General features: G+C 37.6%; 100 protein-coding genes, 2 tRNA genes and 1 pseudogene (1 of these 103 running past the window's edge). 51 read left to right on the top strand and 52 right to left on the bottom strand.

From position 1 onward, the window contains the following. Together AAKU52_RS07540 and AAKU52_RS07535 are read right to left on the bottom strand one after the other, a co-directional pair. Positions 1 to 889, bottom strand: partial view of a type IX secretion system plug protein gene (locus tag AAKU52_RS07540; protein ID WP_354331888.1) — the 5' portion only. 374 nt of this gene lie to the left of the window's left edge; 889 of the gene's 1,263 nt are visible here — the first part of the coding sequence; the start codon lies at positions 887 to 889; its stop codon lies beyond the left edge, outside the window. 8 nt (positions 890 to 897) lie between these two features. Next, positions 898 to 2,811 carry an ABC-F family ATP-binding cassette domain-containing protein gene (locus tag AAKU52_RS07535; protein ID WP_354331886.1) on the bottom strand — a complete coding sequence of 638 codons (1,914 nt, stop codon included), beginning with the start codon at positions 2,809 to 2,811 and terminating at the stop codon, positions 898 to 900. A gap of 81 nt (positions 2,812 to 2,892) precedes the next feature. Here AAKU52_RS07535 and AAKU52_RS07530 point away from each other — a divergent pair, with 81 nt between their 5' ends. Then, positions 2,893 to 3,924, top strand: coding sequence for a quinone-dependent dihydroorotate dehydrogenase (locus AAKU52_RS07530; RefSeq protein ID WP_354331884.1), 1,032 nt, complete (start codon positions 2,893 to 2,895; stop codon positions 3,922 to 3,924). Positions 3,925 to 4,222: 298 nt separating this feature from the next. On the opposite strand, the gene AAKU52_RS07525 is transcribed toward AAKU52_RS07530, so the two are convergent. The 3 genes from AAKU52_RS07525 to AAKU52_RS07515 form a co-directional block, all read right to left on the bottom strand. Beyond that, a complete protein-coding gene (locus tag AAKU52_RS07525) occupies positions 4,223 to 4,399 on the bottom strand; it encodes a spore protein (RefSeq protein ID WP_354331882.1) in 177 nt (58 codons plus the stop codon). Positions 4,400 to 4,435: 36 nt separating this feature from the next. Next, positions 4,436 to 4,509: transfer RNA gene (locus AAKU52_RS07520), tRNA-Cys, on the bottom strand. A 48-nt stretch (positions 4,510 to 4,557) separates the two neighbouring features. Beyond that, positions 4,558 to 5,307 (bottom strand): TrmH family RNA methyltransferase, encoded by a 750-nt coding sequence (locus tag AAKU52_RS07515; protein ID WP_354331880.1) that lies wholly within the window; start codon positions 5,305 to 5,307, stop codon positions 4,558 to 4,560. Here AAKU52_RS07515 and tamL point away from each other — a divergent pair. Then, the gene (tamL, locus tag AAKU52_RS07510; protein ID WP_354331878.1) at positions 5,298 to 7,691 is read left to right on the top strand and encodes a translocation and assembly module lipoprotein TamL; all 2,394 of its coding nucleotides are present in this window, start codon (positions 5,298 to 5,300) and stop codon (positions 7,689 to 7,691) included. The genes AAKU52_RS07515 and tamL overlap by 10 nt on opposite strands. On the opposite strand, the gene AAKU52_RS07505 is transcribed toward tamL, so the two are convergent. From AAKU52_RS07505 to AAKU52_RS07480, 6 genes are all read right to left on the bottom strand, one after another. Continuing rightward, positions 7,688 to 8,218 carry a hypothetical protein gene (locus AAKU52_RS07505; RefSeq protein WP_354331876.1) on the bottom strand — a complete coding sequence of 177 codons (531 nt, stop codon included), beginning with the start codon at positions 8,216 to 8,218 and terminating at the stop codon, positions 7,688 to 7,690. The two genes, tamL and AAKU52_RS07505, sit on opposite strands and share 4 nt — an antisense overlap. Next, positions 8,215 to 10,536, bottom strand: a complete 2,322-nt coding sequence (locus AAKU52_RS07500) for a patatin-like phospholipase family protein (protein WP_354331874.1) — start codon at positions 10,534 to 10,536, stop codon at positions 8,215 to 8,217. The genes AAKU52_RS07505 and AAKU52_RS07500 overlap by 4 nt, the downstream gene beginning before the upstream one ends. A 41-nt stretch (positions 10,537 to 10,577) precedes the next feature. Continuing rightward, positions 10,578 to 11,066, bottom strand: coding sequence for a TspO/MBR family protein (locus AAKU52_RS07495; protein WP_354331872.1), 489 nt, complete (start codon positions 11,064 to 11,066; stop codon positions 10,578 to 10,580). A 58-nt stretch (positions 11,067 to 11,124) separates the two neighbouring features. Next, entirely contained in the window at positions 11,125 to 12,510 is a 1,386-nt protein-coding gene (locus AAKU52_RS07490) for a RagB/SusD family nutrient uptake outer membrane protein (protein ID WP_354331870.1), read from the bottom strand. 19 nt (positions 12,511 to 12,529) lie between these two features. Beyond that, positions 12,530 to 15,628: a SusC/RagA family TonB-linked outer membrane protein gene (locus AAKU52_RS07485; RefSeq protein ID WP_354331868.1), complete on the bottom strand. Its 3,099-nt coding sequence runs from the start codon at positions 15,626 to 15,628 to the stop codon at positions 12,530 to 12,532. Positions 15,629 to 15,872: 244 nt separating this feature from the next. After that, a tRNA-Arg gene (locus tag AAKU52_RS07480) sits at positions 15,873 to 15,944 on the bottom strand. A gap of 323 nt (positions 15,945 to 16,267) precedes the next feature. Between AAKU52_RS07480 and mgtE the strand changes: the two genes are divergently transcribed. After that, positions 16,268 to 17,641: a magnesium transporter gene (mgtE, locus tag AAKU52_RS07475; RefSeq protein ID WP_354331866.1), complete on the top strand. Its 1,374-nt coding sequence runs from the start codon at positions 16,268 to 16,270 to the stop codon at positions 17,639 to 17,641. A 116-nt stretch (positions 17,642 to 17,757) separates the two neighbouring features. Here the strand turns inward: mgtE and ychF are convergent, their stop codons facing one another. Then, entirely contained in the window at positions 17,758 to 18,852 is a 1,095-nt protein-coding gene (gene ychF, locus AAKU52_RS07470) for a redox-regulated ATPase YchF (protein ID WP_354331864.1), read from the bottom strand. A 119-nt stretch (positions 18,853 to 18,971) separates the two neighbouring features. Between ychF and AAKU52_RS07465 the strand changes: the two genes are divergently transcribed. Then, positions 18,972 to 19,463: a DUF5362 family protein gene (locus AAKU52_RS07465; protein ID WP_354331862.1), complete on the top strand. Its 492-nt coding sequence runs from the start codon at positions 18,972 to 18,974 to the stop codon at positions 19,461 to 19,463. 63 nt (positions 19,464 to 19,526) lie between these two features. Here the strand turns inward: AAKU52_RS07465 and AAKU52_RS07460 are convergent, their stop codons facing one another. After that, a complete protein-coding gene (locus AAKU52_RS07460) occupies positions 19,527 to 20,225 on the bottom strand; it encodes an SRPBCC family protein (protein WP_354331860.1) in 699 nt (232 codons plus the stop codon). Position 20,226: 1 nt separating this feature from the next. Then, positions 20,227 to 20,472: a hypothetical protein gene (locus AAKU52_RS07455; RefSeq protein WP_354331858.1), complete on the bottom strand. Its 246-nt coding sequence runs from the start codon at positions 20,470 to 20,472 to the stop codon at positions 20,227 to 20,229. Positions 20,473 to 20,867: 395 nt separating this feature from the next. Here AAKU52_RS07455 and AAKU52_RS07450 point away from each other — a divergent pair, with 395 nt between their 5' ends. The 13 genes from AAKU52_RS07450 to AAKU52_RS07390 all read left to right on the top strand — a co-directional run bounded on the left by AAKU52_RS07450 (position 20,868) and on the right by AAKU52_RS07390 (position 37,640). Then, positions 20,868 to 21,314 carry a KTSC domain-containing protein gene (locus tag AAKU52_RS07450; protein WP_354331856.1) on the top strand — a complete coding sequence of 149 codons (447 nt, stop codon included), beginning with the start codon at positions 20,868 to 20,870 and terminating at the stop codon, positions 21,312 to 21,314. Positions 21,315 to 21,598: 284 nt separating this feature from the next. Continuing rightward, a complete protein-coding gene (locus tag AAKU52_RS07445) occupies positions 21,599 to 22,057 on the top strand; it encodes a MarR family winged helix-turn-helix transcriptional regulator (protein WP_354331854.1) in 459 nt (152 codons plus the stop codon). A gap of 25 nt (positions 22,058 to 22,082) precedes the next feature. After that, positions 22,083 to 23,432 carry a TolC family protein gene (locus tag AAKU52_RS07440; RefSeq protein ID WP_354331852.1) on the top strand — a complete coding sequence of 450 codons (1,350 nt, stop codon included), beginning with the start codon at positions 22,083 to 22,085 and terminating at the stop codon, positions 23,430 to 23,432. 16 nt (positions 23,433 to 23,448) lie between these two features. Then, entirely contained in the window at positions 23,449 to 24,447 is a 999-nt protein-coding gene (locus AAKU52_RS07435; protein ID WP_354331850.1) for an HlyD family secretion protein, read from the top strand. A gap of 6 nt (positions 24,448 to 24,453) precedes the next feature. After that, complete coding sequence (locus tag AAKU52_RS07430) at positions 24,454 to 25,620, top strand: ABC transporter permease (protein WP_354331848.1); 1,167 nt, start codon at positions 24,454 to 24,456, stop codon at positions 25,618 to 25,620. Between the two features lie 36 nt (positions 25,621 to 25,656). Next, positions 25,657 to 26,862 (top strand): ABC transporter permease, encoded by a 1,206-nt coding sequence (locus AAKU52_RS07425; RefSeq protein WP_354331846.1) that lies wholly within the window; start codon positions 25,657 to 25,659, stop codon positions 26,860 to 26,862. Positions 26,863 to 26,974: 112 nt separating this feature from the next. Continuing rightward, positions 26,975 to 28,129 carry a DNA polymerase IV gene (gene dinB / locus AAKU52_RS07420; protein WP_354331844.1) on the top strand — a complete coding sequence of 385 codons (1,155 nt, stop codon included), beginning with the start codon at positions 26,975 to 26,977 and terminating at the stop codon, positions 28,127 to 28,129. Positions 28,130 to 28,132: 3 nt separating this feature from the next. Then, the gene (gene dnaE, locus AAKU52_RS07415; protein ID WP_354331842.1) at positions 28,133 to 31,072 is read left to right on the top strand and encodes a DNA polymerase III subunit alpha; all 2,940 of its coding nucleotides are present in this window, start codon (positions 28,133 to 28,135) and stop codon (positions 31,070 to 31,072) included. 188 nt (positions 31,073 to 31,260) lie between these two features. Further along, positions 31,261 to 31,695 carry a DoxX family protein gene (locus AAKU52_RS07410; protein ID WP_354331840.1) on the top strand — a complete coding sequence of 145 codons (435 nt, stop codon included), beginning with the start codon at positions 31,261 to 31,263 and terminating at the stop codon, positions 31,693 to 31,695. A gap of 52 nt (positions 31,696 to 31,747) precedes the next feature. Continuing rightward, complete coding sequence (locus tag AAKU52_RS07405) at positions 31,748 to 32,347, top strand: hypothetical protein (protein ID WP_354331838.1); 600 nt, start codon at positions 31,748 to 31,750, stop codon at positions 32,345 to 32,347. 63 nt (positions 32,348 to 32,410) lie between these two features. Beyond that, on the top strand, positions 32,411 to 34,852 hold the full coding sequence (locus AAKU52_RS07400) for a PIG-L family deacetylase (protein WP_354331836.1): 2,442 nt from the start codon (positions 32,411 to 32,413) through the stop codon (positions 34,850 to 34,852). A gap of 127 nt (positions 34,853 to 34,979) precedes the next feature. Then, entirely contained in the window at positions 34,980 to 36,695 is a 1,716-nt protein-coding gene (locus AAKU52_RS07395; protein ID WP_354331834.1) for a sodium:solute symporter family protein, read from the top strand. A gap of 165 nt (positions 36,696 to 36,860) precedes the next feature. After that, positions 36,861 to 37,640 (top strand): TerC family protein, encoded by a 780-nt coding sequence (locus AAKU52_RS07390; RefSeq protein ID WP_354331832.1) that lies wholly within the window; start codon positions 36,861 to 36,863, stop codon positions 37,638 to 37,640. On the opposite strand, the gene AAKU52_RS07385 is transcribed toward AAKU52_RS07390, so the two are convergent. The 3 genes from AAKU52_RS07385 to AAKU52_RS07375 all read right to left on the bottom strand — a co-directional run bounded on the left by AAKU52_RS07385 (position 37,641) and on the right by AAKU52_RS07375 (position 42,198). Continuing rightward, positions 37,641 to 40,244 carry a PAS domain S-box protein gene (locus AAKU52_RS07385; protein WP_354331830.1) on the bottom strand — a complete coding sequence of 868 codons (2,604 nt, stop codon included), beginning with the start codon at positions 40,242 to 40,244 and terminating at the stop codon, positions 37,641 to 37,643. A gap of 394 nt (positions 40,245 to 40,638) precedes the next feature. Continuing rightward, entirely contained in the window at positions 40,639 to 41,115 is a 477-nt protein-coding gene (locus AAKU52_RS07380; protein ID WP_354331828.1) for a hypothetical protein, read from the bottom strand. Between the two features lie 24 nt (positions 41,116 to 41,139). After that, positions 41,140 to 42,198, bottom strand: a complete 1,059-nt coding sequence (locus AAKU52_RS07375) for a 2Fe-2S iron-sulfur cluster-binding protein (protein ID WP_354331826.1) — start codon at positions 42,196 to 42,198, stop codon at positions 41,140 to 41,142. 185 nt (positions 42,199 to 42,383) lie between these two features. Here AAKU52_RS07375 and AAKU52_RS07370 point away from each other — a divergent pair, with 185 nt between their 5' ends. Continuing rightward, positions 42,384 to 43,505 (top strand): metallophosphoesterase family protein, encoded by a 1,122-nt coding sequence (locus AAKU52_RS07370; RefSeq protein ID WP_354331823.1) that lies wholly within the window; start codon positions 42,384 to 42,386, stop codon positions 43,503 to 43,505. Between the two features lie 16 nt (positions 43,506 to 43,521). Here the strand turns inward: AAKU52_RS07370 and AAKU52_RS07365 are convergent, their stop codons facing one another. After that, the gene (locus AAKU52_RS07365) at positions 43,522 to 43,803 is read right to left on the bottom strand and encodes a hypothetical protein (protein WP_354331821.1); all 282 of its coding nucleotides are present in this window, start codon (positions 43,801 to 43,803) and stop codon (positions 43,522 to 43,524) included. A 73-nt stretch (positions 43,804 to 43,876) separates the two neighbouring features. On the opposite strand from AAKU52_RS07365, the gene AAKU52_RS07360 reads away from it, so the two are divergent. Further along, positions 43,877 to 44,563: a pseudouridine synthase gene (locus AAKU52_RS07360; RefSeq protein WP_354331819.1), complete on the top strand. Its 687-nt coding sequence runs from the start codon at positions 43,877 to 43,879 to the stop codon at positions 44,561 to 44,563. Here the strand turns inward: AAKU52_RS07360 and AAKU52_RS07355 are convergent. Next, positions 44,560 to 46,344, bottom strand: a complete 1,785-nt coding sequence (locus tag AAKU52_RS07355; protein WP_354331817.1) for a hypothetical protein — start codon at positions 46,342 to 46,344, stop codon at positions 44,560 to 44,562. The genes AAKU52_RS07360 and AAKU52_RS07355 overlap by 4 nt on opposite strands. A 134-nt stretch (positions 46,345 to 46,478) precedes the next feature. Here AAKU52_RS07355 and AAKU52_RS07350 point away from each other — a divergent pair, with 134 nt between their 5' ends. The 4 genes from AAKU52_RS07350 (at position 46,479) to hemN (ending at position 50,609) form a co-directional block, all read left to right on the top strand. After that, positions 46,479 to 47,663, top strand: coding sequence for a PAS domain-containing sensor histidine kinase (locus AAKU52_RS07350; protein WP_354331815.1), 1,185 nt, complete (start codon positions 46,479 to 46,481; stop codon positions 47,661 to 47,663). Further along, positions 47,664 to 48,722 carry a response regulator gene (locus AAKU52_RS07345; protein WP_354331813.1) on the top strand — a complete coding sequence of 353 codons (1,059 nt, stop codon included), beginning with the start codon at positions 47,664 to 47,666 and terminating at the stop codon, positions 48,720 to 48,722. Positions 48,723 to 48,802: 80 nt separating this feature from the next. After that, complete coding sequence (locus AAKU52_RS07340; protein ID WP_354331811.1) at positions 48,803 to 49,255, top strand: Rossmann-fold NAD(P)-binding domain-containing protein; 453 nt, start codon at positions 48,803 to 48,805, stop codon at positions 49,253 to 49,255. Further along, a complete protein-coding gene (hemN, locus tag AAKU52_RS07335; RefSeq protein ID WP_354331809.1) occupies positions 49,245 to 50,609 on the top strand; it encodes an oxygen-independent coproporphyrinogen III oxidase in 1,365 nt (454 codons plus the stop codon). Before AAKU52_RS07340 ends, hemN begins: the two co-directional genes overlap by 11 nt. 1 nt (position 50,610) lies before the next feature. Here the strand turns inward: hemN and AAKU52_RS07330 are convergent, their stop codons facing one another. The 10 genes from AAKU52_RS07330 to AAKU52_RS07285 form a co-directional block, all read right to left on the bottom strand. Then, the gene (locus tag AAKU52_RS07330) at positions 50,611 to 51,294 is read right to left on the bottom strand and encodes a sulfite exporter TauE/SafE family protein (protein ID WP_354331807.1); all 684 of its coding nucleotides are present in this window, start codon (positions 51,292 to 51,294) and stop codon (positions 50,611 to 50,613) included. Then, positions 51,294 to 51,716: a FixH family protein gene (locus tag AAKU52_RS07325; RefSeq protein WP_354331805.1), complete on the bottom strand. Its 423-nt coding sequence runs from the start codon at positions 51,714 to 51,716 to the stop codon at positions 51,294 to 51,296. The genes AAKU52_RS07330 and AAKU52_RS07325 overlap by 1 nt, the downstream gene beginning before the upstream one ends. Before the next feature lie 4 nt (positions 51,717 to 51,720). Next, positions 51,721 to 53,067: a cytochrome c oxidase accessory protein CcoG gene (gene ccoG, locus AAKU52_RS07320; RefSeq protein WP_354331803.1), complete on the bottom strand. Its 1,347-nt coding sequence runs from the start codon at positions 53,065 to 53,067 to the stop codon at positions 51,721 to 51,723. Between the two features lies 1 nt (position 53,068). After that, positions 53,069 to 53,872, bottom strand: coding sequence for a cbb3-type cytochrome c oxidase N-terminal domain-containing protein (locus AAKU52_RS07315; RefSeq protein ID WP_354331801.1), 804 nt, complete (start codon positions 53,870 to 53,872; stop codon positions 53,069 to 53,071). Positions 53,873 to 53,876: 4 nt separating this feature from the next. Continuing rightward, positions 53,877 to 54,041 carry a hypothetical protein gene (locus AAKU52_RS07310; protein ID WP_354331799.1) on the bottom strand — a complete coding sequence of 55 codons (165 nt, stop codon included), beginning with the start codon at positions 54,039 to 54,041 and terminating at the stop codon, positions 53,877 to 53,879. Positions 54,042 to 54,060: 19 nt separating this feature from the next. Further along, positions 54,061 to 56,172, bottom strand: a complete 2,112-nt coding sequence (gene ccoN, locus AAKU52_RS07305; RefSeq protein WP_354331797.1) for a cytochrome-c oxidase, cbb3-type subunit I — start codon at positions 56,170 to 56,172, stop codon at positions 54,061 to 54,063. 76 nt (positions 56,173 to 56,248) lie between these two features. Next, positions 56,249 to 56,431, bottom strand: coding sequence for a cbb3-type cytochrome oxidase assembly protein CcoS (ccoS, locus tag AAKU52_RS07300; RefSeq protein ID WP_354331795.1), 183 nt, complete (start codon positions 56,429 to 56,431; stop codon positions 56,249 to 56,251). Further along, complete coding sequence (locus tag AAKU52_RS07295) at positions 56,428 to 58,824, bottom strand: heavy metal translocating P-type ATPase (protein WP_354331793.1); 2,397 nt, start codon at positions 58,822 to 58,824, stop codon at positions 56,428 to 56,430. The genes ccoS and AAKU52_RS07295 overlap by 4 nt, the downstream gene beginning before the upstream one ends. A 143-nt stretch (positions 58,825 to 58,967) precedes the next feature. Further along, positions 58,968 to 60,014 carry an NAD(P)-dependent alcohol dehydrogenase gene (locus AAKU52_RS07290; protein WP_354331791.1) on the bottom strand — a complete coding sequence of 349 codons (1,047 nt, stop codon included), beginning with the start codon at positions 60,012 to 60,014 and terminating at the stop codon, positions 58,968 to 58,970. A 58-nt stretch (positions 60,015 to 60,072) separates the two neighbouring features. Further along, positions 60,073 to 60,717, bottom strand: a complete 645-nt coding sequence (locus AAKU52_RS07285; protein WP_354331789.1) for a DUF480 domain-containing protein — start codon at positions 60,715 to 60,717, stop codon at positions 60,073 to 60,075. A 417-nt stretch (positions 60,718 to 61,134) separates the two neighbouring features. Here AAKU52_RS07285 and AAKU52_RS07280 point away from each other — a divergent pair, with 417 nt between their 5' ends. Then, complete coding sequence (locus AAKU52_RS07280) at positions 61,135 to 61,743, top strand: hypothetical protein (protein ID WP_354331786.1); 609 nt, start codon at positions 61,135 to 61,137, stop codon at positions 61,741 to 61,743. A 169-nt stretch (positions 61,744 to 61,912) separates the two neighbouring features. On the opposite strand, the gene AAKU52_RS07275 is transcribed toward AAKU52_RS07280, so the two are convergent. Both AAKU52_RS07275 and AAKU52_RS07270 read right to left on the bottom strand, forming a co-directional pair. Continuing rightward, entirely contained in the window at positions 61,913 to 62,239 is a 327-nt protein-coding gene (locus AAKU52_RS07275; RefSeq protein ID WP_354331784.1) for a DUF3276 family protein, read from the bottom strand. 69 nt (positions 62,240 to 62,308) lie between these two features. Then, positions 62,309 to 64,099, bottom strand: a complete 1,791-nt coding sequence (locus tag AAKU52_RS07270; RefSeq protein ID WP_354331781.1) for an ABC transporter ATP-binding protein — start codon at positions 64,097 to 64,099, stop codon at positions 62,309 to 62,311. 113 nt (positions 64,100 to 64,212) lie between these two features. On the opposite strand from AAKU52_RS07270, the gene AAKU52_RS07265 reads away from it, so the two are divergent. The 8 genes from AAKU52_RS07265 (at position 64,213) to AAKU52_RS07230 (ending at position 69,836) form a co-directional block, all read left to right on the top strand. Then, positions 64,213 to 65,301, top strand: a complete 1,089-nt coding sequence (locus AAKU52_RS07265) for a Glu/Leu/Phe/Val family dehydrogenase (RefSeq protein WP_354331778.1) — start codon at positions 64,213 to 64,215, stop codon at positions 65,299 to 65,301. A 105-nt stretch (positions 65,302 to 65,406) separates the two neighbouring features. After that, on the top strand, positions 65,407 to 66,303 hold the full coding sequence (gene nusB / locus AAKU52_RS07260; RefSeq protein WP_354331776.1) for a transcription antitermination factor NusB: 897 nt from the start codon (positions 65,407 to 65,409) through the stop codon (positions 66,301 to 66,303). A gap of 4 nt (positions 66,304 to 66,307) precedes the next feature. Beyond that, positions 66,308 to 66,766 (top strand): DUF1573 domain-containing protein, encoded by a 459-nt coding sequence (locus AAKU52_RS07255; protein WP_354331774.1) that lies wholly within the window; start codon positions 66,308 to 66,310, stop codon positions 66,764 to 66,766. A 31-nt stretch (positions 66,767 to 66,797) separates the two neighbouring features. Continuing rightward, positions 66,798 to 67,109, top strand: coding sequence for a preprotein translocase subunit YajC (yajC, locus tag AAKU52_RS07250; RefSeq protein ID WP_354331894.1), 312 nt, complete (start codon positions 66,798 to 66,800; stop codon positions 67,107 to 67,109). A 74-nt stretch (positions 67,110 to 67,183) separates the two neighbouring features. After that, the gene (locus AAKU52_RS07245) at positions 67,184 to 68,131 is read left to right on the top strand and encodes a YbbR-like domain-containing protein (RefSeq protein WP_354331772.1); all 948 of its coding nucleotides are present in this window, start codon (positions 67,184 to 67,186) and stop codon (positions 68,129 to 68,131) included. Next, positions 68,131 to 68,721: a dephospho-CoA kinase gene (coaE, locus tag AAKU52_RS07240; RefSeq protein WP_354331770.1), complete on the top strand. Its 591-nt coding sequence runs from the start codon at positions 68,131 to 68,133 to the stop codon at positions 68,719 to 68,721. The genes AAKU52_RS07245 and coaE overlap by 1 nt, the downstream gene beginning before the upstream one ends. 6 nt (positions 68,722 to 68,727) lie before the next feature. Next, complete coding sequence (locus AAKU52_RS07235) at positions 68,728 to 69,666, top strand: exonuclease (RefSeq protein WP_354331768.1); 939 nt, start codon at positions 68,728 to 68,730, stop codon at positions 69,664 to 69,666. Beyond that, positions 69,666 to 69,836 (top strand): C1orf53 family protein, encoded by a 171-nt coding sequence (locus AAKU52_RS07230; protein WP_354331765.1) that lies wholly within the window; start codon positions 69,666 to 69,668, stop codon positions 69,834 to 69,836. Before AAKU52_RS07235 ends, AAKU52_RS07230 begins: the two co-directional genes overlap by 1 nt. On the opposite strand, the gene AAKU52_RS07225 is transcribed toward AAKU52_RS07230, so the two are convergent. The 3 genes from AAKU52_RS07225 to AAKU52_RS07215 are packed head-to-tail and all read right to left on the bottom strand — an operon-like array spanning position 69,798 to position 71,817. Beyond that, a complete protein-coding gene (locus tag AAKU52_RS07225; protein ID WP_354331763.1) occupies positions 69,798 to 70,526 on the bottom strand; it encodes a ZIP family metal transporter in 729 nt (242 codons plus the stop codon). The genes AAKU52_RS07230 and AAKU52_RS07225 overlap by 39 nt on opposite strands. Next, the gene (locus tag AAKU52_RS07220) at positions 70,526 to 71,089 is read right to left on the bottom strand and encodes a phosphatase PAP2 family protein (RefSeq protein WP_354331760.1); all 564 of its coding nucleotides are present in this window, start codon (positions 71,087 to 71,089) and stop codon (positions 70,526 to 70,528) included. Before AAKU52_RS07220 ends, AAKU52_RS07225 begins: the two co-directional genes overlap by 1 nt. Then, on the bottom strand, positions 71,086 to 71,817 hold the full coding sequence (locus AAKU52_RS07215; protein ID WP_354331892.1) for a class I SAM-dependent methyltransferase: 732 nt from the start codon (positions 71,815 to 71,817) through the stop codon (positions 71,086 to 71,088). Before AAKU52_RS07215 ends, AAKU52_RS07220 begins: the two co-directional genes overlap by 4 nt. 121 nt (positions 71,818 to 71,938) lie before the next feature. Here AAKU52_RS07215 and glmM point away from each other — a divergent pair, with 121 nt between their 5' ends. The 3 genes from glmM to AAKU52_RS07200 all read left to right on the top strand — a co-directional run bounded on the left by glmM (position 71,939) and on the right by AAKU52_RS07200 (position 75,068). Continuing rightward, on the top strand, positions 71,939 to 73,327 hold the full coding sequence (glmM, locus tag AAKU52_RS07210) for a phosphoglucosamine mutase (RefSeq protein ID WP_354331758.1): 1,389 nt from the start codon (positions 71,939 to 71,941) through the stop codon (positions 73,325 to 73,327). A gap of 7 nt (positions 73,328 to 73,334) precedes the next feature. Further along, the gene (locus AAKU52_RS07205; RefSeq protein ID WP_354331756.1) at positions 73,335 to 74,483 is read left to right on the top strand and encodes a cysteine desulfurase family protein; all 1,149 of its coding nucleotides are present in this window, start codon (positions 73,335 to 73,337) and stop codon (positions 74,481 to 74,483) included. 66 nt (positions 74,484 to 74,549) lie between these two features. After that, positions 74,550 to 75,068, top strand: coding sequence for a GNAT family N-acetyltransferase (locus AAKU52_RS07200; RefSeq protein ID WP_354331754.1), 519 nt, complete (start codon positions 74,550 to 74,552; stop codon positions 75,066 to 75,068). Positions 75,069 to 75,160: 92 nt separating this feature from the next. On the opposite strand, the gene accD is transcribed toward AAKU52_RS07200, so the two are convergent. Then, complete coding sequence (gene accD / locus AAKU52_RS07195) at positions 75,161 to 76,006, bottom strand: acetyl-CoA carboxylase, carboxyltransferase subunit beta (protein ID WP_354331752.1); 846 nt, start codon at positions 76,004 to 76,006, stop codon at positions 75,161 to 75,163. A gap of 360 nt (positions 76,007 to 76,366) precedes the next feature. Between accD and fbaA the strand changes: the two genes are divergently transcribed. Both fbaA and AAKU52_RS07185 read left to right on the top strand, forming a co-directional pair. After that, positions 76,367 to 77,446: a class II fructose-bisphosphate aldolase gene (gene fbaA, locus AAKU52_RS07190; protein WP_354331750.1), complete on the top strand. Its 1,080-nt coding sequence runs from the start codon at positions 76,367 to 76,369 to the stop codon at positions 77,444 to 77,446. 53 nt (positions 77,447 to 77,499) lie between these two features. Further along, the gene (locus AAKU52_RS07185; protein WP_354331748.1) at positions 77,500 to 77,925 is read left to right on the top strand and encodes a GNAT family N-acetyltransferase; all 426 of its coding nucleotides are present in this window, start codon (positions 77,500 to 77,502) and stop codon (positions 77,923 to 77,925) included. A gap of 6 nt (positions 77,926 to 77,931) precedes the next feature. Here the strand turns inward: AAKU52_RS07185 and AAKU52_RS07180 are convergent, their stop codons facing one another. The 7 genes from AAKU52_RS07180 to AAKU52_RS07150 all read right to left on the bottom strand — a co-directional run bounded on the left by AAKU52_RS07180 (position 77,932) and on the right by AAKU52_RS07150 (position 85,011). After that, positions 77,932 to 78,786: a hydroxymethylglutaryl-CoA lyase gene (locus AAKU52_RS07180; protein ID WP_354331746.1), complete on the bottom strand. Its 855-nt coding sequence runs from the start codon at positions 78,784 to 78,786 to the stop codon at positions 77,932 to 77,934. A gap of 400 nt (positions 78,787 to 79,186) precedes the next feature. Further along, positions 79,187 to 82,126 (bottom strand): protein translocase subunit SecDF, encoded by a 2,940-nt coding sequence (gene secDF / locus AAKU52_RS07175; protein ID WP_354331744.1) that lies wholly within the window; start codon positions 82,124 to 82,126, stop codon positions 79,187 to 79,189. Positions 82,127 to 82,239: 113 nt separating this feature from the next. Continuing rightward, positions 82,240 to 82,725 (bottom strand): dihydrofolate reductase, encoded by a 486-nt coding sequence (locus tag AAKU52_RS07170; RefSeq protein ID WP_354331742.1) that lies wholly within the window; start codon positions 82,723 to 82,725, stop codon positions 82,240 to 82,242. Then, positions 82,722 to 83,516 (bottom strand): thymidylate synthase, encoded by a 795-nt coding sequence (locus AAKU52_RS07165; RefSeq protein ID WP_354331740.1) that lies wholly within the window; start codon positions 83,514 to 83,516, stop codon positions 82,722 to 82,724. Before AAKU52_RS07165 ends, AAKU52_RS07170 begins: the two co-directional genes overlap by 4 nt. A 194-nt stretch (positions 83,517 to 83,710) precedes the next feature. After that, a complete protein-coding gene (locus AAKU52_RS07160; RefSeq protein WP_354331890.1) occupies positions 83,711 to 84,142 on the bottom strand; it encodes a DUF4276 family protein in 432 nt (143 codons plus the stop codon). Between the two features lie 24 nt (positions 84,143 to 84,166). Beyond that, the gene (locus AAKU52_RS07155) at positions 84,167 to 84,439 is read right to left on the bottom strand and encodes a hypothetical protein (protein ID WP_354331739.1); all 273 of its coding nucleotides are present in this window, start codon (positions 84,437 to 84,439) and stop codon (positions 84,167 to 84,169) included. Positions 84,440 to 84,813: 374 nt separating this feature from the next. Next, complete coding sequence (locus tag AAKU52_RS07150; protein ID WP_354331737.1) at positions 84,814 to 85,011, bottom strand: AAA family ATPase; 198 nt, start codon at positions 85,009 to 85,011, stop codon at positions 84,814 to 84,816. Between the two features lie 290 nt (positions 85,012 to 85,301). Between AAKU52_RS07150 and rhaT the strand changes: the two genes are divergently transcribed. From rhaT to AAKU52_RS07120, 6 genes are all read left to right on the top strand, one after another. Continuing rightward, the gene (rhaT, locus tag AAKU52_RS07145; RefSeq protein ID WP_354331735.1) at positions 85,302 to 86,384 is read left to right on the top strand and encodes an L-rhamnose/proton symporter RhaT; all 1,083 of its coding nucleotides are present in this window, start codon (positions 85,302 to 85,304) and stop codon (positions 86,382 to 86,384) included. A gap of 18 nt (positions 86,385 to 86,402) precedes the next feature. Next, positions 86,403 to 88,523 carry a bifunctional aldolase/short-chain dehydrogenase gene (locus AAKU52_RS07140; protein ID WP_354331733.1) on the top strand — a complete coding sequence of 707 codons (2,121 nt, stop codon included), beginning with the start codon at positions 86,403 to 86,405 and terminating at the stop codon, positions 88,521 to 88,523. 12 nt (positions 88,524 to 88,535) lie between these two features. After that, the gene (locus AAKU52_RS07135; RefSeq protein ID WP_354331731.1) at positions 88,536 to 89,810 is read left to right on the top strand and encodes a sugar isomerase; all 1,275 of its coding nucleotides are present in this window, start codon (positions 88,536 to 88,538) and stop codon (positions 89,808 to 89,810) included. A gap of 1 nt (position 89,811) precedes the next feature. After that, positions 89,812 to 91,170 carry an FGGY-family carbohydrate kinase gene (locus AAKU52_RS07130; RefSeq protein ID WP_354331729.1) on the top strand — a complete coding sequence of 453 codons (1,359 nt, stop codon included), beginning with the start codon at positions 89,812 to 89,814 and terminating at the stop codon, positions 91,168 to 91,170. A gap of 85 nt (positions 91,171 to 91,255) precedes the next feature. Further along, a complete protein-coding gene (ispE, locus tag AAKU52_RS07125; RefSeq protein WP_354331727.1) occupies positions 91,256 to 92,059 on the top strand; it encodes a 4-(cytidine 5'-diphospho)-2-C-methyl-D-erythritol kinase in 804 nt (267 codons plus the stop codon). Between the two features lie 7 nt (positions 92,060 to 92,066). Next, positions 92,067 to 92,510, top strand: a complete 444-nt coding sequence (locus AAKU52_RS07120) for an OsmC family protein (protein WP_354331725.1) — start codon at positions 92,067 to 92,069, stop codon at positions 92,508 to 92,510. Here AAKU52_RS07120 and AAKU52_RS07115 read toward each other — a convergent pair. The 5 genes from AAKU52_RS07115 to tgt all read right to left on the bottom strand — a co-directional run bounded on the left by AAKU52_RS07115 (position 92,503) and on the right by tgt (position 99,237). After that, complete coding sequence (locus tag AAKU52_RS07115; protein ID WP_354331723.1) at positions 92,503 to 92,784, bottom strand: hypothetical protein; 282 nt, start codon at positions 92,782 to 92,784, stop codon at positions 92,503 to 92,505. The genes AAKU52_RS07120 and AAKU52_RS07115 overlap by 8 nt on opposite strands. A gap of 2 nt (positions 92,785 to 92,786) precedes the next feature. Next, entirely contained in the window at positions 92,787 to 95,567 is a 2,781-nt protein-coding gene (locus AAKU52_RS07110) for a TolB family protein (RefSeq protein ID WP_354331719.1), read from the bottom strand. Between the two features lie 540 nt (positions 95,568 to 96,107). Continuing rightward, a complete protein-coding gene (locus tag AAKU52_RS07105; protein WP_354331717.1) occupies positions 96,108 to 97,001 on the bottom strand; it encodes a DMT family transporter in 894 nt (297 codons plus the stop codon). 1 nt (position 97,002) lies between these two features. Next, positions 97,003 to 98,106: an LptF/LptG family permease gene (locus AAKU52_RS07100; protein WP_354331716.1), complete on the bottom strand. Its 1,104-nt coding sequence runs from the start codon at positions 98,104 to 98,106 to the stop codon at positions 97,003 to 97,005. Then, positions 98,107 to 99,237 (bottom strand): tRNA guanosine(34) transglycosylase Tgt, encoded by a 1,131-nt coding sequence (tgt, locus tag AAKU52_RS07095; protein ID WP_354331714.1) that lies wholly within the window; start codon positions 99,235 to 99,237, stop codon positions 98,107 to 98,109. A gap of 111 nt (positions 99,238 to 99,348) precedes the next feature. On the opposite strand from tgt, the gene AAKU52_RS07090 reads away from it, so the two are divergent. The 4 genes from AAKU52_RS07090 (at position 99,349) to AAKU52_RS07075 (ending at position 103,785) form a co-directional block, all read left to right on the top strand. Further along, positions 99,349 to 100,494 (top strand): glycosyltransferase, encoded by a 1,146-nt coding sequence (locus AAKU52_RS07090; RefSeq protein ID WP_354331712.1) that lies wholly within the window; start codon positions 99,349 to 99,351, stop codon positions 100,492 to 100,494. Next, complete coding sequence (rsmG, locus tag AAKU52_RS07085) at positions 100,485 to 101,117, top strand: 16S rRNA (guanine(527)-N(7))-methyltransferase RsmG (RefSeq protein ID WP_354331710.1); 633 nt, start codon at positions 100,485 to 100,487, stop codon at positions 101,115 to 101,117. Before AAKU52_RS07090 ends, rsmG begins: the two co-directional genes overlap by 10 nt. Positions 101,118 to 101,214: 97 nt before the next feature. After that, positions 101,215 to 102,306, top strand: coding sequence for a DNA-processing protein DprA (gene dprA, locus AAKU52_RS07080; RefSeq protein WP_354331708.1), 1,092 nt, complete (start codon positions 101,215 to 101,217; stop codon positions 102,304 to 102,306). Between the two features lie 117 nt (positions 102,307 to 102,423). Continuing rightward, the gene (locus AAKU52_RS07075) at positions 102,424 to 103,785 is read left to right on the top strand and encodes a pyridoxal-phosphate dependent enzyme (RefSeq protein WP_354331706.1); all 1,362 of its coding nucleotides are present in this window, start codon (positions 102,424 to 102,426) and stop codon (positions 103,783 to 103,785) included. Between the two features lie 71 nt (positions 103,786 to 103,856). Here AAKU52_RS07075 and murA read toward each other — a convergent pair whose 3' ends face one another. The 3 genes from murA to AAKU52_RS07060 form a co-directional block, all read right to left on the bottom strand. Continuing rightward, positions 103,857 to 105,182 carry a UDP-N-acetylglucosamine 1-carboxyvinyltransferase gene (murA, locus tag AAKU52_RS07070; RefSeq protein ID WP_354331704.1) on the bottom strand — a complete coding sequence of 442 codons (1,326 nt, stop codon included), beginning with the start codon at positions 105,180 to 105,182 and terminating at the stop codon, positions 103,857 to 103,859. Between the two features lie 30 nt (positions 105,183 to 105,212). Beyond that, entirely contained in the window at positions 105,213 to 105,881 is a 669-nt protein-coding gene (locus AAKU52_RS07065; protein ID WP_354331702.1) for a DUF4290 domain-containing protein, read from the bottom strand. Between the two features lie 73 nt (positions 105,882 to 105,954). Continuing rightward, positions 105,955 to 108,240 (bottom strand): ATP-dependent helicase, encoded by a 2,286-nt coding sequence (locus AAKU52_RS07060; protein ID WP_354331700.1) that lies wholly within the window; start codon positions 108,238 to 108,240, stop codon positions 105,955 to 105,957. Between the two features lie 216 nt (positions 108,241 to 108,456). Here AAKU52_RS07060 and AAKU52_RS07055 point away from each other — a divergent pair, with 216 nt between their 5' ends. Beyond that, on the top strand, positions 108,457 to 109,827 hold the full coding sequence (locus tag AAKU52_RS07055) for a dipeptidase (RefSeq protein WP_354331698.1): 1,371 nt from the start codon (positions 108,457 to 108,459) through the stop codon (positions 109,825 to 109,827). Positions 109,828 to 109,990: 163 nt separating this feature from the next. Next, on the top strand, positions 109,991 to 110,899 hold the full coding sequence (locus AAKU52_RS07050; RefSeq protein WP_354331696.1) for a glycoside hydrolase family 25 protein: 909 nt from the start codon (positions 109,991 to 109,993) through the stop codon (positions 110,897 to 110,899). Positions 110,900 to 110,942: 43 nt separating this feature from the next. Here AAKU52_RS07050 and AAKU52_RS07045 read toward each other — a convergent pair whose 3' ends face one another. Further along, on the bottom strand, positions 110,943 to 112,040 hold the full coding sequence (locus AAKU52_RS07045) for a mandelate racemase/muconate lactonizing enzyme family protein (protein ID WP_354331694.1): 1,098 nt from the start codon (positions 112,038 to 112,040) through the stop codon (positions 110,943 to 110,945). A gap of 146 nt (positions 112,041 to 112,186) precedes the next feature. On the opposite strand from AAKU52_RS07045, the gene AAKU52_RS07040 reads away from it, so the two are divergent. After that, the gene (locus tag AAKU52_RS07040; protein WP_354331692.1) at positions 112,187 to 114,199 is read left to right on the top strand and encodes a thioredoxin domain-containing protein; all 2,013 of its coding nucleotides are present in this window, start codon (positions 112,187 to 112,189) and stop codon (positions 114,197 to 114,199) included. 11 nt (positions 114,200 to 114,210) lie between these two features. Beyond that, the gene (locus tag AAKU52_RS07035; RefSeq protein ID WP_354331690.1) at positions 114,211 to 114,711 is read left to right on the top strand and encodes an FKBP-type peptidyl-prolyl cis-trans isomerase; all 501 of its coding nucleotides are present in this window, start codon (positions 114,211 to 114,213) and stop codon (positions 114,709 to 114,711) included. A 174-nt stretch (positions 114,712 to 114,885) separates the two neighbouring features. On the opposite strand, the pseudogene AAKU52_RS07030 reads toward AAKU52_RS07035, so the two are convergent. Then, positions 114,886 to 115,189: pseudogene (locus AAKU52_RS07030) on the bottom strand (transposase); the annotation flags it as partial. Positions 115,190 to 115,343: the final 154 nt, after the last annotated feature.

Here is a 115,343-nt window from a genome sequence, read left to right as displayed (position 1 = left end):
GGTTTCTAATATAGAAGCTACCATTTTCATCTAGCTGACTGCTATAATTTTCACTGCTTCTACTAAGATCAGGAATTAAAACGGCGCTAAAACTGCTGTCTTTAGTAATTTCCTGCACTTTTGCCCCAGGGTAACGCAGGCTGCGGATATCGAATTTTCTAAATTCATTTCCGCCTTTAAAATTATTACTTTTCAGGTCATTGTAAACCAATATGCCAGGTTTAATGAATGAAGGTTTACTGTTTTTTAGAGCTGTTTGAGGATTGCCATTTTGCATCACCACAATCTTCAGGTCCTGGTTGGGGTTTTGGATGGTTAAATTACGATGCGTAACAGTGAAATTGATTTTTTGGTTGGTAGCACGCTCTTCAACCTGTGTGCTAGGTTTTACCTCCAAATTGATGCTAACCAAGTTTTCTACCACATATAACCTTTGTGAAATCAGCAACTTTTTTATTTTTCCTACTTCATAAACTTTAAGCAGGTAATTACCCGAAGTTTTCATTTTAACCTGTTCATTGGATAAGCTCAAGCTATAATGCGTAAATTTCTGTAATGTACCAGAAGAATATTGATAGGCTACAATTCTATCTTCGGCAAAAGATTCTACATAATCTAAAGTAGAAATACCAGAAGGTTTCCAATCTGCTGTGCAATGTTCTATTTCGTACCAGTAGTTTTTGCTGCCCGCTTGCAGGTCATCAAAAGAGAAATGCAGTAGTTCTGCTGAGTTCAAAGTCAAAATAGGAAGAGATTGTTCTTTTTGCGTATTGTAGCACTGCACGGTCTTGATAAAAGGTGAATACACGCGGTTATCATAAACTAAGGTTCCCTGTTGGGCAAGGGCCAATTGTGTACAGGCGATCAGCAAAAAAATCAATCTCCCCATTATTGTCATTAACTTTCTATTTCCATAATTTCGGCAGCAAGGCTTTCCCAGGCATTTTGAGCCTTATCAAGCGTATTCTTAGCTGATAAATATTTTTTATTTACTTCTGCAAGCTTAACTTTATCTCCGTAAACCTTGTCGTCTGCCAATTCATTTTCAATGGTTTTAACATTGGTTTCAAACTCAGCTATTTCAGTTTCTGTTTTTTGCAACTGATCATTCAACTTTTTTAATTGCTGCTGTGTATTTGGAGCAGGTTTTTTTTCTTCAACCTTCGGTTTTACTTCTTTTTCTGCTTTATAAGGTATAGTTGTGGCAGCAGCAGGTGGTCTTTTGCTGTTCCATTCTTCATACTCTGCATAAGTACCCGGGTATTGTTTGATATTTCTGTCTTCAATGTACCAGATTTTATTGGCTACATTATCTAAGAAATACCTATCGTGAGATACGGCAATAAAAGTACCTTCATATTGTTTCAATGCCTGAATCAGAATGTTTACCGACTGTATATCCAAGTGATTGGTAGGCTCATCGAGGATCAGGAAGTTGGAATCTGTAGTCAATGATTTTGCTAAAGCCACACGTGATTTTTCTCCTCCAGATAAAACGCGGATTTTTTTAAACACATCATCACCTGTAAAAAGGAAACAGCCCAAAATAGAACGCAATTCTGTATCGGTATGTTTAGGGGCAAAAGCCTGTAATTCTTCTAAAATGTTATTTCCAAGGTGCAGCGATTCTAGCTGATGCTGCGCAAAGAAAGTAGTTGTAACATTATGTCCTGTTTCACAAGTCCCGTCAAAACCTTCAGCACCAGCAATAATCCTTAATAAAGTAGATTTACCTTTACCGTTGGCACCAATCAGTGCAATCTTGTCGCCTTTTTCAATAACGGCTTCCGCATTTTCAAGGATGTCTACATTGGGGTAGCTTTTGTAAGCATTTTCAATTTTAACAACGTGACGGCCAGAGGGCTTAGTAAATTTAAAGCTGAAGTTAACAGTAGGGTTATCATCATCAACATCCTCAACACGTTCCATTTTATCCAGTGCTTTCATACGAGACTGTGCCATTTTTGCCTTACTGGCCTTGGCACGGAAACGTTCAATCAGCTTCTCTTCTTGTTTAATTTTTGCCTGCTGGTTTTTAAATTCACCTTTTTGAATTTCTCCACGCAGTGATTTTTCTTCTACATAAAACGTATAGTTTCCTGCATAAGAAGTAAGCTTACCTTTCCGGGATTCCACAATGCGGTTAACCACTTTATCAAGGAAATACCTATCGTGAGAAACAATTACTATAGCCCCTTCAAAACTCATTAAATACGTTTCAAGCCATTTAATGGAAGGTAAATCCATGTGATTGGTTGGCTCATCTAATAAAAGAATATCTGGTGTTTGCAGCAGAATTTTTGCTAGCATGACCCTCATCCTCCAACCTCCGGAGAAAGTATTTAGTGGCCTGTGCTGATCAGCAGTGCTAAAACCAAGACCTGCCAGAATTTCATTGGCACGGTACTCAATGCTATAGCCGTCCAGTGCTTCAAACTCTTGTTGTTTATCACTTAATTTATAAAGTACCTCTTCAGAATAATCGGTTTCAATTTTCTTTAACAATACCTCAATTTCGTCATGAAGTTGATTCTGACGTTCAAAAGCCTCCATGGCCACATGTAAAATACTGTGGTGGGAGTCGTAAGAAAGTAGATCCTGGTTTAAGTAACCTATCTTTAGATCTTTAGACATGGAGATAGAACCTGTAGAAGGTGCATATTCTCCAACAATTATTTTTAACAGGGTGGATTTTCCAGTTCCATTGGCCCCAATCAGGCCAACTCTGTCACCAGGTTTAATATGCCAGTTTGCTTCATCATATAAAGCTCTGGAGCCTATAAGGAAAGTTAAGTCGTTTATTGAAATCATTTGGATGCAAAAATACGTATTTTACATGCATTTTTTTGTTGTGAATTGGTAAGAAAATAAAAACCTTACTATCTTCGTTGAATGTATCGCTTAATAAAACCATTATTTTTCCAGTTTGATCCGGAAAACGTTCACCATTTTGTTGTAAAAGGCTTGAAATGGTTCAATGATTATTTTCCATTTGGGAAGATAATTTTAAGAAGCACCTTTGACGTCAATATTAAAGGATTAGAAAGAAAAGTATTTGGCATAAAATTTAAAAACCCTGTTGGACTGGCCGCAGGCTTCGATAAAAACGGCGAATACATTGAAGCATTAAGTAACCTTGGTTTTGGTTTTATAGAAGTTGGCACAGTTACACCATTGCCACAGCCGGGAAACGATAAGCCCCGGATGTTTCGTTTGGAGGAGGATGAGGCCCTGATTAACCGCATGGGCTTTAACAATAAAGGTGTTGACACTTTGGCAGAGCGCCTGCGCCTATTGAAAGAAAAAGACCAAACTATTGTGATTGGTGGTAACATTGGTAAAAATAAAACTACTCCAAATGAAGATGCGGTAAATGATTATGTGATCTGTTTTGATCGCTTGTTTGATGTGGTAGATTATTTTGTGGTTAACGTAAGTTCTCCAAATACACCAGGATTAAGGGAGCTGCAGGAGAAGGAGCCCTTGACTAATTTGTTGAAAACGCTGCAAGACCGTAATTTTAAAAATGGGATCAGCAGACCTATTTTGTTGAAAATAGCGCCAGATTTAACAAACGAGCAGCTTAATGATATTGTTGATATAGTTAAATCTACTGGTATTGCCGGTGTAATAGCTACAAATACAACGGTAGACAGGAGCGGTTTATATGCAGTAGAAAAAACGGCACACGAAAGTGGTGGTTTAAGCGGCAAACCCTTAGCAAGGCGCTCTACTGAAGTTATTAAGTATCTTTCAGAAAGGTCTAAAGGTGCATTTCCTATTATTGGCGTAGGTGGAATTCATTCTCCGGAAGATGCCAAAGAGAAAATCGCTGCTGGTGCATCCTTAATACAACTTTATACAGGCTTTATTTATGAAGGTCCGGCTGTAATCAAAAAAATATGTAAAGAATTGTTGAAATAGAAATTTTGAAGTAAAATAAATTAAAGGCCTGTATCATGATCTGTGATACAGGCCTTTAATTTTGGAAGTTTTTGATGAATAGTTGGCGGGTCTTTGCCAGTTCCTTTGCAGGTCATTTAGACCTACCAACGACCTAGCAACGACCTAACAAGGACCTACCAACGACCTGGCAAAAATAACTTTAGGACAAACTGTCTTATGCTGAAATACGTTTACATTAAAAGAATTTGCGCACAAAAAAACGAGGCTGATCATTTTGTAAATGATACAGCCTCGTTAATAAATTAGGAGTTAAAGCTTATGCCTGTGCAGAAAGCTTTGTTAAGATAGCGTTGTTTATAGCTAATTGATCTGTAGTAGATTGTCTTGAACGGCTTCCCAATTCAAGGTTTGTAGCTAATTTTAACGTTTTTACATCTAAACGTGAAGTGTTTTTATTTTTCCTGTCTTTTCTTTTTAATCTGGTAACTGCCATGGTAATAACCTTTGTGTTTTTAATTTATTATAAATCTGGAGGTCGAGAGCGGATTCGAACCGCTGTACGAGGTTTTGCAGACCTCTGCCTAGCCACTCGGCCACTCGACCCTCTTTTAAATCAGGTTGCAAAAATAGCAATTATATGTTAGTAACCTATTATTTATTTAAATTTCTGCTAATCTCTGAACATAAGATGCCAGCAGAAATCGCAACATTCAAAGACTCAGCACTTCCAATGCGCGGAATAGTAACCGGATGCTGGATCAGTTTTAATACCTCAGCACTAATTCCCTGTCCTTCATTTCCTAAAATTAATACGCCTTCTTTGCCCCAATCAACAGTGTAGCTGCATTCTCCTTCTAATAAGGCACCAAAAATTGGTATCTCCAAATCCATAAGCCATTCTGGTAAATCATGCTCATAAATATTTACCCTACATAAGGAGCCCATGGTTGCTTGAATTGTTTTAGGATTATAGATTTCCACCGTATTTAAGGAGCAGATGACGTTTTTGAATCCAAACCAATCTGCCGTCCTGATGATTGTTCCTAAATTTCCAGGATCTTGAACACCATCCAACACCAAAGTGAAATTGTTTTTTAAATCAGCCAGGTTAAAAACTCCCTTTTTTGGAATATGTACTAAAGCCAAAATTCCTTGTGGTGTATGTAATGTACTAATCTTGTCTAGTTCGGCGTTGTTTATCTCAAATAACTTTATATTTGAAGGTAAATTAGGAAGTAAGGATTTGTATTCGGCGAGGTAATAAATGCTATGTAGCTGGTATGCTGAAGGAATAAATTCTATGATGGACTTAATTCCCTCAATAATAAAAATTCCATTCTCTTTACGGTACTTTTTTTGATGTAACGATTTAATAAAACCTATTTGAGATTTTGAAAGCATACCCTAATTATATAAAAAAAATCAAGTTTCCTGCAATATTACTATTAATTATTCTGTTTTTAGCTGCATGTTCCTCTACAAAATTCATTGAAGACTATCAGTCAATTGTTAAAAAGGTAGATATAGACAGTGTGCCTTCGCAGTTTGAAGAAGAAGCCTATAATTATGTACAAAAAGACATTAGGCCAGCACCTAAACTGGGCGTAAATGTACGATTATACAATTTGTTTTATGGCTTGTTCAGAATTAAAGCAATTGGTAATCCGGCACCGGTGCTAGACAGTACCTTGGTCGATATTTCAAGAAACCAGATTGAAAAATTCTTGAATAGTAAGGGGTATTTTAATGCTACCGTGAAATCTTCTATTGTTGTAGAAAAACAAAAGGCAGAGGTTTATTTTAAAGCGAAACCCGGACCGGCATTTTTTGTCAATAAGCTCAGTTATGATATTGCCGATCCAAAAATAAAGGATCTTTATTTAAAATCGAAGTCTGAGCTGACTTACATAAGAGAGGGTATGCAATACGACGACGATTCTTTGGCCATTGAAAGAGATCGTGTCTATGAGATAATGAAGGAAAACGGTTATTTTGATTTTGCCCGCCCCTATGTTAAATATTCGGTGGATTCAAATCTTAATGCCAGCAAAACAAATATCATTCTCATTGTTGATAACCCCAAAGATATGGTGAAACATGAACAATTTACCATTGGTGAAACTAACATTGTTATTGCGCCAAATTCTGATGGTTTTCCTGATTCTATTGCTCAAAACCCACGTATTTTTAGAGGCATAAGGTTTACTGACTTGTCCGAAAGATTCAGGCGTAATCCTATTGTGCGTTATAATTTTATTAAAGAAGGAGATCTTTATGATAGCAGGAATGAAAATATTACTTATAACAGGCTTTATGAAATGAACGTTTTTAAAAACGTAAAAATTGATTATTTTAAAGCAAAGGATAGTTCAAACCGGCTTGAGCCTATTATTAGACTGATTCCTCAAAAAAGAATGAGCAACCGGATAGAGGGTGAAGTTCCATTTAATGCTGGTACAGTAGGCTTTACTTTAAGTAATACCTATACAAATAACAACATATTTCGCGGTGCAGAACGTTTTGAATTCCAGATAAAAGGGGGGCTGCAATCCCGGGTTGGCCAGGGTAAATCAATTTTTAATGATGTTTACCAACGTGATTTTTCGGTAAGTTCCAACCTTGCAGTCCCTAGGTTATTGTTGCCTTTTGATATTCCATTAATGGGGAAAAATGGGATGCCTTTTACCACTTTTTCGGCCAGTTATGTTTATGCCTTGCAAAAAGATTTCTTTGTAAGGAGGGTGTTCTTAAATTCAGTAACCTATGATTGGTTTGAAACAAAATCTAAATTTCACTCTTTTACGCCTTTAAATTTTGAATATAGGTTTGGAGGTTTATTGTTGGTGACTGATGGTCCTGATGAGGCAGTAAATAAGGCAAATTTAGAATTAATTAGACAAAATTTATATAATATACAGCTGTTGGGGCGTAAAGATATTACCCTGGGTATTAAATATACGTACACCTTGAACCAGAATAAACTGTTGCAGCCAAGTAGTTTTGTTTATTTCAGGGGAAATATTGATATGGCAGGAAACCTGCTGCAGGGTTTTTCTAAGCTTACTGGGGGGAAGCATAATGCAGCCGAAGGTGATTTTGCAGAAATACTGGGTTTGCCTTTTAACCAGTATGTGCGCCCTGAAGTTGATTTGCGTTGGTATAAAAGTTTGGGTGGCGACAAACAATTTGTGGCCAGGATTAATGCAGGTGTTGGTTTTGCATATGGCAATTCTACCGCAGTGCCTTTTGAGAAGTTGTTTTTTGCTGGTGGTTCTAGTGGAGTAAGAGCGTGGCAAGCCAGAACTTTAGGCCCTGGTAATTACGACAGAGGTAATAGAATACCTACCGAAGAGTCTCGTAAAACCTTGTATGGTTTAGACCAGCTGGGGCAGATGCATATAGAAACTAATTTTGAATACCGTTATAAATTGTTGAACAATTTCTTTGGTGCCACACTTAAAGGAGCCGTGTTCCTGGATGCGGGTAACATTTGGAATATTTCTTCTGGAAATCCACAGCCCGAAACTTATTTTAATTTTAAGAAGTTATTTAACCAAATTGGTGTGGGTACTGGTGCTGGCTTACGTTATGATGTAGATTATTTTGTTTTCCGTTTTGATGTCGGCTTGAAATTAAAAGATCCACAATTCAGTGGTTCAGACCAGTGGGTGATAGGGAAATATATCAGTGGTGCAAGTCAGTTTAAAAAGGATTATAACCTTACGCACAGTCCGGAAAGTTACCGCTTTATACAGTACAATTTTGGTATAGGGCTGCCTTTTTAAAACATTCGCTTAAGGCCATCAATAATTGTTTCAATAAACATCGACAGGTCAAGGCCATTACTATGGTTAAAATAAATATAAATGAGCAATACAATAAGGGCTACAATAATCAGCTTTCTAAAGGTAAAGGCTAAAACGATCACAATTAGGGGGAACAGTACCAACCAGAGAGTGTTAATGGGGTAAGGTGTTAAATTGCCATCTTTCTTACGTACGTAAATGAGTTTGCTATGTGTTCCAATGTCATTTATATGTTTAATATAAACAAATGAGGATCCCTCTAGTTGCATTGGCAAAATAGCAACACCATCGTTAAATTTTAAGGATTGTGTAAATCCACTTACGCTGAAGGTATAAACCCCGTTTATCTTTTCCATTGGGTTATCCAATGAATCGGTAGCAATAATAGCCAGCTTACTATTTTTTAGCAAACTTTCTTTAACCAGGAAATTATTGATGTTTGATTGCTGTGCAAAGCTGGTGCTAGTAGCCAATGTAAGTAAAAAAAGTATGCTAAATAACCTCATTCTATAGATCTTTTGTTGTAAATTAGATAGCCCAAATGTAGTAAAATGCCGTTTCTTTTTATTGGATCATCATATAAATTGTAACTTAAGCTAATCGGGCCTACTGGTGTATGGTAGGCCAGGCCTACTGTGGCTGCATAATGCCATTGCTGAAATGACTTTTTATTATTCACATTTTGAAAGCCTTGTTGTTCCAACTCTTTGTATGGAATGAAGGCATAACCCTCTACCCTTAAATCAAGATTTCTCTTCAGGGTATATACGTTTTTTAAGCCACCGGCAAGGTAACTTGCAGCCCTGAATTTTTCTAGAAATAACGATCTGCTATCCTGAAGTGGATAAAATGATGGGGCAGCTAATAAGGTAGCGTAATAATTAGCAAATAATGGAAGGTTAGAAATAACGGCTTCTGCCAGGTAGCCTAAAGTATATTTTCCTTTTTTTAAGAAATAATTTTCATCGCTAACTTTAACATTGAACCACTCTCTATTCTGCCTTTCTAATCCAATGATATGATCATTTATGTTGCTGTTTCTGGAGATATTACCCGGATTATAACTTTCTCTGCCAGAAAAATAATTGAGACTGATCAATAGATTGCGACCACGGGTGGCATATTGCTTGCGGTTTAAGGAGTTTTGCTCAAAAGAAAGGTTTGTTCGGAAGCCATTGAACGTTGTTTTGTCTAAGATGTCTCCGGTGGTAAAGGAATTAGTGGGACTATAATTATCGGTATTATTTAGAAATGCACTGCTTAAGGTTAATTTAGCTCTTTCATAAAGCGGGATGCCCAGTTTAATGTCAGCTTTTCGGTCTACCTGGTCAATATAAGTGGGGTTGAGGTCTTCAATAAATATAGCGCTGTTACTGTAATAATTAAAGTGATTAAAGGTCAACTCAGCAGCCAGAAAAACGGGTAAGCGGGAGGGGAAATCTATTCTTCCGGCAAGCTGTACGGATTCATAAAACCGGCCTGAATAAAAGTTTAACCCTACGGTGTAAGCTTTTCTATTCAGGTAATTGTATTGAATACCCATGTAGACGTTGCTGATCGGTCTAGTTGAAATATTGCCTCCAAAATCAAGTTTAATACTCTTTTTGGGTCTGGCTATAATTTCGAAAATATAGTTGTCATTTATTGGTTGATAGGAGATTTTGGGGTAAACAGTTTCAAAGGTTTCATCAGCCACGAGTTTATAATAGCCCTGCTTAATATCAGTTAAGGTAAGCATGGCTTTATCAGGCTTAAAAAGCCTTTCAATATAGTGTCTCTGGGCATAGTTTACGCCACTTACCGTAACGGCATTGAAGACCAATTCTGGTTTTTTGTTAATAAATTGTTCTCTTTTAGCCAGGAGTTCCAATGGTGCAACCCTTCGGCTTACTGATTTTTTAATCTCAGCCATATTGGCAATTGCCGCATCATAGCCTCGCTGTATAAGTTTTTCAACGGCATTGAAATTTGTGGAATGGAAGTCGATAACATCTGGTCTGATGTAAATACCTTGGTCGCCAATTAATGTTGAATCTGATCTGGATAAAAATATCTGTAATAAAAAGCGGTTCATTTGCCGGTCATCATTTCCTTTAGGAAAGATGTCTGAAGTTTTTGAGGAAACATTTACACCAATAATATAATCAGGTTTAAACTCACTCTTCATCACATCCACTGGGAAGTTATTGTATAAACCCCCATCAAAAACATATTTATCATCTAATTTAATAGGCCTGTAAACGAAAGGTACAGTGAGCGTACCCCTGACAGCCTCTGCCAAACTGCCTTTTTTAACGCTAATGCTTTTTTGGGCAATTACATCGGAAACCATGCAGCGATAAGGAACAAATAAATTGTTAAAGTTATCTTTGGCAGCCGCAGAAGCCTGAGAGAAAAGTTCAAGGAGTGCGAAGTTTAGCGGCACATCGTTTACCAAATTAGATCTAAAATTAAGTCGTAAATTGGTGTCTGCCGTTAATTTTGCAGAAATCATAGAAGAATTCGTATTGTTCTTTTGGAAGAAAAAACCAAAATCGCTCGTATACTTACCAGTAACCCATTGCTGGAACTCTCCACTCAATGCAACAGCCTCCATTTGGGCGGGAGAATAGCCTGCCGCATACATGGCGCCTACAACGCCACCCATGGAAGTGCCTGTAACGAAATCTATTGGGATATTGTTTTCTTCCAGTGCTTTTAGCACACCTATATGTGCTAATCCTTTTGCACCACCTCCACTCAATACCAGACCTACTTTTTGTCCATGCGTATGTAATGCATTGAAAATAAGTATAAATAGGGTGAAATGTTTTAATAATTGCACAGCCTAAAATTAAGATATTAATTGTAATAAAAGAAAATTAATTAATTCAAGCTATAGATGGAATAAGTAAGCAGGGTGGCAAAACTTACCCATAGCGCATAGGGGATAAATAACAATCCTGCAGTCTTATCTATTTTGTAAAACATTCTTCCATTTATTAAGATTACAATTAATAAGGCGGAGATTTCAAATAAGGAAGCCCCAATTTTATGTGCGTAAAAAAACAGGAAAGACCAGAATAAATTTAAAACCAGCTGTATTAAATAGACCGCTATTATACGTGGGAAATGAGCTACCTGGTCTCGTTTTTGCCAGACCAGGTAAGCTGCTATGCCGATGAGGATATAAAGTATTGTCCAAACTGGTCCAAAAATCCAATTGGGAGGGTTGAAAGAAGGTTTGTTGAGTGTAGGATACCAGGTTTTAACGGAATTGCTGGTTAACAAACCTCCAATAACCCCAAAGGCCAAAGGAATGGAAATATTGATGATCAATGGAATAAATTGGAAACTTCGTTTTTCTGCAATCATCTTTTTTTATATATATCCATGATTGTCAACAATCATGCCCTTAACGCTGGCGAAAATTTTAGTTATAACCAGCGTTTTGAACAAGGTTTTTGTTCGCATCGATTTCTCTTTGTGGAACTGGAAAAACCAACGCATTAGCGTTCCATAGTAAGGAGCCAATATTGGTTTGTGTTCTTTTTGCATCGTGTAAAAAGAACCCTTCAAATGCAAGTTCGAGTTTTCGTTCGTTTAAAATGTTGGCAAGGGTAGCAGAGGTTGTTGTTAAACCGGCCCTGGTTCGCACAACAGCTAAATCTTGCAAAGGTGTTCTGCCGCCTATGGGTGCTGCAGGTAATAAACGTTGGTTACATTCTGCTCTGATAAGGTACATTTCAGCCAATCTAATAATGGAAACATTACCATATTGGTTTGCAAACTTTGAGGTGAAAATATCGCCATCATCATAAAAGAAATTGATGCGGTCATCATTTGCTGCATAGTTTTGGGCAATCCAGTCGGGAGAAATTGCTGCATCCCCTCTGCCGCCGTAGGTAGAAGAGCCATAAAACTCATTGAGGCCATTGAAACCTGTTAGGTTAGTGACTTGAATGGAAAATACATCTTCAGTAGTGTTGCTGCCGGGTTGCGCCGGACTACCGGGTTCTTGCACTGTAGGGAATGCCTGTCTGTAAGCGGCCTTTAGTTCATAAAGTTCAGAACTGATTACTCTATTTGCTGCACTAGCTGCGGCAGCATAATTACCCATTTGTAAATAGAGCCTGGCCAGCATTCCAGCTGCAGAAGATTTAGTAGCAAAGAACCCGTTCTCTGCAGGCAATACAGTTTCAGCTTCGGTTAGATCACTGATGGCTTGTTGATACCCGGCGGCAACTGTTGCCCGACTAACATAATTAGCCTCAGTAATCACTGTTGTTGGCGTAAGTACAATAGGTACACCTAAATTAGTTGTTGGATTGCCATCATTATATGCTTTTCCAAACAACCTGACAAGGTCGAAATAAACCGCCCCTCTAATGAATCTAGCTTCACCATTTATCCGCGCCTTTTTTGCTGCATCGACTTTATCAATTGCAGTTAATACATTGTTTACGTCATTTATAGCGCGAAAGCCATCTCTCCAAACGTTGCTTACGAAAGTATTAGTTTTTAAAAGAGATTTGTTGTTTGCCTGGGTAAGCTCCTCATAGGTTCCCGTCCACTCAATGGCATTGGTATTTGCTAAAAGATCTCCGATTAAAAACGGGCGGCCACCATAAAAATCAGTTCTGCTTAAATCAGCATAAGCACCAATAAGTGCCACTTCAACATCTTTAGAAGTCAATAAAGCCTGATCTTGTTCAATAGTATCAGCAGGGGCTATATCTAATGGTTTTTTACACGAGGAGGTTAGAATCAACAGAAAAATGGATACAAATAGGATGTTATAAATTGCTATCTTTTTCATAATGTTATCTTTGAAAGGGTTAAAGGCCAATATTAATACCAAAAGAAATTACTCTGGCTTGCGGAGCCGAGTAGAAATCTACCCCTTGATTTATATTTGTTGATTGATAATCTGCGTTCACTTCAGGATCCCAACCTTTATAACCCGTAATCGTAGCCAGATTTTGTGCGGTGGCAAAAACCCTTAATTTACTAAGCTTTATTTTGTTTAGAATAGAAGTGGGGAAGGTATAGCCCAGTGTTAATGTTTTTAGCCGGATGTAAGAGCCATCGGAAAGGTACCTGGTAGAGTTTCCGACTCCATTTCCATAACCTAGACGGGGTTCTGGCACATTGGTGATTTGGCCTGGGCTATTCCAGTAATCCATTTGATCTGTGGTTTGGTTATCATAGCCATTTGATCCATTTGCACTCATATAAGCACCACCACTATTAAAGATTTTATTTCCTGATACACCCTGAAAAAAGATCCCTAAATCAAAGTCTTTAAAGGAAAAGTTGTTGTTAAAACCGAATATGAATTTAGGATTTGGGTTTCCGGCGAAAATTCTTTGTACTTCATTTATATCATTAGTCGTTTCTCTACTAAGGGTTCCATCAGCCATTGGGCTATTCATATAATAAATGGCATCACCATTTGAAGCATCAACACCTGCATATTCAGGCAAATAAAAAACACCAATGGGATGACCTGAAATAGCTGCATTAATCTCATTGGCATTTAAAATTTGTCCGCCTAATTCGGTTATTTTATTTTTATTGATTGCAGCAGTAATTGCTGTTGTCCATTTAAGAGAACCTTCTAAATTAGCTGTATTTATGCCGAGTTCAAATCCAGAATTCACTAACTTTCCCAAATTTTGAGTGATGATAGAAAAGCCACTCGTTTGTGGTATTGGCACATCCAACAATAGATCTGTCGTGTTTTTCTTATAATAATCAAATGAACCAGTAACCCTGTCGTTAAGGATTCCAAAATCCAATCCTATATCGAATTGTTTAGTTTTTTCCCAGGTCAAATCAGGATTGGCAATTTGAAGTGGTCTTTGTCCGGGTAAGCCACCGTAGGCACCTGTTCCACTAAACAAACCACGTGCAGCGTAATTGCCAATTTCAGCATTACCTGTTAAACCATAACTTAATCTTAATTTTAACAAACTTATTGCTTCAATATTTTTTAGGAATTCTTCTTCAGAAGCAATCCAGCCAATGGAACCGGCAGGGAAAACACCATATTGGTGACTGGAACCAAAACGAGAGGATCCATCTATTCTGGTGCTAAAACTTAATAAATACCTGTCTTTATATTTATAATTACCCCTAAAGAAATAAGATAAAAAGCTATAGGCATTTTCACTACTTGTGGCACTAACTTTAGTGGCAGCAGTAATTAACTTTTTGTAAGCATCACTTGGGAAATCTGTTCCTTCAATCTCACTATATTTATCTGTTACTTTTTGATAACTTGTACCTAAAACAGCATCCAAAACACTGTTTTTCCCAAAAGTAGTATTGTAGCTAAAGAAATTGTTTGTATTGATATTCATTACGAATGTTGAAGTATTTTCACCGTCGCCATTTGATGTGCCGGTGTTTCTGAAGGTTAAGGAACCATAATAGCTTTCTTCGTTTTGATTTAAATTATCGACTGAGAAATCACTTGTAAATTTTAATCCTTTTAAAATAGTAACATTTGCAAAAGCCTTTCCAATGGTTCTATAAACGGTTGCTTTATAAAAAGCATTATCTACAGCCAATAATGGATTGTAATATAAAGGATAGTTAGAAGCTTCGCCAGGTAAACTACCACTAATTAGCCCACTTCTTGGATCGATCAAAGGAGTGATAGGGGAAAGTGCTACAGCTTGTAATGGATTTGAAAAAGCATTATCATTAGATAATCTATTGTTGATGCTATTGGAGAAATTCAAATTTATCCCGACTTCAATAAATTCAGTAGCTTTATTTGTTAAATTTAACCGGCCAGAATATCTTTTATAACTGTTTCCTATCAGAATACCTTCCTGATCGAGCGCTTGTCCGCCGATATAAAATTTAGTTTTTTCATTACCTCCAGTAAAGTTTAAATCATATTGTTGTAGGATAGGGTTTTCCTGATAGGCAGCTTCTTCCCAGTTTGTATTCACTTTATAGGTTTCATAATCATTATTTCCTGCTGAATACCTTTTTAAGCGGCCTTCCACTCTTGTTTTATAGTCCGCAATAGCTTCCTCTAAAGTGTCGTAATCTCCGAAAAGAAAGTCTTGTTTGGCAGCGCCTTCTCCAGCTCTTCGGATGAGTTGGACAAATTGCTGGGAATTTAAAAACGCTCTGTGATTGGTGGGTGAACTTACTCCTCCTAAAACATTGAAATTAATAGCTGTTTTTCCTATTTTACCTTGTTTGGTGGTAATAAGCACTACACCGTTGGATGCTCTTGCACCATAAATTGCAGAAGCAGATGCGTCTTTCAACACTTCAATAGATTCAATATCGTTTGTATTTAAATCAGCAAGAGGACTTGTTGGTGCCGTTGTGCTGGATAAATTGCTTGAAAAAATTGGTATTCCATCTACAATATAAAGTGGCTCACTGCCTGCGGTCACAGAGGCCGCGCCTCTTACCCTTACGGTTATGCCTTGCCCTAGTTTTCCATTTTGTGAGGCAATCATTACGCCACTGGCTTTTCCTTGCAGGGCAGATTCAAAGCTCGTTACGGGAAGGTTTTCCAGGTCAGCCGCTTTTACCTGAGCAATTGAACCGGTTAGGTCTCTTTTAATACGCGTACCATAGCCAACAACAACAACTTCTGATAAACTTCTGTCGTCTTCTTCCAGAATAACATTTACGCTATTGCTTGTCAATGGTACCTCTTTAGTCTTATAAGAAATAAAACTAAAGATTAATGTAGTGGTATTTTCGGGGACGGTTAAACTAAAAAATCCATTTGAATTTGTTTGTGTTCCAATAGATTTTGTTCCTTTTGCCAGAATGCTAGCACCGGAAATAGGTTCTGCGTTTGCTGTGGTAACTTTTCCTGTAATTACTTTGGTTTGCCCATAGGCCAAAGTCAATGTACCCAAGATAAGTATGAAGCAAAAAAGTAGCTTTCTTATCATATTTTGAAGTTTAGGTGTGGAGTAATTTTTATACAAATTAGTGATAAGTAAGGTGATTAGTTAAAAGTAAAAGATGTAAGTTATCAACATTTTAACGCGGTTGTTAACAGTAAGGGGAATAGTCTGGGTCGAGATTATCGCATAAAAAAAGCCCCAATTAAGGGGCTTCTTTGTAAAAACGTATGTGTTTAAGTATGTAGAATTGACAAAACAGGCTTTAAACACACCTAAACACTGTTGTCTGTGTTCCCGAAGGGACTCGAACCCCCATCGATGGTACCGGAAACCATAATTCTATCCGTTGAACTACGGGAACATTGCGGCAAATATATCAATTAGATTGGTTATTATTTAATTCTCATTGAATGTATTTAAATTGTAGCAGGAGTGAAGTGTTTAAATATGGAGTAAAATTCTACAAATGGAATGTAAAAGTTAAGTATTTCTAACTGATTTGCCCTATTAGCGGAAAGTAGCTTATTACCATTAATTGGAGCTGTCTTTTTAGAGCCTTTCTAATCAACAGATTAACTTATAAAATGAATAATCTCTGCCTAATCAGTTGATTTTTGAAAATAAAACCTCACTTTTGCAATCCTGATAAAACAGCATAAACATGTAAAAATAAGTGAGTATTGTATGGAAGAATTGATTGTTGAAGAAATAGTTGTACTGTTAGAAAAGGGCAATGATGCGCAATTAAAAGTTTATTTAGATGACTTGAACATCTCTGATGTAGAGCACCTCATAGACGAACTTCCACAATATGCTGTAAAATTTATAGATACACTCTCTATTAAGCGTGCGGTAAATGTTTTTAGAATACTTGATTTTCCAACCCAGGAAAGAATCATTAAAAAACTTTCCGGACCTAAATTAGCTGAATTAATTAACCTGTTGCCTCCTGACGACCGGACTTCATTGTTCAGTGAGCTTAAAGGCGATGCCGTAGCCAAACTAATACAACTCCTGCCCGCAATAGACCGCATAGAAGCTTTATCGCTTTTAGGTTATGAAGAAGATAGTGTTGGTCGGTTAATGACTCCAGATTATGTGGCTGTCAAAAAAGACTGGACTGTAGCCCGTGTGTTAGAACACATTCGCCGCTTTGGTAAGGACTCTGAAACCATTGATGTTATTTATGTCATTGATAAAAATGGCGTTCTGTTGGACGATATCAGGATCAGGGAAATATTACTGGCCAATCCGGAAGCTTTGATTGGTGATTTGGCTGATAACCGCTCCATTGCACTGAAAGTTAATGACAACCAGGAAGAGGCCATTAATGTTTTCCGGATGAATAACCGCGTAGCCTTACCTGTGGTAGACGACAATAATATTTTACTGGGCATTGTAACAGTAGACGATATTCTTTGGATTGCTAATGAAGAGTATACCGAAGACATGCAAAAAATTGGAGGTACAGCCGCTCTTGATCAGCCTTATTTAGATATGCCCCTTTTTGGTCTGGTCAAGAAAAGAGTGGGCTGGCTGGTGGTTTTGTTTCTTGGTGAAATGCTTACTGCAACTGCCATGGTTCATTTTGAAGCTGATATTGCCAAAGCTGTAGTGCTCGCCATGTTTGTACCCCTCATTATTTCCAGTGGTGGTAACAGTGGTTCGCAGGCCTCTACATTGATTATACAAGCAATGGCACTTGGCGAAATTACAGTAGCAGATTGGTGGAGGGTGATGCGCCGCGAAATACTTTCTGGCTTAATTCTCGGTCTCGTGCTCGGTAGCATAGGTTTCCTGAGAATTTTTGTGTGGACGATGTTCTCCAACATGTATGGTCCTCATTGGAAGCTTATTGGTGCAACGGTGGGCGTTGCCCTGGTTGGCGTAGTGCTTTGGGGCTCACTCGCTGGTTCAATGCTCCCTTTAATATTAAAAAAACTTGGGGCAGATCCGGCAACATCCTCGGCACCTTTTGTAGCTACACTGGTTGATGTAACGGGACTGATCATTTATTTCTCTGTCGCGGTAATGTTCTTAGAGGGAGTGCTGCTTTAAAAGCGTAATTACCGACTTCAAAAACGACCACTTTTTACCATAAAAATAACACAAAAAAAATGCAGCTCTTTGGAAGCTGCATTTTTTTTGTCTAACGTATATTATACTGTTACTTCTTAAACATTGAAGCGGAAATGCATGATGTCGCCATCTTCCACCACATAAGTTTTACCCTCAACACCTAGTTTTCCTGCATCTTTACAAGCGTTTTCAGAACCCAGGGTTACAAAGTCAATGTATTTGATAACTTCAGCACGAATAAAACCTTTTTCGAAATCACTGTGGATTACACCTGCAGCCTGTGGCGCAGTAAAGCCTTTAGTTATAGTCCACGACCTTACTTCTTTAACACCAGCAGTAAAGTAAGTATATAAGTCAAGCAAACGATAAGCGGCAACAATTAATTTGTTTACGCCAGATTCTGTCAAGCCTAAGTCAGCCAAAAACTCCTGGCGCTCTTCGTAACTTTCCAGCTCTGCAATTTCAGATTCAATTTTCGCCGAAATCACCAATACTTCCGCCTGCTCGTCTTTTACCGCATCTTTTACCAAATCAACATAAGCATTGCCTTTTATCACTGAATCTTCATCCACATTACAAACATACAATACCGGTTTTTGAGTAAGTAAACCCAAATCAATGATAAATTCAAAATCGTCTGCATTTAAAGCAGCAGAGCGAACAGAATTACCACCTTCTAAATGGTTTTTTACGACAGTTAAAATTTCAAAAGTTCTTTTAGCTTCTTTATCTGTTTTCGCCAGTTTTTCAACCTTTTGAATACGTTTTGAAACCGTATCAAGGTCTTTCAGCTGCAATTCTGTGTCAATAATTTCTTTATCCCTAATTGGATCTACAGAACCATCAACATGGATCACGTTGCCATCATCAAAACAACGCAAAACATGAATAATTGCATTGGTTGCCCTAATGTTACCTAAAAATTGGTTACCCAGGCCTTCACCTTTAGATGCGCCTTTTACTAAGCCAGCTATATCAACGATTTCGATCGTGTTCGGAACTGTATTTATAGGTTTAACGAGTTCTGCAAGTTTTGTTAAGCGCTCATCAGGAACAGTAATAACCCCTATATTAGGTTCTATTGTACAAAAAGGAAAATTCGCTGCCTGAGCTTTTGCGTTTGATAAACAGTTAAACAGGGTAGATTTTCCAACATTGGGTAAACCCACTATACCACATTGTAATGCCATGAATAGATTTTGTATTAATTTGGCGCAAAGGTATCAAAAATTTTAAATCCCTGATGTAATAAACTTGCAGAGAAAATAAATATTCTCTATGTTTAAGGAATAAAAAAGCCGTAAAAAAAATGGATAACGCAGAAGAAACCTATCAGGGGAGTTCGATTGAAAAACCCGAAAAACCGCTGGTCATTACAGAAGATGTAAGAAGCTACCTTTATGATATGGGTAAATGGACGAAGTTCCTGGCCATCATAGGGTTTATATTTACGGCTTTAATTACGCTATTTGCATTTGGCTCAGCTGCTTTTATATCACTATTGGCTACTTATAGTCCTGGCAATCCCCTGGCGGCTATGGGGTCAGGGTTTTTAAGTGTTTACTTTCTGGTGATTGCCCTCTTATACTTTTACCCAAGTTGGCTCATGTTTAAGCATTCCAATGCCATTAAAAAAGCGGTATTGTATGGCGATCAAGAAAGTTTAGGACTTGCCATGCTTAATCTAAAATCATTTTTTAAGTTTTGGGGTGTACTCATGATTGTGCTTATCTCCTTCTATTTCATGGTCATCGTAATGGCCATCGTTGTTGGGGTAAGTACGGCTAATATGGCTGGTTAATACAGTAATTATAGCAATAAGGCCGGCTGTAAAGCTGGCCTTATTGCGTTAAAGCCGTATTGCTTATATAAATACCGGCGTTTTATGTTCAATTTTGTATTTGAAATTTTTTATTTCTTTTTGCAGCAAGTGCTCAAAATAGGGGTTAATCATTTTTGAAATGCCTACACCCACGCCGCCAATTATTGGGCGGTAAGAGAGCACTACTTTCATTAATGTTCCTCCTTCGTTTGGTAATTGTTCGAATTCTACGCGGCCAAAATGGTGTAATAGGGGCCCTTTTGCAGATTTCCAGCCTATCAAACGACCAGGTTCATCTTTAACAATTTCTGCATCCCATTTAATAGAAAAAAGATTCCCTAATGCCTTTGTTTTCCATATAGAAAGATTTTCATCTACAACCTCCACATCTAACAAACGACTAATAGTACCTGGCAGGTTTTTTAAATTTCTCCAATAGGCATATACTTCGGCAGGGGGCAGGTCTATTTCAAACTCCCCTCTAATATTAATAGCCTGTGGTTTTTTACCATCAATGCCCAGGTAATCATATAAAATACAATTCCCAGAAAAACCACGGTAGGCCAGGTAAGCGCCATAAAGAAAGCGCGTTTTAAAAGGGTTCTTAATAGCTGAGCCTATTAAAATACCTCCAATTAAAATGGAAGCCATCCGTTCGTTGATGCCTACGTTTTGGTATTGCTCTTTTTCTATAGAAAAGCTACCTGAATTAAAATTTAAAGTGTTTCCTGTTTTTTCCATCTTATTGTCTGGCTTTTATGGCTGCTCCGATGATATTGATTTCAGGTTGATGAAGATGGCCCCATAACTGTTCCCAACTGCCGTTTTCATCCCAGCGAATTTGGGTCAACGGTTTTGAATGAAGTAAGCAGCTGTAAAACGAAACCCCATCACTGGTTTCTTCAGGTTTAACCGTTAAGGTTTCATCAGCACCATTTAAGTTAACCTGTATTTCAAATTCTGGTTGGTGTACTTCAAATTCCGGCATAAAATTAAAGTTATTTGTTACTAAACAGATTTAAGCGCCTAGTGTTTTGTTCTGCAGAAAAAAGATTGTTCCAGCACTACCTTCAGGGGCAACGTTTGTCATGTATTTTATTTTTGACTGATTGGCTTAATTATAACCACTTTTATCGTTTATGCAAATACCCAGCTATAGCCTGAAAAATTTGCCTTTCTAAACGTAGCTAAATATAGGTTAACGCAATGTTAACGCAATGGTAACGCAATGCTTACGCAATGGTAACGCAATCCATAATTGTGTAAATCTTGTGTTACTACTGTGTCTACATCCCTTTAAACATCAAGGTTCTATTTGTGGAGATAATTTATTGTAACTTAATGCGATTACAAATAAAATCTACTTATATTTGCGCAAATTTTATGAAGAAAATAGTAGATTACAGAAAATTGTTGGGTGTACAAAAGGATGCCGAGCTTAAAGAATTAAAGACCATTTATAGGAATTTAATGAAAGATTGTCACCCGGATAAATTCCAGGATAATGAAGAGGCTAAATTAGAAGCTGAAATTAAAAGTAAAGATATCATTGAAGCCTATCACTTTTTGGTAAGTATTGCTCCAGAGACTTTAAATCTTTCTATAGAAGAATATAATCAAACGACTTCAACTTGTGGCATTGCTGATTTTACATGGGAGCGCACGGTATTAAAAGTGACGTTTCTTGATGGTAGTGGCTATGAGTACTTTGAAGTGCCAAGAGCTATTTACGTGAAATTAGTTAATGCTGATTCTCCAGGTAGATTTGCCCGCAGACATATCTTTAGCGTTTTCCCTTATCGCAACATTGCGAAAATGGCAACTGCTTAATTCTTGTAAAAATGGTTGTTTCAAAATAGGTGTTTGCTGAATCTTTCAGCGCATACTTCCTTTTGAAACAATCGATTTTTTTGTTCCTTTCCCCAAAAATTTTGCCTGAACTTCCTGTTCAATTTCAATACCACTATTTTTCCCCTTTTCGCTATGTTGCCTTAATGCTTGCTGGTTGTTATTTCTGCGCCTAAATATTGTTTACTTTTTTCTGCCTAATTGCTTATTCAAATATATTTATATATATTTGTATCGTGCACGATTAAATCGTGTAAAATAAACTTATGAAAACCGATCATTTAAAATTAAACCGTCAATTTTCTTTTTCTCTTTATTTAGGGTCAAGACTGCTTATAAAAGAGTACCAGCCGTATCTGGATAAATTAAAGCTCACTTATCCGCAGTATTTAGTGTTGTTGGTGCTTTGGGAAAACAACAATCTTTCGGTAAATGAAATTTCAGCGCAATTGCTCTTGAACTCGAATACCCTTACGCCAATGTTGAAAAGAATGGAGAAAGATGGTTTAATTAATAGGGTGCGATCGGTGGAAGATGAACGTAAAGTGATGATCATTTTAACAGATAAAGGGGAGCAATTAAGTACACAAGTTTCTTTGATACCGACACAAATTGTTAAGGAGTTTACAACTGAAAATTACGAGGGTCAGGACGAGCTTGACACCCTTAAAAAATTATTAGATAAGTTCATTAATGTAATGAAAATGAAGGGTGCAGCAGATTAATTTTTCTTTATTGAAACTATAGCAAATGAAAACTAAATATATAATGTTATCGTTCTTTCTCAGCATTTTAACTGTCAACAGTTTTGCGCAACAGTTATCAATGGCCGATGCGGTTCGTTTATTGGAAAAAAACAACGGCAATTTAAATGCCGCTAAATACGCTGTGGAGCAAAGGCACTTTGAGCAGCAAAAAACTAAAGGCTTACGCTTGCCTAATTTAGGTTTAGAAGGTAATTACACACATATTAACGAAGATATTACCATCGACTTGAATCCTATAAGAGATGCTATTGCGAAGCTTCATCAGATTCCAGATGCCGGGGGCACCCTGGGCAGTTGGAATAATGTGGTTCAGAAACAAGATTTTGGAAACTTAAATGCAATGGCAAAATGGCCTATATATGCTGGTGGAAAAATCAATATCGCTATCGATGCATCAAAAATACAGGAAAAGTCGGCTGAAAATAAACAAGAAATTACGCGTGATGAGTTATATACCAATCTTATTGATTTGTATTATAAAACCCAGCTGGCTGCAAAGTCTTTAGCGTTAAGGGGTACTATATTTGAATCTGTTAACATTCATGCTGCCCATGCCAACCAATTATTTAAAAATGGCATCGTTGCAGAAGTAGAAACCTTAAATGCCAAAGTAGCTTTATCAAATGCGCAAAGAGAAGTGTTAGCGGCTAAAAAAGACTATTCTTTGGCTAAAACGGCCTTAGAAAATTTAATTGGCGAATATGAATTTGACACCTTGACAACCAAATTCATTACTCCAATAGCACTTCAGCCCCTGCAAGATTACCAAGCGGTGGTTTTAGCCCAATATCCTCAGTTAAAATACATTAATAATCAAAAGGAATTGACAAAGCTGGCTACAAAAAAAGAGAAATCAGCCTATTTGCCAGAGATCGCTTTATTTGGTAAAAAGTATGTTTACCGGAATAATGTCTCTGTACTAGAGCCTGACTGGGCTGTTGGCGTAGGTTTAAAGTTCAATGTTTTCGACGGGTTTCAGCGTAGAAATAACATCAAAGCTGCTCAGGCTCAAACTAAAGAAGTGGAGTACCTTGATGTGCAGGCAAAAAGATCAGTAAATACCTTTGTAGAACAACTTTATAATGAGATAGAAAAACAACGAGAGCAATACGAAAGCCTGAATAGTGACGAGGCCCTTGCTCAAAAATTAAAGTTTATGCGGGAGAAAGCCTTTGAGAATGGCATGGGTACTTCTGTTGAAGTTATAGATGCAACCGTTCAGCTTTCTGCTATACAATTAAAAAAATACCAGGCTTTGTATCAATACAATGCTAAATACGGCGCTTTAGTGATAGCGCAAAATAACTTTACTGCTTTTATTTCTGAACTTTAACCTTATACCAGATCAAATGGACTCTAAATCTAAAAACAATAAAAATAAATATTTCCTTGCTCTTGTGGTCATTGTGGGCTTGGTTTCTACAGCAATTTGGTTTTTAAGCAAACCTAAAGAGGTGGTGCTGCAGGGAAGAATTGAGGCTTCACAGGTTTACCTTTCTGCAAAGATACCTACACGAGTAAAAGAATTTTTGGTAAGAGAAGGGGCTACCGTTAAAAAAGGTGATTTAATTGCATCGCTAGAAAGTCCCGAAATAGATGCCAAACTCGCACAGGCACAAGCGGCGAGGGCTGCGGCAAAAGCGCAGGAGAATAAAGCTGAAAATGGGGCAAGGGCAGAAGAGATTGTTGCAGCTCGTAGTTTGTATCAAAAAGCAAGTGCTGGTGCAGTCCTTGCTGCTAAAACTTTTCAAAGAATCAGTAATTTATATAAAGATGGTGTGGTTTCTGAACAGCAAAAAGACGAGGCTTCTGCCAAAAAAGAAGCTGCTTTAAGAGATAAGCAAGCTGCCCATAGCCAATATCAAATGGCTGTTAATGGTGCGCGTACTGAAGATAAGGCTGCGGCTATGGCCATGGTTAGGAAAGCGGATGGTGCAATTAGTGAATTAGATGTGTACGTGAATGAGAGAAATATCATCTCTCCAATTGATGGGGAAGTGCAAAATTTCTTGCCTGAAAAAGGAGAATTAGTTCCTGCTGGATATCCTGTGGTTAACTTAATTGACCTGGCTGATAGCTATGCTGTTGTCAATGTGAAGGAAGATTTATTAGTGCATTTTAAAAAAGGTAGTGTGTTTGTAGCAGATATACCTGCTTTGAACCTAAAGAGCGTCAAATTTAAAGTTTACTTTATTTCTCCTTTAGGAGATTTTGCAACCTGGAATGCCACTAAAGCTTCCGGAGAATTCGACATCAGAACCTTTGAAATTAGAGGCACCCCCCTTGATCAATCAACTGAAGTAAGACCAGGGATGAGCATTCTCATCAATGCTGCTCAATTTAAATAATCAGAAATGAAAGGCTTTAAAGAGATATTTCTTCATGAAATGCAAACCGTATTTACGGAAAAAAGACATTTTCTGTTTGCTATTGCTTTGCCTCTGCTGCTGTTTTTGTTTTTTACCACCTTATTAAAAGATGGCGTACCCCGGGATTTGCCTGTGGTGGTGGTTGATTATGACCGTACTGCACTTTCCAGACAACTTATAGCGCAGCTCGATGCCACACCGGAAATGAAAATTACCGAACACCTCAGTTCTGAGGAAATTGCAAAAACTAAAGTTCAAAGCGGAAAAGCTTATGCAGTAATCATTTTTCCGGCAAGATTTGAACAAGATGTAAAGCAGGGAAGGGCAACTGAAGTGCTTAATTTTTATAATGGCACTTATTTGCTGCCATCGGGGTTAATCAATAAAGCCTTTCAAAAGGTGGTCGGCACTTTTTCTGCCGGTGCCAGCATTCAGTCAAGAATGAAAAAAGGAAGTACAGCACAACAAGCTACCTTAAATTATAAGCCCGTTAACTTATCTGCCCATGTTCTTTTTAATCCTTATACCAATTATTCCTACTACCTCAATACGGGATTTATGCCTATGATGTTACAGATTTTTGTGATGTTAACGACCATTTATAGTTTAGGGATTACTTTTAAAAGTAATAAAGGTAAAGCACTTTATGCCTTAAGTAACGAGAATTACATTGTTGCCATATTGGGAAAAGCATTGCCTTACACCCTTATTTTCTTTGTGATAGGTACCATCATGAACATCATGATGTTTGTTTGGCAGGGTTTTCCTTTAAACGGCAGTAAATTATTGCTTACCTTAAATACCTTGTTGCTCATTATTTCTCATCAGGCCATAGGGATCTTTTTTGTAGCCTCTGCCAAAAGTTTAAGGGCTGCATTAACCGGTGGAACTGGGGTGTCTGCAGTTAGTTTGTCTTTTGCAGGCTTAACCTTTCCTATTATGGGAATGCCTTTGGCGATGCAGGCTTTAAGTTATATTTTTCCTTTTACGCATTATTTAAAAGTATTTGTTGACCAGGGGCAAAGGGGTTCGCCTATATTTTATTCGCTTCCTTCTATTGCGGCCATGTTTGTGATTACCATGATTGCAATGCTGGGCTGGAAAAAAATTAAAGTACACCTGCAGGCTGGTGCTTATCCAGAACACATTTAATGATAGCTTCATCGCTGTTGAAATATAAATATACTCATGAAACCAGTTAATAAAAAAACCCTATCCATTTGGAATGCTTTTTTAACCGAACTTAAATCTGTTTTTCGCGATAAAGCTGTCTTCAGTACTTTTGTGAGCACAGCCTTGGTCGTTATGCTGGTTTACACTTATGTGTATTCTAAACAAGTAGTGAGGGAGGTGCCGGTGGCTGTAATTGATTTAGATCAGAGCCGTTCTAGTAGGGATTATTTGCAAATGCTGGCCGCTACGGAAGAAGTGACCTTGAAAAAAGATTTTTTAGGTTTAAATCAAGCTAAAGCGGCCTTTTTTAAGGGTGATGTTAAAGGCGTGGTCCTGATTCCTGAAAATTTCTCCTCCGATATTCGCCGCGGTAGGCTGGTTAATATTTCGGTCTATGCCGATGCTTCCTATATGCTCTATTACCGCCAAATAATGGGTGCTGTAAATGTTGTAAACGGCTATTATAATGCGGGTATTGATGTGAAAAAATTAATGTCGGCGGGCAACACTGCTAAACAGGCGCAAGCCATACACAGTCCGGTAACGGCCAGTAGCATCAGTGTCTATAATCCTGTAAGTGGTTATGGTAGTTATATCATACCAATGGTGACGGCTTTGGTTACCCAATTGGTGGTATTAATGGCGATAGGTATTTTAGGGGGTACCAGAAGAGAAAATAAGGAGCTTCATTTTTTGTTTGCAGTGGTTTTAACTCCTGGCGGCACCATCCCGGTTTTATTGGGGAAAGGACTTGTCTATATTTCCTTATATTTCTTTATCCTTCTTTTACAAACAGGGATAATTTACCCCTTGTTCGGTATTCCTTTTAGGGGTGCATTCTGGGGTATGCTTCTTTTTATGCTTCCTTATATTTTAGCTGTAGTGTTTTTAGGGATAGCTTTAACAGGTTTGTTTAGAAGAAGGGAAGATGCGATTATGGTTTTGATTGTTACAACCATGCCTTTTATGATGCTTAGTGGTTTGTCGTATCCAATAGAAAGTTTTCCTGTTTTTTATCAATACCTGGCAAAAATATTGCCATCCAGCTGGGGGATTAAAGGTTTTGTGAAAATCACCCAAATGGGTGTTACTATTAGGGATGTGATGGAGGAGTGGATCGCATTATGGGTTTTAGCAAGTGTGTATTTTATGGCAGCTGCTTTTTTTCTGAAGCAAACGGCACAAAAAAGTTTAAAGGATTCGCTGGTTGAAAAAGCTTAAATTATTCCTCACAGCAGCAAAGAATGGTTATGGAGTGTTTAGCTAATTAAAATAGTATAAATATTTAATATACTAATTATTTTAGCATAACTTTGTGGTCAAATACAAGGTTATGCAGGAGAAACAGATTGTACATATTGACCAGGATGCCTTCTTTGTATCTGTAGAAGTGTTAAAAAACTCGAAATTACTGGGTATGCCGGTTATTATTGGGGGCACATCAGATCGTGGGGTAGTGGCCTCTTGCAGTTATGAGGCGCGTAAATTCGGTATACATTCGGCTATGCCCTCTAAAATGGCCAGACAGCTTTGTCCCCAGGCCATTTTTATTCGTGGGAACATGGAAGAGTATAGCAAATACTCACACCTGATTACCGAAATACTGCAACAAAAGGTGCCGGTTTTAGAAAAAGCAAGTATAGACGAGCATTATATTGACATGACGGGCATGGACCGCTTTCATGGTTGCATGAAATATGCCCATGAATTAAAAGAGCTGGTGATTAAGGAAACGGGTTTGCCAATATCTTTTGGCTTATCTGTCAATAAAACGGTTTCTAAAATGGCCACAAATGAATGTAAACCAAATGGAGAACTTTTTGTTGCCCAGACTGAGGTAACAGACTTCCTTAATCCCTTATCTATAAAAAAGATCCCTGGCTTAGGAAAGGCTACTTACATTAAACTGAGTGAGATGGGGGTGAAAAAGATTTTTACGCTAACCCAGATTCCGCAACAGCAGCTGTTTAAAGTTTTGGGGAGTAATGGTTTAACTTTATGGCAAAAAGCAAATGGGATTGATCATTCTCCGGTAGTCCCTTACCGGGAGCAAAAGTCGATGGGTAAACAGCATACTTTTGAAAAAGACAGTATCGATTTTACGGAAATCAAACATTTGATTACTGCTATGGTGTTGCAGCTTACTTATGAACTTCGGCAGCAGCAGAAACTAACGGCCTGCATTACTATTACCATCCGCTATTCCAATTTTGAGACTGTTAGTCAGCAGGCACGTATACCTTATACCGCTCTTGATGCTTATTTGATAGAGAAGGCCAAAGCCCTTTTCGATAAAGCTTATAGCCAGCGGATGCTGATCAGATTGGTTGGGGTAAAATTCTCTAACCTGGTGAATGGCTTTGAGCAGATTAATCTTTATGGTGCTGCCCGGGAGCAGTATAATTTGTGCCAGGCGATGGATAAAATCAGAAATAGGTTTGGTGAAAAAGCCATTGCAATTGCCTCCACTTTAGCCCTTAAGTTGTAAGTCATGTTTTTAAATATTCACTCTCAATACAGCCTGCGCTATGGCACCATGAGCATTAGGCAACTGGTGCTGGAAGCTGCTTTTATGGGGCTTACTGAAATGGTGCTGACGGATATTAATAATTCTACCGGCATGATGGAGTTTTTTAGGGAATGCAATGCAAATGGGATAAAACCAATTGGAGGCATTGAATTCAGGCGCAATAACCGGCTGCTTTACCTTGGTATCGCTCAAAATAAGGAGGGGGTAAAAGAGCTGAATGATTTTTTGACCTGGCATAACCTGGAGCGTAAAGCGCTGCCAGACCAGCCTTGGGATTTTAAATATGTTTATGTCGTTTATCCTTTCCGCCTTGGTTTTATTCCGCAGAAAGCACAGGAGTTTTTAGGGATCAGGGCAACACAATTACACCAGCTTCATGGACAAGATTTAAAGGACTTACAAGGAAAGTTATTGGTATGGCATCCGGTAACGGTCAATAATGCGCTGGAATACCGACTGCATCAATACCTGCGGGCCATTGATTTAAATACGGTGCTGACTAAAGTAAGCGATGAGGATCAATGTGTTTTGCAGGAACAGTTTATGCCTCCGCGGGAGCTGAAACGCTTATATGCCAATTATCCTTTTATTGTGGCCAATACGGAAAAGCTAATGGCGAATTGCTGTATGGACTATGTTGCTAAGGCAAAAAGGAATAAACAAAGTTATACGGGTACCTGGGCAGAAGATAAAGCCTTGCTCCATAAATTGGCATGGCAGGGAATGGCTTCAAGATATGGGGCTGGAAATGAAGCTGCCATAGCACGCATTAATAAAGAATTGGACGTGGTAGAAGCGCTTAATTTCTTCGCTTATTTTTTGATTACCTGGGATATTATACAATATTCGCAAAGCAAGGGCTATTACCATGTTGGCCGTGGTTCTGGTGCCAATAGCATCATTGCTTTTTGTTTGCGTATTACCGATGTTGATCCTCTTGAACTTGACCTCTATTTTGAGCGCTTTTTGAATAAACACCGCAGTTCGCCCCCAGATTTTGATATAGATTACTCCTGGGATGAACGTGAGGATGTACAGCGGTATATTTTTAAACGCTATGGACCTGAGCACACTGCTTTGCTTGGAACAATGAGTACTTTTAAAGATAGATCGGTTATTAGGGAGATTGGTAAAGTGATGGGATTACCCAAAGCAGAGATTGATGCTTTTACCGACCCTACCTTGCTGGGGCAGCACCAACATAATCCTGTTTACAGAAAAATCATTAATGCGCATGACTTGATGAAAAACAGACCTAATCAGCGTTCTATTCATGCTGGTGGGGTATTGATTACTGAAGAGCCTATTACTTATTATACGGCTTTGGATTTGCCGCCAAAAAATATGCCTACCGTACAATGGGATATGTATGAAGCAGAAGCTATTGGCTTTGATAAGTTTGATATTTTGAGTCAGCGGGGTATTGGTCATATTAAAGAGGCGGTGCAGCTTATCGCCGAAAATAGGGGGGTAGCGGTGGATGTACATGAAGTACGCAAGCTGATTAAAGACCCTGTAATTAATGCACAACTGCAGACCGGCGATACCATTGGTTGTTTTTATATAGAATCTCCGGCTATGCGGCAGTTGCTTTGTAAACTGAAATGTGAGGATTACCTTACCCTGGTAGCTGCCAGTTCCATCATCAGACCGGGGGTTGCGCAATCAGGCATGATGAAAACTTATATTTACAACTACCACCACCGCGATAAGATCGTGTATTTGCATCCCATTATGGAAAGGGAGCTCCAGGAAACTTTTGGCGTGATGGTGTACCAGGAGGATGTGATTAAGGTGTGTTATCATTACGGTGGATTGGATTTAGCGGATGCAGATATTTTGCGCAGGGGGATGAGTGGCAAGTACCGTTCAAAAGCTGAGTTTGACAGGCTGGTAGAAAGTTTTTTTGTGAATGCAAAAAATAAAGGGCGTGATGAAGGGGTTACTAAAGAGATATGGCGACAGGTAGCTTCTTTTGCGGGCTATAGTTTCTCAAAGGCACATTCTGCAAGTTTTGCTGTAGAAAGTTATCAAAGTTTATTTTTGAAAACTTATTACCCCATTGAGTTTATGGTTGCTGTACTCAATAATTATGGTGGTTTTTATGAGCGTTGGGTTTATGTGAATGAACTTAAAAAAGCAGGCGCGGTGGTGCATTTGCCTTGTGTAAATGGTAGTGAGGCAAAAGTTACCCTGAAGGGTAATGCTGTTTATATGGGTTTTATTGGGGTCAATGGCCTGGAAACCAGGTTTATGGAATTGATTGTTGCTGAACGCATGCAGAATGGTGCTTACCTGGGGCTGGAAGATTTTGTTCTTCGTACGGGTATTACCTTGCAGCAGTGCATTTTGCTCATCAGGATTGGTGCCCTCCGTTTTACAGGAAGCAGCAAAAAGGTCTTACTATGGGAGGTGTATAATTACCTGGGTTCAAAAATACCCGACCCACCCTCGGCCGTATTATTCCAATTAAAATCCAAGCCTTTTCAATTGCCGGAGCTCACAAGCAGCCTGCTGGAGGATGCTTATCATGAATTTGAATTACTAGGCTTTCCACTGAGCCTGGGGATGTTTGATTTGCTGAAAACCAAATACCGCGGGGAGGTGATGGCGAAGGATTTGAGTGCCTGTTTCGGTAAGACGGTGAAAATGGTAGGGCAGTATGTTTGTGAGAAAACGGTGCGAACTAAAAACAACAAGAAAATGTGGTTCGGCACTTTTTTGGATAGGCAGGACAATTTTTTTGATACTGTACATTTCCCAACTCATACCCCCTTTTATCCTTTTAAAGGCAAGGGATGTTATTTGATTTTAGGCAAGGTGGTGGCTGATTTCGGTTTCCCCAGTGTGGAGGTGCTTCAATTCGCCAAATTACCCATTGTTGATCACCCTATTTTATAAGCATTTTAAGCTTCTTTATTGCTTGCAAGCGTTAAGCCGATGACCGCTTCATTTGTAAGTATTTGTAGCAAAAAAGCAACATTTAAAATGTTGAGCAAAACCTTTGCCAATTAAAATGGTTTTAATTATGGATTAATAAAAATTAATATATTTACAGTCATATCCATGATTAAACTATTGATAGCATTATGAAAAGAGTTTTTAATACAAATTATAACCATCAAAGCCTTGATTTTGCGCTTTTTCTGTTGCGTATAGGTGTAGCTTGTTTCATACTGACACATGGTTTAGGCAAGTTAAGTGTGGTATTGAGTGGTGCGGAAATTCAGTTTGGAGACCCCATTGGCTTAGGGATGAAATTTTCTTTCTACTTTGCTATTTTTGCTGAAGTACTTTGTTCTGTGTTTTTAATAATTGGCTTAGCCACCAGGTTTGCATTGATTCCGTTAATTATAACCATGGCAGTTGCCGTATTTGTTGTTCACCCGCCTGATGGGTTTCAAAAAATGGAACTTCCAGGGCTTTATTTAATGGTTTTTGTGTTCCTGATGTTTGCTGGTCCGGGTAAATTTAGCATTGACAGTGTGATTAGCAAAAGGACGAACAGCAGACTAACCTTCTGATCCTTGCCTTTCCACAATGTATACTTTTTAAGATTTAACCGTTATAGTTGATATGAAAAAAATACTATTGCTGTGCCTTTTAACGACAACGCTATTCAGTTGCGGTGTAAATAAACAGGCTCAACAGATAAAAGCACTGGAAAAGTGTACCTATGTAATTGCTTCTGCCGACCAAATCTCTATTGCCGGAACTGATGTAAGGAAAATTATAAATAAGGAGAATATTAACCTGTCTAGTCTTCCGGGTCTGGCATTGGGTCTTTTTAGAAAAAATATCCCCTTAAGGGCTAAATTAAATTTGGAAATCACCAACCCTACAGGCAACTTGGCGTCGATTAATGAGTTTGAATATAAAATTCTAATCAACAGGGAAGAAATAGCAACCGGATTTGTAAGTCAGAATGTTAGCGTAGAACCCGGTAAGACAACAGTGGTGCCTGTAGATGTAAATGCTAATGTTTATTCTTTGATTTCTAACAGCAAATTAATGGATGATGTTAAAAAATTCCTTAGCGTTAGAAAAGGTGATCCTGAACAAAAAGGTTTGGTAACGTTGAAAATCAAGCCTAGTTTTATGGTTGGTAAAAACCTGGTTAAGTATCCGGTTTTCATAAGTATCGATAAAGAAGTAAGCAGCAAGATTCTCTTGTAATAAATCTGTTGGGGTTCTCAGGATCCGTGAATTTTCATTAATTTCGAAAATCAACGAACATTTATGAGACTAAGGGCCCTATTTTTCTTTTTATTATTCCTGCTGCCAATTTTATTAAAAGCACAAAAAGGTACTTCTCTGAATGCTGCGGAGATTAAACAGGGCTTGGAAGCTTTAAATGTTAGGGGAAGTGTGCTCTATATAGCGGCACATCCGGATGATGAAAACACCAAGTTACTCGCTTACCTTGCCAAAGAAAAGAAGGTGCGTGCAGGATACCTCTCCCTTACCCGCGGTGATGGCGGACAAAACCTGATAGGTACCGAACAGGCCGATCTTTTAGGTTTAGTACGTACGCAAGAATTATTGGCTGCAAGAGGCATTGATGGTGCCGAACAATTCTTTACCCGTGCTAATGATTTTGGCTTTTCTATTCCTCCTGAAGAAAGTTTTAATTTTTGGGACAAACAAAAAGTATTGAGTGATGTGGTATGGGTGATCCGCAAGTTTCAACCCGAGGTTATCATTACCCGCTTTCCAGAAGATGCCAGAGCAGGTCATGGTAACCATACCGCCTCAGCTATTTTGGCTCATGAAGCATTTATTGCCGCAGCAGACCCGCTACAATTTCCTGAGCAGCTTAAACAAGTCAGTATTTGGAAGGCACGCCGCATAGTATGGAATACCTTTAACTTTGGTTCCATTAATACCACTGCTGAGGATCAACTGAAAATAGATGTTGGAGGGTTTAATCCGCTTTTAGGTAAAAGTTATGGGGAAATAGCTGCCGAAAGCAGGTCGCAACACCGGAGCCAGGGTTTTGGTGCTGCAGCTCAAAGAATACCCGCTATAGAATACTTTAGTCATATTGCTGGTATTCCTGCAAAAAAAGACCTGTTTGAGGGTGTCGATTTTTCGCTGAACAGCACAACAGGCACGGCGGCAATACAAAAATTAGTAACCAAGATTAACCAGGAATACCAGGTTTCAAATCCGGCAGCTTCCGTAGCGCTATTGCTGGAGTTAAGGAAAAATGTAAATGGTAAAACCTTTAAACACCAGCTTTTAGATGAACTTATTATGGCTTGTGCGGGAATTTGGATAGAAACAAATGTGCCTACGCCAGCTTATGCCATTACAGCTGATATACCTGTGCAATTGCAGGCTATTGCCAGGGGAAATATTTCTATGCCCATCAAAATAGCAGTTACAACAAGTGCCAATCAATCTGCTACCGCAATGCTGACTAAGCAAATGACGGTATTTAATTTTAAAATTCCAGCAAAGACTATTGGGCTAACGCAGCCCTATTGGCTTGAGAAAAAACATCCCATCGGGTACTATATCGTAGATTCCTTATCCATGAGGGGCCTGCCAGAAAGCCCCGCGCCAGCAGTTGGACTTATAAGCCTGGAAATAGGGGGACAAATTATAACGGTTAGCAGGCCTATTGTTTACAAATTTACAGACCCTGCAAAAGGGGAGGTTTATCAACCTTTGGTTGTGGCACCGCCGGTAACCGCTACTCTTTCAGAAAAAGCTTATGTGTTTAAGGAAGGTCAAGCCAGGTCTTTCCAGGTGAAGTTAAACAATTTTGAAGGTAAATTGAAAGGTGTGCTGAAGCCTGCTGTTCCAGCAGGATGGAAAGTTAGTCCGGAAAAAATAGCTTTTGACTTCAGCAACATAGGGGAGGTAAAGGAGGTGACTTTCAGTGTTACGCCTGCGGGTAAAGTTACCGAAGGCATATTAACAATGGCGTTACAAGTGGGTGCTGAGACCTATAATAAAGGATTGGAGGTGATTAATTATGAACATATTCCCAAACAGACGCTATTTCCTGTTGCAGCAGCTAAAGTATCGGCAGCTGAAATTAACATTACAGGGAAACGTATAGGTTACCTTGCAGGTGCGGGTGATATGGTTGCTGCAGCATTAAAGCAAATAGGTTATGAGGTAGTCATGCTAACAGAAAACCAGGTGATTTCTGGTGATCTGACTTCATTTGATGCCATTATTACGGGTGTACGTTTATATAATGTTAGTGAAAAGATTAAAGCAATGCAACCCCGCTTAATGAAATATGTACAGGATGGCGGTACATTATTGTTGCAATACAATGTAAATACACCTTTAAAAATCACTGAATTAGGGCCATACCCTTTTAAATTAACCCGGGAAAGGGTAACCGAAGAAGATGCGGTAGTAACTTTTCTGGCGCCAAACCATCAGGTGCTCAACTACCCTAATAAAATTACAGCTAAAGATTTTGAAGGTTGGGTGCAGGAACGCGGACTTTATTTTCCCCAAGAACTTGACTCCAGGTATACCCCTATACTTGCTATGAATGATAAAGGTGAAGCTGCAACGCATGGCTCCCTGTTTGTAACCAATTATGGTAAGGGAAAGTACGTATACACCGGTTTGTCTTTCTTTAGAGAACTGCCTGCTGGTGTTCCTGGTGCATTTCGGCTATTTGTTAACTTAATTTCAAATCCTTCCAAATGAGAAAAGCACACAAAAAAGATCCAGAGTTACCACCTTTTGTGAAAAGCTGGAGACAGTTTTATCGTTTACTGATCCTGTGGTTGTTTTTTTTGATTGTTCTTTTTTATGTTTTCACTAAATATTTTGAATGAGTAACCTGGATTGGGCAGTATTAATTAGTACACTTCTGGCAATTGTGCTTTATGGCATTTATAAAAGCCGTGGAACCCAAAGTATTGATGGGTTCTTATTAGGTAACCGTTCTATGCCGTGGTACAGCGTATGTTTGTCTGTGATGGCTACACAGGCTAGTGCGATCACTTTTCTTTCTGCACCAGGCTTGGCTTATGCCTCAGGGATGAGTTTTGTTCAGTTTTACCTGGGGTTGCCCCTGGCTATGATCGTCCTGTGCATCACATTTGTGCCAATTTTTCACCGATTAAAGGTTTATACAGCCTATGAATACCTCGAACAGCGTTTCGATTTAAAAACAAGGGCATTAACTGCTTTTTTATTCTTGATACAAAGGGGGTTATCAACGGGGATTACCATTTATGCACCCGCCATTATCCTTTCTGCTATTTTAAACCTCAACCCAACAATTACCACTATCTTTATAGGTACCCTGGTTATTGTTTATACCGTTTATGGGGGCTCAAAAGCTGTTTCTTATACACAAATGCTACAAATGGCTATCATTTTTTTCGGACTTTTTGTGGCCGGGTTAGTAGTGGTTCAATTACTGCCTTCCAATGTAGGCTTCGGAAAAGCCATCAGTATTGCAGGGAAAATGGGTCGTACCAATGCCATTGATTTTACTTTTGACTGGGATAATCCTTATACCGTTTGGAGTGGTTTAATAGGCGGTTTTTTTCTGCAATTGTCTTATTTCGGTACCGACCAAAGTCAGGTAGGACGGTACCTTACAGGCGCTTCAGTAGGACAAAGCAGGATGGGTTTGTTAATGAATGGCCTGGTTAAAATTCCAATGCAATTCCTTATTCTCTTGATCGGTGTATTGGTTTTTGCTTTTTATCAATTTAATAAACCGCCGGTTTTCTTTAACAGCTTTGAGCTGAATAAGCTGGAAAAAAGTCGTTATCAAGGCGATTTAAAGGCTATTAACGCAGAATATTCAACAGTATTTAAGGAGAAGCAACAGGAATTGGAAAAGCTAGGTATTGCACTTGATCAAGATGACCAAGTTACAATTGACCAACAAAGGCTCGTCTTAAAGGAAGCAGATGATAAGGCTAAAGTTATTCGTAAAAAAGCAACAGACCTGATGCTTAAAAATGACCCAAAAGCAGATATTAACGATAATAATTATATTTTTTTGAGCTTTGTTACTGAATACCTTCCAAAGGGATTAATTGGCCTATTGATCGCTATTATTTTTCTGGCTTCTATGGGGTCTACAGCGAGTGCGCTGAACTCTCTGGCATCCACCTCAGTGATAGATATTTATAAAAGACTTGTTCATAAAAATGGTACCGATCAGCATTACCTTAAAGCCTCGCGAATGGCAACTTTTTTCTGGGGTTTTATTTGTATTTTAATGGCCTTATATGCCAGTAAGATTGGCAACCTGATCGAAGCGGTGAATATCCTGGGTTCCTATATCTATGGAACTATTTTGGGCGTGTTTTTAGTCGCTTTTTATTTACGTCAAGTAAATGGCAGGGCTGTGTTTATGGCGGCTATCATTACAGAAATTATAGTGTGTATTTGTGGTTATCAAAAAGTTGTAGCTTACCTTTGGCTAAATGTTATTGGCTGTTTGCTTGTGGTGGTTTTGGCATTAATATTTCAGTTGTTTCAAAAGAAAACACCCGATTCTGGAGAAGTCAGGAATCTTAAATAAGGAAAAATTTTCTTTATTTTGGTGTGTTTAATTCTATCTTTATTGCACATAAGGTATTATTGATATTCGCAGAGAATCCAATGTCCTATTTTTTTTACTTGTTTCAATTATAAACACAAATGTTTTAATTGATACTTCGTTGTCTTTAATTTAACTTTAAGTTACATGGATTTTTTGCATACCGTTTTAGGTAATGATATACAGGCTGGTTTATTGATTATTCTTAATTTAATAGTCATTGAAAGTCTACTTTCTGTTGATAATGCTGCGGTTTTAGCAACCATGGTAATGGATTTGCCACCAGATCAAAGAAAGAAAGCCCTAAAATATGGTATCATTGGTGCTTATGTTTTTAGAGGGATTTGTTTGCTTTTAGCGGCATGGTTGGTACAGGTTTGGTGGTTAAAGCCTCTCGGTGGTTTGTATTTACTATACCTGGCGGTTGATTTCTTTATAAAGAAAAGCAAGCATAATAAAGTTCAGGATCATGAGGTGATTGATAAGAAAAAGAGTTGGTTTTACCGCTCTACAGTTGGTTTGATTGGTAATTTCTGGGCAACGGTAGCATTGGTGGAAATTATGGATTTAGCTTTCTCCATCGACAATGTGTTTGCTGCTGTGGCCTTTACGGATAATATTTATTTAATTTACATAGGTGTTTTTATTGGTATCCTAACCATGCGTTTTGTGGCTCAGGGATTTGTGAAGCTGATGGAGAAATTTACTTTTCTTGAAACGATTGCCTTCATCGTAATAGGAGTGTTAGGACTTAAATTAACATCCTCAGTCCTCACATACATTTATCCTAATGCGGCAATTTCAAAATTAATGGAAGGGGAAACAACAGATCTTTTCGTCTCCATCTTTACCATAGCCATCTTTGTTATTCCTGTGGCTACTTCCATATTCTTTAACTTTCCGAAAAAGCATGAAGTTAAAGAGTAATTAGGTGTATACAGGAAGTGAAAAATAAAAACAAGAGCCTTGGCTTTCTTTACTTTCTACCCAAATTCTTCCTCCAACACGCTTAATGATTTCAGCAGAAATGTATAGACCAAGACCTAATCCTGAAAAGGTATGCTGCATTTTGCCACTTACCCGATAAAATTGCTCAAAAACCCTAGCCTTTTCTTCCGCTGAAATACCAATACCAAAATCTTCTATTCCAACAATGATTTCATCATTTACTTGCTCCATGTGAATGATTATTTTGTTTGCATCAGGCGAATATTTTATGGCATTGGTGAGTAAGTTGATGATTACTTGTTCAATCTGTTCTTTATCAGCGTAAGTTTTGCCTGTTGGTTTAAAATTTTCAATTAAGGTATGTTTTTCTGTAGTAAATTGCAGGTCTTGTACCAATTCACTAAGCATCGGTTGTAGTTCAAATATCCGGTCATTAAATTGAAGCTTTCCTGAATTAATTTTTGTAACGTCTAATAGGTCACCAATTAAGCTAGTCAGGCGGTTAAGCTGCGTGTCCATTTTACGCATCATGTCTGCTTCAGCTTCATGACCTTTCTTTTTCAAGATTCTTTCTAATACCTGAGCATAGCCTTTAAGGCTGGTTACGGGGGTTTTTAGTTCATGACTCGCAATGCCAATGAAATTATCTTTTTGGTCTTGTAATTCCTTGTGTTCGGTTATGTCTGTACAGGAACCGATGTAACCAGAAAACTCACCTATTTCATTGAATTGGGGCTGGCCAAGTGCAACACACCAATGTTGAGATCCATCAGCATGGTCAATTCTAAATTCAACGTCATACTGCTGCCTGGAATGAATAGCATTCTGGAAAAGTTCTACAACCAACTTAAGGTCCTCGGGAAGGATGATCGACATCCAGCCGTAAAGTAGGTTTTCTTGAAAAGTGTTTCCAGACCAGTCTATCCAGGTTTGGTTTACATAGGTAATTTCGCCCTTTCTATTCGACATCCATAAGGCGGTGGGTGCTGCTCTAGTAATATTTCGCAACAACTGCTCGCTGTCTGCTAAGGCCTGTTTTGCACTTAATTCTGGCCTGAGGTCACGCATAACGGCACCAACTGCAATTGGTTTTCCTGTAACGTTATCATCAATACGGATACAGTTATTGAATACAGGGAAAACTTCGCCGCTGGTATAATTATGAATCATCATTTTTCCAGCCCAGCTACCCTCCCGAATTAGTGTAGTTAAAATTTCTGGCTGGAAGAATTCTAAATTTTGTAATTTTTCTATCGATTCCAATCCTAATAATTCCATTCCCGCAGTATTGATATAAGAAGGAATACCCTCCATATTGAAGATCGACATCAGTTCAACACTGTTATCTACCAGGGTAATGAGCTTTTTTTCTTGCTCTTTGTCCTGTTTTAGGGCTGTAATATCAAGTATAGTTCCTAAAATCCGTATAGGGTTGTTTTTTTTATCTTTAATTACTTTACCTTCTATCCTTACCCAGCGTAAAGATTTATCTGGCCATATTATCCTGCTCTCATAATTCATTTGGCCTTTCTCAATAGCTTTTTCATGTGCTAATTTTCTCAAAAAAACATCATCAGGATGGATGGCAGAAATATAATCTTTATGGAGTTGGGTTTCCTCAAAACCAAAGATATTTGCGAATCGTTTAGAAGTAATGATTTCTCCATTCAGAATATTGAGGTCATACACGCCTAAATCAACAGCATCAGCAGCAAGTCTGGCTCTTTCTTCAGCCTCTTCCAGTTTACGCATGGCCATTACTTTAGCCGTTACTTCTGTCGTTACCACAATTACACCACTAATTGTATTTTCATCTTCATAGAAAGGTTCATATACAAAATCAACATAGACTTTTTCCAGGAGGCCGTTGCGGATTAAGGGAACTTCTATAGCCATTCCTTCATAGGTTTCTCCGGTAATACGGACATGGTTCAATAATTCTTCAAAACCCTGTCCTTTAGCGAAAGGTAAAACATCAAATACAGGTTCTCCTATCATTTGCATTGCATTTTTACCGTAAATCTTACAGATGCGAGGGTTTACCATATCAACAATAAAATCCGGGCCTAAAAAAATACCTATTCCTACAGGTGCCTGCATGAAGATAGAATACAATTGTTTCCGTTGATTTTTTATGGCAATTATCGCTTTTTTTTTCCTTTTTTCTGAAAAGTAAAGATCTGTAACATCGCAGGGGGAGTGAATGATCATTTTCACTGCTCCATTCTCATCCAATATCGGCGTATTGGTTGCAGTCCAATATTTTTCCAGAAATTGATCTGTCCCTGAAATAGAAATGTCATAGCGATATCTATTTAGAATATCTGGTTTTTTAGTTGCTTTCGCTTGCTCGAAAGAAATGATAATTTTTTCATTATTCTTAGAAAAATGATCAATTGGGTTTTCTGGGAATGCTGAGAATACAGATTTTCCAATTAGAGACGCACGCTCTGTTTGGGTTGCAAGAAGGTAAGCATTGTTAACATCAAGTATAGCATAGTCTGCAGCAGTTGCACTGATAATCAATTTTGCGATTGGGCTATGGTAAAAAATCTCTCTAAATTCTTCTTCAGAAATATTCATTTTAATCTTTGTTATAATAATGGGTTGCAGACTGGCTCTAAAAATAGAGGTTTTATTTAATTTTTCTGTATTATTGGATACAGTTTATAATTAATTGAAAATGGAAATAAATATAATGGCCGCTAGCGTTATTATAATCACGCATAAGGAGTCAGCAGCAGGTTTTTACCTTGCCTAAAGTTCTGGTTATAAATTACTTTAATTAGCCTTAACCGCATTGGTTATGCTTTGTATGCTGGGGATTAGCAAACTTGATATTTCGGCTGTTTATCTTGCTGCATTTTGATGTAAAAGAAAACGGGGATATTTCGTCCGAAATACCCCCGCTTAAATTAACGCTCTCAAGTATATAGACGCTTTATTTTATGCTTTATTGTGTAGGTTTAAAAAAAAATTAAACAGGCTCATTTCTTTCTTTTCTTAGAAAAAAATACTCCTCCTTATGGTCAAGGTAGTTTTGAAACTCTGGCGAAGCTTGAAGTCCTGATGGTATATTTTTAAATTGCTCCGGACTGATAAATTCCCAGGTAAGGTATTTCTCCTCTTGTACCGCTAATATGTTGATTGGGAAATTCAATACCTGCTGTTCAAGAAAAATTCTTTTGCTTTCGCCCCAAGATTTACTGTCACCTAAGTTTACAGGCCAGGTATAAAGTTTATGGGCTTCTCGGGTATTAAGGCCATCATAAACATAGATTGATGTTTTTTGAATGAGGTCACTGATGTTTAATACTTCTACTGTTCCATAATACTCACCGTCTTTTTCCGAGATCACCAAGGCCTTCGCCGTAAAATAGGTTACTGCCAAATCTATTGTACTTTCCTCTTTTAAGGCCTCAATAAATACTAATTTTCCTTTTTTAAAAAACATATTATAATGATTTAATAGTAGATTTTATCCAATGATGATGTGCGTATTGTTTGCTGTTGGGTGTCCAGTGCAAATTAATACTCGCCCTTTCGCTAAATCTTCGTCTGTAAGTACTTCATTATAGTCCATTCTAACGCCACCTTCCACACATGTAGAGGTACACGTACTGCACATTCCTGCGCCGCAACTATAAGGTAAATTAATGTTGTTTTCTAAAGCAACATCAAGGATTCTTTTAAAGTATGGAACTTCCAGGTGATACTTTTTTTGTTGGTAATCAATGATGACCGTATAAGTATTGGTGTCCTTTATTTTTTTTTCGGTCATGTCATCATCATCGGCCTCATCTTCTGGTATGAAATAAGTTTCTCTTTTAATCTGTTCTTGTTGAAAACCCAAAGCTCGAAGTGTAATTCTGCACAAAACCATGTAGTTAATTGGTCCGCAGGTGTAAAATAAGGCATCTTCACGCTTAAAACTTAAATTATTCTTAACAATTTGTTCTATGCGCACGTTGTTCAGCCTGGCAGTAAGTAAGAATTTGGATTCACTGAAAAGGAAGATGATTTTTAATCGCTCGGGGTATTTATCTTGCCACTCTTTTAATTCCTGGTAAAACAAAGTATTAGCCGCGGACTTATTACTGTACACCAGGACTAATTTACTATGGTTTTCTTTAACTAAAGCCGATTTTAAGATTGAAAAAATAGGTGTAATCCCAATTCCTGCAGCAAATAAAAATACAGTTCTTTTAACCTCTTTTTCTGGCAGATAAGTAAATATCCCATTCGGCTTCAGCGCATATAATACATCTCCAACTGCAACTTTATGGTGTAGAAATTTTGTGATTTCTCCATTTTCTACCAGTTTAACAGCAATAGCAAGGGGTTCATCCAAGTCAGGACTACTGCAAATGGAATAAGAACGCCTGATTTCTTTGCCATTAATATTAAAATTTAAAACTAAAAACTGACCAGGTAAATAGGTAAACTTTCGCCCATCTGTAGAAACTAATTTAATCACTACATTTTCTGCCGCTTCCTGACTATGTGTTATTATCTTAAGTGGTGTTCTCTGCGTCATTCTTGTTTTTGACGCTAAGATCGGTATATCTATTTTATTATTATAACTATAATGGTTTATCTGGTTTACATTAAGGTTAAAAGCAGTCTGGAAACATGTGTTTTGAAGGTTGAGGGAGTAAATTCTCTGTAAACTTTACACTTTGGTGCTACAAATTAAATAGGGTTTCATAGCTTTGCTTTCACATGTACGGTGTCAAACAAAATAATGTTACTAAGCCGGTTGTCAAAAAAGGTCAACCAGACGATTCTTTTAAAATTCAACCCTTACCTTTACCTTCAGGAAATTATCCATTCCATCTTGATCTGCCTGAAAGGGGAAATAGGTCTACCACCTCACTGGCCTTTAATATAGTTGGGGATACAGGCGGAATAAAATCGCCCACGTTTCAACAGCAGATTGCAGAGCAGATGGGCCTGCAAACAAAAGATAGTTCTTATCCGACTGAGTTCTTGTTTCATTTAGGTGATATAGTTTATCATTTTGGTGAAAGGGAACAATATGAAAAACAATTTTTCAAACCTTATGCTAGTTATCCTGCTCCGATTTATGCTATTCCAGGTAACCACGATGCAGATGTAAACCTTAACAACCCTATACCCTATAAAAGTCTGGATGCTTTTAAAGCTGTTTTCTGTGATAACCGCCTTAACGATCATTACTTTTCAGATAAGGTAGCCAGAAAAAACCAACACCAACCCAATGTTTACTGGACTTTAAATACGGAACTAGTAACGATCATTGGTTTGTACAGCAATGTGCCTAAATTTGGATACATCAGTGAAGAACAACAAGACTGGTTTGTTAAGGAACTGATAAGGGCAGGAGAGCTGCAAGAAGAAAGGGCCATTATTGTGTGTTTACACCATGCACCTTATACTGCAGATACCAACCACGGTTCTAGTTTAGCGATGATCGCAGTATTAGAAGCCTCCTTTGCCAAAGCTGGTGTCTTGCCTGACGCCGTTTTTAGTGGGCATGTACACAATTACCAGCGCTTTTCTAAAGCTTATGAAGGTAGAAAAACAGTTCCTTTTATTGTATGTGGGTCTGGAGGTTTCGATGAGCTGCATGTTTTAGCAACAAAAGACGATCTGCAGTTTACGCAGGAAAATCCTAATTTTGAAAATGTTCAATTAGAGAATTTCAGCTTAGAACAGCATGGTTTTCTAAAGGTAATCCTGGAAAAAAATGCTGGAAAATTTACAATGACCTGTGAATATTATACCATGGAGCATGAAGTTGAAATACCAGCAACAACTGCGACTTTATATGATTCTTTTACGTTAGATTTGAAGCGCAATTAAGCATTTTAAGCCTTTGTTAATCCCGGGTAATCATTGCTAACTTTCTCATTTCTTTTATAATTAAGGCATTGATTTCTGGAGTCACATCATTTGCTATATACCACCTCATTTGATTTTTTGTATTGTAAATCAGGTAAATTACTACATCGTCAAAAATAGGATCTACATATTCCAGGTGACGTAAACTGAAATGCTGCAGTTCTGCTGCCTTTTCCAAAAGCTTTTGATTGAATATTTTAAACAACAAGCGGTTTTCGGAATTCTCTATTACCGGCGTAGTTTGAATGGTGATAATCAAAATTTGTTATTTCATTTATAGCTATCGTAAAGATAGGTTAAGTTTACAAATGTTATCTTCGCAAAAAAAATATATGCTTGAAATAGTTTATCAGGATGAACATTTGATCGTTATCAATAAACCCCATGGCTTATTGGTACACCGTTCTTCTATTGCTAGTGATGCTAAAGAATTTGCCTTACAACTGTTAAGAGATCAAGTTAACCGCAGAGTGAGTCCTGTTCATCGCCTGGACCGGAAAACTAGTGGATTGTTATTGTTTGCTTTCGAAAAAGAGGTAGAAATTGCCTTGCATAAACAATTTCAGGAAGGCTTGATTAAGAAAAAATACAAAGCCATATTAAGAGGTTATGCACCCGATCAAATGGATATCGACTATCCCTTAACCAATGACAATGGGGTTGTACAGGAATCCTTTACCTCTTTCATTACCCTTGCCAGAGTAGAGTTGGACATAGCCTTTGGCAAGCACCCCACTTCCAGGTACTCTTTAGTAGAAGCGAGTCCAACAACTGGCCGTATGCATCAATTGCGCAAACATTTTGCTCACATCTTTTACCCCATCATCGGTGATCGGAAACATGGCTGCAACAAGCAGAATAAATTCTTTAAAGAACAATGGGAAATGACAACTATGTTGCTTCATGCCTCCGAACTGGAATTCATGCATCCCGTAACCGGAGAGAAAATTCACATCCATGCAGCCCTTCAAGATGAATTTAAAAGGATGATGGAGTTGATGAAATGGGAGAACAGCTAAACAATACTTATATTCTTTAACGTCTTTTCTGCTTCGAATAATTGATTCTGAATTTCTTTTACTGCAGTTTGCGTCTGTAATTTTAAATTTGGAACCAGTGCTTTGTAATAATTTATTCCTTCCTGTAATTGGTTGGAGAACTTATTATAATACTTGGTTTTCTTATCGTTCAAATTGTCTATGTGTATAGCGATGTCTTTCTTCAAATAATCGAGGTATAAATTTAACTCATTGATGAACAAATTAGGGCGGTTAACTTCTGATAATAGATTTTCTCTGCCATAAATATGATCTACCATTTGTGCTAAAGAATATTTGCCAGAAAAATAGGCCAGATTAGGACTCGGACAAATGCTCACTGCTTTATTTTCGCGGGGCTTTAACATTTCGTTTTTTAAGTAAGTTGAAGCACATAAACCTTCGCATAAACAAATCTTCTCCACAATAGCCTCTAGTTTTTGTTGATATTCTGGTTCTGGCAGGCTCATTTCTTTTAATTGTGCAATTTTTAGATGTTGGTATTCTCTGGAAGCTGTGCAAATGGGTTGATCGGTAAACTCGGTATTGCTAACCAGAAATTTCTTTTTGCAGGGACTGCCGGGTCTGCCTTTTGCTATACGCTCTAACCTTAAATCCTCAGCGCTGCTTTTTCTGAAATTGTTAAACAATATGCCTAGCGGCGAAGAGTTACTCAGGTAAAAGTCTTTTTCTTCGGCAGTTATTAAGGCATCTAAAGTGGTCTGATCAACGTTGGTTGCTTCTGGAACCAGTAAAAAAGGGCTTCCCCAACCTGCAGCATCCAGCTGGTAGTAATTAAGCAGAAAATTATGTTCATCAGCAGTACCAATGCCTCCCTGAACTGTTATTCGTTGTTGCCGTTTAACAGTTGAAAGCACATCCCGGTTTTGCAGAGCTAAGGAATACATACCCCAAAGTTCTTCTGAAAGTTCTGTTTTTTTCTGCTTAAATTCCTCTAAAATAGGCCCTAGTAAAAAACCATCGGTTGCAAATGCATGGCCACCGCAGTTTAATCCCGATTCTACTCTGAATTCAGAAATCCATAATCCTCTTTTTGCTAACATTTTAGCTTGTATAAAAGCAGAGCGGTAATCACTTACCTTTAAGATAATCTCTTTTCCTGGAGCAATTCCATCCAAAGGATAAAAATCTGGGCATCGCTCCATGTAAGCAAATAAACGAGGATTTAAGCCTGCAGAAATTATGATGGAAGCCTGGAGTTTACTTTCTGAAAACCCACGCATGGCCGCCAGTGCATCAGTATAATCGTCACCCGTATATTCGTTTGAAGTATTGTAATTAGCTTTATCTACCTTAGACATAATGTTTACGTCAATAGATCCAGGTGTAATCTGACGGCTAAGTGCTAAAAGCAAAGGCATCCTATCGCTTTCATTTTCCAAGAGCAGAATTTCTCTATATTTTATTTTTAAAGGAGAAGTTTCTGGTAGCAACTCAAAATAACGCGTTAAGTCTGTTTCTGGCCCAAAGTCCTGCAGCTTCATTGTTTCTATTTGCTGTGTAACCAGCGTATTCAATAAATTCAGGTAGGCGGTAATTCTTTTGGCCCTGCTGTCGGTTTCTTTTAAAGCTATTGGAGTATAGGGAATATGGTTGAGTTCAGCATGATACTTTCTCATTCTTTCGATTAACTCGTCATCTACGATGGAAACTACAGAAGAAATACCAAATTTGGCAACTTTTAATGGGGTGTCTATAGAGTAGCCCAGGCCAAGAACGGGTATGTGGAAAGTATGTGTCATGATGAAATAAATTTGATTCTGTTGCAAAGTAGCGTACAATTTTCAGCATAAAACATGACAAGCATCACTATTTAGTTTTGTTGAAGCTTAAACTTTAAGCTCGATAATAATTTTATATTTGTAAAAATTAATGTATGGAAGAATCCAGGTTGTTGAATGCGATTATTGAAAATGCCATTGATGGGATTATCACTATTGATTTGCATGGCTTAATTGAAAGTGTAAACCCTGCTGGTTTAAAGCTATTCGGATACAACCTGGAAGAGGTAATCGGTAGAAATATCAATGTGCTGATGCCCGAGCCTGATAAAAGTGCTCATGACGGTTACCTTGACCGCTATAAGCATACTGGAGAAAAGCGCATTATTGGTATAGGAAGAGAAGTTAGAGGCTTACGTAAAGATGGATCCACTTTTCCTTTCCGATTGGCAGTGAGTGAAGTACAATATGAAGAGCGAAAAATTTACACTGGTTTTGTGCATGATCTTTCTAAAGAAAAAGAAGCCGAAGAACGTCTGCGAGAATATGCTGTAGAACTTGAGGAATTGGTAGAAGAGCGTACGAGGTCTTTAAAAAAGACCGTTGTCGCCTTAAAAGAAGCAAAAGAAGAGGTCAGTATTTCCCTTGTAAAAGAGAAGGAACTTAATCAATTGAAAAGCCGCTTTGTGTCTATGGCTTCCCATGAATTCCGTACACCTCTAAGCTCAGTTCAACTTTCCGCTTCGCTTATTGAAAAATATGCACAACCTTTTGATAACCAAAATATTAAAAAGCATGTAGGTAAAATAAAGAATGCTGTAGGTAACCTCACCACTATACTAAACGATTTCTTATCTCTGGAGCGCCTGGAAGCGGGTAATGTTGAGCCTACTTTTAGTACTTTTGACCTGGTGAAATTTTCAGAAGAGATAACGGAAGAGATGCAAATGATTGCTAAACAGGATCAGAATATCATTTATCAGCATACCGGCCTTCAAAGTGTAACTACCCTCGACCAAAATTTACTTCGCAACTGTATGATCAATTTGATCAGTAATGCGATAAAATATTCAGGAGAACATACTTTTATAGAATTTAATACTGAAATTAATGACAGTCAATGCATCGTCACCGTCAAAGACAATGGTATTGGCATACCTGAAACAGATCAGGTGCATTTATTTCAGCCTTTTTTTAGGGCACACAATACCGGAAACATCCCTGGTACCGGTTTGGGCTTAAATATAGTATTACGTTATGTCACTTTAATGAATGGTAAAGTTCATTTCGAAAGCATGATTAACCAGGGAACAACGTTTATTCTTTCTTTTTCTAAGTAAATGGGCAAAACACGTATTCTGATCATAGAAGATAACAATGACATCAGAGAAAGTACAGCGGAAATATTAGAACTGGCAGATTTTGAGGTCATGCAGGCTGAAAATGGTAAAATTGGTGTGGAACTTGCCACTAAATATTTACCAGACTTGATTTTGTGCGACATTATGATGCCAGAACTTGATGGTTATGGTGTTTTATTTCTACTCAATAAAAACCCTCAAACATCAGCTATACCTTTTATTTTTCTTACTGCCAAGGCAGAGCGCCTAGACATGCGCAAAGGTATGGAAATGGGAGCTGACGATTATTTAACGAAACCTTTTGACGACGTAGAACTGCTGAATGCAATAGAAAGCAGGCTAAGAAAAAAAACAAAACACGAAGCCTTTTATAGCAAATCTTTAGAACAAATATCGGGTTTAATTAGTCATACTTCCGGTTTAAAAGAACTTCAGAAATTAATTACCGAACGTAAACTAAGGCACATCAAAAAGAAACAGGTGGTCTATTATGAGGGAGATGCCGTTACAGGCGTTTTTCTGGTGATTGAAGGGAAAATTAAAACGGTAAAATTAACTGAAGATGGACGGCAACTGATGACTGGTATTTATACTGATGATCAGTATTTTGGAATTCCATCCCTGTTGCTGAATGAGCCATATGCTGAAACTGCTGAAGCTTTGGAAGATACTTCCATCTGCTTGTTGCCTAGAGATATGATGGAAGAATTATTGAACCAGTATCCGGCAATTGGCAGGCAGTTTATTAAAATATTGTCGAATAATTTAATGGAGAAAGAGGAACAGCTCATGCAGCTTGCCTACCATTCTGTCCGTAAACGTTTGTCGGAAGTTCTCATCAGATTAACAAAACAAGAAAAATCCAATAATCCATTATTACTCAAAGTTTCCAGAGACAACCTGGCAGCACTTGCAGGAATGGCTACGGAAACGGTGAGCAGAATTTTAAGTGATTTTAAGGATGAAAATATTATAGAAAGAAAGGGAAGTCAGATTCAAATCTTAGACCTGCAAAGGCTGCTACAAATGAAAAACTGATTAACATCATATTTATGACTGATTAACCTCATTATCTTTCCGGCTGCATTGAGTTAATTTTGATCTATAAATGATCAAGCATGAGAGTAGTAGCCTATAGTATCAAGTCTTTCGAAAAAGAACCGCTGGCAATAGCCAACCGAAAGAAACATGAAATTACTTTAATTTCAAACTCTTTAAGTGAGGATACTGCTGCTTATGCCGAAGGAAAAGAAGCAGTTATCGTTTTTAATGGTGATGAAGTAAACGCAAAAGTTATTGATAAACTTGCAGATCTTGGCGTTAAATATATTGCCACGCGATCTACGTCTATTTCACATATAGACCAGCAAGCAGCAGAAAAAAGAGATATCAAAATAGCAAGTGTTCCGTCTTCTGCAATAGATCAGCATCCTGCTGAATCACTTTCCATGATATTAGCTGCTGAAACTATTCAAAATCTGGATAAATGGCAAGAGAAAAAATGTTTAGGCACTTCTTGTATTTGTTCTAAATCATGCGACAGTGATACTAAAAAATCTTATGAATTCTAAAGCGCTTATTGACAAGTACAATGTTGCTGCACCTCGTTACACCAGTTATCCAACAGTTCCCTATTGGTGCGTTGCTAACTTTAACATTGATAAATGGAAGAATGCTGTAATCACTTCTTTCAACCAGAGTAATGCCGCAGATGGCATAAGTTTATACATCCATCTTCCTTTTTGTGAAAGTTTGTGTACCTATTGTGGTTGCAATACCCGAATTACCCGCAATCATGGCGTTGAGGATCCTTATATCAGTGCTGTATTAAAGGAATGGCAACTTTATGTAGCTTTATTGCCTGCCAAACCCATCATTAAAGAATTACATCTTGGTGGTGGTACGCCAACTTTCTTCAGTCCTGAAAACCTGGCGAAGCTCATCAACGGTATTTTTGAGCTTGCCGATCGCCACGATCAGGCTGAATTTAGCTTTGAAGGCCATCCCGGAAATACGAGAAAAGAACACTTGGAAACCTTATATACATTAGGTTTTAAAAGAGTGAGCCTGGGGATTCAGGACTTTGATCCTAAAGTTCAGCTCATCATCAACCGCATTCAAACCTATAGTGAAGTAGAAAAAGCCACACTGCTAGCCAGAGAGGCTGGATATAGCTCTGTTAATTATGACCTGATTTATGGTTTGCCCCTACAAACGCTTGATGGCCTAATGGATACTGTTAACGCTGTGCTAACTTTAAGGCCTGACCGTATTGCTTTTTACAGCTATGCACATGTGCCTTGGGTAAAACCCGGACAAAGAAGGTATACCGAAAAAGATCTGCCATCTTCCGAATTGAAGCAAAAGCTTTATGAAACTGGTAGGGAAATGTTAAAAGCTGGTGGTTATACCGAAATTGGAATGGATCATTTTACTTTAAAAAGCGACAGCCTTTATACTGCAGAACAAAATGGAAAACTGCACCGTAATTTTATGGGCTATACAGATCAATACAGCCAGTTAATGATTGGTCTGGGTGTTTCATCGATTAGTGATACCTGGACTGGATTTGCACAGAATGTGAAAAAAGTGGAAGAATACCTTGAGTTAGTGAATGCCGGACAGATTCCTGTGTTTAAAGGTCATATTTTGACTGCTGATGACTTGATTTTACGCCAGCATATTTTAAACATCATGTGTAAAGGCCATACTTCTTGGTATTTGCCATCTCAGCAAAGTGATGCTTTTTATCAAGGACTGGAACGTATGCAACTGCTGACAAAAGATAAATTAGTAGAAATCGGCGAAAGTGAATTACAGGTAACCATTCTGGGCAAGCGTTTTTTAAGAAATATCTGTATGACACTGGATGCAAGGCTTTGGAAGAATCAGCCTACAACACCATTGTTTAGTATGGCAGATTAAATTAGTCGCAAACTGCAACTGAACTGTTTGGCTTTGATGGACTTAAATAAGGTATGTTTAAATTCATTCCCCTTAAAATAAACCACATCCCTAAAAATAACATCATAAAAGGGATCACCTTATTAATGCGTCTTCTGAATAAATTGCCAGTAAAACCCATACTTATGGTTGCCAGCAACATCAAAGGCGCTGTACCCACTCCAAACCAAAACATGTATGCTGCTGCATTTGCTACACTGCCAGTATTTACAGCGCCCGCTAAAGCCAGGTAAACAAAACCGCAAGGTAACAATCCATTTATCATACCGATGATTAAGTGGTTTGCTTTATGTTTCAGTGCATAACCAAATAATTTATGGAAAGGCTTAAGGAGAAAGGAAGATCGATTTCCCGTTGAAAATTTAAATATCCTGGAGCAGGCTGCAACAATAATTAACAATCCCGTAAATATACTGATGCCCTGTTGCATTCCAGACATCCAGATTTGCCTGCCTATTAACCCAACAAATACACCTAAAACACAATAAGAGATAATACGGCCAAATTGATAAAGTATTTTATCCAATACCAGGTAGCCCATTCCAGGTTTTAAAGAAGGGACAGCAAAAGCCAGTGGGCCACACATGCCAATGCAGTGCACACTTCCTAATAATCCAATCATAAAGGCCAGGTACAGTTCGCTCATTACAGCATTACCTCCTTTTCATACAGATAAGGAGTGCCCATACTTTTCCAATCCAGCTGTAATTTCCATAAACCAGTGGCTTTTCCGTCCATAGGTATTTTGAATTGATTTGCTGTGTCGGTTTTCAGTACCATCGTCTCATCCAATTTTTTATCTGCCGTTCTGATCAATTTTACTGTTCCTTCAGCAGCTTGTGAAAAAATGATGATGAAAGTGTTGTTAACAATGCTAACCTCTGGCGTTGCATGATCCTTTTTAACGTTTTCTTTTTTAGTGTAATCTTTATCGTAATTAATTCCTTTCTCGTAGTAGTCATTATCTACTAGGGCATCATCACTGCTCCTCATCATTAGTACTGCAAGCACAATAATGAAGGTCATAAATGAAAGCATGCCAATAATTAGTTTTGTTCCCCAATTCATTTTTTTAATTGTTTGGTGGTGCTATAAAAGTAGTCGTGAAATGGTCAATCACTTTGCCGCCTGATATCAGTTTAAACCCAAGATCAGATTTATATTTTTTAATAACATTTTGTGGCATCACCACAAAGAAGGTGATTTTTACTGTGCCACCATATTTTAAGTGATCCTCTTTTTGAATAAATTGAATCTTTGCATTTTTGTCATCCGGCTGGATTTCAAATTTAAGGTCTCTACTTGTTTTATTAACCAGTTCTGCATTATACAGGTTGCTCACCGTTTTATCTTTATCGCGCATTTGGTAAAGTGTTCCGCTAGCCCTTAATATGGTCGCTTTTACATCACTTCTGCTAATGAGCAGGTAACTGAGCACACTCATTAAGATAATCAAGACAGCACTATAGCCAAATATTCTATTGCTTAATTTAAAAGGTTGTTTTAATTTAATTTCATCTTCAGATTTAAAACCAATCAGACGCAATGGGCGGTCAATTTTCTCCATAACCATATCACAGGCATCAATACAGGCGGTACAATTGATACATTCCATTTGTGTACCTTCCCTAATGTCTATACCCGTAGGACAAACCTGAACGCAAAGTTTGCAGTCAATACAATCGCCTAAATGATTGTCTTCTTTTTTGTTGATTTTACCCCTGGGTTCACCACGCTCATAATCATAAGCAACAATGATACTTTGATTGTCCAATAATACCCCTTGTAAACGACCGTAGGGGCAAGCAAGGATACAAACAAGCTCTCTCACTCTGGAAAAAACAAGGTAGAAAACGAAAGTGAACAAACAAATGGAAATAAAACCTGATAAATGCGCTTCTATGGGTTCTGTAATAATCTTAAAGAGGGCATTTGTACCAATGATATAGGCCAGGAAAATGTTGGCAATAAAAAAGGAAATTAGAAAAAATATACCGTGTTTTAACGTTTTTTTAATTACTTTATCATTTGTTAAAGGGCCTTCATTGAGTTTTTTCTGTTTCAGGTAATCGCCTTCAATCCAGTTTTCAATTTTTCTGAAGACCATTTCCATGAAAATGGTTTGTGGACAGGCCCACCCACAGAAAACCCTTCCAAAAACGACTGTAAATAACACTACAAAGACGATGAAAGTAAGTAAGGCTAACACAAAGAGGTAAAAATCCTGTGGCCAGAAAATGACTCCGAAGAATACAAATTTCCTTTCCACCACATTGAGCAAAATGAGTTGCTCACCATTTAACTTAATGAATGGCGCTGCAAAGAGCAGCGCCAGAAAAAAGTAACTAACAGCAGAACGGTATTGGTAAATTTTCCCCTTAATGATACGGGGATAAATCCATTCACGTTTTTGTGACATATTATTTTTGTTTATCCCCTTCAGCTGCCTTGGCACCTGCAGGGTTACTACCTTGTAGTGATAAAATGTAATTGGTAAGGTCAGAAATTTGTTGTGCACTTAATGATTTTTCCCAGGAAATCATCCCTTTCTCAGGTACACCGTATTTAATGGTTTTAAACACATCAGCTACGCTACCGCCATGTATCCAGAATTCATCTGTTAAATTAGGGCCTACAATTCCTTGCCCCAAATCACCATGACAAGGCGTACACCTGTTTACAAATAAGCCTGCGCCCGAACTAATTACTGCGGCATCTTTGCTTTGAACAATGTTGTTTTCATTTACATTGTTCTTTGCATTACCCGGTTTAGCCAGAAAAGCTTCTTTTGCAGTAGCAGCATCCAGTAGTTCGGTAGCATATTCTTTTTCTTGGTTAGGTCCCCAGCCAAATACCTCATAATTAAACATATAAACCACAGCAAAAATAATAGAGCCATAAAATAAAACCATGAACCATCCTGGGGTAGGGTTGTCTAACTCTGTAATCCCATCAAACTCATGTTCCATCACCAAATCTTTCTCTTCAGAAAGGGGCTTTAGGCCCATTAAACGGTTAATGAGAGGAGGCTTTAATTCTTTTAAAGCTTTCCTTTCATCTATGGCAATTTTTCTACGGGCTTTTTCTGCCGGTGTAGCAAAAGGAGTGGGGTTTACCTTTTCGTTAATGTAAAATTTAATCACCTTAAGCATCAAGATGGAAACTCCTAGGATCATGAAAGCGGTGATGCCCATGGCAATCACCAATAAATCTGCGTAACTCATATTCTTATTCTTCTTCTTTTAATGGGAGTTGGCTCATGTAGTTGATATCTTCTTTTTTCATTGTTAGAATTATAATGCCAACTACAATGAAAAATAAAAGAAATATACCTAAGGAAGTGATTAAATACACTTGTTTGTCGTCTACTTGATCTAAAAATTGTCTAAACATAGCTATCTTTTTTAGGTAATTATTTTGCTTTAATATCTGTTCCCAAACGTTGCAGGTAAGCAATAAGAGAAATAATTTCTTTATCGCTTTTTACTTTTACATTGTTCTTTTGTAAATCCAATGCAATAGACTTTGCCTGTATGTCTAGGTCTTTATTGGCTTTATGCTCATAACCCGGTTCATATGGAACGCCAAGGGTGCGCATGGCATTAATTTTGGCGATCGTTGTTGTGGTATCCAGTGTTTGATCAACTAGCCATTCATAAGGAGGCATAATACTACCTGGCGACATGGTTTGTGGATCTAACATGTGGTTAAAGTGCCACGCGTTAGAATATTTTCCGCCTACACGCTGCAAATCTGGTCCGGTACGTTTTGATCCCCATAAATGTGGATGATCATACACAAACTCTCCAGCCTTGCTGTATTCACCATAGCGTTCTGTTTCTGAACGGAATGGCCTGATCATCTGCGAGTGACAATTTACACAACCCTCTCTAATGTAAACATCTCGCCCATGTAATTCAAGCGGAGAGTATGGTTTTACACTGGTAATTGTTGGGATATTTGATTTTATAGTAAAGGTTGGCATCATTTCTATCATACCACCAATAAGAATAACCACAAGGGAAAGTACCAGGAATACCATCGGTTTACGTTCCAGCATGCGGTGTAATTTTTTATCAGACCCAACAGGTACATAATTTTCAGCCAAAGGTTGTGCTTCTGCAGGCTCATCTGCTAATAAATTACCAGATAAAGCAGTTTTGATAAGGTTATAAGTCATTACAATAACCCCTACTAAATACAAGGCACCACCAATAGACCTTAATATGTACATTGGAAGAATCTGAATTAAAGTTTCTAAGAAGTTAGGGTATTTCAAAACCCCTTCTTCTGTAAACTCTTTCCACATTAGGCCTTGGGTAAAACCGGCAAAATAGAGCGGTACAGCATAAAATATAATACCCAATGTGCCTATCCAGAAGTGGAAAGAAGCGAGTTTTTTAGAATATAATTCAGTTTTGTAAATTCTGGGTATCAACCAGTATAAGATACCGAAAGTTAAGAAACCATTCCAACCTAAGGCGCCAACGTGTACGTGTGCTACTATCCAATCGGTATAATGTGCAATGGCATTAATTTGTTTAAATGCAAGCATCGGTCCTTCAAAAGTTGCCATACCGTAAGCGGTCAGTGCAACAACCATGAACTTCAATTTTGGATCTTCACGCACTTTATCCCAGGCACCGCGCAGGGTAAGTAAACCATTGATCATCCCGCCCCAACTTGGTGCAATTAACATAATAGAAAAAGCAACACCTAATGATTGTGCCCATCCTGGAAGAGAAGTATACAATAAATGGTGTGGTCCCGCCCAGATGTAAATAAAAATTAAAGACCAGAAGTGAAGTATACTTAATTTATAAGAATAAATTGGACGCTGAGCCATTTTAGGAAGAAAGTAATACATCATTCCTAAATAAGGGGTGGTTAAAAAGAAGGCAACCGCATTGTGGCCATACCACCATTGTACCAACGCATCTTGTACACCTGCAAAGAGGTAATAACTTTTAAAAGCTGATATTGGTAATTGAAAGGAGTTAACAATATGCAAAACAGCTACAGTAACAAATGTGGCTATATAAAACCAAATAGCTACATACATGTGCTGTTCGCGGCGTTTAATAATCGTTCCAAACATATTGATACCAAAAACAACCCAGATTATCGTAATTGCGATATCAATTGGCCATTCCATTTCAGCGTACTCATGAGAGGACGTAAAACCCATTGGAAGGGTAATTACAGTGGCCACAATGATGAGCTGCCAGCCCCAGAAGTGTACTTTACTTAAAGCATCACTAAACATCCTGGCCTTAAGTAAGCGTTGTAAGGAGTAGTAAACACCCATAAAAATGGCGTTACCAACAAAAGCAAAAATAACGGCGTTGGTGTGCAGTGGCCTGATCCGGCCAAAAGTTGTGTATTGGCTGCCCAAATTCATGGAAGGAGCAAAAAGCTGTGTAGCAATGAGCAGGCCAACTGTCATGCCAATGATACCCCAAACGATGGTGGCAATGGCAAAGTTCCTGACAATTTTATTGTCGTAGTAGAATTTTTCAGTCATACTTGTATAGTGGATGTTTTATGATGCGGGTAAAATTACAATAGCCCCTAGGCTAACGGAATGATGTTAATCGTTTCTAAATCTGATCTTCGTCACTTTTTTTAGGTGGAATGCTTTCTACTTCATCATCAAATAGCATCCTAATGGCAGGGGTATAAGTGTCGTCATTCTGTCCTGTTTTGGAGGCCCAGAAAAAAGCAATAAGAAAGATTAATGCCAGCAAAATGCTGATACCGACTAACATGTAGAGCATGTTCATAGTAAACGATTTTTTCTAGCATAAAGCCTTGCGGTGATGCTGGTGAATAAAATAATAGTAGCAGTACTAATAGGCATCAATACTGCAGCGAAAAGTGGTGATAATAGTCCTTGAACAGCAAAAAATAACCCAATAAAGTTATAGCTCAGGGAGATTCCGAAGCTCATATGTATCACTTTTACAGCATCTTTAGCTTGTTGTATAAATTGAGGGATTTTGTTGAAATTAGCCCCATCCAATATCGCATCACAGCCAGGTGTAAAGTTATTGATATTATCGGTTACGGCAACACCAAGGTCGCTTTGTTTTAAAGCACCGGCATCATTTAAGCCATCCCCAAACATCAGTACTTTTTTTCCCTTTCCCTGCAATTGTAAAACATAATCCAGCTTATTTTGTGGCGATTGCTGGAAATTCATTTGCTGTACCCTTGGAAAGAAAGGAATAAGGTTTTTACGGTCATGGTCCTGATCTCCAGATAAAAGATGTAAATCTGCAGTTTTGCCCAGTTTCAACGTTAAATCTTTAAAGCCATTGCGCCATTGCTGACTAGCGATAAAATAACCCAGGTATTGACCGTCGACCACCACGTGAACCTGACTACCCTCAGGCAAATTATTCAGCGATAAACCTAAAAAAGAGGCACTACCTAATTTTATTTCATGCGCATTAATGCTGCCGGTTATGCCCCGGCCTACTTTTTCTTTATAAGCTGTTACCTGGTATCTTGCAGGTAAGTTTATCCATTTTACTAATTCGCGACTTAAAGGGTGTCCGGAATTTCTTGCCAGGTCGCTTATTAATTGTTTTTGATCTGGTGATAAGTTACCTTTAAAGCTAAAGCCAGCAGCTTCCGGATTGGTAATCGTGCCTGTTTTGTCAAATATAAAAGTATCGATCCGGGCAAGCTCTTCAATGACTGCCGTATTTTTTAAATAGAATTTATTTTTATCGAAAATACTTAATACCGCTGCCAGGGTAAATGGAGAACTCAGGGCCAGGGCACAAGGACAAGCGATAATCAGTACTGCGGTAAAGGAAGCCAATGCTTTTGTAGGATCAGTAAAAAGCCAGAAAGCACCTGCACTGAGTGCCACTAACAACAAAGCAACGCTGAAATATTTGCTGGCCTTGCCACTAAAAGTCTTAATCCTGTCTTTATCAGCAGTAAAAGTCTCGTTGTTCCATAACTTAGTGAGGTAACTTTGGGAAACTGCTTTAATTACTTCCAGCTCTATTGCGCCAGAAAGTTGTCTGCCACCCGCATAAACTATTTCGCCTAAAACCTTTTTTACCGGTAATGATTCACCCGTAACAAAGCTGAAATCCAGCTTAGCTTCACCATTTAATAATATGGCATCCGCAGGAATAATCTCATTACTCCTAATCAGGATACGGTCTCCCTTTTTCAATAAGTTTAAAGGTACAGGTTTATCTTTTCCATTCTCTATTACGGTAACTGCCACCGGAAAGTAAGAACGGTAATCTCTTTCAAAAGAAAGGTGGTGGTAAGTATGCGCCTGCATCCATTTCCCTACAAGAAGGAAAAAAACTAAACCGCTAAGCGTATCAACAAAACCAGCTCCTGTTTTGGTTGTAATTTCTACGATAGACCGCAGAAACATCACTGAAATACCTAATGCTAAAGGGAAATCAAGGTTAAGAACACCATTTTTAAGGTTAAGCCAGGCAGATGTGAAATAATCTTTAGCACAATAAAAAACTACCGGAAAAGCAAAAGCAATATTAAGCCAGCCAAAGAAATTTTTAAATTCCAGCTCTAAATTTGAGAGACCAAAATATTCAGGGAAACTGAGTAACATGGTATTACCAAAACAAAAACCTGCCACCGCAATCCTGGTCATCAGTTTTCTATCGCTAACCTCGGTCTGCTGTTTTTTAACTACATCCTGCAGGCTAATTAAAGGCTCATAGCCTATGCCGGTCAAGGTTTCAACAACCTTTCTCAAAGATAGATCCTGGTGTTTAAAAGTAATGGCGACTTGTTTTTTTAAGAAATCTATTCTGGATTGAACAATATCGGGGTTAATTTTATATAAATTCTCCAGAAGCCAGATGCAGGAACTGCAATGAATGGCCGGAATGTATAAGGTAATCACCGTTATCCGGTCATCGCTATAGTCCACAAGGTCTGCCACAATAGCAGGCTCATCTAAATACTCGAAGTGTGTGGTCTGCTGTTGTTGGGTTTTTCCTGGAACATCATTATAGGCGTAATAATTGCCTAAATTATAACTGGATAAAATTTGGTATACCCCTTTGCAGCCTACACAGCAAAAGCTCTTACTATCCAGCGTATAAACGCTGGATAGTAGATCTTCTCCACAATGGTAACAATGGGTATCTATAGATAAAGCTTTGGTCTCTAACATCGGTAAAGAATAGGTTACAAAAATGCAATACTTCTACTGATATTAAAATGACTTTGCTACTTACAAAATGTGATAGGGATCACATTTTTTTATCCTATAAATAATTTAACGGAATGCATCCTCGCATCTCTGTGTTAAGTATTCTATTTTAATGAAGCCATATCGATTACAAAGCGGTAATGCACATCACCGGCAAGGGTACGTTCATAAGCTTCATTAATTTGATCAATATTGATCATTTCTACATCTGAAGTAATGTTGTGTTCTGCGCAGTAATCCAACATTTCCTGTGTTTCTTTAATTCCACCAACTAAAGAGCCTACCAGGCTGCGGCGACCACCAATTAAATGGAAGGCTTGTACTTCGGATGGTGTTGGCGGTACGCCTAATAATATCATTACACCATTGGTGCTTAAAAGCGCCAGGTAGTCGTTGTAATCATGTGGCGCAGAAACGGTGTCAATTATAAAATCAAAGGTGTTTGCCATTTTCACCATGTTTTCTTTAACGTTGGTCAATTCAAAATGATGGGCACCTAAATTTAAAGCATCTTTCTCTTTGCCCGGCGAATGACTGAGTACGGTAACTTCAACACCCATGGAAACGGCTATTTTTACCGCCATGTGCCCCAGGCCACCTAAGCCAACAACAGCCAATTTATCGCCAGCCTTAACATTCCAATGTTTTAAAGGCGAATAAGTAGTAATACCTGCACACAATAAAGGCGCTACTTTTTCTAAAGGTAATTTATCAGATATGCTTAATACAAATTTCTCGGTTACCACAATATGACTCGAATAACCACCATAAGTTATGGTTTTCTTATCCTGCAACAGCGAATTATAAGTTTGAGAATGCCCATTTTCGCAATACTGCTCATTATTTTCCTCACAATTATGGCAATGGCCACAAGAATCTACAAAACAACCAACCCCAACGGTATCGCCAACTTTGAAACGGTTAACTTTACTGCCTATGCGGGTTACTGTACCTACAATTTCATGACCAGGTACAACGGGATACATAGTGCCTCCCCATTCATCTCTAACCGTATGAATATCTGAATGACAAACGCCACAAAACAATATTTTAATTTCTACATCTGTTTCATTTGGCTCCCGGCGATCTAACTGATAAGGTTCTAATGGTTGATTCGCACTTTTAGACGCGTATGATTTTATTTTATTCATGTTTTTTTTATTTGCTACTAATAACAATATATAGTGCCAAAATGTTTCCCGTTTTTTGTTAGGTATTCATCAGCAAGTTAACCATTTCTTTTAATTCTTCCAGTTCCAATTCTAGTTTCTGCACCCTTTGTTCCAGCAAGGTATTTACTTCAGCAACAGGCATGGTAGCTTCTTCTGGTAATTCCTGTATTTTATCTCCCCCAAAAAGTTGCATAAATCGCATCTCTTTTTGTCCTGCTTTTTTACTTATTTGTTTAACATATGGAGGCTGGTCTGCTGCAAGTTTCAATAAAATTTCCTGAACTTCTTCAATACTTTCAAAAACTGACATCCTGGCCGAATTGGTATTGATCTCACCTGAAGTTAAAGGCCCGCGAAGTAATAATAGGCATAAAACACTAAGTTCTCTTGGTAGTAAAGGGTATTTAATGGCTAAATTGTGTTTGTACTTAATGCTTCGGCTTCCTGGGCCAGTTGCTGTTCCTACCAAACCTTTAATTTTTAAAGCATTTAAAGTGAGTGTTATCGTTTCTTCATCAAAATTAACCACCGGATTTCGGGAAGTCTTTTGGTTACAGGCAACCATGATGGCATTGATACTCATAGGGTAATAATCTGGCGTCGTTTTACTTTTTTCTATAAGTACACCCAATATTCGTTGTTCCTCAACGTTTAACAAGAGCAGTGGTTTTAGGTCTTCCATAAGGCTAATATAAAAAGTATCTTTAAAAGTATGGGTTATTTTATTTTCTACTAAGCAGGATCAAATAAAAGTTGCTTTTTTTATGCTTCAAACAATAAAATCATTATAAAAGCGTCTTATTACCGAGAGCGTTAATTAGATGGCGGGGATATGGTTTTAGGTAACTGTATCCCCGTTTCTTTTTTAGCTGATTAATTTATTTCCAAGATTCCTTTATTTTTCATTTAACAGTAGTTTTTACCACATACTAGCTTGCTCCGGGTCTGATAGGGAGCTTATTTCGGTTTTTCCGAACAAGGTCCCTATCAGGTCGGTAGGAGGTCCGGCGTTGGTGCGCATTATTTATAACTTATATTTGCATTAATCTCTAGACAAATTTTTTTTTATGCCGCAAAGTGTATAGCTTTAAAATTAGGTATGAATGAGAAAGAAAGGGATAACGAGGTTGTTTTACTCGGAATGGTGTCTCATATCTTGAGCTTCACCATTAGTGAATTCTGTAAATATGGTTATTCACTCGCATTTGAGCGAGAATTATCAGATTTAAAGGGCTTGGTGAAGGCAGATTCGATCTATGAGAATGATTTTGATGTATTGGAAATGTTGACTGATCCTGCAGTGAAATTGTTGCTGAAATCTGTGAACAAGGTAGCAGATCACATCAAAATTTATTACATGACTAACAGCTTAGATGAAGTAGATGTGATGCTCAATGAAGAATGCCACCAACATGCCTCTGATAACTTTCATTTCTATATTAACGAGGGCACTGGTAAAGATTATAAAATGCTGTTGTTAGAAACCCAGGATTTGTACTTTTCTATAATGCACCTCATTTTTCATACTGCTTACCAGCTTCGTTTAAAACAAATTGATCTCCCTGATAAAATATTCGATACTTTCTATTTCGATTTTCTAGATGTGCTGGATAATAACTTGCAAACAGAAGATAAAAACATACAATTGTTATATGATTTAATTGTTTGCTTAAACGATGATGCTATTGCTTTAGGGAACTTAACCTAAGCTTTTTTATTAACTGTGCCGGTGTTAATTATCAAAGGTCTCCTGCAGCATAAAAGTAGAAAGGCTAAATGCGGCAAGGGTAGGCGTAAAAAGCAGCTTCTTTAAGAGGTGAATTTAAATTTTGGTCAAAAAAAAAGCCCCTAAAAGGAGCTTTAAGAAATTGTTTTCTTTAAAATGAAAAGTCTTCGTTAGTTTTAGTACCATTTCCTTCCTGATTTTCTGAAAATTCATAACGTTTTTCAACTACATCCTGGTGATTTTTAATGTAATCAACGGTTTCATTTAATCCTTCTGCAAACTTTTCAAAATCCTCTTTATAAAGAAAGATTTTATGTTTTACAAATACACCATCTTCTAATCTTTTTTTACTTTCTGTTAAGGTTAAGTAAAAATCTCCTGAACGCGTTGCTTTTACATCAAAAAAATAAGTTCTCTTACCAGCTCTTACTTTTTTAGAAAACACCTCTTCTCTCTCTTTGTTGTCAAATTCTCCCATGGTTGGTATTGATCTTGGTTTTGGTACGGGTAAATATAAAGGATTATATATTAAACTTCAAAATAGAAATTACACAGAATGTTTTTCTTCTTCAAGTAATTGATTTTGATACATTTCCTTATAGGCGCCATTTAAGGCTACTAATTCCTGATGGGTACCCTGTTCTATAATTGAGCCATTATCCAACACCATAATTACGTCAGCATTTTTAATGGAAGAAATACGGTGTGCAATAAGAATACTTGTCTTATCTTTCATGATCCTGCTCAGGTTGCTGAGAATTTCTTCCTCCGTTTTAGTATCCACTGCAGAAAGACAGTCGTCAAAAATCAATATTTTCGGTTCTTTAATTAAAGCCCTAGCTATTGATACACGTTGTTTTTGCCCGCCAGAGAGTGTAATACCCCTCTCACCCAACATCGTTTCGAACTTTAGTTCAAAATCCATAATGTTGTGGTATACAGCAGCACTTTTTGCGGCTTCCAGAACATCCTCTTCCACCACTTGATTTAAACCAAAAGCAATATTGTTTTTAATACTGTCAGAAAACAAGAAAACTTCTTGAGGCACAAAGCCAACCTGGTTACGGTAAACACCCAGGTTAAGGCTTTTTAAAGGGTGTTTATCTACCAGGATTTCTCCACTATCTGCATCATACATTCTCATGATTAAATTGGCTAAGGTAGATTTTCCTGAGCCTGTACGACCAATAAGGGCTACAAATTGTCCTTTTTTGATTTCGAAACTTACTTTCTTTATGGCTTGTATTCCTGTATCCGGATAAGTAAAGCTGACATTTTTAAATTGGATGCTTCCATGAAATTCTGGTATTTCTACTTTACCGGAAACAATATCAGGCTGGAGCTGCAGAAATTCGTTGATTCTTTTTTGTGATGCTGCGGCTCGCTGAATAAGGGTGGTTACCCAGCCCAGCATACTAACTGGAAAGGTAAGCTGATTAACATATACAATAAATTCGGTAATGTTACCCGCAGTGATGGCACCATTCATTACTTGTTTGCCACCAATAAAAACCGTTAAAATGGTACTCAGGCCGACCAATAAAAGGATAGTGGGATAAAAAACCGCCTGGACTTTTACAAGGCTCATCGAGTTTTGTTTGTAGCCCTCGCTTTCCTGTGCGAAAATTTCTTTGGTATGTTCTTCTCGTACATAAGATTTGATAACCCTGATTCCTGAAAATCTTTCTTGTACAAAACTAGAGAGCGTGGACAGGCGTTCTTGAATTCTTTCACTTTTTTTATTAATCATGGTATTCACAAAGTAAATACTGATAAACAGCAGTGGAAGCGGGAGTAAACTATAGGTAGCTAAGGTGGCATTTACCGAATACATATAAGAAATGATGAGCAGAAAGAGCACCACTGTATTGATGGCATACATAATTGCTGGACCTACATACATCCTTACCCGGTTCACATCTTCAGTAGCGCGGTTCATTAAGTCGCCGGTATTGTTCTTACGGTAAAAACCCATACCAAGTTCCTGATAATGGGCATAGATTTCGTTTTTCATGTCGAACTCTATATGCCTCGACATAAGGATAATGGTTTGTCTCATGAAAAATAAAAACAAACCCCTCATCAGGTATAAAAGGATGACCAGGGCACCAAAATAAAGCAGGCTGTAACTGAAGATCTCGTAAACAATAGCTTGCCTGTTAAAACCTGAAAATAGGGTGTATACCTGGATGTTTTCGATGATGAGGTTAAAAGCATGACCGATTACTTGTGCAGGAATGACTGCGAAAATGTTAGAGATGATCACAAAGAAAACTCCTGGAATAATCCACCATTTATATTTGAGGAAGTATTTATTTAAAAAACGTAGGTGCTTCATGTGCATGTAAAGTTATACAAATCGACCCGATTAATTTATACACTTTAATGTAAAGAAGCTAAAATAACGTTTTTTTATGCTAGTTTTGCCCCATATCTGATAAATATAACATTATGTCTGGTAAAACCCCTGAAGTAACTTCTATTCTTGATCAATTAACCGCGCTAGGTCATAAAAAAGTGGTTTTTTGTAATGACCCTGATACCGGCTTAAAAGCTATTATCGCGGTTCACGACACTACTTTGGGGCCCGCTCTTGGTGGTACAAGAATGTGGAATTACGATTCTGAGGCAGAAGCACTGGAAGATGTTTTGCGTTTATCGAAAACAATGACTTATAAAGCAGCTATTACGGGCCTGAACTTAGGAGGCGGTAAAGCAGTAATTATTGGTGATTCGAGAAAAGGTAAATCGGAGGCCATGATGCGCAGTTATGGTCGTTTCATTAAAAACATGCATGGTGAGTTTATTACTGCCGAAGATTTAGGTACCACCATGCGGGATATGGAATACATCAGAATGGAGACCAATCACGTTACCGGTGTGCCGGAAGCAATAGGTGGTGCAGGTGATCCTTCTTTATATACCGCAAAAGGTGTTTATTTAGGTATTAAAGCTTGTGTAAAGGAAGTTTTTGGTACAGACATGCTTGCCGGAAGATCTGTAGTAGTACAGGGTACAGGCAGTGTGGGAGAACGTTTAGTTGAATTGTTAAGGAATGAAAATGTAGAAGTTTTTATCAGTGATATTGACGAAGAGCGTTTGCATTATGTGGCCGCAAAATATAAAGCTAAGCCTGTCGAAGCTGATAAAATATTTACGCTTGATGCTGATATTTATGCACCCTGTGCATTGGGGGCTACGGTAAATGACCGCACTATTCCAAAAATGAAGTTTGCAATTATTGCTGGTTCAGCAAATAACCCTTTGGCAGACGAACAAAAACATGGCAAATTATTGCTAGAAAAAAATATTTTATTTGCACCTGATTACCTCATCAACGCTGGGGGGTTAATTAATTGCTATTCTGAATTAACGGGATTTGGCAAAAAAAGAACCCTGCAATTAACAGAGAATATCTATGATGCTACCCGTAATGTGATACAAATGTCAAAAAAGGAAAACATCCCTACTATATTGGCTGCAAATCGTATTGCAGAAATAAGAATCGCGGACATTAAAAAAATTAAATCGTCGTTTTAAAATAAATAAATAAATAATCAGGTAAATTTACCACTCGTTCTTACATTCATGTTAAATAGAAGGCACTTAAGAATTAAAGCTTTGCAAAACATTTTTGCTTGGCAAATGACAGATAAAAGAGATCTGGAATCATCGAAAAAAGCTTTGATGAAAAGCATTGATGACGTATATGAAATGTACGTCCGCATGTTAGCGCTGTTATCAGAGATTACGGAATACACGGCTATTGATGCGATCGAAAGATCCAACAAGCACTTTCCCACAGCTGATGATCTCAATCCTAATCAGAAGTTATTGCACAATAAGTTTATTGGCTTGTTGCAAAAAAACCCTGATTTCCAGGCAAAAGTTAATAAATACCAAATTAACTGGCATGCTGATCCGGAGTTTATTAAAACCATCTACAATAAATTAAAGGCTACCCCGGAGTATATTGCCTATTTAGCGACAGATGAGAACGAGGGGTTAGAGGAGTCTAAGGAGATCATTAAATTCATTTTCAGGAAAATTATCCTTAAAAATCAAAGTGTTATTCAAGATTTTGAAGATAAATTTATCAATTGGTCTGTTGATAAAGAGGTTATGCAGGGTATGGTAGCCAAAACTTTAAAGAATTTCACCTCTGAAGATCCTTTTGTAAATAAATTGACTCCTATTAGTCCAGACTGGACTGAAGACAGTAAATTTGTACTGGACTTATTTGTTCATACTTTAAAGAATAATACTAAATACCAGGAGTTAATTGCCGAGCGTACTAAAAACTGGGAATCTGAGCGTATTGCACTTATGGATACCATCCTGATGAAAATGGCGATTTGTGAAATGTTGAATTTCCCTTCCATCCCAGTAAAAGTAACCATTAACGAATACCTTGATCTGTCGAAAGATTATAGCACGCCAAAAAGTAATTCGTTCATTAATGGTATCTTAGATAAGATCTTGGGTGATCTTAAACGTACAGATAGCATTAAAAAAATCGGTAGAGGATTAATAGAAGAATAAAAACATGAAAAAAATATTTATGATTGCTATGGCAAGTATCGCATTTACTGCTTGTCAGCAAAATACAGCTAAAGAAACTAATAGTACAACTGCAACTGAGCTAAGTTCAACTGCTGAAACAACAATTGGCGCAGTAGCATCTCCAGATGCTGCAATATTAACTTTTGCCGAAGAAAGTTATGATTTTGGTAAGATTAAGCAAGGTGAAAGTATTCATTATGATTTCAAATTTAAGAATACAGGTAAAACACCACTGATTATTTCTAATGCTGTTGCTACTTGTGGTTGTACGGTGCCAGAACCACCAAAAGACCCGGTTATGCCAGGTGCTGAGGGTGTAATTAAAGTGATTTTCAACAGTGCTGGAAAAATGGGTGTTCAGGATAAAGTAATTACGGTTACCTCTAATGGAAATCCAGCAGTAAATGAAGTTCGTTTAATTGGCGAAGTAACCCAACCCTAGTATATTAACAAACAAATAAATAAAGAATATGATGACATCAGCAATAATTTTACAAGTAGGCGGCACTGGTATGTTAGGAACTTTAGTTCCTATGGTATTAATCATGGTCGTGTTTTATTTTTTCATGATCAGACCGCAGGTTAAAAAAGCGAAAGACCATAAAAAACTAATAAGTGAGTTGCAAAAAGGCGATAAAATTGTTACTACTGCAGGCATACATGGTAAAATTGTAGATCTAAACGAAACTACATTTTTAATTGAAGTTGAAGGTGGTACTAAAATAAGATTCGATAAAACAGCCATCTCTTTAGATGCAACTAAAGCTAGTGCACCTAAAGTTTAATCTTGCTTTATATAATTTAAGCCGCTCCAGAAACTGGAGCGGCTTTTTTTATTAATTTTGTTTACATTACACTTATGCCGATCATTAAATTAACTAATATAGAACGTAAGCGTTTCCTGACTTTAATTGCCTGCTTGTTTCTGGCAATTGCTGGATGGTTATTTCTTGCTTTAAATAACAAATATATTTATACGGCAAAAACGGTGTTAATTTATAAAAATTTTCCTCAGAAAAAAGCATTTCATCCTTTACAGTCAGACACTGTAGACCTGATGGTAGAAGGCACAGGATGGCAATTGCTGTTTGCCCGTTTAAGGATTAAACCACAATCCATTTCCATCAGTCTGGAGAAATTAAATAACAGGAATTATATTCTTTTTTCTGAACAATTATATGGTGTTAATAACCAGTTATTAACCACTCAAAAGATTATTTCTGTAAAGCCTGATACCCTGTATTTTGATTTTTCTACTAGAACGGTTAAAAAGGTGCCGGTAGAATTAACGGCTAATTTAGAATTTAATAAACAATATGGTATTTCTTCTGAAATCGTTATCAGCCCCAATTATGTTACTGTTTCTGGTCCTTTAAAAGAACTTAATAAAATTACTTCCTGGAAGACTGACTCGTTAACTTATAAGGGGGTTCAAAGTTCTATCAAAACAAGGCTGGCAATGAACCATAGCAATTTCAAGAATATAAGTATCTTTCCTGGTAATGTTGAAGTAATGGTACCAGTCGATGAGTTTACGGAAAAAACAATAGAAGTGCCTCTTAAAATTATCAATAATAGGGAATACCTGAACGTGAAACTCTATCCAAAGAAAGTGACTATCACTTTTTTTGTAGCATTATCCAGTTATAGTATGGTTACTGAAGATGAAATTGAAGCAATTGTAGATATGGAGGAGTGGAAATTATCAAATCATCCTCAACTTCAGGTTAGGCTGACCAGTTTTCCCAATTTTTGTAAGCTCGTCAAAATGTCACCTGAAAAAGTAGACTTCATCATAGAGAAATAATGTTAAAAATAGGTATTACAGGTGGAATAGGGAGTGGAAAAACGACGATTTGCCGGGTATTTGAAACACTAGGTATTCCAGTTTTTTATGCAGATGTGGTGGCCAAACAAATTATGGTTAAAGATGAGATCCTGATTAAAGGTATTAAAGAAACTTTTGGCCAGGTAAGTTACCTTGCTGATGGAATTTTAAACAGTAAGCATATTGCCGGAATCGTGTTTAACGATGCCATTGCGTTGGAGAAGTTAAATGCGCTGGTTCATCCCGCTGTTTTTAGGGCTTTTGATCAATGGGTTGCTTCAGTGCCAACTGGTTGTCCTTATGTTTTAAAGGAGGCAGCCTTACTGTTTGAAAGCGGGTCTTATAAAATGTGTGACCTGAATATTCTGGTTACTTCACCCTTAGAGATGAAAAAATCACGGGTGATGGCACGTGACTCCATAACCGAAGCACAGGTGCAGGCTAGGATTGACAAACAGTTTACAGATGAACAAAAATTGCTGCTGGCAGATTTTATCATCAAAAATGACGAATCTTCTTCCATTATTCTGCAGGTTGTGGACCTGCATGCACAATTTATAAATAGATAGATTTAAATGATATTAACTGATTTTTTAGTGCAGAGTGCTGTTGGTTTGTATTGTGTATATGGTGATTTTTATTTAGATCCAAAAATTCCTGTTAAAGTTGCCGTTATATCTCATGCCCATGGTGATCATGCCATCGGGGGAAATGCACAGGTTTACTGCACCAAAGCCACTGCCTTATTTATGAAACACCGCTACAGGGATAATGCGGCAGGACAGTTTTTTCTTAAGGATTTCCAGGAGTCTTTTACTATTAAAGAGGTAAAGGTTACTTTTATCCCGGCAGGTCACATATTGGGTTCTGCACAGGTACTGATGACTTACAAGGGGGTGAACTATCTTTATACGGGCGATTATAAGCTTCAGGCTGATCCAACTTGCAAGCCTTTTGAATTTGTAAAAGCGGATGTTTTGATTACCGAAACTACTTTTGCTGATCCCAATACCCAACATCCATTGCCAGCGGAAGAAATTGTAAAATTGATGACCACAACCTCCAATATTATGCTAGGTGCCTATGTTTTGGGTAAAAGTCAAAGGTTAATTCATTTGATTAGCCAGTATTGTCCTGAAAAGAGGGTTTTAGTTCACCACAGTGTGCTTCCTTTTCTGCGAATTTATGAGCAGGAGGGCGTTACCTTTGGTAAGTATGAACTTTTTGATAAGCGGATATTAAATGCAAATGTAAACATCGTTTATATAGTTCCTCCAATGGTTTATAATAGCAATATCAAAACGATGAATGTGCTTAAGGTTTTTGCTTCGGGCTGGAAAGATTTGCAGCGCACAAACCAAATCCAGTTGTATGTTTCAGACCATGCTGATTGGAAGGATATTTTATTAACTATTGTTAATGTTAAACCTGCACAGGTTTGGACTACACATGGCAGTGGTGAAGCATTAAAAACTCATTTTGGGGATAGTTTAATTGTAAAATCACTAAATTAATGGAAGAAGGAATAGATTTCTATTTCAACGAACAAGGGTTGATGGTTTTTACAAAGGTCTACCATTTAAAAAGGGGAAGTTGCTGTAAGAATAAATGCAAACATTGTCCCTGGAATTATGGTAAACAAAAATTAGTGCCCGGAGTGTCCGGCACCAAAAAAGCCAAGTAAAGCAACTCCAATCCCAAGTAATACAGCTATCATTTTACGCATATTTACTTTATGATCTACACTGGATTCAAACAAAATGGTGGTAGAAATATGCAAGAAAATACCAATCACAACGCCCATCATTTTATTAAAATAAGCCTCTACACTTCCAATACTGCCCGTACTTAAGCCATTGCTCACATAAAAACCTAAGGGGGCCATGATGGCAAATATGGCAATATAAAAAAGGATGTTTGGGGTGCTGAACCTGCTCTGTAATAAAATACTTGCCAGAGCAAATGCTGCAGGAATATGGTGCAAGGCAATACCAAAAATTAATGCATTGTGTTGGTCATTGGCTAGGGGCATGCCTTCTAAAAAGGCGTGCAGGCATAAACTAATCATGATGCCATAAGGGAAAACCTTACTGTGGTCGTGTTTGTGGATATGCCCGTGTTCTACTCCTTCGGAGAATTGCTCAAGAAAGATCTGCAACAGAAAGCCTATTAAAATAAAAATACCTATTTCATTAGCATCAGGGCCACTGTAGGCATCAGGAATAAGATGCAATACAGTAATGGCAAATAGATAAGCTCCACTGAAAGATAGGATAAGTTTTAGAAATTGCGATTTATCGCTCTTTACCAGGAATATAGCGCCGCCTCCTAAAAAGGCACAAAAGAATAGAATTAATAATTTCCAAATCTCCATTATAGGTATTGTTGTAGTTTTTTGTAAAGTGTTGAAGTAGATAGACCAATAACGATACCTAAAATGGCACCTGCAAAAGTGTCAAATGGGAAATGGACGCCCACATAAATTTGAGCAAAGGATATAATGAACGCCCAGAAAAGGCCGATGGGCAAAATTGCTTTCCAGCGGCTGTAAAAAATACCGATCAGGTATACCGCAATGGCAAAATGATTGGTGGCGTGGGCAGAAGGGAAGCTTTTACCAGAACCACAGCCCACGCGATGGATAATCCGCGACGAGAGTTTGGGGTCATTACAAGGCCTCACCCTGGCTACTGTGGGTTTTATGATGCGGGAAGCAACAAAATCCCCAATGGCAAAGGTAAGCAGTAAAATACCAAGAATGAGTAGGCCCTTTTTTTTGAATTCTTTTACACAAAATATAATGATAAAAAGATACAGTGGCGCCCAAAAATAGCGGTTACGTAATAGGGGCATTATCCAATCGAAAAAAGGATTAGAAAGCCCTCTGTGTATCTTAAAAAAGAGCGCTGTATCAAACTGCAGTAAAGTATCTATCATATCTTTTTGCAGATAAGAATTAACCTATCCGATTGATCTTCCACAAAAGGATTCAGCGAATAATCACCAAATTTTTGCGTTAACTGCAGTCCGCTTTTTAATAGCATTCTTTCAAAATCTGCTAAAGTAAAAGCCTTAACCCTTTCTTCAAAGGCAAATTCCTTACCCTTATATTCAAAATTAATATGTTTAATGATCTTCCCATCTGCCACGAACTTTTTGATTTTAAATTCTATGCCTTCCATGGTTTTTATCTCTTGGGGGGTAAGGTTTTTAAGAATCTTATGGGTGTTGAAATAATCAATAACCAAAGTTCCTTCGGGTTTCAATCCTTTGCGGAAAGCTTTTAAGGCATTAACATGGTCTCTTTCGCTTTCAAAATAGCCAAAACTGGTGAATAAGTTCAGCGATAAATCGAAATAGTTGATGTAAAAAAGTTTGCGCATGTCATGAACAAAAAAGTGAAGGTATTTTTGTTCAAATTGCTGTGCATACTTAATACTTTGTTCAGAGAGGTCTATTCCAGTAACATCATAGCCCTTTTTTTGCAGGTAAGTAGCATGGCGGCCTCTACCACAAGCGATATCTAAAATCCTGGAATCGGCAGGTGGTTTCAAGTAGGAGGAAAGATTATCTATCAGTAGTTCAGCTTCTTCATCATTCCTTTGACTGTAAAGAATATGATAATACGGTGAATTAAACCAATATTGAAACCATTTGCGCTGCATAGAGACAGTTTTTAGTGTTTTAATGAAAAGCAAAGATAGTATTTTGAACATGATCCGGGAGGATTAATTATGCAAGCGCTTAAATTTTTAGTATTTTTGAGGCTATCTAAATAATCTTAATTTGACACTCATAAAATCTATCTCTGGAATCAGGGGAACCATTGGCGGAACTGCCGGAAATGGGTTAACTCCAATCGATATTGTTAAATTTACAGCGGCCTATGGCTCTTGGGTAATTAAAGAAACCAACATAAAGAAAATTATACTAGGTCGTGATGCCCGTATTTCTGGTGAAATGGTGAATAACCTGGTTATAGGAACCTTGCAGGGGTTGGGAATAGAAGTGATTGATTTAGGTCTATCTACTACACCTACAGTCGAAATAGCAGTGCCAATGGAAAATGCAGGCGGCGGAATTATTTTAACTGCCAGTCATAATCCTAAACAATGGAATGCATTGAAGTTATTGAATGATAAAGGGGAGTTTATTAGTGATGCAGAAGGAAAGGAAATCCTTGACCTTGCAGAGCGTGCTGATTTTTCTTTTGCAGACGTTAATCAATTGGGTAAAGTAGTAAATGATGATTCTTACCTTCAAAAACATATTGATATCATTCTGGCTTTGCCATTGGTAGATGTTGAATTGATTAGAAAGGCAAACTTTAAAATCGTTATCGACTGTGTAAATTCAACAGGAGGTATTTTTATTCCGGCTTTGTTAAAAGCCCTTGGCGTTAAAATCATTCATGAATTGTACTGCACCCCTGATGGTAATTTCCCACATAATCCTGAGCCGTTGCCAGAGAATTTAACGGAAATAGCTAAAGTGGTACAAAGTAAAAACGCGGATTTAGGTATTGTAGTTGATCCTGATGTAGATAGACTTTGTTTCGTTTGCGAGGATGGCTCTATGTTTGGCGAAGAATATACCCTTGTAGCCGTAGCTGATTATGTAATGCAAAACACCCCTGGAAACACGGTTTCTAATTTATCTTCTACCCGTGCTTTGCGGGATGTTACAGAAAAAGCTGGTGGTGTATATAACGCAGCTGCAGTGGGAGAGGTAAATGTGGTAAATAAAATGAAGGAAACCAATGCCGTAATTGGTGGCGAAGGAAACGGTGGAATTATTTACCCGGAATTGCATTATGGTAGGGATGCCCTTGTCGGTATTGCCTTATTCCTCACGCATTTAGCTAAATTTGGAAAGTCAATTTCATTATTGCGCAGCAGCTATCCAAATTACCATATTTCTAAAAATAAAATAACACTTACGCCAGAAATGGATATTGATGCTTTATTGTTAAAAGTACAGGAACAATATAAAATGCAGCCAAATAGCACTATTGATGGCTTAAAAATAGAGTTTGATAATGAATGGGTGCATTTAAGACGTTCTAATACGGAGCCTATCATTAGAATTTATAGCGAGGCGCAAAATGAAACGGTTGCGGAAAGTCTGGCCTCTAAAATAATATCAGACATCAAAGAAATATTAAAATTGAATTAACAATAACATGAACAGAATATATTTAGATAATGCTGCAACCACTCCTCTAGACAAAGAGGTTTTAGCTGAAATGGTTAATGTAATGGAAAACTATTATGGTAATCCTTCTTCCATTCATGCCCAAGGGCGTGAGGTTAGAACATTAATTGAGAAGGCGCGTAAAACGGTAGCGGGCTTATTGAATGCTGTTCCTGCAGAAATATTTTTTACTTCAGGAGGTACAGAAGCAGATAATACAGCTATTAAATGTGGTATTGAGGCTTTCGGATTAAAGCATGCCATTACTTCAAAAATTGAACACCATGCGGTGGAGCATACCTTAGATCACCTGCTTAAAAAAGGGGTGTTAGATAAGATTAGTTATGTTAATATTGATGCCAATGGAAATGTAGATTATGAACACCTAGAGCAATTGTTAAAAGAGAATGGGCGTTCTTTTGTTTCCCTAATGCATGCCAATAATGAATTGGGTACGCTAACTGATATTTTTCGGGTAGGTGATATTTGTGAGGCTTATAACGCTATTTACCATTGTGATACAGTGCAAACAATGGGACATTATGTGCATGATGTGAGAAAGTTAAAAGCACACTTTATTGTTTGTGCAGCTCATAAATTGCACGGTCCTAAAGGTGTGGGTTTTCTTTTTGTGAACCACAACATTAAAATTAGTCCGATGATGTTTGGTGGTGCTCAGGAGCGAAATATGCGTGGTGGAACAGAAAATGTTTATGGTATAGTCGGACTGGCAAAAGCGCTGGAAATGGCTTATGATAAAATGCAGGAACACCAGGAGCATATTCAAGGTTTGAAGACTTATTTAAAAGAAAGGCTCCAAGCAGAAGTTCCGGGTATTGCCTTAAATGGGGAGAGCAATCCCAATAATAGCCTTTATACCATTTTAAATGTTTCCTTCCCAGAAATGGATATGGGGGATATGTTGTTGTTTAACCTGGATATCAATGGTATTTCTGCTTCTGGTGGAAGTGCCTGTTCTTCAGGCTCTAATATTGGCTCTCATGTGCTTACTGGTATTGCTGCCGATCCGGGAAGACCTTCTATAAGGTTTTCTTTCAGTAAATTTAATACAAAAGAAGAACTTGATTTTGTGATCGAGAAGGTAAAACAAGTTGTAGACCAGAATGTAAGTATTTAATAAATGATATGCCTTTTAAAGGTTTAAAAGCTCAGCCACTAGCTGAGCTTTTTTTTAAAGATAATAATGGCAATTCAATATGTTAATTTAAAGGCTATAAAGCCAGTGCATTCTTTTATAAAAGACCTTTATGAAAGTACTTTCCCCATACAGGAAAGAAGAGAATGGACTTCCCTTTTGTCTTTATTAAATCATCCGGCTATGCAGCTTGATTTAATTTGTGAAGAGGAGCTACCCATTGGTTTTATCATTTGGTGGAAGATTAACGATTGGCTGTTTATAGAACATTTCGCTATTTCACCCCATATAAGGGGTGGGGGCTATGGTAGCACTGTAATGTGTTATTACATGGAAAAGGCAAATGGTAAAATATTCCTTGAAGTGGAGCCTCCATTTACAATTGACGCCGAAAGAAGAATCGCCTTTTATGAGAAATTAGGTTTAAGCTTATTGGATGTTAGTTATCAGCAACCTTCCTATGTTGAAAAAGATGTTTATTATCCAATGTTACTAATGGGGACAACTGGTAAAAAAGATTTTACAGCATTAGTTGCAGCATTGAAAGAGCAGGTTTATTGCTGCTGATTGATTACAGTTATTGAATTTTAAAATGGTTTATACTAAAAAAGCTCAGCCTTCAGGCTGAGCTTTTTTAGTATAAACCATTTTAACTTAGTTTAGTTATTCATCATTTTAAGGAAAGTAGCCAGTTTAGCTTTCATCGCCCTGCGGTCTACAATGAAATCTAGAAAGCCGTGTTCCAGCACAAATTCTGAAGTTTGAAAACCTTTTGGTAAGTCTTTTTTAATCGTTTCTTTAATTACCCTCGGACCAGCAAAGCCGATCAATGCAGCGGGTTCTGCAATATTTAAATCGCCTAGCATGGCATAAGATGCCGTAACACCACCGGTAGTAGGGTCGGTAAGCAAAGAGATATATGGAATTTTCGCACGACTTAATAGGGCTAGCTTAGCAGATGTTTTAGCCATTTGCATTAATGAAAAGGCTGCTTCCATCATTCTTGCACCGCCAGATTTGGAGATCATCAGGAATGGAATTTTATGTTTGATGCTATAATCAATAGACCTCGCAATCTTTTCTCCAACAACTGAACCCATAGAGCCGCCAATGAAGTTGAAGTCCATACAAGCAATAATAATTTCTTCGCCTTCAATTTTACCATGAGCTGCACGGATGGCATCTTTTAAACCGGTTTTATTCATGCTGTCCACTAATCTTTCTGAATAGGGTTTGCTGTCTGTAAAATTTAATGGATCAGCAGATTTTAATCCTGTAAATAACTCGGTAAATTGATTATCATCAAATAATACCTGGAAATATTCCTTAGAGCCTACCCTTAAATGATAATCACAATAATGGCACACATATTTATTTTCAATAAGATCTGCGCTATGTAATGCCTTTTTACAGTTCGGACATTTATTCCATAAACCATCAGGTGCTTCTTTTTTTTCTTCTGTACGAGTACTAATACCTTTATTTTCTCTCTTAAACCAAGCCATGTTATTTGTTGAAAAATGCGAATACAAAGAAACAAAAAAAAATCTGAAGAGTTTGTGCTTGTTTAGCGTTGATATTCATCTATACTAAAGAAGTATGTTGTTTTCGTTATTGAATAAAAATGATATGGTACTTTTTTTATAAGCTTTTTTAAAAGTTGTATAAGTAGCCTCATTGTTTCTTGATTTTATATCATGTGAAGTTATTTTTGCATGATTATAACATCTATCAATTAGTAAAGCAATTAACTTTATATATAGGAATCAACTTTCTTTTTTAGGCAACATTACATAAAAACAACTTCTTTGGTTGGCCATAATCTATTATTTTCTTAACTTCGGCATATACAAAATTTAAATAAAATGAGTTTAAAAGGCTACAACGGCGTTATTTACGGAAATGCCCTTCAGGAATTGTTTGAGCAGGCAAAAAAGCATCAATTTGCATTACCTGCGGTAAACGTTACAGGTACCAATACCATAAATGCGGTAATGGAAACAGCTAAGGCAGTAAATTCCCCGGTAATGATACAATTATCTAACGGCGGAGCACAGTTTTATGCTGGTAAAACGCTTAATAACGATAAATTGCAAGCTTGCGTTTTAGGTGCAGTATCTGCAGCTAAACACGTTCAATTATTAGCAGAACATTATGGCGTAGCAGTAGTTTTACATACAGATCATGCGGCTAAGAAATTACTTCCCTGGATTGACGGTTTGTTAGATCATGGTGAAAAGTTCTTTGCTGAAACTGGAAAACCTTTGTTTTCTTCGCACATGTTGGACCTTTCTGAAGAACCAATTGAAGAAAATATAGAGATCTCTGCTAAATATTTAGCCCGTATGGCTAAAATGGGCATGACTATAGAAATTGAATTAGGTGTTACAGGTGGTGAAGAAGATGGTGTTGATAATACAGATGTTGACAGCTCTAAACTTTATACTCAGCCTTCTGAAGTTGCTTATGCTTATGAAGAATTAAGTAAAGTAAGTGATAAATTTACTATTGCAGCTGCTTTTGGTAATGTGCATGGCGTTTACAAACCAGGTAATGTTAAATTGCAACCAGTAATTCTTAAAAACTCTCAGGAGTTTTTAAAAGAGAAATTCAACCTTACTGCTGAGAAACCAATTAATTTCGTATTCCATGGTGGTTCTGGTTCATCTCAGGAAGAAATCAGGGAAGCCATTTCTTACGGTGCTATTAAAATGAATATCGATACAGATATGCAATGGGCATTTTGGGAAGGTATTCACGATTATTATGTTGAAAACGAAGCTTATTTACAAAGCCAGATCGGCAATCCGGATGGTGAGGATAAGCCTAACAAAAAGTATTATGATCCACGTGTTTGGTTACGTAAAGGTGAAGAGACTTTTGTTAAGCGTTTAACACAGGCGTTTGATGACTTGAACTGCAGAAACGCAAGCGATAAATTATAAAATACTAACTGTAACGCCACAAGTTATGCTTGTGGCGTTTTTTTATGCGAAAAATGATGGATGCTTTAGAAGTTAAAAAAGTGAGCAATGCGGATGAATTGGAAAAGGTGTTTGCCATTCGTAAAATTGTTTTTGTAGAAGAGCAAAATTGTCCGCCAGAATTGGAATGGGAAAATGAAGACGTTTCCATTCATTTCCTGGCCCTGCTCAATAATGAACCCTGTGGCGCTTGTCGTTGGAGAAAAACTGATGCAGGTTATAAATTAGAAAGGTTTGCTGTATTAAAGAATTATAGGGGCAAGGGTATAGGTATGGCGTTAGTGGCAACAGTTTTGGAAGATTTGCCTAGTGATGCTACTTACATTTATTTGAACGCACAAATTGATGCGATGGCGTTGTATGGTAAGTTTGGTTTCCAGGCTGAAGGCCCTCAATTTGAAGAAGCTGGAATACAGCATTTCAAAATGGTTAAAGCATAAAATGGGTTAATTAAATACTTCGGCGGACAAAGCCATTGCTTCCTGCCATTTTTCCATATTTAAGCCAAGATCGATGTTTTGTTCCTCAAAGTAAGCGATGAGGTCTTCTGTGGCCATATTTCCCGTTAGCTCATCACTTGCCATCGGGCAGCCTCCGAAACCTTTTAAAGCGCTGTCAAAGCGCATACAGCCACTCTGGTAGGCTGCATCAATTTTTTCTTTTCTCGTTGCAGGCGTACTGTGTAAATGAACTCCAATTTCCACTTCCGGAAAACGGCTAATTAACCCTGGTAATATTTCTTTGATCTTTTTTGGCGTAGAAACACCAGTTGTATCTGCCAGTGCTAGTATTTTAACGCCTTTGCTAACCAGTTGTTCGGCATAGGCGGTTACAATATCGCTGTTCCAGGCATCCCCATAAGGATTTCCAAAACCCATAGATAGATAAACGACTGCAGTTTTGCCATTTTGGTCGCATTTTTCAAGGAGTTGTGTTATGGTGTTCAAAGATTCAGTAATTGAAGAATTGGTGTTTCGCTGTTGGAAGGTCTCTGAGATCGAAAAAGGAAAACCAAGGTAAGTAATCTCCGGATGAAGTATAGCTTCTTCTACGCCTCTTAAATTAGCGACAATGGCCAGTAATTTGGTGTCGCTGCTGATGTCTAGTAAAGATAGCACATCTCTGGTGTCTTTAAGCTGTGGAATGGCTTTTGCAGAAACAAAACTACCAAAGTCGATGGTGTCAAAACCTACTTGCAGCAGCAGGTTAATGTATTCCGCTTTTAACCGGGTGTCAATAAACCCATGCAAACCCTGCATAGCATCCCTTGGGCATTCAATAATTTTTATCTTTTTTTCCATTTAGATTCCTTCTTTGTAAAGATAAACCTTCTGCTCTAAATATAGGCTATCGCTATAATAATAGAACCACTAAGACAGCCTTGTCTGCTTAGTGGTCAATAATATAACTTTACTTTATCCCCGGTAGGTCCTTTATAGGTCATTTAGACCTAGCAACGACCTACCAACGACCTACCAAGGATCTACCAAAGTCCTGGCAATTTTAACCAGTTCTATACTGATAGGAGTGCACTTTCAAATAATAAATTACGGAATAAGCGTTACCATTATTGAAGATGAATTAAGCTAACTCTCCAAAACCCAAAGCATTTTAACTTTAAAAAATAGGGCACAAAAAAAGAGACTGCTCATTTTTTCAATGATGCAGTCTCTGCTAAGGTTTTAAACCAGATGTAGTTTTTTATTTGCTTTTACCTAAATCTACTACGATAGGTGTAGAGATACAAAGTGACGAATATGTACCGATAACACGGCCAATCAATAAGGCAAATATAAATCCTCTGATACTGTCTCCTCCGAAGATAAATATGACCAATAACACGAAGAATACCGTTAAAGAAGTTAGAATGGTACGACTTAATGTACTGTTCAACGCGAAGTTAATAACAGTATTACGTTCTTCTCCATGGATGTCTGGTTTATTTGTTTCAGCAAGCTTTTCACGGATACGGTCAAACACAACTACTGTTTCCGTCATGGTGTAAGACATTACCGTTAAAATTGCAGCGATAAAGTCTTGTCCAATTTCTAAAGAGAAAGGAAGTACGCCATCTAAAATAGTGTAGAAAGACAATACCAACAGCACATCATGGAACAAGGCAATAACAGCACCTAAACCATAGTTAAGTTTCTTAAATCGGATAATGATGTAAGTAAACATCGCCAAACACGAGAATAAAATAGCCCCATAAGCACTGTAAACTAAGTCGCTCGCAATAATAGGACCTACCTTTTGGTTACTTTCTATCGTGTACTTAATTCCTGTTGTAGCTAAACCACCTTTTAAAGCATCCTCTACCAATTTATCTGACTGTGCATTTTGGTCAGTGATATGGTAAGTAGTTGTGATTTTTAATTCTGTATCGTTACCTGCAGTTTTAACCTCAGGAGTTTCATTGTCAAAAAATGGCGTTAATTTAGATTTTACATCTTCAGTATCCATTGATTTATCAAAGTGAACGATATAAGTTCTACCTCCTTTAAAATCGATACCAAGTTTTAAACCGTCATTTTTAAAGTAGAAAATAATACCTAATAGAATGATAATGGTAGATATGGAATAGTAAACTTTTCTATGGCCAACAAAGTCAAATGCAATGTTTTTGAAGGCGTGCAAAGTGTATTTATTTCCGAAAGTTATTTTTTTGTTTTTCTCCAATAAATATTCAAATACTATACGGGAGATCAATACTGCACAGAATAACGAAGAAATAATACCGATACATAAGGTAGTTGCAAAACCTTGAACTGGTCCGCTACCGAAAACGTAAAGGATAATCCCTAAAATAAGGATAGTAACGTTTGAGTCAATGATAGAAGGCATAGCATGTTTGAAACCTTCTTTGATAGCTAAAGCATTGCTTTTACCAAGCAACAACTCTTCTCTCACCCTTTCAAAAATCAGGATGTTTGCATCAACCGATAAACCGATTACTAAAATGATACCTGCGATACCCGGCAAAGTTAAAACTGCACCAAGGGATACCAGGATACCCATAATAAAGAAGAGGTTGATCACTAAGGCTAAATTTGCAATCCATCCTGCTTTGTTGTAATACAAAGCCATGAAAATCAGGATCACCACGAAGGCTAAAACGAAAGATAATAAACCATTATCAATAGCAGCCTGACCTAGTGTAGGTCCAACCACATACTCACCAACAATTCTTGCTGGTGCAGGAAGTTTACCTGCTTTTAAGATGTTAGCTAAATCTTGTGTGTCATTTACCGTAAAGCTACCTGAAATCGAAGAAATACCGTTAGGGATTTCATTTTGAACGGTAGGCGCAGAGTAAACGGTATTGTCTAATACAATAGCGATTGCTTTTTTGTTATTTGGATCTGAAGACGCTTCTGCAGTAACTTTTTTCCACTTAGCAGCACCTTCACCTGTCATGTACATGGTAACTTCAGGTCTGCCTTTTTGATCGTAATCAGCACGGGCATCACTGATGGCTTCACCACCTAAATCTGGTTTTCCGTCTGCTGAAGTAACTTTTATAGCATAAAGTTCAAATACTTTGGCACCTTCTATTGGTTTAACACCCCACATGAACTTAAATGTAGGAGGGATAATTGAAGCAATTTCAGGTCTTGCAAAGTAAGCGTTTACTTTAGCGGTATCTTTTTGTGCTACCCAACCAATAACTGGTCCGGGGCGCAAAGCTGACTGTCCGTTTTCACCTTGATAAGTAGGGATACTTAAAACAGAAAATAAAGGGTTTGTCTTAGACATCTCCTGGTTTTTAATTTCCAGAGAATCTTTGCCCGCAGGTTGTTTTGACAAACCGGCTAACTTACTTTCTTTTTTTACAGCAGTATCTGCTACAGCAGTAGTTGGTGAGTTGTCTTTTAATGTAGCAGCAAGTGTGTTGTTGATGTTTTCCATCACAGAATAAACTTCTTCATTCTGGTAAACTTGCCAGAACTGCAATTCTGCAGAACCTTGTAATAGTTTATGGATTCTGTCTTTATCCTGTACCCCAGGCATCTCAATCATGATACGGTTAGTACCTTCTTGTTTTTGCATGTTTGGGCTCACCACACCAAAACCGTCAATACGACTTCTGATAATGATAAAGGACCGATCAATAGCACTGTTGGCTTCTTTAGATAAATATTTTTTTACATCAGAATTGGTTGCACCAACTTTAAGGTCTTTTGCATTATCCTGATTAGCAAAGTAGTCTGCTAATTTGCTATTAGGACTAAGTTTCTCATACTCATTAATGAACAAATCAATGAAATCTTTGCCGCCGGCATTTAATCTCGTTTGTGCGTTGGAAAGTGCTTTATTAAAATTAGCATCAGCAGGGTTATTCGCTAAAGATTTTACAAGTTCACCTAACGATATTTCCATCGTTACGTTCATGCCACCTTTAAGGTCTAAACCAAGATTGATTTCCTTCGATTTGCAGAATTGATAATTAAAGCCAAAGATCGGATAAACCGGTACAGTTGCCATAGAATCCAAATAAGCCTTTTCTTTTAAAGGGTCTCCTTTGGCATACGCTTTAGCGTTTTTTTCTACGTTCGATGTAACCAGGTTAAACGATAGAGAATACACACAGACAATACCTAATAGTATTGCCAAAAATTTAATAAAACCTTTACCTTGCATTTGTTCGTAATTATTTGTCTATATGGTATATATTTTTTTCAACAAGTCGGCAAATCTAATTATTTTTTTAATTAATAGGCTCCCTTATTAAAGTTTTTATCACAGTTGATACACTAATTGCTTGTCAGTGTTGAAAAACTGTATGAAAGTGCGTTTTTCTCGTCTGGGAGGTGATGCTCCAATTCAGATTCCAACCAGCAGTTTTTATCAATTTCTGGGAAAAATGTATCTGCCTCGTAACTTTCATTAATTCGGGTGAGGTAAATTTTATTGGCCAGTTTTATGGACTGGTTAAAAATTTCTGCACCTCCAATAATGAATACTTCATTTTCTTCCTTGCTGCTGTTCAATGCTTCTTTTAAACTGTGCATTACTTCTACACCAGTTAATTTCAAATGTGTATTTCTAGTGATGACTATATTTCTACGGTTCGGCAAAGCTTTGCCAACAGACTCGTAGGTTTTACGTCCCATAATAATGGTGTGACCAGAAGTAATATCTTTAAAATGCTTAAGGTCGGCGGGCAGGTGCCACAGCAATTGGTTGTCTTTTCCTATAGCATTATTGGTGCTCATGGCAACTACCAGGGATACGATCATACGGCAACTGCTCCTTTAATATGTGGATGAGGGTCATAGTTTTCTAAGCTGAAATCATCAATAGTGAAATTGAAGATGTCTTTCACGTCTGGGTTTATCTTCATTAATGGTAAGTTTTTTGGCATTCTGCTTAATTGCAGTTTCGCCTGGTCTAAATGGTTGTTGTATAAGTGTGCGTCACCAAGGGTATGAATAAAATCGCCATATTCCAAATCGCATACCTGGGCCACCATCATGGTAAGTAAAGCGTAGGAAGCAATATTAAAAGGAACGCCGAGAAAAATATCGGCACTTCTTTGGTATAACTGGCAGCTAAGTTTGCCATCGGCCACATAAAATTGGAAGAAAGCGTGACAAGGTGGAAGGGCCATTTGATCAATTTCGGCAACATTCCATGCCGAGACAATGATTCGGCGGGAATCGGGATTATTTTTAATTGTGGCAATAACTTTAGCAATCTGATCAATATGGCCGCCATCAGGTGTTGGCCATGATCGCCATTGGGAACCGTAAACAGGACCAAGTTCGCCATTTTCATCTGCCCATTCATCCCATATCTTAACCTTGTTGTCTCTGAGGTACTTAATGTTAGTGTCGCCGCTTAAAAACCAGATCAATTCATGGATAATGGACTTTAAATGAAGTTTCTTTGTGGTTATTAGTGGAAAGCCCTCCTGTAAATTGAACCTCATCTGGTGTCCAAAAATGCTTACCGTACCTGTGCCTGTTCGATCATGCTTTTGAGCACCCTTGTCTAAAACAAGCTGTATTAAATCTAAGTATTCCTTCATTGCCCTTTAAAAGTGTTCTTTTATAAGTATACAAAATTAAACATTAATGTGCGATAAAAAATTAAGGTAATTGTTTTTGTTTAGTTTTATACTGTTTTTGAGCGGTTTAGTTTTTAAATTGTAGGTTGATATGAAAATCAAGCGATGAGAAAAATCATAGCTTTTCATAAGTTAAAAAGTTGATATGGTGCTTATTAAGCTTTAAGCATGTTTTCTATTTTGTAAATCCAATTAGCGAATCGGAGACATTTTTTTAAAATGATTTCTATTCCTAATTCAGCGAGGATAAGTTCCCCATTGGCAACTTTGTCATAACTGAATATGTCCTCTAATCTTTTTGACGGTGCGCCTTGAGGTGATGAATTAATATCTTCTGGGTTTGGATATTTTTCAATAATTTCTTTGATTCTAAGTAATTGTTTCTGATCGTCCACAACAAATTCTAGGCCTTTAATGTCTGAAAATATTAATGCCTCCATTTCGTGTTTTTGAATATATGGCAATATCAACTCATTTTCGCCAAGATTGTGGTAAACAGCTTGTTCAATGTTTTCTATTTCATTAACATTTGAAGCGTAGCCCGGGAAGAGAGTTGGCAATCTAAAAAAATCTAGAAACGTAGTGATTATAACATTTACTTGTGCTAAAACTCATTCCACATCGTTTTTAAGGTATTCATAATTAACATTACCACCTTTTTTGTGAAGTTTACGATTAGTAATAATTTTTTGAGCAGTCATAACGTTTTTGAACCCTTTTCGATAAAGGGATGCATTAAAATAGGAATCCGAAGCTCCAACTTCTTTCCATTCCAACTGTATCTGGTTAGGGTTTAATCTATTCGGGGATAGTTCAAATTTTTCAAAAAAAGGAGCTATAGATTGAACAGTTCGTTCCAGTCTATTGAAGTGCTTAGGTTGCATTTCTTTTAAATAAAATAAGAATGCTGCAATGTTTGAACGTCTCTCTTTAAATACTTATTATCATTTATATTACAGTTTCCTTTCATTGAGGATTCATCACCAGTATCATGGAAATGATAAACCTCAAATTCTTTTAATAGACTGTTAACCCAATATGCCTGCCCCGAATTGATATCTTTAAAACTTGACTCTGCTTTAGTACTCTCAATTTGTTGGAAATGCCACTTATTGCTGAAAAATCCGGTTTTTAAAGATTTAATGTAAAGTCTATCTTGTGATTACCTCAATGAAACGATAAATCTGTTAGTATCTTGTGTTGCAGTTCCAAAATAGAATTCTATATGAATCTCTTTTGAGTGTTTTTTGCCGAAATATTAAAAACTATCCGCTCCACCTTTTTTGATAACATAGTCTTGTAAGGTGCGCTCATATAGATTTCTTATAAGAGAAAATACAGAAATTAAATTACTCTTTCCTACGCCGTTGCCCCCGATGATAATATTTATTGGAGCAAGATGAACATCTTGCGCTTTAATAGACTTGTAACCCTGTATTACTATTTTTGTTATCATTAACCCTCCTGATTTCTGCCCTATATTCAAAAATCAAACTAATATCGGCAGTTTAATTTAAATTTCTATCTAATTCACTAATTAAACAACAATGAGTTTTTTGTAATCACGATTAGCTTCATCACATTTGGGAAACAAATTGGTTGCCAATGACAACCAATATTCATTTTTGATGGAAGTGTAACCATAAAAAATGGAATGAATAAGGACAGTTCATGACAGTTAATAATATTATTGATATTATTTTTAGCCAATTAGTATAAAGTAACCAAATCTAGCTGTACTTATATATGATTATTTTTTTAGGTGTACTATTTCATTTCATCGGGGGCTTTGCTTCTGGTAGTTTTTATATTCCTTATAAACAAGTTAAGGGCTGGTCGTGGGAAAGCTTTTGGATAGTAGGTGGTCTTTGTTCCTGGCTAATTGTGCCACCTATTGCAGCCTGGTTAACAATCCCAGATTTTGTAGAAATTATTCGGCAGACCAATGGGCAAACTTTATTTATAACTTATGTTTTTGGCTTGCTGTGGGGTATTGGAGGTTTAACTTATGGCCTTGGTGTAAGGTACCTTGGGGTATCTCTAGGTAGTTCAATTATTTTAGGCCTATGCTCTGTTTTTGGCGCAATTATACCTTCTATCTACTATCAATTTTACCCTAAAGCAGGAAAAGATAGCATTGCCATGCTTTTTAATTCCAGTTGGGGTCAGCTAGTATTAATCGGCTTGGTGGTTTGTATTATAGGTATTATTTTTTGTGGTAGGGCCGGGGTAATAAAAGAGCGCGATTTTGCCAAAGATAAAAGTATGGCTGTTAATAATAAAGATTATCGCTTTGGTCTGGGTTTATTTGTTGCCATTGTATCTGGTATTTTGAGTGCATGTTTTGCTTTTGCTATTGATGCGGGTAAAGATATGGCCGAAGAGGCTAATCAATTATGGAAGGCTACACATGCCGGACAAGGCGAGTTTTTATTTCAAAATAATGTTACTTATATCGTAGTGCTTTGGGGCGGACTGACAACCAATTTTATTTGGTGTATGGTTCTTAATGCACGCAATAAAACTTTTGGTGATTATGTGAACAAGAAGACGCCGTTGCTCGCCAATTATCTTTTTTCTGCACTAGCAGGAATAACCTGGTTTCTTCAGTTTTTCTTTTACGGAATGGGGGAGAGTAAGTTAGGTAATGGCGCAAGTTCGTGGATCTTACACATGGCCTTTATCATTTTAATCGCTAATGTATGGGGCCTGGTATTGAACGAATGGAAGGGCGTTAGCCGAAAAGGTTACACCTGGCTCATCCTTGGAATCATTACCATTATCCTTTCTGTGCTCCTAGTGGGTTTCGGAAACTCAATTAAATTGTAAAAATTCAAATTTTAATATATGTCTGTTAATAAAATAAATTTTAAGCATGTAAGTTATCTTTGGGATGACGCCCAAGCTGCTGAGCTTGCCGGAGATGAAGTCGCTTTACTCATTTACCGTTCTAATTTATTAGGAGCGGATTTGCGCCTCACCAATTATGGAGGCGGAAATACATCATGCAAAGCCATAACCAAAGATCCTTTGACGGGGCTGGATGTAGAAGTAATGTGGATTAAGGGTTCTGGAGGTGATATTGGAACTTTAAAGAAGAGTGGATTGGCTGCTTTGTATGTGGAGCGTTTAAGGAGTTTAAAAAATGTGTATCGCGGTATTGCGTTTGAAGATGAAATGGTAGAGCTTTTTAACTACTGTATTTTTGATTTAGCTTCTAAAGCTCCTTCCATTGATACGCCTCTGCATGGTTTTTTACCCTTTAAACATATCGACCACCTACATCCTGATGCTGCAATTGCCATTGCAGCAGCTAAAGATGGTGAAAAAATTACTCAAGAACTATTTGAGGGTACGATTGGTTGGGTAGATTGGCAGAGACCAGGTTTTGACCTTGGCTTACAGCTGCAGGAATGTTTAGCGAAAAATCCTGGAATAAGGGGTATCATGCTAGGTTCACATGGTTTATTTACTTGGGGTGATACGGCTTATGAAAGCTATATCAACACTCTTGAAGTAATAGAACGATGTGCCGCCTATTTAGAAGATAACTATGGTAAAAAGGGTCCTGTTTTTGGCGGACAAAAATTGCAAAGTCTGGATCAATCTGAACGTTTAAAACAAGCTGCTTTACTGGCGCCTGTATTGCGTGGTTTTTGTTCTTCAAAAAATCGCATGATCGGTCATTTCACAGATGATAGCCGTGTATTGGAATATATTAATTCCAATGATTTGGAGCGACTGGCACCAATGGGGACCAGTTGTCCGGATCACTTTTTACGCACTAAAATCAGTCCTTTAGTATTAGAATTGGAAGCTTCAGCAGATTTAAGTGATGTAGCTGCCTTGAAAGAGAAACTTAGTCCTGCATTTGAGGAATACCGTAAAATGTATGAAGTTTATTACAACACTTGTAAGCACGCTAATAGCCCAGCTATACGTGATGCTAATCCTGTTGTTATACTGTATCCGGGCATAGGGATGTTTACTTTTGCAAAAGACAAACAAACCGCGCGTGTAGCTGCAGAGTTTTATACCAATGCCATTAATGTAATGAAGGGTGCTGAAGCGATAGCTGAATATACTTCTTTGCCACGTCAGGAAGCTTTTGATATTGAATATTGGTTACTGGAAGAAGCAAAATTACAAAGGATGCCTCAACCAAAGGTGTTATCTGGTCGCATAGCGTTAATTACAGGCAGTGCCGGAGGTATTGGTAAAGCTATAGCAAAAAGGTTTATAAGGGAAGGAGCTGTTGTTGTTTTGAATGACATGAATGCGGAGCGTTTGGCAATTGCCAGTGCAGAATTTGAAAAAGAATTCGGTAAAGACAGCCATATTTCAGCACTGCTGGATGTAACAAATAATGAAAATATTAAGGATGCATTTGATAAAGCCGCACTTGCTTTTGGCGGGGTTGATATTATTATCAATAATGCTGGTCTGTCTATTTCAAAAACTATTGCTGAACATCAGGAAAAGGATTGGGATTTATTATATGATGTGTTGGTAAAGGGACAGTTTTTTGTTACTCAAGCCGCCGTTCAGGTGATGAAAAAACAGGATATTGGTGGGGACATTGTAAATATAGTTAGTAAAAATGCTTTAGTAAGCGGGCCAAATAATGCAGGATATGGAAGTGCAAAAGCTGCTCAGTTACATTTGAGTCGTTTAAATGCCGCTGAATTGGGTGCTGATAGGATCAGGGTAAATGTAGTAAACCCAGACGCAGTAATTAGTGATAGTAATATTTGGGCTGGAGGCTGGGCTGAGGGTCGCGCAAAAGCTTATGGGATTACCATTGCAGAATTGCCTTCTTATTATGCAAAACGTACGTTGCTCAATGAAATGATTTTACCTGATGATATTGCGAATGCTTGTTTGGTCTTTGTTGGTGGGTTATTAGGTAAGTCTACAGGGAATGTTTTAAATGTTGATGGTGGTGTAGCCACTGCTTTTGTGAGGTAAATTATAAAAATTATGCAGTTAGAAAAACAATTGATAGGAAATTTGAATGAAAGCAGCCTTGTAGCTCATAGCCGTAAATTTGAATTTGTTGCTGAAGATATTGCCGATATAGATAGCATTATGCAAAAACTGATCGCTTTCCAAATCGCCATTCCTAGCTGGGCTTTGGGAACGGGTGGAACGAGATTTGGAAGGTTTTCTGGTGGTGGTGAACCACGTAGTCTGGAAGAGAAAATTCAAGATGTAGGATTGATACATGCCTTAAATCAATCCAGCAATGCTATTTCTCTTCATATTCCATGGGATATCCCTGAAAATGCTGCCGCAATCAATGCTTTGGCAGCGCAGTATGGCTTACATTTTGATGCCATGAATTCCAATACGTTTCAAGATCAGCCTCAACAGGAATTAAGTTATAAATATGGTTCTTTACAACATGTTGATAAAGCAGTTCGTAAACAGGCTATCGAACATAATATTGAAGTAATTAAATATGGTGTGGCCCTTGGGTCTAAAGCTTTATCTATTTGGTTGGCTGATGGATCTAATTTCCCCGGACAATTGAATTTTCGCGGTGCCTTTCAAAGAACCCACGAAAGTTTAATGGAAATTTATGAGGCCTTACCTGAAGATTGGAAAGTGTATATAGAATACAAACCTTTTGAGCCTAATTTTTATTCTACTACTATCGGCGATTGGGGGCAATCTTATTTGTTAAGCAGTAAACTTGGACCTAAAGCAAAAACATTGGTTGATCTTGGTCACCATTTGCCAAATACTAATATTGAGCAGATTGTTTCTTTGTTATTAATGGAAGATAAGCTTGCAGGATTTCATTTTAATGATTCTAAATATGGTGATGATGACTTAACAGTTGGAAGTGTCAATCCTTATCAGCTTTTCCTTATTTTTAATGAATTGGTGGAAGGGATGGATCAAAAAGGTTTGAATCATGCTACAGATTTAGGGTGGATGATTGACGCCTCACATAATGTAAAAGATCCAATTGAAGATTTATTGCAGTCTGTGGAAGCAATTAAAATTGCTTACGCCCAGGCACTTTTAATTGATAGAAATGCCTTGGTTGAAGCCCAACAGAATAACGACGTGTCACTCACACAAGAAATATTACAACAAGCGTATCGTAAAGACGTGCGCCCTTTACTTGCTGAGTCTAGACGGAGAGCTGGTGCCGCTTTAAATCCTTTAGCAGCTTATCGTCAGCTTGAAGCTAGAAAGAAATTAATACAAATCAGGGGAATGAATACTTTGTCAACAGGATTGTAACATGAACTTAAAACCGGTAATTGCCATTTTTGATGTAGGTAAAACGAATAAAAAGCTTTTTTTATTTGATGAACAATATAAACTTGTTTATGAAAAATCTGCGCGATTTACTGAAATTTTTGATGAAGATGGGGAAATCTGTGAAAACCTGGAAAGCTTGCGCCGTTCTGTCTATGATTCGTTAAGGGAGTTGATTAACCTTAATAAGTTTGATGTCAGGGCAGTTAATTTCGCTACATACGGTGCAAGTTTTGTTTACATCAACGCAAAGGGCAAACCCTTAACTCCTTTATATAATTATTTGAAGGTGTATCCAGAAAAACTTCATCAATCTTTTTACGAAAAATATGATGGGGAAGAAGCTTTTTCTTTGACTACAGCATCGCCCATTTTGGGGAGCCTGAATTCTGGCTTGCAGTTGTACCGCTTAAAATATGAACAGCCGGAAATTTATGCTCAGACAAAGTTTGCGCTACATTTACCTCAATATATAAGTTATTTATTTACTCATCAGGCTTATGCTGACAAGACGAGTATCGGTTGTCATACTAGTTTATGGGATTTCGAAAAACAGGCTTATCATTACTGGGTAAAGGAAGAAAATTTAACTGCAAAACTGGCTCCAATAATTTCTAGTGAGGAAGTGATTACAACACGTTTTAATGGGGTGACTTTTAAAGTAGGTACTGGTTTACACGACAGCTCCGCTGCATTAATTCCCTACCTGATTAGTTTTAATGAGCCTTTTGTGTTACTATCAACAGGAACCTGGTGCATTAGTTTTAATCCTTTTAACCACTTGCCCTTAACTATTGAAGAATTAAAAGCGGATTGCCTAAACTATTTACAATACAAAGGGATGCCGGTAAAAGCATCAAGGTTATTTGCAGGATATGAACATGAACAGCAAGTTAAACGAATTTCATTGCATTTTAGCCATGATTCTTTAAAATTTCGGACTATGGAGTTTGATCCTCAAGTTGTTCGCCAGCTGGAAATAGAGGTTGACCAGTCTGTAAATTTTGGCGAACGAGATTTATCTGTTTTTTCAAATGGCCAAATGGCCTATCATCAATTGATGATCGATATAATCAAACAACAAAAAGTGGCTACTAAACTAGTGTTGGATGGAACAAACGTTAATAGGATTTTTGTGGATGGGGGTTTTAGTAAGAATTCCATTTTTATGCATTTATTAGCGGCAGCATTTCCAGGTTTAGAAGTGTTTGCTGCTTCAATGGCTCAGGCTACAGCTGTAGGTACTGCATTAGCCATCCATCAAAGTTGGAATAGCAAGCCTTTTCCGAATGATCTTATTGAATTGAAATATTATTCCGTAAAGGGGAGTCCAAATGTATAAAAATATGCTATTGTAAAAAATCATCATACCGCTAAAACTGTTTCATTTTTGTAGGTTTGTGAAAACATAGCCATATCACTTTATCATGCTCGCATTTGCTAATGCTAAAATTAATATTGGATTAAACATCACCGAAAAACGCGCTGATGGATATCATAATCTTGAAACGGTCTTTTACCCTATTAAATTATATGATGTTATTGAAATTACAGATGCATCGTATACACATTGTATTTTAAAAGGCATTGCTGTGCCTGGAAATCCAAAGGATAATTTATGCCTGAAAGCCTTTTCGCTTCTGACTGAAGATTTTGACCTCCCGGCACAGCAAATTTGCTTATTGAAAAACATTCCAATCGGTGCTGGTTTAGGTGGAGGTTCCTCAGACGCCGCTTTCTTACTTAAGCTGGTAAATGATAAATTTAAACTTAATTTATCTGCTGTTGAGTTAAAGTCTTACGCTAGTCAACTTGGTGCCGATTGTCCTTTTTTTATAGATAATAAACCCGTATTTGCCACAGGCATCGGTGATATTATGGAGCCATTACCGCTTGATTTATCGCCTTATTATTTGGTTCTTGTAAAACCCGATAGCCATATTTCTACGGCAAATGCCTATTCGGGTATTAAACCCAAAAAGCCTTTCACTTCTTTAAAAGATTTGGTACATTTGCCAATAACTAGCTGGAAACAAGAGATAAAGAATGATTTTGAAGGTGTGAGCGCTGCTGAGTATTCCGAAATCAAAGAAATTAAAGCAGCACTTTATCATTCGGGAGCAATTTTTGCGCTGATGACCGGGAGTGGATCTGCGGTTTATGCTGTTTTTAAGAAAAAAACGAATTTGCCACAGTTAGAAAAAAAATATAAAGTTATTTACAACGTTTAGTTTTAATATGGAAATCAATTTAATACGCAAAAATAATAAATTCAATTTTGAAGCTTCAAATATAACTGGTCAAACTGTAGAATTGGATGCAAAACCTGAGATAGGTGGGGAAGGTCAGGGATTCAGACCAATGGAAATGTTACTAGTGGGTTTAGGTGGTTGTAGTGGTATTGATATGGTTAATGTGCTGACGAAACAGAAAGAGCCTTTAATTGATATTAAAATCAAAATTAATGCTAATAGAAAAACAGAAGATACGCCTCCAATTTTTGATGTTATCAACATTCATTTTGATCTTTTCGGTGACCTGAATGTTCAAAAGGTAGAACGTGCACTTGCCTTAACATTTGAAAAATATTGTTCTGTATCAAATATCCTCGAGCGTTCTGCAACAATAAACTTTAGTTTTGCCATACATGAGCCTGCTCTTGTTGAAAAAGAAATTAACTAATATAATCGCGATCTTCTTCGCTTAATTTATTCCTGTGTTCAGCGTTTACGTTGTTTTCATCAAAATTAGTATCGTAGGTGCTGATCACAGTTTTAGGCTTCGCAGCCCAATAACCTAATATAAATCCAATCAGGGTAAAAACGCCGACTACAATTAACTTAGAGATATCCTTTTTAAGGAAGATAAAATTAAATTCCACGGCATTGGTATTCATCATTAAGAATACCGTAAGGATTACTGTAAAAAGGATGATAAAAATGGTTTTGGTGCGCATAACTAAAAGCTGTAATTAAAAATTAATTCTAATATAGGATTTTGGTTGTAAACTTTGTTTACAAATACTACTCTTGCCCCCAAATCTATTACGGGTTCATAGCGCAACATATTCATGTTGCTCCTTAACTCGAAGCCATAAGTTTTAGGTTGTGCAAAATTTGTTTCCCGGCCGAAGTTCTCATAATGGCAGAACAAAGTAGCTCTTACATTTCTTATATAAGCAATTGGACCAATTTCTGCATCAGGGAAAGCGATTGGGAACCTATAGTTAAATAACAAAGAATTGCTCAATTTAGTTTTCGCTAAAATGTTATTGTAACCATAAACTTTGTTTATCTCTATGGCATATCTCCTGATTCCACTTGCCTTTTGATAATTGAAATTTACCAGGAAAGAATGGTTTTTCATCAAGCCTGGGATGTAAAAGAAATTTTCAATAGAAAACAATGTTCCGTTAAGGTTGGTGTCAAATGGCTGGTGTAAATATTTAATGCGCACACTTTGCGACCAACGTGGTGCGATATCGCGTTCCGCCTGTCTTTTTCCATGATTAAAGGTAAAACGATAATCCATTGGGAAATTTAAGGAAGTGATGAAGTTGTTGGGTAAATTTTCTGGTAGGTAGCGTTTCGTTAAGCTTGTGCCAATGTTAAAACCAAAATTGTAATATTCATTCAGCGCATTAAGGTTAACTGGAATTAGCGCATTTAATTTGATATAGTTTTCGCGCCAATCGCCTTGTTTCGTGATTTTATTTTGAGTGTAAAATGTTCTTACTGGTCTGTTCTCGTAATTCACACTAAAAATAGGGTAAAAACTTTTTAAGCTCATTCCGGCATTGTATTCAAAACGACCAAGATCCCGATGGTAATTTACACCAGTAAAAAGATCAAAAGTATTAAGCAGGTTGTTAGAACGCAATTGTAATCCCCCAACATAATCGTTTTCAATTACCGGAGTCAAGCTATGAAAGTTAAACAGGTGCCCTAACTTTTTATAAGGACTGGAAGTAAAGGAGCTGTCCGGTATTTTCAAAAAGACGTTTCCTGTGTTTTCCTGTTCTACGGCAGCTGCACCGAAAAATACAAAATTGTTTTCTTTCAGCTTTTTAGGTTTAAATGTCGTCCTGGAAATTTGATAGCCTACAGTGGTGTAGTTGTTGAAAAGAATTTCTGTAACGTTTTTGGTGAATGAAGGGTTAAAAGCACCGAATTTTGCTTCGCTTAGTGCGCTTAACTCTCTTCGTGTCGTGTCAACATGGTAAATATTGTCAAGTCCGCTGTAATGTGCGTTAAAGGCGATTCCTGTAGATGTGAATTGTGGTCTGTTGATTTGTTGGTTTGTTTCAGCTAAAATTTTAGTTGGCTTTGTATTTTTCCGTGTCATCCAAAGCGCCTTTCCTTTTTCGCTGACACTGACATAAGTAATGAGTTCAGCATTTTCATCATAGGACGGACTTTGTAAAATCAGGTTTTCAGGGTTTGGGTAGCGGAAGGTTGTTGATCCTGAAGCCACATCCAGTTCTACAAGGCTAACCTTGTTGCTGAGGTCAATTTCTACTGCAATAACTTTTTTGCCATCTGGAGAAAGTGAGGGAGAGAATAACCTTGATCTGGATTGCAGCTTCCTGATTTTTTTTGTAACCCTGTCGTAAACACAAATTACACTGTAACTTCGCTGCCTAAATCTTGGGTCATATCTAATCTCGTCCCATACTAAAATCCCGTTGGCATAACTATACCAAGGTTGCTCTTGATAGCCAATTCCAAACCAGCGTGTTTCTTTCTTATTACTATCGATGGAAACAAAATGAGCCGTCTCTGCCTTGCTTTGTTTTAGTGTCAAAATGCTGCCGTCTTCTAACCTTTGTGGCAGAAAATAGTTAGTAGCATATCTGGGTTTTTTATTCAAAGACTCATAAGCGATGGAAGGGGTTTTCTGTGTCTGAACTTCCCATTGTTTTTTAAGGTCTTCCTGTGTGGCGTCGAACCATTCCTTTCCTGTTTTTCGGGTTAGCTTTTTTAAACTTCCAGCAAAGGGGTAAAGCCGGAATGGCCGTTTACTAATGTCGGTCAGCAAGCTGTCGAAAATATTCTTGCCAAAGTTTTTCCTGATGTTGGAAGTCATCAGGTAGCCAAGTTGATAATAGCCGGGTGTAACGTCTTTTTGTGATCCGAAATTTGCTTTGCTATAGGATAGTTTTTCTCCTTCGAGCAGCAGTGTACGGTAAGGCATAATCCATGATGGCTGGCGACCGCGACCTGCATTAGTGAGGGAGGTTTCGGTACTCACTGCATCGCCCTCAAAAAACCAAAGTGGAATACTTGCACCCATCCAGGCAAAATATATTTCCTCTGGAAAAGGGTAGGCTCTGCCATGGGTAAGCTTGTCAAATTGTGCGGCATGCCGGAGTTCATGAATAGCAAGGTTATTTAGCCAATCCTGGCTATCAAAAAACTGGGGCGGTGTAGTAAAGAATTCCGACTTTTTTGGTGCCAGCTGTACAAAGCCATTTGCAATGACACCGCGGTTCTGAAGCACAATAGGAAGTGTGGTTTTGTAAACACCTAAACTAGCGCCTTCAAGAGGAAAGATGTAGCCGATGGTATTTGCCATTCTTTGTGCTTCTTTTTCTATTTCTATAGGGTAAATAAGTTTGAATCCCTTGTGGTTAATTTGTCTCCATTTTACACTAAGGGGGTTCTGGTCACCACCAAATATTTGAGCAATTACAGTATGTGATATTAATGTTAATATAAGTAACGGTAAGTATCTGGTCATTAAATTTTTACAACATTTTATTTTGAACATATAGTTTGTTTGCTAAATAATTTAGTTTTTAAAAGTCATTTTTTTAATTTAAGTGTGTATTTAGAAATAATATAATATTTATAAATTATTGATTACTATATTTATATGATTTGATATTAAATATTGTAAATGCTTTTTTATATGGTATATCAATCCTTTTTAACTGTTTTTTTGTTGATTTTTTTATTCAGCAGGTAAATAACAATTTATTGTTTAATTTATACACTATTGTTGCCTATTTACACAAAATTGTTGTTAGTCAAATCTACAAAAATAGCCGAATTTTAAAACTTTTATTTACCTTAAATAAGTGGAGTAGGACAGTAATTAGATCACTGCATTTATAGGGTAGTATTGGGGTGGATATTAATTTGAATGCTGAATTATTAGGGAGAAAATTCAATGGAATCATCATTGAATTACAGCTTAAAACAGCCCTGAATTAAAGGCTGTTATTACTTGAAGGCCATTTAAAACAGCTGTGTTTATGGATGGCAGATAACGACGATTTTATAGCTTGCTTTGTCGCTTTTTATAAACGGGATAAAGGAATACAGCACTTAAAATTAATGCAGCGCCAATGTAAAAACCAAGGGTCATGGTCTCTTTATTTCCAAAGAATAGGAAGGCCAATAGGATGCCATATACCGGCTCGAGATTGGTGATTAAAGCTACCCGAAATGCTGACAATGTTCTCATTACTGATACCCCCGCAACATAGGCCAGGGCAGTGCAAATGGTGCCTAGAATGAGAAGATAAAACCAGTTATGTAACCCGATATTGAAAGTCTCCTGAAGTAAACTTCCATCGAATATCCGGTATAAAGATATCCAGAATAAGGCGCCAACCATCTCGTAAAACCCAATCATTTTGGCTTCACTTTGATGAATCAGCGTTGAATTAATAATAGAAAATATACTCGATGCAAGCGCTGCAGATAAACCAAATATGATGCCCAAGGTATACTGACTTTCAAATTTAAAGATCATATAAATTCCTAAAATGATCACTAATCCTATGAAAATATCACCTTTTTCGATAGCTTTCTTTTTGATTAATGGTTCTAGAATTGCCGTGAAAAGGGTGAAAGAAGAGAGGCATACCAGCCCTACGGATACTGTAGAAACCTTAATGGCATGAAAGAATAATACCCAGTGCAGGGCTACGATACTCCCTGTGAAAAAGAACTGCAAAAACTGCTTTTTAGTTATTTTCATACTCGTTTTACTGAGTAAAAAATAAAGGAATAATGTTGCTGCGGCGATCAAAACACGGTACCATACCATCTGCACGGCATCCATAGAAATCAATGCCCCCAATATTCCTGTAAAGCCCCAGATTAATATAGTTAAATGTAGGATGTAAAGGTTTTTATTTGAATTTACCACGGCAGTTTGACGCATTTTATTTTGGTGCTTTTCTTAATAAATAGAGGCCAAGAAGGCCGAAGAACAGGGTAGGTAATAGTACGGCTAGTAATGGTGGAATACCGCCTTTAATGGAAAACATTTTGGCAAAACGGTCTACTACGATATAAGCAAAGCTGATGAATATACCTATACCAAGGGATAGGCCTACACCTCCGCGTACTTTTCTCGATGATAGGGCCACGCCTATTAATGTTAAAACAAAGGCTGATAAAGGCTGTAAATAACGTTTATACTGTTCGAAGAGCAGGTCGTTCATAATTCCAGATCCCCGGATGGATTCTTTCCTGATTTTTTCAGATAAATCCCGGTTACTCAAGTTTTCGTAAATATTATCATACACAGAGAAATCATCAGGCCTCATATCTAAAATCGTATCCTTTTTAGTGCTAGCACCAGTAATAAAGGTCTCTTTAAGTCCGTCTATTTTTCTAATGGTATAATTGGTCAGCTGCCAGGAACGTTTTAAAGAATCCCATTTAATCTCATCAGCCACCAGCTTTTTTGTTAAAACATCCCCTTTAAAATTATCAAGAGTAAACCGGAAACCAGATTTTGTGCGGTTATCAAAGCTTTCAATATAGATGTACGTATTTTTATCGAGCTTCATGTGGATGTTTTGCTTGCTCTTTGAGTCAGATTTTTTCATGTATACGTTCTCAAAATTATTCTTGATTTGATTGGTATACGGTAGAATAAAAAGATTCGACAGCAAGTTAAAACTGAAAATAATAAAAGCAGAAAAGAAATAGGGGCGAAGAAAACGGTTAAAACTTACTCCGCCACTTAATATGGGTATAATTTCAGTTTGATCAGCCATTTTTGCGGTAAAAAAGATAACCGCTATAAAATTGATTAATGGCGATAACATGTTGACGTAGAAAGGGATGGATCCAGCGTAGTATAAGGTAAAAACCTGCCACATACTAAGGTCATTACCTAGAAAATCATCTAATTTCTCAGACAAATCAAAGATAATGATAATCACAACAAAAATAGTAAGGGTATAGATAAACGTACCTAAATACTTACTGATGATGTACCAATCAATTATTTTGAACCTGTTTCTGAAAAATTTCATTTATAATTTATTCCCTAATATAGTTACCATTTTGTTTTTCCAGGCATAAAACTCACCGCTAATAATCTTCTTGCGTGCTTCCTTCACCAACCATAAATAAAAGTGGAGGTTGTGTAAGGTTGCAATTTGTGCGCCTAATATCTCTTTAGAGTGCATGAGGTGTCTTAAATAAGCCTTAGAATAAACCTTGTCCGCAAAAAGATCGCTCTCAGCTTCCAGTGGTGAAAAATCATCAGCCCACTTTTTATTACCGATATTGATGATGCCATTTTTAGTGAAAAGCATTCCGTTTCTTGCATTTCTAGTAGGCATTACACAATCAAACATGTCCACACCCAAGGCAATATTTTCTAAAACATTTATCGGGGTTCCCACACCCATTAGATAACGCGGTTTTTCATAAGGTAATATATCGCAAACCACTTCAGTCATGGCATACATTTCATCTGCAGGTTCACCAACAGAAAGGCCACCTATGGCATTTCCCTCTCGATCCATGGATGCGATAAACTCAGCCGATTTCATTCTTAAGTCTTTATAAACTGACCCTTGAACAATAGGAAAAAGTGTTTGTTCGAAGCCATATTTTGGCTCTGTTGTATCAAAACGAGTACAACAGCGTTTCAACCAACGGTGCGTCATGTTAATTGAAGCAGCTGCATATTTATAATCGCAGGGATAAGGGGTGCATTCATCAAAAGCCATAATGATATCGGCTCCTATGGTACGCTGTATATCCATCGCATATTCAGGAGTAAACAAATGTTTAGATCCGTCAATATGAGACCTGAACGTAACGCCCTCTTCTTTAATTTTCCGGACTTTACTTAAAGAATAGACCTGGTAGCCACCACTATCAGTTAAAATTGGGCGGTCCCAGCCAATAAACTGATGTAAGCCACCAGCTCCTTCAATAACATCTAAACCCGGACGTAAATATAAATGGTAGGTATTACCTAAAATTATTTTTGCATCTATGTCGTTCTCCAACTCCCGTTGGTGAACCGCTTTAACCGTTCCCGCTGTGCCTACAGGCATAAAAATGGGCGTTTGTATATCTCCGTGTGCTGTTGTAATTGTGCCGGCTCTTGCTTTGGAATGTGTATCTTTCGCCTCTAGGGTAAATTTCATATATCTTGAATGCTCTTCACTAAAATCTGCCAAAAATAGGAAAAAACGGCCGATTAAACGTTTAATTATTTTACCAACATTATTGAATATTAAAGAAAATAAAACAGAAATTTGGCACTTTTTATAAATAACATCGTGGAATTAACGTTAATTGAATCCTGCCTGCTAGGCATATTAGTATTTTGTTTACTCGTACAACTGTATTTCAGCCTTTTTGTACATTTAAAATTAGTGCGGCTTAAAGTAGAGGAAATGCCTTTAAGTGCAGCAGAACCCTTAAGTGTAGTTATCTGCGCCAGAAATGAGGTTAATAACTTGCAACAAAACCTGACTGCCATTTTAGAACAAAATTATCCTGATTTTGAAGTAGTGGTGGTAAACGACAGGTCTTGGGATGGCACAAAAGAGCTGTTGCAGGAATTTGCAATGAAGTATAAAAAACTCAAAATTGTAACTGTTGGTGAAGGTGGAAAGTTTATTGCAGGAAAGAAATTTGCGGTAACAATGGGCATAAAGGCAGCCTCTAATAATTGGCTGGTCTTTACTGATGCAGATTGTTCTCCTGCCTCTCCAAACTGGTTGTTAGGCATGCAACCACCTGTAGCTGCCGAACAGGAAATTATTCTTGGTTATTCTCCATATACAAAAAAGCGTGGTTTGCTTAATGCCTTAATTAGGTATGAAACTTTTTTTACGGCTGTTAATTACCTGGCTTTTGCCTTAAAAGGAATGCCTTATATGGGGGTTGGTCGTAATATGGCTTATAAAAAAACACTTTTCTTTAAGAATAGAGGCTTTGCCAGTCACATGCATATCCCTTCAGGTGATGATGACTTATTTGTAAATGCAAATGCAAATAGTGGCAATACTTCTATCAGAATTAATCTTGAAACACAGGTTTGGACGGAACCTAAAACCAGTTTGAAAGCCTATCTTACACAGAAAAAAAGGCATTTTGGTGCCGGAAAGTTGTATAAAAGTAAGCACAAATTCATCCTCACTTCACAAATAATTATACAGTTTTTATTTTATGCTGCATTAATTGTCGCTGGTTTTTTCAAGGAATTATGGTTTCCTGCGATAGGTATATTTGTATTAAGCATCATTATCAGAAGCTTTATCTATCCCAAATTATTAAAACGATTAAATTATGGCTCTTTAGTATGGTGGTTTCCCATTCTGGATATACTTTTATTCATTTTTTTAGTGTTTAACGGCATTCTGTCTATATTTGTTAAAAAAGCGCAGTGGAAATAAAATCAACCCTCCTCCAAAAATACTTCAAAAGCCTTTCAGAAAAGCAAATAGCCCAATTTGATCAGCTGTTTAGTCTTTATAGTTTCTGGAACGCGCAAATTAATGTCATTTCCAGAAAAGATATTGAAGAATTATATGAACGTCATATTTTACATTCGCTAGGTATCGCAAAGTTTATCAGCTTTAAAAAAGGAGAGAAAGTATTGGATGTAGGTACGGGGGGTGGTTTTCCTGGAATTCCTTTAGCCATACTATTTCCAGAAACAGAGTTCCATTTGGTGGATTCTATTGGTAAAAAGATTAAGGTAGTTACAGAAGTGGCCAATGCTTTAGGCTTAACTAATGTAAAAGCAAGTCACTTGCGTGCAGAACAAGTTACCGATAAATATGATTTCGTGGTTTCCAGAGCCGTCACCCGTTTGATTGACTTTTATCCATGGGTTCAGGGAAAATTTAATAAAGATTCAAAAAATGCGATACCTAACGGTATCTTATATCTTAAAGGTGGAGAACTGGCGGAAGAGATTAAAGAGTCAAGGTTAAAAGCAGAACTTTATTCGCTTTCTGCATATTTTGAAGAAGCCTTCTTTGAGACTAAATATATCGTTTATATTCCTCAATAGGCAAAGGTATTTTGGATTTTGCTAAGCTTTAATGGATTACGCTTAAATTATAAAATTCTGATGGTGATATTAATATTTTTAAATATTAAGTTAGCTTATGAGCATCATCCATCAAATCGGACTTACCTTAATTCCTGGAGTAGGGCATGTTACCGCTAAAAATCTTTTAGGACATTTTGGTTCTGCAGAAGCTATCTTTAAAGCGAAAAATAAAGATTTACTTTCCGTAGCAGGTATTGGCACCATTACAGCCAATCAAATTACAAGTAGTAATGTGCTTTTCCAAGCTGAAGTACAGTTAAAATACATTGAAAAACACCAAATAGAGGTTTTGTTTTTTACTGAGCCTAATTATCCTCGCCGTTTAAAAGAATGTAGCGATGGCCCTGTTTTATTGTATTATAAAGGAACTGCGAATTTAAATCATCCAAGAATTATCAGTGTTGTAGGTACAAGAATGGCCACCGATTATGGCAGGCAACTTTGTGCATCGCTTGCAGAAATCCTAAAGCCTTATAATGTTATTATAGTAAGTGGTTTAGCCTATGGAATTGATGTTGCAGCACATAAAGAAAGCCTTAGGAATGAGATACCTACAGTTGGAGTCCTTGGCCATGGACTGGATCGGGTTTACCCATATCACCACACTCAAATTGCACAAGACATGCTCAAGAATGGGGGTTTATTAACTGAATTCCCTTTGAATACCATGCCTGATAGGGAGAATTTTCCAAAGCGAAACCGTGTCATTGCTGGTATTTCAGACGCAACCGTAGTGGTCGAAGCCACTGTTAAAGGTGGTGCCCTCATTACAGCTGATATTGCGAACTCCTATAACAGAGACGTTTATGCTTTTCCGGGCCGGGTAAAAGATGAGTTTTCTCAAGGATGTAATTTTTTAATTAAGACCCATAGGGCTTCCCTGATCAATCACCCGTTAGATCTTGTTTATTATATGGGTTGGGATGAATTAAAGCCGGTTAAGTCCACTATACAAACACAATTACCACTGGGTTTATCAGCAGAGGAAATAAAAGTGCTGGAAGTTTTAAGAATGGCTCCTTCACTCATTGATGAGATTTCTGTTAAAGCTAACATCCCACAGGGGAAACTTGCTATTCACCTTTTAAATCTGGAAATGCAGGGCGTATTAATTGCTTTGCCTGGTAAAATGTATAAATTAAATTAGCTACTCTATTGGCATAGTAGGGTAAAATATTATTTGTGCTTTGTCATAAATTGAGAACATAATTCTTATTTTTTATTTATAAATAGAATTCTGAAGGGCAAATCGTACTTTTGTAGCATGTGGTATAATAATATTTTAGAAACAATCGGCAATACGCCCCTTGTTAAATTGAATAACATTACGAAAGAAATTGAAGCAACGGTACTGGCTAAGATAGAATCTACCAATCCAGGGAATTCAATTAAAGATCGCATGGCGGTTAAAATGATCGAAGATGCCGAGAAAAGCGGTAAACTTAAACCAGGAGGAACTATTATTGAAGGCACCTCTGGTAACACCGGAATGGGGCTTGCTATGGCCGCTATTATCAAAGGTTACAAGTGTATATTTACCACAACGGATAAACAATCGAAGGAAAAAGTAGATGCTTTACGTGCTTTTGGAGCAGAAGTGATCGTGTGCCCCACCAATGTTGAACCCGAAGATCCCCGCTCTTATTACTCTGTTTCTTCCCGTTTGGAGCGTGAAGTGCCAAATTCATGGAAACCTAATCAATATGATAACCTCTCCAATTCTTTAGCTCATTTCGAACAAACCGGCCCGGAAATATGGGAACAAACTGAAGGTAAAATTACTCACCTTGTAGTTGGTGTAGGTACAGGTGGTACAGCTTCTGGTATAGGGCGGTATTTGAAAGAGAAAAATCCGAAAATACAAATTTGGGGCATAGATACTTATGGTTCTGTATTTAAAAAATACAAAGAGACTGGTATTTTAGATAAAGATGAAATTTACCCTTACATCACTGAAGGTATAGGCGAAGATTTTTTGCCGCAAAATGTAGATTTTGATGTGATTGATCTTTTTGAAAAAGTGACCGATAAGGATGCAGCGTTAATGACCCGTGATATTGCCAGAAAAGAGGGTATTTTTGCAGGTAACTCTTCAGGATCGGTAATTGCAGGTTTATTACAATTGAAAGATAAGCTGAAACCTGAAGATTTAGTGGTTGCTATTTTCCATGATCATGGAAGCCGTTACATGGGTAAAATGTTTAATGAAGACTGGTTAAGAGAACGCGGTTTTTTACAAGACGAGAAATTAACGGCTGGTGGTATACTTGCTAAAAAGGAACAACAGGAAATTGTTACCATTGATTGTGAAAAATCAATTCTTGAAGCCATCAACAATATGAATACCTTAAATATATCTCAAATTCCAGTAACCCAACAAGGAATGTTTGTAGGTAAACTGGCAGAAGGTGATATTTTGAGAGCCTTGCTTGAAAACCCTGCTCTAAAATCGGCACAAGTGCAAGACATCATGACTGCAACTTTCCCATTTGTAGATATGAACACTTCTATTGACCGTATATCGGCTTTAATTAATAAAGAAAACAGTGCCGTATTGGTGCAGTCGGGAGAAGGAAAAATAGATATCATTACTCAATATGATATCATCAATGCCATTTCTGGCTAGAGATAATAAAATTAATGATTTATAAAAAAAGCCCTCACATAAGGGCTTTTTTTATAAATCATTAATTTATATTAGTGACCAGGGCCGCTACCTTCCACACGCTTAATTTGTGCACCTAAAGCACGTAAGCGGATGTCGATATCTTGGTAACCACGTTCAATTTGTTCTATATTATAAATTGTTGAGGTTCCTTCAGCAGACAAAGCCGCAATTAATAAGGATACACCGGCACGAATATCTGGAGAAGTCATGCTGATTCCCCTTAGTTTATAAGCCTTATTAATACCATTTACGGTGGCTCTATGTGGGTCGCAAAGGATAATTTGTGCCCCCATTTCAATCAATTTATCCACAAAGAATAACCTGCTCTCAAACATCTTTTGGTGGATCAATAAAGAACCCTTTGCTTGAGTTGCTACAACTAAAACGATGCTCAGCAAGTCCGGCGTAAAGCCTGGCCATGGAGAATCTGCAATGGTGAGCATAGAGCCATCAATAAAAGATTCTATAATATAATGTTTTTGTGAAGGAATAAAAATATCATCTCCCCTCAATTCGAAATTAATTCCTAGCTTTCTAAAAACCTCAGGAATAATTCCCAATTCGCTGTAGCAAACATTTTTAATGGTGATTTCCGATTCTGTCATCGCAGCAAGGCCAATAAACGAGCCTATTTCAATCATATCAGGCAACATTCTGTGTGCTGTGCCACCTAATTTGGTAACCCCTTCAATGGTTAATAAATTAGAACCTATACCAGAGATTTTAGCGCCCATGCGGTTCAACATTTTACATAGCTGCTGCAAGTAAGGCTCACAAGCCGCATTGTAAATGGTAGTTGTTCCTTTAGCCAAAACTGCCGTCATAACAATGTTCGCTGTACCCGTTACAGAAGCTTCATCTAGCAATACATAAGCACCCTTTAAATCCGTCGCATCAACATTAAAAAACTCCTTTTTATTGTCGTAAACAAATTTAGCGCCTAACTTTTCAAAACCTAAAAAGTGTGTATCCAATCTTCTTCTTCCAATTTTATCACCACCCGGTTTAGGAATTGCGGCTTTACCAAAGCGGCCCAATAAAGGGCCAACAATCATAATAGAGCCTCTTAAACCACCACCTTTTGCTTTAAAGGCTTCAGATTTAAAGTAATCAAGGTTAATGTTTTTGGCTTCGAAGGTGTAAGTGTCTTTAGACAAACGTTCTACGGAGACACCCAGATCACCGAGTAATTCGATTAATTTATTGACATCCTTAATATCTGGAATATTGCTTATAGTCAGTTTTTCTTCCGTCAGCAATACTGCTGATAAGATTTGTAAGGCTTCATTTTTCGCACCCTGAGGCTGAATTTCACCTTTTAGTTTTTTACCACCAATAATTTCAAATGCGTTCATGTTTCTGTATCTTTCTAAAGAGGATGGTAATTAATATCTAGGCTTGCCAGTATTTGTGCTCCGTTGTGGTCGGTTACCGGTATTTGTACGGCCTTTTCCTGTGTTATTTCTACCGCGATTAGTATTTGCTGGTCTACTCATCACTGGTTTAAATTCAACTTTATTCAAGTTAATATTTTCTTGCAATTGCAGTGTGCCACCAGAAAGTTCAGCTAAATTCTTTAAAATAGTTTCATCGGCTACATTGTCTTTATTCCAGGTTACATAGGCCATTTTCATAAAGTTAGCGATACCTTGTACCATAGCAGCTTTACGCTCAGGATCTTCCGTATTCATAGCTCTTTCTATGAGCGTTTCAACGGTTTTACCATAATGCTTAAACCTGATTCTTTGCTGCGGGTAACCAATATGTTTTGGTTTAGCAGCAGCTTGTTCTGGAGTAGGTTTCGGGTAGGGACAATCAACATCAATTTTGTATCCTGAAATGATATGCAGGTGATCCCAGAGTTTATGTTTAAAATCAGCTACATCTCGCAAATGAGGGTTCAAAAACCCCATTAAGTCAATAACTGCCTGGGCATACCTATTACGTTCCTTCAAATCAGGAAGTTCACAGATGTATTTCACCATGTTTTGCACATTGCGACCATACTCCGCTAAGATCAAATCATTACGTGTTGTATTATAATCGAAATTCATTTTTTATTGTTTCTATTGGCAAATCGATTCAGGAATTGATCAATGCCCCGTGTATTTAATATAAAGACTTAATTTATCTAACAATTTGCAATTTAGCAAATTTTAATAATAGTTGTTTATTTCCTAATCCTTGAAAGAAAACCGTTGCTTTTATGTCCGGGAAATTACCCTCCAGGTTAACTATTTTTCCAAAACCAAATTTTTCATGTTCTACCTCCATGCCATTTTGAAAGCTATTTGCAGCGTCAGGTGCGAAACCTGGCGTTGGTTTATGCGCTTTTGGTAGCATTGTTGTGTTTTTAGGCATTGAGCTAGTTGCTGCAGGTTTAGGTTTACTAAAAGATTCGCGCTGTTGCGTCCAGGTTCGTCTTTCATCATCAAAGCTGTTCTCTCCTAATTTACTTTTCGCTGGTTTTACTACTTCCAGATCCAGGTATTTTGCACTAATTTCATTGATAAAGCGACTCGGTTCACAACTTGTTAAAGTACCCCAGCGGTATCTGGAAGTGGCATAAGTAAGGGTGAGTTTTTTTTCAGCCCTGGTAATTGCCACATAGAACAACCTGCGTTCTTCTTCCAAATCAGTTCTAGAGTTTAAAGACATTTGCGAAGGGAAAAGGTTTTCCTCTAAACCCACCACAAATACATTTTTAAACTCTAAACCTTTGGCAGAGTGGATAGTCATCAAAGAAACGGTATCTCTGTTCTTGTCATCCTGCCTGTCATCGTTGGTTAATAACGCAATATCCTGCATAAAAATTGCTAAGCTGCGGTCTTCAATATCTTCTCTTTCAGCAAATTCTTTTATACCGTTTAATAATTCCTGTATATTTTCATATCGGCTTCTGCCTTCCACGCTATCATCAGTATGCAGTTCTTTTAAAATTCCAGAGTGCTGCGCAATAAATAAAGCTGTTTCATAAGCATCTAGTTTCTTTGATTCTGCTGTGAAACTCTGTATCATCATTGAGAAATCATTAAGCTGGTTGGCAATACGACCTTCAATATATTGAGATGGATTACAGATTACCTGCCACATCGTAATATCATGTTTATCAGCAGCTACAATAATTTTATCAACAGTGGTATCACCTAAACCTCTTTTCGGGTAATTAATAACTCTTTTAATCGCTTCTTCGTCACTAGGGTTAAAAGTTAAACGAAAATAAGCAATCAAATCCTTAATCTCTTTACGTTGGTAAAAAGAAAGTCCGCCATATATTTTATAAGGAACGTTTAATTTCCTTAAAGCTTCCTCCATGGCTCTGGATTGTGCATTTGTACGGTACAAAATGGCGAAATCATTGTAATTCAAGCCATTTGAAGTTCTATCTTGCACAATTCCCTCAGCAACCAGCTTTCCTTCTTCATTATCGGTAAAAGCACGCTGCACTTTTATCTTGTCGCCAATTTCATTAGCAGAAAAAACATTCTTTTCCAATTGGTTTTTATTGTTGGCAATAATACTATTGGCTACTTCAACGATGTTTTGTGTAGAGCGGTAATTCTGCTCCAGTTTATACACTTGAAGTTCAGGATAATCTTTTTCAAAATTCAGGATATTCTGAATATTTGCACCCCTGAAACCATAAATACTTTGGGCATCATCACCAACAACACATAAGTTTAAGTTAGCAGCGGCCAGTTTTTTTACAATAGTATATTGAGAAAAGTTAGTATCCTGGTACTCATCAACCATCAGGTATTTAAATTTCTGCTGGTATTTATTTAGTACATCCGTATGGTTTTTTAACAGCACATTGGTTTTAAACAAAAGATCGTCAAAATCCATTGCGCCAGCTTTAAAGCAACGTTTGGTATAAGTTTCATAGATAACACCCGTTAAAGGGCGCTTATTACTATTGTCTTCGGCCTGTATTTCTGCATTTGTCAGGTATTCGTTATGCGAGATCAGGTTGTTTTTGGCAGATGAGATCCTGTTGTATACAAAATTAGCGTTATACAATTTATCATCCAGCTGCATTTCGCGTAAAATAGCCCTTATTAAACTTTTACTGTCATCTGTATCATAGATGGTGAAGTTAGAAGGATAGCCAATTTTTTCAGCTTCTACACGCAAGATTTTGGCGAAAACAGAGTGGAAGGTACCCATCCAAATGTTTTTAGCCTCATTGCCAACCACTTTCATGATTCGCTCCCGCATATCTTTTGACGCTTTGTTTGTAAACGTTAGCACCAAAATGTTAAAGGGATCTACCCCTTTTTCAATTAAATGAGCAACGCGGTAGGTAATTACTCTCGTTTTACCTGATCCTGCGCCTGCCACAATCATTGCTGGTCCTTCGGTATTTTCTACTGCTGCACGTTGTTGTGGGTTTAATCCTGCTAAATAATCCAAAATGAGTTAATTATTTTAAAATGCGAAGTTATAAAACGACGCTGTGTATATAAATTTTTGTGTAAAACTAGTGTAATACGTTAAAGCACTATAACGGTGGTTGAAGGTTATATGGTGCATAAACATCAAGCCTGATGTTTTCAAAGTTCAAATATACGAATAACTACTTAATATGAAAAGTTTCAAAAAGGCTATATTTGCTCAAAATAATTTGTTATGCAAGAGATCAAAAAATATGTAGAAGCTCATAAACAGCGATTTTTAGAAGAGCTGTTTGAATTATTACGTTTTCCATCGGTAAGTGCTGACCCAAAATATAAAGGCGAGGTGTTGAAAACTGCCGAATTTGTAGCCCAGAAGCTCAAAGATGCCGGTGCCGACCAAGTTGAAATTTGCCAGACTGCAGGTTATCCAATAGTTTATGGAGAGAAAATCATTGATGAAAAGCTACCAACGATTTTAATTTATGGGCATTATGATGTACAACCCGCAGACCCATTAGAACTGTGGAAAACACCTCCTTTTGAGCCTACAGTACGTGATGGTAAAATCTATGCACGTGGTGCTTGCGATGATAAAGGGCAGTTCTACATGCATGTTAAGGCATTTGAACTGATGATGAAAACCAATACCCTGACATGTAATGTAAAATTCATGATTGAAGGCGAAGAGGAAGTTGGTTCTGCCAATCTGGGTATCTTTGTTAAAGCAAATAAAACACGTTTAAAAGCCGATGTGGTTTTAATTTCAGATACTTCTATGATTAGCATGGAAAACCCTTCTATTGAAACAGGTTTACGTGGTTTAGCATATATGGAAGTCGAAGTTGTAGGTCCAAACCGCGATTTGCACTCTGGTGTATACGGTGGTGCTGTAGCCAATCCGGCAACTATTTTATGTAAAATGATTGCTTCTTTGCATGATGAGCATAACCATATTACCATCCCTGCTTTTTATGATAAAGTAATTGAACTTAAAGAGGAGGAAAAGAAAGCTTTAAATTCTGCTCCTTTTGATTTAGAAGAATATAAAAAAGATCTTGATATTAAAGCCGAATGGGGCGAAAAGGGCTATTCAACAATGGAAAGAACAGGTACCCGTCCGACTTTAGAAGTTAACGGTATTTGGAGCGGTTACATTGGTGAAGGTGCAAAAACGGTTTTACCTTCAAAAGCGAATGCTAAAATATCTATGCGCTTGGTGCCTAACCAAACATCTGAAGAGATTTCTGCCCTATTTGCCAAACATTTTGAAAGTATTGCTCCTGATTATGTTACCGTTACTGTAAAAGCGCACCATGGGGGCGAACCAGTAGTAACACCTACAGATAGTATTGCCTATCGTGCTGCAGAAATGGCTATTGTGGCTTCTTTTGGCAAAAAACCAATTCCTACAAGGGGTGGGGGAAGCATTCCTATTGTTGCTTTGTTTGAGGATGTTTTAGGAATAAAATCGGTTTTGCTAGGTTTTGGTTTGGATAGTGATTCTTTGCATTCGCCAAATGAAAAATATGATATCTTTAATTATTACAAGGGCATTGAGACTATACCGTTGTTCCATAAATATTATGCGGAATTAAGTAAGTAAAAAAAATACCAACAAGCTTGCCTGTTCGAATCTAAAAATAAGATCCGCATGTTGGTAAAGCTTGTTGGTGTTCTTTTTTATGGCAAGCTTTATGGTCTCCAACGCTTGATTAGCGTTTAATCTTAACTAAATCACTTGTTTATTTCTAAATTAATATTAAAACGTGCCGCCAGCTAATAAAAGAACTCCAACACCTCGAAAAACCGAATTTCCACGTTCTTCAAAAAAGGTAACTTCTGTAAGGAAGGTGGTCAAACGGCGACCGTCAAAAAAGGAGCCTACCGGCATGGCTATGCACTGGAAATTTATTATTGCTCTGCTACTGCTGATCCTGCTATCACCCCTTTATTATGGCTATATATTGCGAATGTTTACTTCAACGATCAGTTGGGTGAAGGATTGGGGTGAGGATCCGAATTACCGCACTTACAATAGTTTCAACATTAAAATACCTAAGAAATACAGTATCCATGGCATTGACGTGTCCTCCTATCAGGGTAAAATAGATTGGCAGCAAGTAAGAGCCATGCAAGAAGATAGTGTTCGTGTAAAGTTTGCAATCATCAAAGCTACTGAAGGCGTGATGTTGGTGGATCCTTATTTCCAGCGCAACTGGCGCGAAGCGGCAAAAACAGGCATCGTTTGCAGCGCTTATCATTTTTTTAGACCACAGAAATCCGGGGAGTGGCAAGCACGTTTTTTTCTGCAAACGGTACAATTTGAAAAAGGAGACCTGCCCCCAGTAATTGATATTGAGCAATTGAACGGGGTGACACCCAAAAATATGCGCAAGGAACTGACCGCTTTTCTGCTTTATGTAGAACGAAAAGCTGGCGTTAAACCCATAATTTATTCAGGACTCAGTTTTTATAAAGACTTTCTAAAGGGTTATTATGACGAATATCCTTTGTGGGTTGCCCATTACCACAAGCCTAATTTAAAACTGGAGTCTTCTAAATGGGCCTTTTGGCAGCATTCTGATAAGGCACGCATCAGTGGCATTAACCATGTTGTTGATTTTAATGCTTTTAATGGCGACAGTATTGCCTTTGAAGCCCTGAAACTAAAATAACTTAGATTTCAGCAGCAACTTCAAATAGAGGGAAAAACCTTTGTTAAACTACCCACTTCTGGCAACTTTCTAAAAACACTGGATCAGCATCTGCACCAATTCCAATGGTTTCTGGCACCTCCAATTGGCAACCTTCATAAGTTAAACCTCCAATAACAGGGTCTACTAAATGCCCCAATAAGCAGGTGTCAAGGTCAAAGAAAACTACATTCGGACTAGCCAACGCAAAATGTAAATTTGCACTTAAAGCGATTTTGCTTTCCATCATGCTTCCAATCATACATTTAACACCAGTTTTTAAAGCTTCTTCATGGATTTTTTGAGCCTCCAATATACCTCCAGATTTAGCAAATTTAATATTGATGTATTCACAAGCCTTGCTGTTAATCAATTTACGTGCATCATGGTGGTTGTAGCAGCTTTCATCTGCCATAATTTTAATGGGAGAATTGAGGCTCAATTCCGGCAGCATGTCATCAAACCAAGTGCGCATCGGTTGTTCACAAAAATCGATGTTGTATTGCTCCAATGCCTCTAAAGCATATAATGCATCATCAAAACTCCAGCCCTGATTGGCATCCAAACGTATAAAAGCCTCTTTACCTATGGCTTTTCTAATTTGTGCTACTCTTTCTATATCCTGATGTACGTCTTTACCCAGCTTAATCTTTATGATATTACAACCTTGTTTTTGGTATTTAAGCGCTGTAATTGCCATATCTTCTGGCGTACCAATGCCAATAGTCATGTCGGTTTCAATACTGCGTAGGGTGCCGCCTAGAAATTTGTACAAGGGTAAATCCGCATTTTTAGCAGAAATATCAAATAAAGCCATGTCAAATGCACTTTTTATAGTGCCATTATGAGCGGCATAGCCTAAAAGATCATTCATCCTTTCTGGAATATCCAGCGGGTCTTTACCAATCCAAATCTTCGCAAAATCTTGTGCCATAGCGATACAAGTTTCTTGCGTTTCACCTACAATCATTGGAAAGGCAGAGCATTCACCCACACCATAAATTCCTGCATCGGTATAAATTCTGATAAAAACATTTTGAGCAAAATGGAGCGTTCCAGTGGCAATAACAAAAGGTTCCATCGGGATACTAAAGCGGTAAATTTCGGTATGTGTGATTTTCATAGTTACTTATTGTTTTTTAATGGTGATGAAGCTATCATCAGCTTTTTTTGATTTTTGTAAGCTGAAAATCGTTTCATAGTTAGCTGATGGCTTCATCAACTGCTGGTTTAGGGTAAAAGTACAATTTATCTTTTTACCTTTATTAAATGATTCAAGAACCTAATCATTTAATAAAGGCATCCTCGCCCTATTTATTGCAGCATGCCTATAACCCCGTCAACTGGTTTGAATGGGGAGAAGAAGCTTTACAAAAGGCAAAAGCAGAAAATAAATTGATATTGGTGAGCATAGGCTATTCTGCCTGTCATTGGTGCCATGTAATGGAACGCGAAAGTTTCGAGAACCATGAAGTTGCCGAAGTGATGAACCGTCATTTTGTTTGCATAAAAGTAGATCGGGAGGAGCGCCCGGACATAGATCAAATTTATATGCTTGCGGTACAATTGATGACTGGCAGTGGTGGCTGGCCATTGAATTGCATTTGCCTGCCAGATCAGCGCCCTATTTATGGGGGCACTTATTTCAAAAAAACAGATTGGATAAATGTTTTGTCGAATGTGGCTAATATGTGGTCAAAAGAGCCTGAAAAGGCATTTCAATATGCCGACCGCTTAACTGATGGTATTATTAATGCAGAGAAAATTATACCTAATGTTAAAACAGCAGCTTATACCACTGCCGATTTAAAAGAAATTGTGGAGCCATGGAAACGTTCATTTGACATGAACGAAGGTGGTTATAGCCGTGCCCCAAAATTCCCTTTGCCTAATAACTGGCAATTTTTGTTGCGTTACAGTTTTTTAGCTGAAGATGAGGGCGTTTATGTAGCAACCTTAATGACATTGGAAAAAATGGCCCTTGGTGGTATTTACGACCATGTAGGCGGTGGTTTTGCCCGTTATTCGGTAGATGAAAGATGGCATGTGCCGCATTTTGAGAAAATGATGTACGATAATGGACAGCTGATCAGTCTCTATGCCGAGGCTTATTTATGTTCTCAACTCCCTTTATTTAAGCAGGTTGCAGAAGAATCTATTGCCTGGGTTAAAAGAGAGATGACTTCGCCGGAAGGCTTATTTTATGCGGCTTTAGATGCTGATAGCGAAGGCGTGGAGGGTAAGTTTTATGTTTGGTTGGCCGATGAGTTTGAAGTGCTAACCGAAGGTGACCACCTTTTGCTGGCTAAATATTTTAATGTTACTGAAGCTGGTAATTGGCAGGAAGAGAAAACGAATATTCTGTTAAGGCGCAACACCGACGAAGAATTTGCACTTGCAGAGGGTATCTCTGTTGATGACCTACAATTAAAAGTTAAACTTGCCAAAGAAAAGTTGCTGGAGCAAAGGAGCAGCAGGGTAAGGCCTGGTCTTGATGATAAATGCCTTACTGCATGGAATGCTATGATGATTAAAGGGCTGGCAGATAGTGCCAACATTTTTGACAATACCGGCTATTATGAGATGGCTAAAAAAGCTGCGGATTTCATTTTAACAGACTTAAGAATGGAAAACGGTGGCTTGTACCGCAATTACAAATCTGGAAAAGCAAGTATAGCCGGTTTTTTAGATGATTATGCCTTTTTTATTGAAGCCTTACTTGCTTTATATGCCGTAGATTTTAATGAATATTGGTTGCAGGAAGCCAAAAAATTAACTGACCTGGTATTGCTTGATTTTTATGATGCCGATAGTCCGATGCTCTTTTATACCAGCGCCAACAGTGAAGCATTAATTGCCCGTAAGCATGAAATAATGGACAATGTAATTCCAGCATCAAATTCTGTAATGGCACAGAACCTGCAAAAATTGGGTTTGTTGTTCGACCAGCACAGCTACCTTGAAAAAGCATCAGCCATGCTGGCAGCAGTGAAACCGCAGATTAAAACTTATGGTTCTGCTTATTCAAACTGGGCCACGCAGTTGTTAAGCGAAGTATATGGTATAAATGAAATCGCTATTGTGGGTAACAGTGTAGACGGAGTTGTAAAGGAATTTAATTCAACTTATATTCCTAATAAAATTACAATTACAGGAACAAATTCTACCCTACCTTTGTTAAAAGATAAGCAAAGCATTGAAACAAAAATCTATATTTGCCGAAATAAAGCATGTCAACTGCCGGTAAATACAGTAGAGGACGCATTAAAATTAATAAATTAAATAAGAATAGAATGAGTATTAAAGCTAATACAGTAGTATCCTTAACGTATGAATTGCATACGACTAATGAAGAAGGACAACAAGTTTTTGTAGAAAAAGCAGATGAGCAAAATGCTTTGGTTTTTTTATATGGTACAGGTATGATGTTGCCGAAATTTGAAGAGCATTTGCTTGATTTAAATGTTGGTGATGAGTACAGCTTTGAATTGTCGGCAGTTGATGGTTATGGAGAAATTGATCCGGGTGCCTATGCTGATTTGCCTAAAGATATGTTTAAAGATGTTGATCTTCCAAATGTTGGTGATGTAATTCCTTTGCAAGATAACCAGGGAAACCATTTCAGAGCTGGTGTTACTGCTATTCATGAAGAGATCGTTTCGGTTAACTTGAACCATCCAATGGCTGGAAAAAACTTAATTTTTGCTGGCAAAATTATTGCTGTGCGTGAAGCTACCGAAGATGAGTTAAGCCATGGTCATGCTCACGGAGCTGATGGCCACGCTGATCACTAGACTTTAAGTTAAATAATTAAAAAAGGTGCGGATTTTATCGAGGGCACTGAAAAAGTTATCTTTTTATAGCTTAACATTTTAAAGCGGTGAAGTGGAAAATATTTTTACTTCACCGCTTTTTTATTTATTGGTTTTGATGTAGGCTTTCGAATGAGGTATTGGTAACTATATATTGAGAAGCAAATTCAATAGATCAGTATGCTTTAAACGAAGCTTGCGGAACTTGGTTAACGAACTGGGATTAATAACGGCCTGCTCAGGGGGCATCTCAAGGAAATATTTGAAGACATGTCGTATTGCGAATAGGGCTTTCTGCCATGCGTCCATTATTGGAACAGTATTTCTCAACCAACTCCTCATAGATGAAACTAAAGTCTATTAACTCATTAATCTTACGAAGAAGATTGTCTTTTGTGACAATCATATCATTTAATCCAGAATAGGTACTGAGCTGTATATTTTGTTGTTGGGCTAACATTTAAAGCGGTTCTAATGACACTTTAAAATAAAAAAAAAGGAGCAGAAATTATTAATTCCTAGTAACTACTCAGGTACCTCTATGATGAAGCAATAGTCAAGAAAGCATTTAAGATGGCCTGCTCATTTTTCTTGCAGGTGTCGGTAATAGAACG

The organism is Pedobacter sp. CG_S7, assembly GCF_040544395.1.
GTDB lineage: Bacteria > Bacteroidota > Bacteroidia > Sphingobacteriales > Sphingobacteriaceae > Pedobacter.
The sequence above is the reverse complement of the archived record's forward strand: the minus strand, read 5'-3'. Positions and strand labels throughout refer to the sequence as shown.

Bases quoted from the DNA above. Each gene is read 5' to 3' on its own strand.
- AAKU52_RS07535 (WP_354331886.1), bottom strand. From the start codon at position 2,811: ATGATTTCAATAAACGACTTAACTTTCCTTATAGGCTCCAGAGCTTTA.
- AAKU52_RS07530 (WP_354331884.1), top strand. From the start codon at position 2,893: ATGTATCGCTTAATAAAACCATTATTTTTCCAGTTTGATCCGGAAAAC.
- AAKU52_RS07525 (WP_354331882.1), bottom strand. From the start codon at position 4,399: ATGGCAGTTACCAGATTAAAAAGAAAAGACAGGAAAAATAAAAACACT.
- AAKU52_RS07515 (WP_354331880.1), bottom strand. From the start codon at position 5,307: ATGCTTTCAAAATCTCAAATAGGTTTTATTAAATCGTTACATCAAAAA.
- AAKU52_RS07505 (WP_354331876.1), bottom strand. From the start codon at position 8,218: ATGAGGTTATTTAGCATACTTTTTTTACTTACATTGGCTACTAGCACC.
- AAKU52_RS07495 (WP_354331872.1), bottom strand. From the start codon at position 11,066: ATGATTGCAGAAAAACGAAGTTTCCAATTTATTCCATTGATCATCAAT.
- AAKU52_RS07490 (WP_354331870.1), bottom strand. From the start codon at position 12,510: ATGAAAAAGATAGCAATTTATAACATCCTATTTGTATCCATTTTTCTG.
- AAKU52_RS07485 (WP_354331868.1), bottom strand. From the start codon at position 15,628: ATGATAAGAAAGCTACTTTTTTGCTTCATACTTATCTTGGGTACATTG.
- mgtE (WP_354331866.1), top strand. From the start codon at position 16,268: ATGGAAGAATTGATTGTTGAAGAAATAGTTGTACTGTTAGAAAAGGGC.
- ychF (WP_354331864.1), bottom strand. From the start codon at position 18,852: ATGGCATTACAATGTGGTATAGTGGGTTTACCCAATGTTGGAAAATCT.
- AAKU52_RS07465 (WP_354331862.1), top strand. From the start codon at position 18,972: ATGGATAACGCAGAAGAAACCTATCAGGGGAGTTCGATTGAAAAACCC.
- AAKU52_RS07460 (WP_354331860.1), bottom strand. From the start codon at position 20,225: ATGGAAAAAACAGGAAACACTTTAAATTTTAATTCAGGTAGCTTTTCT.
- AAKU52_RS07455 (WP_354331858.1), bottom strand. From the start codon at position 20,472: ATGCCGGAATTTGAAGTACACCAACCAGAATTTGAAATACAGGTTAAC.
- AAKU52_RS07450 (WP_354331856.1), top strand. From the start codon at position 20,868: ATGAAGAAAATAGTAGATTACAGAAAATTGTTGGGTGTACAAAAGGAT.
- AAKU52_RS07445 (WP_354331854.1), top strand. From the start codon at position 21,599: ATGAAAACCGATCATTTAAAATTAAACCGTCAATTTTCTTTTTCTCTT.
- AAKU52_RS07440 (WP_354331852.1), top strand. From the start codon at position 22,083: ATGAAAACTAAATATATAATGTTATCGTTCTTTCTCAGCATTTTAACT.
- AAKU52_RS07435 (WP_354331850.1), top strand. From the start codon at position 23,449: ATGGACTCTAAATCTAAAAACAATAAAAATAAATATTTCCTTGCTCTT.
- AAKU52_RS07430 (WP_354331848.1), top strand. From the start codon at position 24,454: ATGAAAGGCTTTAAAGAGATATTTCTTCATGAAATGCAAACCGTATTT.
- AAKU52_RS07425 (WP_354331846.1), top strand. From the start codon at position 25,657: ATGAAACCAGTTAATAAAAAAACCCTATCCATTTGGAATGCTTTTTTA.
- dinB (WP_354331844.1), top strand. From the start codon at position 26,975: ATGCAGGAGAAACAGATTGTACATATTGACCAGGATGCCTTCTTTGTA.
- dnaE (WP_354331842.1), top strand. From the start codon at position 28,133: ATGTTTTTAAATATTCACTCTCAATACAGCCTGCGCTATGGCACCATG.
- AAKU52_RS07410 (WP_354331840.1), top strand. From the start codon at position 31,261: ATGAAAAGAGTTTTTAATACAAATTATAACCATCAAAGCCTTGATTTT.
- AAKU52_RS07405 (WP_354331838.1), top strand. From the start codon at position 31,748: ATGAAAAAAATACTATTGCTGTGCCTTTTAACGACAACGCTATTCAGT.
- AAKU52_RS07400 (WP_354331836.1), top strand. From the start codon at position 32,411: ATGAGACTAAGGGCCCTATTTTTCTTTTTATTATTCCTGCTGCCAATT.
- AAKU52_RS07395 (WP_354331834.1), top strand. From the start codon at position 34,980: ATGAGTAACCTGGATTGGGCAGTATTAATTAGTACACTTCTGGCAATT.
- AAKU52_RS07390 (WP_354331832.1), top strand. From the start codon at position 36,861: ATGGATTTTTTGCATACCGTTTTAGGTAATGATATACAGGCTGGTTTA.
- AAKU52_RS07385 (WP_354331830.1), bottom strand. From the start codon at position 40,244: ATGAATATTTCTGAAGAAGAATTTAGAGAGATTTTTTACCATAGCCCA.
- AAKU52_RS07380 (WP_354331828.1), bottom strand. From the start codon at position 41,115: ATGTTTTTTAAAAAAGGAAAATTAGTATTTATTGAGGCCTTAAAAGAG.
- AAKU52_RS07375 (WP_354331826.1), bottom strand. From the start codon at position 42,198: ATGACGCAGAGAACACCACTTAAGATAATAACACATAGTCAGGAAGCG.
- AAKU52_RS07370 (WP_354331823.1), top strand. From the start codon at position 42,384: ATGTACGGTGTCAAACAAAATAATGTTACTAAGCCGGTTGTCAAAAAA.
- AAKU52_RS07360 (WP_354331819.1), top strand. From the start codon at position 43,877: ATGCTTGAAATAGTTTATCAGGATGAACATTTGATCGTTATCAATAAA.
- AAKU52_RS07355 (WP_354331817.1), bottom strand. From the start codon at position 46,344: ATGACACATACTTTCCACATACCCGTTCTTGGCCTGGGCTACTCTATA.
- AAKU52_RS07350 (WP_354331815.1), top strand. From the start codon at position 46,479: ATGGAAGAATCCAGGTTGTTGAATGCGATTATTGAAAATGCCATTGAT.
- AAKU52_RS07345 (WP_354331813.1), top strand. From the start codon at position 47,664: ATGGGCAAAACACGTATTCTGATCATAGAAGATAACAATGACATCAGA.
- AAKU52_RS07340 (WP_354331811.1), top strand. From the start codon at position 48,803: ATGAGAGTAGTAGCCTATAGTATCAAGTCTTTCGAAAAAGAACCGCTG.
- hemN (WP_354331809.1), top strand. From the start codon at position 49,245: ATGAATTCTAAAGCGCTTATTGACAAGTACAATGTTGCTGCACCTCGT.
- AAKU52_RS07330 (WP_354331807.1), bottom strand. From the start codon at position 51,294: ATGAGCGAACTGTACCTGGCCTTTATGATTGGATTATTAGGAAGTGTG.
- AAKU52_RS07325 (WP_354331805.1), bottom strand. From the start codon at position 51,716: ATGAATTGGGGAACAAAACTAATTATTGGCATGCTTTCATTTATGACC.
- ccoG (WP_354331803.1), bottom strand. From the start codon at position 53,067: ATGTCACAAAAACGTGAATGGATTTATCCCCGTATCATTAAGGGGAAA.
- AAKU52_RS07315 (WP_354331801.1), bottom strand. From the start codon at position 53,872: ATGAGTTACGCAGATTTATTGGTGATTGCCATGGGCATCACCGCTTTC.
- AAKU52_RS07310 (WP_354331799.1), bottom strand. From the start codon at position 54,041: ATGTTTAGACAATTTTTAGATCAAGTAGACGACAAACAAGTGTATTTA.
- ccoN (WP_354331797.1), bottom strand. From the start codon at position 56,172: ATGACTGAAAAATTCTACTACGACAATAAAATTGTCAGGAACTTTGCC.
- ccoS (WP_354331795.1), bottom strand. From the start codon at position 56,431: ATGAACATGCTCTACATGTTAGTCGGTATCAGCATTTTGCTGGCATTA.
- AAKU52_RS07295 (WP_354331793.1), bottom strand. From the start codon at position 58,824: ATGTTAGAGACCAAAGCTTTATCTATAGATACCCATTGTTACCATTGT.
- AAKU52_RS07290 (WP_354331791.1), bottom strand. From the start codon at position 60,014: ATGAATAAAATAAAATCATACGCGTCTAAAAGTGCGAATCAACCATTA.
- AAKU52_RS07285 (WP_354331789.1), bottom strand. From the start codon at position 60,717: ATGGAAGACCTAAAACCACTGCTCTTGTTAAACGTTGAGGAACAACGA.
- AAKU52_RS07280 (WP_354331786.1), top strand. From the start codon at position 61,135: ATGAATGAGAAAGAAAGGGATAACGAGGTTGTTTTACTCGGAATGGTG.
- AAKU52_RS07275 (WP_354331784.1), bottom strand. From the start codon at position 62,239: ATGGGAGAATTTGACAACAAAGAGAGAGAAGAGGTGTTTTCTAAAAAA.
- AAKU52_RS07270 (WP_354331781.1), bottom strand. From the start codon at position 64,099: ATGAAGCACCTACGTTTTTTAAATAAATACTTCCTCAAATATAAATGG.
- AAKU52_RS07265 (WP_354331778.1), top strand. From the start codon at position 64,213: ATGTCTGGTAAAACCCCTGAAGTAACTTCTATTCTTGATCAATTAACC.
- nusB (WP_354331776.1), top strand. From the start codon at position 65,407: ATGACAGATAAAAGAGATCTGGAATCATCGAAAAAAGCTTTGATGAAA.
- AAKU52_RS07255 (WP_354331774.1), top strand. From the start codon at position 66,308: ATGAAAAAAATATTTATGATTGCTATGGCAAGTATCGCATTTACTGCT.
- yajC (WP_354331894.1), top strand. From the start codon at position 66,798: ATGACATCAGCAATAATTTTACAAGTAGGCGGCACTGGTATGTTAGGA.
- AAKU52_RS07245 (WP_354331772.1), top strand. From the start codon at position 67,184: ATGCCGATCATTAAATTAACTAATATAGAACGTAAGCGTTTCCTGACT.
- coaE (WP_354331770.1), top strand. From the start codon at position 68,131: ATGTTAAAAATAGGTATTACAGGTGGAATAGGGAGTGGAAAAACGACG.
- AAKU52_RS07235 (WP_354331768.1), top strand. From the start codon at position 68,728: ATGATATTAACTGATTTTTTAGTGCAGAGTGCTGTTGGTTTGTATTGT.
- AAKU52_RS07230 (WP_354331765.1), top strand. From the start codon at position 69,666: ATGGAAGAAGGAATAGATTTCTATTTCAACGAACAAGGGTTGATGGTT.
- AAKU52_RS07225 (WP_354331763.1), bottom strand. From the start codon at position 70,526: ATGGAGATTTGGAAATTATTAATTCTATTCTTTTGTGCCTTTTTAGGA.
- AAKU52_RS07220 (WP_354331760.1), bottom strand. From the start codon at position 71,089: ATGATAGATACTTTACTGCAGTTTGATACAGCGCTCTTTTTTAAGATA.
- AAKU52_RS07215 (WP_354331892.1), bottom strand. From the start codon at position 71,817: ATGCAGCGCAAATGGTTTCAATATTGGTTTAATTCACCGTATTATCAT.
- AAKU52_RS07205 (WP_354331756.1), top strand. From the start codon at position 73,335: ATGAACAGAATATATTTAGATAATGCTGCAACCACTCCTCTAGACAAA.
- AAKU52_RS07200 (WP_354331754.1), top strand. From the start codon at position 74,550: ATGGCAATTCAATATGTTAATTTAAAGGCTATAAAGCCAGTGCATTCT.
- accD (WP_354331752.1), bottom strand. From the start codon at position 76,006: ATGGCTTGGTTTAAGAGAGAAAATAAAGGTATTAGTACTCGTACAGAA.
- fbaA (WP_354331750.1), top strand. From the start codon at position 76,367: ATGAGTTTAAAAGGCTACAACGGCGTTATTTACGGAAATGCCCTTCAG.
- AAKU52_RS07185 (WP_354331748.1), top strand. From the start codon at position 77,500: ATGATGGATGCTTTAGAAGTTAAAAAAGTGAGCAATGCGGATGAATTG.
- AAKU52_RS07180 (WP_354331746.1), bottom strand. From the start codon at position 78,786: ATGGAAAAAAAGATAAAAATTATTGAATGCCCAAGGGATGCTATGCAG.
- secDF (WP_354331744.1), bottom strand. From the start codon at position 82,126: ATGCAAGGTAAAGGTTTTATTAAATTTTTGGCAATACTATTAGGTATT.
- AAKU52_RS07170 (WP_354331742.1), bottom strand. From the start codon at position 82,725: ATGATCGTATCCCTGGTAGTTGCCATGAGCACCAATAATGCTATAGGA.
- AAKU52_RS07165 (WP_354331740.1), bottom strand. From the start codon at position 83,516: ATGAAGGAATACTTAGATTTAATACAGCTTGTTTTAGACAAGGGTGCT.
- AAKU52_RS07155 (WP_354331739.1), bottom strand. From the start codon at position 84,439: ATGCAACCTAAGCACTTCAATAGACTGGAACGAACTGTTCAATCTATA.
- AAKU52_RS07150 (WP_354331737.1), bottom strand. From the start codon at position 85,011: ATGATAACAAAAATAGTAATACAGGGTTACAAGTCTATTAAAGCGCAA.
- rhaT (WP_354331735.1), top strand. From the start codon at position 85,302: ATGATTATTTTTTTAGGTGTACTATTTCATTTCATCGGGGGCTTTGCT.
- AAKU52_RS07140 (WP_354331733.1), top strand. From the start codon at position 86,403: ATGTCTGTTAATAAAATAAATTTTAAGCATGTAAGTTATCTTTGGGAT.
- AAKU52_RS07135 (WP_354331731.1), top strand. From the start codon at position 88,536: ATGCAGTTAGAAAAACAATTGATAGGAAATTTGAATGAAAGCAGCCTT.
- AAKU52_RS07130 (WP_354331729.1), top strand. From the start codon at position 89,812: ATGAACTTAAAACCGGTAATTGCCATTTTTGATGTAGGTAAAACGAAT.
- ispE (WP_354331727.1), top strand. From the start codon at position 91,256: ATGCTCGCATTTGCTAATGCTAAAATTAATATTGGATTAAACATCACC.
- AAKU52_RS07120 (WP_354331725.1), top strand. From the start codon at position 92,067: ATGGAAATCAATTTAATACGCAAAAATAATAAATTCAATTTTGAAGCT.
- AAKU52_RS07115 (WP_354331723.1), bottom strand. From the start codon at position 92,784: ATGCGCACCAAAACCATTTTTATCATCCTTTTTACAGTAATCCTTACG.
- AAKU52_RS07110 (WP_354331719.1), bottom strand. From the start codon at position 95,567: ATGACCAGATACTTACCGTTACTTATATTAACATTAATATCACATACT.
- AAKU52_RS07105 (WP_354331717.1), bottom strand. From the start codon at position 97,001: ATGCGTCAAACTGCCGTGGTAAATTCAAATAAAAACCTTTACATCCTA.
- AAKU52_RS07100 (WP_354331716.1), bottom strand. From the start codon at position 98,106: ATGAAATTTTTCAGAAACAGGTTCAAAATAATTGATTGGTACATCATC.
- tgt (WP_354331714.1), bottom strand. From the start codon at position 99,237: ATGAAATTTACCCTAGAGGCGAAAGATACACATTCCAAAGCAAGAGCC.
- dprA (WP_354331708.1), top strand. From the start codon at position 101,215: ATGAGCATCATCCATCAAATCGGACTTACCTTAATTCCTGGAGTAGGG.
- AAKU52_RS07075 (WP_354331706.1), top strand. From the start codon at position 102,424: ATGTGGTATAATAATATTTTAGAAACAATCGGCAATACGCCCCTTGTT.
- murA (WP_354331704.1), bottom strand. From the start codon at position 105,182: ATGAACGCATTTGAAATTATTGGTGGTAAAAAACTAAAAGGTGAAATT.
- AAKU52_RS07065 (WP_354331702.1), bottom strand. From the start codon at position 105,881: ATGAATTTCGATTATAATACAACACGTAATGATTTGATCTTAGCGGAG.
- AAKU52_RS07055 (WP_354331698.1), top strand. From the start codon at position 108,457: ATGCAAGAGATCAAAAAATATGTAGAAGCTCATAAACAGCGATTTTTA.
- AAKU52_RS07045 (WP_354331694.1), bottom strand. From the start codon at position 112,040: ATGAAAATCACACATACCGAAATTTACCGCTTTAGTATCCCGATGGAA.
- AAKU52_RS07040 (WP_354331692.1), top strand. From the start codon at position 112,187: ATGATTCAAGAACCTAATCATTTAATAAAGGCATCCTCGCCCTATTTA.
- AAKU52_RS07035 (WP_354331690.1), top strand. From the start codon at position 114,211: ATGAGTATTAAAGCTAATACAGTAGTATCCTTAACGTATGAATTGCAT.